The following is an 86,357-nucleotide window of genomic DNA, read 5'->3' as shown; positions in this document are numbered from 1 at the left end:
CGGGCGGCCGGGGTGCCGGTGCCCAGCTGTTTGCGGGCCGGTGCCGTGTCGTCGAGCGGGCCCTGGTCCAGCGCGTCGAGCGCCCGCCGGGCCACCACTGTCGTCCCGTACGGCGGTCAGGCCCCCTGCGTGTCGTCGCGGTACACCCGGCCCCCCTTCATCACGAAGCACACCCGCCCCGCGACGGACAGATCGGCGAGCGGGTCGCCCGGGACGGCGATCACGTCGGCGAGCAGACCCGGGCCCAGACGGCCCCGGTCGTCGGCACCGATCAGCTCGGCGGCGACCGTGGTGGCCGCGCGCAGGGCCTGGATCGGCCGCATGCCCCGGTCGACGAGGGCGAGCAGTTCCAGGGCTCCCTTGCCGTGCGGGATGGCGGGCGCGTCGGTGCCGAAGGCCACTTTGACCCCGCGCCGGATCGCGCGGGCGGTGGACTCACGGGCGCGAGGGAAGACCTCGGCGGCCTTCGCGCGGAGTTCCGGGTCCGCGTGCTCGGTGTTCATGCCCTCGGTGAGATATGTGGTGGCCACCAGGAAGGTGCCGCGCTCCACCATCAGGTCGAGGGTGGCGTCGCTCGCGAGGAAGCCGTGCTCGATGCAGTCGATGCCGGCCGCTACGGCGGCCCGGATCGCCGCGTCCCCCATGCAGTGGGCGGCGACCCTGAGACCCGCCCGGTGTGCCTCGTCGACGGCGGCGCGCAGTTCCTCGTCCGAGTACTGCTGCGCGCCGGCCGGGCCGGTGTGCGACATGACACCGTTGGAGGCGCAGACCTTGATGACCTTCGCCCCGTACTTGATCTGGTACCGGACCGCCTTGCGTACCTCCGCCACGCCGTTGGCGATGCCCTCCTCCACGGTCAGGGGCAGCACACCGGGCGCGAAAGCCTGGAACATGGTCGGGTCGAGGTGCCCGCCGGTCGGCGCGATCGCGTGCCCGGCGGGCACCACACGCGGTCCGTCCACCCACCCGAGGTCGATCGCCTTCTTCAGGGCGACGTCCAGGAGCACGCCCCCGGTCTGCACGAAGAGACCGAGGTTGCGTACGGTCGTGTACCCGCGGTGCAGGGTACGGCGGGCGTTGGCGACCGCGCGCAGGGTGCGCAGCGCCGGGTCCTCCTGGACCGGGATCAGCGGGCTGCGGTGGTCGGGGCCGCCGAGGAAGAGGTTGACCTCCATGTCCATCAGGCCCGGCAGGAGGGTGACGTCCCCGAGTTCGTGGACGACCGTGCCCTCGGGCAGCCGCTCCGGCTGTATCTCGGCGATGTGCTCGCCGACCACCAGCACCTCACCCGGCTCGACCAGTTCGCCCTTGTCGACGTCGAGGAGCCGGGCCGCCCGCAGGAGCACGGGCGGCCGTGGCTCCGTCTCCCGGCCCGCCATCACACGGCGGGTTCGACGACGGCGTGGATGCCGGCGGGACCGCTGTCCGGGACCCTCGGCTGGCCCCACGCCTCCACCGGGAAGGCGACGGTCACCAGCGAGCAGAACGCCCACAGCAGGTTCCTGTCCTGCTCACCGATACCCTCCATACCGACCTGCTCCAGGTACACGGTGCCCTTCTGCAGCAGCGGGAACGCCACGTCGTAGAAGGCCTGCAACTCCTTCATGGTGCTGGCGATGCGCTTGGCGTAGCGGGCGCGCTCGCCGTGGATCGCCCAGTCCGCGAACGGCTCCAGCTCGTGGAACCCGGCGGGAAAGACCGTGGTCATCTGTGCACTCTCCCTGTCTGCTCGGTGGACGTCTCAGGACGCGGGGGCCGGTGCCGCCGGCTGCTCGTGGGCGCGCACGAACCGCTGTGCGGTGGCGTGCAGATGGCGCAGCAGGACCTCCTGGTCGCACAGCGGGAACCCGTCCACGGTGCGCGACTCCAGCATGGTCTGGGTGGCCTCCAGGGTGTTGCCGTCCTGCAGGCCGTACTCCTTGAAGGACACCACCGCGAGTTCCTGCTGGAGCCGTTGGAAGGCGTTCTCGGGCGGGACGAAGTAGCAGGTGCCCTCGAAGATGTGGGTGTTGTGGGACGTCGGCCAGTAGTGGTAGGTCAGCACCCAGTTCGGCCGCCAGACGAGCAGCATGAAGTTGGGGAAGAAGACGAACGAGTCCATGCCCCAGACCTTGCTGCGGGTGGGGTTGATCGCCGGGGGCAGCTGCTCGGTGGTCAGGCCGATGTCGGGAGCCTCCCAGGGCCCGAACAGGCCACTGCGCAGGGCTCGTTCGACGGGCTTGACCATTGCCCGCTCCTTCGGCGGAGCGATGCCGCCCCAGGAGGAGACCATGCTGTGCGGGCCGTCGATGTCGTACGACAGCGCCTCGTAGCCGTACTTCTTGATCTTGGCGGCCTCTTCGGAGACGTACTGGCCGGAGTGCAGGATCGGCGCGTGGTAGAACTCGGCGAACGCGTCGATGAACAGCTTCCAGTTGCTGCCGATCTCGGCGCGGTACCTGTGCACCTGGGTGAGCTTGTGGAAGGGGTAGCCCTCGATGCCGTGGGCGAACCGGCCGAGGTAGTCCCGTAGTGGAGTGGTGTTGTCGGGGTCGAGGTTGACGAAGACGAACCCTTCCCACACCTCGGTCTGCACGGCCAGCAGCCCGTACTTCGACTTGTCGACGTCGAAGAACTCCGACTCCTGCTGGACGAAGGCGAGTTTGCCCTCCAGGTCGTAGCGCCAGGCGTGGTACTTGCAGGTGAAGGCACGGCAGGTGCCCTTGGTCTCCTCGCGCGGATAGTCGTCCCACACCAGCTTGTTGCCGCGGTGGCGGCAGATGTTGTGGAAGGCGCGCACCTCGCCGTCGGTGCCGCGCACCACGACGACGGAGGCGCGGGCCGCATCCAGCTCCTTGGTGAAGTAACTGCCCTTGCGGGGCAGTTGTTCGACCCGCCCGACGTTCAGCCAGGTCCGCCGGAAGATGGCGTCCCGCTCCCGTTCGTAGAACTCCGGTGAGATCGAGTCCGCGTAGGAGACCGGCTCCGTACCGATCTTGAAGTGCTCGGTCCAGCTGCCCTCGGCGGGCTTCGGGAAGTGCGCCATCAGTGGGAACCTCCGGTCGGTTGACAGCCCCACGATAACAATCGTCTCTGATTTGGAGAATAGCGTTTCCGTATTCTGCATATGGAACCTATGGTCGGGTCATCGGTCCCGTGCTTCTCGCGAGTGGAGGACGCCCTTGACGACACGCCACGACCACTGGATCGACGGCCGCCCCGAGCCGCCGGCGGGCGGCACCCGGCCGGCGACGCTCGATCCGGCCACCCGACTGCCCGGCGACGAGATCGCGGCCGGGGGCGCGGCCGACATCGGACGTGCCGTCGCCGCGGCGGAACGGGCCCGGCAGCGCGAACCTGGGCCGACCACGGAGGGGATGACGGATGTACGACGAAGCAGCGCAGCGGGCCGCGCGGGCGGTGCGCCGTGAGGTGATCGGCGACGACGGCACGACGGCCGCGGACACCCTGCCGGCCGGGTACCAGGACTTCGTGACGGCGACGGCCTGGGGCGTCTGGGCCCGTGGTGGGCCGCTGAGCAGGCGCGACCGCAGCCTGCTGGTGCTGGCGATGACGGCCGCGACGGGCCGGATGGGTGCCCTCCGCATCCACCTGGAGGCAGCCCCGCGCGCCGGTGTCAGCGACGCCGAGATCGACGAACTCCTCTTCCAGCTGACCGCCTACTGCGGCGCGCCGGCCGGGAACGAGGCGTCGGCGGTCCTCCGCCAGGTGCGGGCCGCCCGGGAGGCGGTGTGAGCGGGGGCCGGGCGGTGGGCTTCATCGGGCTGGGCACCATGGGCGGGGCCCTGGCGACAAACCTGGTGCGCGGCGGCTTCGAGGTGGTGGCCCACGACGCCGCCGGTCCGGCCCGCACCCCCGACGGCGCCCGCTGGGCACCGAACCCGGCGGAGGTGGCCCGAGCCGTCGGCACGGTGGTGCTGAGCCTGCCGGACGGCACGGTCTGCGGGAGTGTCGTGGGGGATCTCCTGGCCACCCGGGACCGGCGGGCCACCCACGTCGTGGACACCTCGACCGTAGGAGTGGCCGCCGCCCGTCATCTGGCCGCCACCGGTCTGTCGTACGTCGACGCGCCCGTGTCGGGCGGAGTCGCGGGGGCACGGAAACGCACCTTGATGGTCATGTACGCCGGCTCCGACGAGGACTGCGCGCACGTCGAGCCGGTGCTCGCGGGGCTGAGCGACCGCAGACGCAGGGTCGGTGACCGTCCGGGGCAGGCGCAGGCGTTGAAGCTCGCCAACAACTTCCTGTCCGCGAGCGCGCTCGCGGCGGCCAGCGAGGCCGTGGCCTTCGCGCGGGCCGCCGGACTGGAGATGGATGTACTGCTGGACGTGCTCAACGCGTCCAGCGGTCGCAGCGGGGCCACGCTCGACAAGTTCCCGCAGGAGGTGCTGACCGGTCGCTACGCCTCGGGGTTCAGCAACTCGCTGATGGCCAAGGACCTTCGGCTGTATCTGCGCGAGGTGGACGAGACGGACACGCCCGCGGCGCTCGCCGCCGTCACGGAGGCGGTGTGGGAGGCGTTCGCCACGGCCGAGCCGGGCGTCGACTTCACCCGCATCTACCCGTTCGTCAGCGGCAGTTGAGGTTCCGGGGCGCTGTCCGTGCCGAGCAGCACGGACAGCGCCTCGCGCACGATCTGGGGGTAGCGGCCGGCGTCCTGGTCGACCAGCCACAGTTGGTGTACGCCCTCGATGAGGGCCAGGACGGCGGCCGCCGCGGTCCGCGGGTCCAGGCCGCTGGGCAGCCGCTCCCCGTAGCGCTCGACCAGATGGGCGGTGAGGTGCTCCTGGAGGGACCGGCTGCGTTCGCGGACATAGCCGCAGGCCGGTTCCTGACCGGTGACGGCCTCGGCGAGGACCACGGTCTGCACGGTGGCGAGCGAGGGATGCTGCAGTTCGAACGCCACGGCCTCGGCGAAGTCGCCGGCCCAGTCCTCCCCCAGCCTGCGTCCCGCGAGGTGCTCCCGGTTGAGCTGTTCGCGGAAGTCGAGGAGGTCGAGGAGCAGCCGCTTCTTGCTGGGGAAGTAGTGCAGCACGCCCTGCCGGGTGAGTCCGGCGCGCTCGGCCACCGAGTCGATCGAGGTGCCCTTGAACCCGCGTTCGGCGAAGACCTCCAGGGCCGCTTCCAGGATCTGCTGACGCCTCGCGGACACCACGTGGGGCCCCTTCCGCCGTTGGAGAGGTGCCCACCCACACTATGCAGGCGCGCCTCGGAAGGGCGAGAGGGCGTCTGGTAGTCCCCCCTGTTTTACTCCCTCCTCATTTCCCCATCGAGGCCAGGGCGGCGAGCGCGGCCCCGCGGAGTGCCGACGCCGTGTCGGCACCGGCCGTGTCCGCGACGTCGGCGAACAGCCGGACGTCCTTGGCCAGCAGTCCCCCCGCGTGGGCGGCGATGCGGTCGAGGGTGCCGCCCGAGTCGGAAACCCGGTCCAGTGCGAAGCTGCGTGCGCTCCCGCGGGGCAGGACCCGGGAGAGCTCGGCCCGGTCCAGGCCGAGGGCGGCACCCACCCCGAGCGCGTCGGCGGCGAGCCCCAACTGGGCGGTGAACAGCACGTTGTTGAGGATCTTGGCGAGTTGTCCGGAGCCGGTGGGCCCGAGGTGGACCACGGGGTCGCCGTACGTCTCGAACACCGGCCGGCAGTAGGCGAAGACCTGGGGGTCGCCGCCTGCCATGACGAGCAGGGTGCCCTGTTCGGCGGCCCGGCCGCCTCCGCTGACCGGTGCGTCGAGGAGGGAGACACCGGAGGCCCGGGCCACCGCCTCCAACCGGCGGCAGGTGTCGGGGTGCACGGTGGAGTGGACGGCGATCACCCCGCCCCGGCGCAGTCCGGCGAGGACGCCGTCCGGGCCGGTGACCACCTGCTCGACGTCGGCGTCGTCGACGACGCACAGGCACACCAGGTCGCTGGCGGCGGCCAGTTCGGCGGGCGAGCCTGCCGTCCTGGCACCGCTGTCGGCGAACGGGGCGAGCGTGGCGGGCCTGCGGGCCCACAGGGTCGTCTCGTGTCCCGCCCCGGCGATCCGCCGGGCCATGGGCCCACCCTGGCTGCCCAGTCCGATGAAGCCCACACGCATGGGTGCCCTCCTCACGTCAGGTCGTCTTCCCCGGGCGCCAGAACAGCGCCAGCAGTCCGGCGGTGGCCACCACGCCCACCGCGAGCACGACACCGCCCCCTGTCCATCCGGTCACCGTGATGTCCGCCGCCGTGTCCAGTGCGTATCTGCCCGGTCCCCAGGCGCCGAGTGCGACCGCGAGCGTGCCGAGGACGAGGACGTACTCGTAGCCCTCCTTGAACACGAAGAAGCCGTGCGGCCGGTGCGCGAGCAGTCCGGCGACCAGCGTCACCGACAGTACGGCCGCGCAGGCGAGCGGGGTCAGCAGGCCCAGCGCGAGCAGGCCGCCCGCCCCGAGTTCGGTGAGCACGCTCAGCCAGGCCTGCAGCCGGGGCCGGGTCAGGCCGAGGCCGCCGAACCAGCCCGCGGTGCCGTCGATCCCGCCCGGGCCGCGCCAGTGGTTCCAGCCGTGCGCGACCATGACCGCGCCCAGCACGAGCCGTACGGCGAGCAGTGCCGCGTCCGGGGCCTCACCCATCCCGGTGCCGCCTCTCCACGGGCAGCGCCCGGACGCCGAGCGCGCACTCCTCCACGAAGGCGAGGACGTGCAGGTGGTAGGCGGGGGCGGTGCGGCCGACGCTGGTGTTGTGACCGGCGCCCGCCTGCTCGTGCACGACGACGCGGGGCGATCCGGTGAACATGGAGGCGAGGTCCGCGAGTCCCTCGGGGCCATTGGCCCACACCTGCTCGTGCTCGGCGAGGGTGATGTGGACGGGCACCGGCACCCGCGCGGACAGCCTGGCGAATTCCTGCTGCCAGTTCTCCCGGTGCCCCTCGTAGGCGGGCGAGGCGGAGCCGATGTGCCGTCCGCCGTACACGTCGGGCGGGTAGGCGTGCGGTGGATCCCACAGCGCCCGGCGGAGGTTGGGCCGGGTGCGCGTCGGATCGCGCCGCCACTCCTCCATCGCCAGCACCGAACGGGGGTGGTGGACTCGTCCCATCCCGGCCAGCTCCACGCCCAGCAGATCGGCACCCCGCCGGTCGCTCGCCATGCGGACGGTGAGTTCGCAGCCCGCCGAGTGCGCCCAGAGGAACACGCCGTGGCCGCGCTCCCGGCCGTCCAGCAGCGCGGCCACGGCCTCGTAGGCGAAGTCGGTGCGCTGCTCGGGAGTGCCCATCCGGTCCTCGTGCCCGGCCGAACTGCCGTAGCCGGGGCGGTCCAGGGCCAGGACGGTGAAGCCCGCGGCGGCCGCGGTGCGCAGGAGAGAGAGGCGGGGGTGGCCCGGATGGTCGAAGTAGGCGGAGGTGGTGGCGCCCCCGTGCAGGGCCACGATCACGGCCTGCGGGCGTGGCACCTCGGCCAGCAGCCCGGAGGCGGGGACTCCGTGGACGTCGGCCACCAGCCGCCGTACCGCATGGGTGAGTTCGGGTTCGAGCGAGGTCATTCGACCGTCCTGGAGATCATTCGTCCGTCCTGGAGTTCATCCGTCCGTTCTGAGCAGGAGTACGCCGCTGGGGGTGAGCCCGCCGCTGGAGACCACCGCGGTACGCGCGCCGGCCACTTGGCGGGCGTCGGCCTCGCCGCGCAGCTGGAGCACGGCCTCGTGCACCAGGCCCATGCCGTGGGTGCGGCCGTGCGAGAGCTGGCCGCCGTGCGGGTTGAGGGGCAGTACCCCGTCGCGGGCGATGTTCTTGCCGCCGTCCAGGAAGTCCCGTGCCTCACCGATGCCGCAGAAGCCGAGCGCCTCGATCCAGGACAGGCAGTTGAAGGTGAATCCGTCGTAGAGGAGGGCCACGTCCACGTCGGCGGGGCGCAGGTCGGTACGGGTCCACAGGTGGGCGGCCTGGCCGAGCACCTGCGGTTCGTGGGTGAGGGTGGACTGGTCCCACTCCGGGCGTTCGAGGATCTGTGTCCCGACCGCCTCGAAGCGGACCGGGGGCCTGGGAAGGTCGGGTGCCGTCTCGGCGGCGGAGACCACGACGGCCGTGGCGGCGTCGCAGGGGACGTCGCAGTCGTACAGGCCGAAGGGGGTGGTGACGGTGCGTGCGGAGAGGTAGTCGTCCATGGTGAGCGGGTCGCGGTAGATCGCGTCCGGGTGGCGGGCGGCGTTGACGCGCTGGTTGAGGGCGATCCAGCCGAGGGTTTCGCGGGTGGTGCCGTAGCGGTGCATGTGCCGCTGGGCGTTCATCGCGAGCATCGTCGCCGGGGAGACGGCGCCGAACGGCTTGAACCAGCCGTCGGGGCCTGCGGGTTGAGCCGCCCGGATGCTGCCCCGCTTCAGCAGTTCGGCATACGTCGACTCCCAGACCGTACGGAAGCACAGCACGTGCCGGACCAGCCCGCTCGCGACCGCCAGCATCGCGGCGATCAGCGAGCCGCCGGGGCCGAAGGTCTCCCCCGCGCCGTTGTGCCAGACGGGGTGGATGCCGAGCGCCGACTCCAGTGCCGTGATCCCGCCCTCGGCGAAGCCGCCGTAGGCACCGCCGCCCGGGTAGGTGGCGAGGCCGTCGATGTCGTCGAAGGTGAGTCCGGCGTCGGCGACGGCCTTCTCGCAGGCCTCCACGGTGAGTTCGAGGGGCGGGACCATGAGGCGGCGGCCGATCCTGGAGGCTCCGGCGCCGCTGATGACCGCGCGCTCCTCGAACCGGCGGGGCACGGGTGCCGTACGGACGTGTTCCCGCATGCGCTCGGGTGCGGGTTCGTCGGTGGGCAGCGGTGCGGGCGGGGGCTGCTCGGCGCACGGCCGGAACAGCGGCAGCCAGACGTCCGCCACCTGCTCGAACACGGCCTCCATGCGCATGCCGAGGCGCAGTTCCTCCGGTGTGCAGCCGACGACATTGGTGGTCAGCCGGACCCGTGGGTCCTCCTCGATCGCCACCTGGGCGACGACGAACGGGGTCGGCAGACCGGGGAAGGGGAAGCGGTGGTTGACCGTGAAGCCGATGAGCGTGGCGTGGCCCGAGACTTCGCGGAGGCCGCCGGTGCGGCCCCGGCAGTACCGGCAGACGGGCTGCGGCGGATGGATCAGGGACGAGCAGGAGCCGCAGGTACGGAAGCGGAGCCGTCCGTCGCGGCCGGACGTCCAGAAGAACTCGGTCTCCGGGGCGATAACGGGCCGGGGGCGGGCGGCTCCGGGCTTCTCGTCGGGCGTGCTCAACGGAGCTTCGCCTCCGCCTTGCGTATCGTCACCGGATCCGCCAACCCCTGTTCGTCGCAGGCGCGTTGGAGGGTCTCCAGGGTCTCCGCGAGGCCTGGGCCGAGCCGACGGCCGGGGGTGAAGGTGGCCGGGAGGTGACGCATGCCCTGGATGACGCCGATGGTCTCGTAGTGGACCGTGCCCTCGGGATCGCAGACGAAGTCCGGTGCGCGGTCGAGGACTTGGAGCACCATCCGCTTGAACACCACGCGGGCCACGTTGGAACCGATGCAGCGGTGGATGCCCAGGCCGAAGGCGGTGTGCCGGTTGCCGCCGCGGGCGAGGTCGACGCGGTCGGGGTCGGCGAAGACCGCCGGGTCGCGGTTGGCCATCGCCCAGGACAGCCACAGCCGGTCGCCCTCCTTGAACTCCTTGCCGGAGATCTCGCAGTCCTCGGCGACGGTACGGCCGTCCCCGGGCGCCGGCGTGAAGTAGCGCAGGAACTCCTCGGTGGCCGTGTCGAGGAGGGTGTCCCGCTCGCGGCTGAGGCGCTCCCGCTCCTCCGGGTGATCGGAGAGCCACTCCAGGGCGTGCGCGGTCAGGGCGGTCGTGGTGTCGAAGCCACCGCCGATGAGCAGGGCGAGGGCGCCGACCAGGTCCGCCTCCGCCGGGGCCTTGCCGTCGAACTCCATGCGGACGAGGGCGTCGACGAGGCCGGGGCGCGGGGTCACCCGGACCTCCTGGAGGGTGGCGCCGATGTCCTTGAGCATGGCCATGTGGGCCTGCACCACCCGCGCCATTTCAGGGGAGTTGGGTGGGGTGTAGACGCCCGCGTGGGCGGGTTCGTTGTACAGCTCCCACTTCTTCAGCGGAATGCCCATCATGGCGAGCGTGAAGACGGCGGGGACGATGTTGGCGAGGTCGTCGACGAAGTCGATACGGCCGCTCTCGATCCGTTCGTCGAGGCAGGCCCGGGTCACCTCGTCGATGAAGGGGATCCAGCGTTTGATCGCCGCCGGGGAGAGATAGGGGTTGAGGGCGCCCCGGTAGGCGCGCTGCTCGGGCGGGTCCATCTCCAGGAAGCCGCCGCGCAGCCCCCTGCCGCGGGGTGGCGGCGGGATGCTGATGCCCTGGTAGCCACGGCGCTCGCCGTGCACGTCGTGGTCGTTGGAGAGCTTCTCGCCGGCCCGGGCGAAGGCGAGCAGCTCGCGGTTGCCGGCGGCGACCCAGTGGCCGCCGTAGGTGTCGGACCAGGCCAGCGGGCAGCCGGTGTGGAACTCCTGGGTCTTCTCCTCGAAGTGGTGCCGGTACGCGGGGGCGTGCCGGTCGAAGTGGACCCGGGGCTGTTTGCGGGCCTCGTCTCCGGTGTCGTCCGGTGCGGTCGTCATGGGGTGGCTTCCTCTCGGTCCGCCGGGTGCGGCTCAGAACACGCTGATGGCGCGTTCGGGGCAGGAGCGGACGGCCTCGACCACCGCGTCCTCCTGGTCGGCGGGGACGTCCTCGGTGACCGGTGAGGAATGCCCGTCGATCTCGCTCAGTTCGAAGACCTTCGGCGCCCGCATGGCGCACAGGGTGTGGCCCTGGCAGCGCTCGGGGTCGACGCGTACCTTCACGTGACTCATCTCCGGATTCATTTCAGGTCGGCCATCGACTTGCCGACGCTCGCGAGCGTGGCCGGCTTGCCGTAGTCGGCCTGGTACTTGTAGACGGGGGCGTCACAGCGGTAGGCGCCCTGGTCCGGCTGGAAGTCGGCCGCCTGCCAGCCCTTGGCGGTCGCCTCGACGACGGAGTAGCACTTCGGCGGCACCTTGGAGGCGAGGTCGAAGGGGGCCTGCAGGCCGCCCGCCGTCCAGTCGGTGTTCTTCACCGCGTTGCCGTACACGCAGGTGCGGGTGAGGGTGGCGCAGTCGCGGGCCGCCGTGGCGAACAGCAGCCAGGCGGAGAAGGCGCGCAGGGCCGGGTAGGTGACCTGCTTGTCCGGCGCGTACTTCTTGTAGAGGTCGATGACCTGCTGGGTGGCGGGGTTGGCGGCGGCGCTCTCCAGCGGGGCGGTGGCGAACAGTTCGGCGTAGTTGTGCTGCTTGGCCAGGGCGGTGCCGGCGAGTTGCAGGAAGGCCGGGCCGTAGGCGTTGCTGTTGGCGTCGATCCAGTCGGGGGTGTAGCCGATGTTGGTGAGGGCCTGTTCCAGTTTGGCCAGGGAGGCGAAGTCACCGAGGAAGACCAGGCCCTTGACGCCCTTGTTCTTGATCGACTGGGCGTACGGCGTCCAGTCGGAGACACCGGCCGCGGGGTAGAGGTCGCTGTACGAGACGGTTCCGCCGAGGCCGGCCACGGCCTCCTTGAACTGGGCGGCCATCACCTTGGTGACGGGCGAGTCGCCGGCGATGATGCCGACCTTCTTCGCCGAGTCCGGGTACTTGTCCTTGAGCAGCCATGTGTAGTAGCCGGCGTACTGGAAGTACCCGGCGACGGGCTGGGAGGCCATCACCTGGAGGTCGGAGCCGATGGCGCCGATCTGGCTGGACTGGCCGGGGAAGTTGGGCAGGAGACACTTGAGGCGGTCCTGCACGCCGAGGCTGTCCAGCGCGGAGCCGCCGCCGACGAGCGCGAAGTCCGCCTTGCAGGCCTCCAGGACACGCTGGCGGACCTCGGTCAGCTTGGTGTCGCGGGTGACGGGTACGAGCTTGCGGCCGTTGATGCCGCCCGCGTCGTTGCACCACGAGGTGAACACCTTGGCGGCGTCCACGAACTCGGAGTTCTTGGTGAAGCCGACGTCGGACATCACGCCCACCTGGATCTGGTCGGCGGTGACGCCCTGAGAGGTGGAGGACTTGGCGGTGGAGGACTTGGCGGTGCCGGGACCGCACACGTCCTTCAGCGTGCCGAAGTCGGCGCTGGATGAACCCGATCCGCTCGCGGTGGGGCTCGCGTTGTGCGCGGCGTCGGAGCCGGTGGTGTCGTCGGAGCGCGTGGAACAGCCGGCCAGCAGCACCGCGGTCACGGTGACCGCGCCGATCAGCAGCCTGCGCATGGTGCCTCCTCGAAGGGCTCGGACGCCGTCGTCCGAGGGAGGTACGAAAGGTGCGGGGTCAGGTGACCGCGCCGCTCGCCTTCAGGGCGAGGATGCGGTCCCAGTCGTAGCCGAGCTCGGCGAGGATCTCCTCGGTCTGCGCGGCGAACTCCGGTGCGGGGCCGAGGGTGATGTCCTCGACGTCGAACTGGACGGGGCTGGCGACGAGTTCGAGGTCGCCGGCCTGTCCGAGGTAGCCGTTGGCGCGGGCCTGCGGATCGGCGGCGGCCTGGAGGGTGTCCTGGACGGGGGCCCACGGCCCGTCGAGGGCGGCGAACCGCTCGGACCACTCGGCGAGGGTGCCGCCGGCGATGATCTCCCGGAGGATCTTCACCGCCTCCTCGGTGTGCTCGGCGATGGCCTCGCCGGTCGCGAACCGGGGGTCCTCGGCGAGGTCCGGCCGCCCCAGGCAGTGGCAGACGCCCGGCCAGAACCTCGCCGGCTGGAGCATGACGAAGGAGATGTAGCGGTCGTCGGCCGTCCGGTAGAGGCCGGAGAGCGGGTTGCCGGGCGAGCCGTGGGCGCTGGGCCGTACGCCCTCCCAGGCCCGTTCCAGGTGCAGGGAGAGCCCGATGGCGTGGCCCATCGCCCACAGGCCGCTGCCGAACAGGGAGACGTCCACCACCGACGGCTCCCCGGTGCGCTCGCGGCGCAGCAGCGCGGCCGCGATCCCGCCGGCCAGGTTGGTGCCGGAGACGGTGTCGCCGTAGGCCGGTCCGGGTGGGCTGATCAGTCCCTCGGTGCCGGGCGGGGTGATGCTGGCGGCGGTGCCGGCGCGGGCCCAGAAGGCGGTCATGTCGTAGCCGCCCCGGTCCGCCTCGGGGCCGCGCGGCCCGAGGGCACTCCCCCGGGCGTACACGACGCGGGGGTTGACGGCGCGGATGTCGTCGACGTCGATGCCGAGGCGGGCCCGGGAGGCGGGCAGGAAACTGGTGAGGAACACGTCGGCGTCCTTGGCCAGTTCGTACAGCACCTCGCGTCCCTCGGGCCGTGCGATGTCGAGGCCGATGGACCGTTTGCCGCGGTTGGCGTGCGCGACGTTGGGGTTGGGGTCGCCCTCGACCTTGAAGGTGCCGGTCTGGCGCAGTCCGCGCTGCGGGTCGCCGTTCACGGCGTGCTCGACCTTGACGACGTCCGCGCCCCAGTCGGCGAGCACGGCTCCGGCCGAGGGCACGAAGCCGTACATGGCGACTTCGAGGACCCGGATGCCCTCCAGCGGCCTCATCCCTGCTCCAGGGGCACGACGACCCGGGCGAAGGACTTCTCCTCCAGGAACTCCTCGAATCCCGAACGCCCGCTCTCCCGGCCGACACCGGACTGCTTGTAGCCGCCGAAGGGCACGTCGGGCGCGAAGTAGTTGCCGCCGTTGATGGAGAAGGTGCCGGTGCGGATGCGCCGGGCGAGCCGGATCGCGCGCTGCTCGTCGGCGCTGTGCACGGCGCCGGACAGGCCGTAGCGGGAGTTGTTGGCGATCCGGACCGCGTCCTCCTCGTCGTCGAAGGGGATCACGGCGAGGACGGGGCCGAAGACCTCCTCCTGGGCGATCTCGCTGTCCGGGTCGACGTTCGCGAGGAGGGTCGGTTCGTAGAAGTACCCGGGCTCGATCCGGTTGCCGCCCCGCACCAGGGTCGCGCCCGCCTCGACGGCCCGGCGCACCAGGCCGTCGACCTTGTCGCGCTGCTGCTCGCTGATCAGCGGGCCCATGGTGGTCCTGGGATCGGTCGGGTCGCCGACGTTCACGCGTGTCATGCCCGCCGCGACCAACTCCACGATTTGGTCGTGGTGTTCGCGCGGTACGAGCAGCCGTGAGGTGAGCGCGCAGCCCTGGCCGGAGTGGGAGCAGATGGTGAACGCGGCGAACATGCCGGCCTTCACGAAGTCGGCGTCCGACAGGATGATCATGGCCGACTTGCCGCCGAGTTCGAGGAACACCCGCTTCACGGAGTCCGCGGCCGCGGCCATGATCCGGCTGCCGGTGGTGGTGGCGCCGGTGAAGGTGACCACGTCGACGTCGGGGTGGGTGGTGAGCAGTTCGCCTACCTCGGCGCGGGCGGAGCTGAGCACGTTGATCACGCCGGGCGGTATGTCGGTGTGCTCGGCGATGAGTTCACCGAGCGCGAGAGTGGTGAGCGGGGTCTGCGGGGCGCCCTTGAGGACGACGGTGCAGCCCGCGGCGAGGGCGGGGGCGAGCTTGGCGAGGGCGAGCTGGTTGGGGTAGTTGTACGGCAGGATCGCGGCGACGACGCCGGCCGCTTCCTTCTCCACCCAGCGGTGGTGGCGCTGGCCGCGCGACTCGATCTCGCCGAGGTCCTCGGAGAACTCGTAGGACTCCAGCAGGTCGGCGTAGAACTTCACTATGCCGATGGGCTCGTCGAGCTGCGGGCCGTGGGTGAGCTGGCGTGGGGCGCCGACCTCGGCGATGGTCAGTTCGCGCAGTTCCTCACGGTGCTCGTCGAGGGCCTGGTGGAGCTGGCGGAGGCAGCGCAGCCGCAGGTCGCGGTCCGTGGACCAGCCGGTGGTGTCGAAGGCGCGGCGGGCGGCGGCCACGGCGGCCTCGGCGTTGGCGGTCGTGGCGTCGGGGGCGTGGCCGAGGAGTTCACCGGTGGCGGGGTTGTAGGTGGGGAACGTGGTGTCGGCGGTGACGAGTTTGCCGTCGATCAGCTGGGACCTGCCGGCGGGCGCGCTCACAGCCGCACCAGCGATCCGCCGTCCACGGCCAGCACCTGGCCGGTGACCCAGGCCGCGTCGTCGGAGAGCAGGAACACCAGCGCGCCCGCCTGGTCCGCCGGGGTCCCCATGCGCTTGAGGGGGAAGGACTGCACCATGGCCGAGCGGTGCGCCTCCGGGATGATGCTGCGGGTCGCCTCGGTGTCCGTGGGCCCGGGCGCGATGGCGTTGACGCGGATGCCGCGCGGACCGAGTTCGGAGGCCAGCGAGACGGTGAGGTGGTTGACACCGGCCTTGGCGAGCCCGTAGAAGCCGGTGGCCTGCCAGGCCGCGGTGGACGACTGGTTGACGATCGCCGCACCCTCCTTCAGGTGCGGCAGCACCGCGCGGGTGACGTGCAGGGCGCCGAGCAGGTTCACCTTGAGGAACCTGTCCAGGTAGTCGTAGTCGACGGTGACGATGCCCTCGCGGCGCATCCCGTGGAAGATCGCCGCGTTGTTGACGAGGTGGTCGATGGAGCCGTACTCACCCATCACCGTGGCGGCGAGCTGCTCGGCGGAGGAGGGGTCGGCCACATCGACCCCGACGAAGAGCGCGTCGCCGATGTCCTTGGCGACGCGCTTGCCCTGCTCCTCGTTCAGATCCGCCACCACGACCCGCGCGCCCTCGGCGGCCAGTGCCCTGGCGTATCCCTCACCGATGCCCTGGCCGGCCCCGGTGACGATCACCACCTTGTTCTGCAAGCGCATCCCAGCCTCCTTGCTCGGTTGGGCTGGAAACTACATTCTCACCTAGAGCGAATCAAGGATTCGAACACGAGAATCTCATGCTCGTCACTTCCCCGCCCCACCGCTGGGAGAATACTGTTCTCACAAACGAAAGGGGAGTTCTCATGATCGACTCGAAGGCCGTACGCCCGTCGCTCGGCGTGGAGTTCACGGGTGTCGCGGACCCGCTCGACGACACCTTCGTGCATCGCTGCGTCGAGGCGCTCAAGTGGCGCGGTGTGCTGGTCGTACGCGGGCTGCACCTCGACGACGAGCAGCAGCTGGCGTTCAGCCGCCGGCTCGGCGAAGTGGTCGCGCTGCGCGGTCAGGAGATCTTCCCCATCTCGATCAACCCGGAGAAGAGCGCGAGCGCCAAGTACCTCAAGGGCGCCTTCTTCTGGCACCTCGACGGCACCAGCGACGACGTGCCCGTCAGGGCGACCACGCTCACCGCCCGGCACGTGGCCACGGTGGGCGGCGGCACGGACTTCGCCAGCACCTACGCCGCCTACGAGAACCTGCCGGTCAAGGACCGCGAACGCTACGAGACCCTACGGGTGGTGCACACCTTCGAGGCGGCGCAACGGCTGGTGACCCCGGACCCCACCCCGCAGGAGCTGGCCGGCTGGCGCACCCAGCCCGCTCACGAGATGTCCCTGGTGTGGCGGCGCCGGGACGGCCGCCGTTCGCTCGTCGCCGGTGCCACCGCCGACCACGTCGTCGGAATGGACCCCGAGGAGAGCCGTGCCCTCCTCGACGACCTGCTCGACTGGACCACCCAGGAGCGGTTCCGCTACACCCACGACTGGGAGGTCGGCGACCTGGTCGTGTGGGACAACACCGGGATCCTGCACCGGGCGCTGCCGTACGACGAGAACTCCGAGCGACTGCTGCACCGGACGACCATCGTGGGCGACGAGGCCTTCGCATGACGGCGACAGCCGCCGTACCGGTGCGGACAGCGGTCGTCACGGGCGGCGCCTCCGGCATCGGCCTGGCCGTCGCCCGCCGGCTCGCCGCCGACGGGCTGAAGGTCGCCGTACTGGACCTCGTCCCGGCGCCGGAGGCCTACGGGCTCACCGTCGACGTCACCGACCGGGCCCAGGTCGACAAGGCGATGGACGCGGTGCGCGAGCGTCTCGGCCCCGTCTCCGTGCTGGTCAACGCGGCAGGCAGGGACGGCTTCACGCGCTTCGGCGACCTGTCGTTCGCCGACTGGCAGCAGGTCGTCGACATCAACCTCAACGGCGTCTTCCACTGCGTGCAGTCGGCACTGCCGGACATGTGGGAGGGCCGCTGGGGCCGGATCGTCAACATCTCCTCCTCCAGTACCCACTCGGGGCAGCCGTTCATGGCGCACTACGTCGCCGCCAAGTCCGCGGTGAACGGGCTGACCAAGTCCCTCGCACTGGAGCTGGGCCCGCGGGGCATCACCGTCAACGCGATACCTCCGGGGTTCGTCGACACCCCGATGCTGCGCACGGCCGAGCGCGAGCAGCGCCTCGGCGGCACCGTCGAGGACCACATCGCCCGCACCCCCGTCCGCCGCGTGGGCCGCCCCGAGGACATCGCCGCGACCTGCTCCTTCCTGGTCAGCGAGGAGGCCGGCTACATCACCGGCCAGATCATCGGCGTGAACGGGGGCCGCAACACGTGACGAGGCTGCCGCCGATACCGTACGAGGACTGGGACGCCGAAGCCCTGCGACCGCTCACGGGCGGCCGTACCGTCCCGCCGTCCAACGCGCTCGGCCTGCTGCTGAACCACCCGCGCCTGGCCAGGGCCTTCCTGACGTTCTCCACCCAGCTGGTCTACCGCGGCACGCTGCCGGCCCGGATGCGGGAGCTGGCGGTCCTCCGGGTCGCCTGGCGCAACCGCTGCCGGTACGAGTGGGCGCACCATGTACTGCTGGCCCGGGAGGCCGGTGTCACGGACGAAGAGGTCGAAGGAGTACGCCGGGGCGTGGACACCCTGGTGAACCGGGCGGTGGACGAACTCGACACCGCCTCCTCGCTCTCGGACGCGCTGTACGCGGAACTGGCGAAGGAACTGGACGAGCCGCAGTTGATGGAGTTCGTGTTCGTCGTCGGCGCGTACCGCCTGCAGGCCATGGCGTACAACACCTTCGGTGTGGAGCCGGATGCGGGCATGGACGGCGGAGGGATGGAGGACGAGGGGTGAGTCCACGGCATCCCCGGCACCTCCAGCGTCCGGAGCGGATCCTGCGGGTCGTGCAGTGGGCCACCGGAAACATCGGTTCGCGCTCGCTCCGTGCCGTCGTCGACCATCCGCGCATGGCTCTGGCCGGTGTGTACGTCACCGGTCCGGAGAAGGCCGGGCGGGACGCCGGCGAGCTGTGCGGAAGCGGTCCGACCGGGGTCGTCACCACCCGCGACCCCGACGAGATACGCGCGCTCGGCGCCGACTGCGTGTTGTACATGCCCCGCGTGACCGACCACGACGAGCTGTGCGCCCTGCTGGCGTCCGGTGCGAACGTGGTGACCACGGCGGGCGGTTTCCACCACCCACCCGGTCTGGAGCCCGCGCTGAGGCTCCGGGTCGAGGAGGCCTGCGCGCGGGGCGGCACATCACTGCACGCCACAGGGAGCAGTCCGGGGTTCATCACCGAGGCCGTACCGCTCGTCCTGGCCTCCCTGCAGCGGCGGCTTGAGAAGCTCACCGTCCACGAGTACGCCGATCTGTCGCGCCGGAACTCACCGGGGCTGCTCTTCGACGTGATGGGCTTCGGAGCGGCACCGGACGGGGGGTTCGACGAAGGCCGCCTGGCACACGTCCGGTCGGGCTTCGGGCCGTCCCTGCGGCTGGTGGCCGATGCCCTGGGCCTGCCTCTCGAATCCGTCGAGGCCCGGGGCCGGATCGCCACCGCCGTGCGCACGACCGCCATCGCCGCCGGAGTCCTTCGTGCGGGGACGGTGGCCGCGCAGCGGATCACGCTGTCCGGCCGGCACGGCGGACGCACGCTGCTGGAGTTCGACGCGACCTGGTACTGCACCACGGACCTGGACGTGGACTGGGACCTGCGTTCCACCGGCTGGCGTCTGACGGTCGACGGCGACACGCCCCTGGACGTCGACATGCGGTTCCCGGTGCCGTTGGAGCGACTGGCCGCGGTCTCCCCCGGATACACCGCGCACCGGGCGGTCAACGCCGTCCCCGCCGTGTGTGCGGCCACACCCGGCATCCGTACGACCGTGGACCTCCCCCTGTTCACCGCAGCCCTCGGCTGAGTTCCGGGACCGGGGGGAGAGCCGGACCCTCCTCCCGTTCAGCCCTGCTTCAGACGGTTCTTCATCTCGTCCAGCCGGGTCAGGATCGGGTAGCCGTCCACGCTCAGGGCGTTGCCGTGCCCGGTCTGGTGGATGTCGAAGACGGACTGGAGGGCAGCGTAGAAGCCCTGGACGTCGAGGGTCTGGTTGACGGCGCGCTTGGCCTGGCGCAGGCCGAACGACGGCATCCTCGCTATCCGCTGGGCCAACTCGTCAGTGGCCGGGCCGAGTTCGGCCAACGGGACGACCTTGTTGACCATGCCGACCTGTTCGGCCTCGTGCGCGGTCAGGGGGCGGCCGGTGAAGAGGATCTCCTTGGCCTTCCTGGGCCCCAGCTCCCAGGTGTGGCCGTGGTACTCGACCCCGCCGATGCCCATGTGGACCACCGGGTCGGAGAACTCCGCGTTCTCCGCGGCCACGATCAGGTCGCACGGCCAGCACAGCATCAGGCCGGCCGCGATGCACTTGCCCTGGACGGCCGCGATGGTGGGCTTCGGGATGTTGCGCCACCTGAGCGAGTATTCGAGGTAGCGGCGCGTCTCGGCGGCGTAGATCCATTCGAGGGTGATCTCGCCGGGTCCCGGCCAGCGGTCCTTGAGGTCGTGGCCCGCGGAGAAGTGCCGGCCGTTCGCCCTGAGCACGACCACCTTCACCGCCTCGTCCCGGGCCGCGCGTGTCCAGGCGGCGTCGAGGTCGTCGAGGAGGGCCATGGTCTGGGCGTTCGCGGCCTCCGGCCGGTTGAGGGTGATCGTCGCGATGCCGTTCTCGGCGTCGTACAGGATCTGGTCCATGACTGGGGTCCTCTGTCCGTCCTCTAGCGCGGCAGGCCGAGGATGCGCTCGGCGACGATGTTGCGCTGGATCTCGCTGGTGCCGCCCGCGATGGTCCCTGCGAAACTGCGCGCGTACCGCTCGAACCAGCTGGAGACGAACGCCTCGTTGTTCATGTGCTGGTACGGCCCGGTGCGGGCGGGATGCGGCAGGGCGTCGGCGCCGTGGGCCTCCAGGGCGTGCAGGGACGCGGACTGGACGGCCTCGGAGCCGAGCAGCTTGAGGACCGACAGCTCGGCGGGGTCCCGGCCCGGGCCGAGTTGCCGGTAGCCGAGCAGCCGTAGCGCCTGGAGGTCCATGAGCAGGGTGGCGTACCACTCCTCACCCGCTCCGACGTCGGCCGCGTCCTGCACCAGGTCCTCCAGGCGCTCGGCGAACGACAGCCACAGCAGGGTGCGTTCGTGCCCCAGGGAGCCGTTGGCCACCCGCCAGCCCTCGTGGAGCGGCCCGACGAGGTTCTCGACCGGCACCCGGACGTCGGTGAGGAACACCTCGTTGAAGTCGAGATCGTCCTCGGCGGCGATCGAGCCGAAGGGACGCCGTACGACGCCCTCGGTGGCCGTGGGGATCAGCAGCGCGCTGATCCCCTTGTGCTTGGGCGCGTCGGGGTCGGTGCGCACGAAGGCGAGCAGGACGTCGGCGTCGTGGGCACCGGAGGTCCAGATCTTCTGCCCGTCGACGGTGAAGGTGTCGCCGTCGAGCACCGCCCGGGTGCGCAGGGAGGCCAGGTCGGAGCCGGCCTCGGGCTCGCTCATCCCGAGCGCCGCGGTGATCTCGGCGCGCAGGATCGGCACGGCCCAGCGGCGCTTCTGCTCCGCGGTGCCGAAGGTGATCAGGGATGCGGCGATGATGCCGAGGCCCTGCGGGTTGAAGCTGTGGTAGATCCTGCGGTGCGCCAGCTCTTCCAGATGCGCGAGCTGTTGGGGCAGCGTGGCGTCACGGCCGCCGAACTCCGGCAGCCGGCCGGGCAGCAGCCAGCCCTCGTCGAACAGGGTGCGCTGCCAGCGGCGTGCCCAGTCGGGGACGTGGGCGCTGGAGCGGGAGCGGTCCCGCGCCTCGGCCTCGGCAGGCAGGCGGGCGTCGAGGAAGGCGGCGAACTCGGCTCGGAAAGCGGCCACTTCGGGATCGTCGGCGAGTCTCATGAGGCCAGCAGGGCCTTCCTGTGCGCGGCCGCGGTGCCGAGGAGCAGGTCGCAGGCCTGGGCTCGCTTCAGGTGGTACTGGAGTTCGTTCTCCCAGGTGAAGCCCATGGCTCCGAAGAGCTGCAGCCCGTGCCGGAAGACCACCCGCTGGCATTCCCCCGCCGCGGCCTTGGCCATGTGGGCGGCCCGGGTGCGCCGGGGGTCGTCCTCGGCGATGGTCAGGGCGGCGAAGTGGGTGAGGGCGCGGGCGCGTTCGATCGCCACGTGCATGTCGGCAGCCTTGTGCTTCACGGCCTGGAAGGAGCCGAGCGGGCGGCCGAACTGCACCCGCCGCTTCACGTGTTCCAGGCTCAGGTCCAGGATCCGGCGGCAGGCGCCGACCGTGGTGGCCGCGAGCCCGGTCAGCGCCAGGTCCGGCACGCCCGCGGTGAGGGCGCCGACTCCGGTGAGGGCGGTGGCCTCGATCTCGGCCACGTGCAGGTTCGGGTCGAGCACGGGGACCCGGCGCGCCGCCAGTTCGGCGCCGGGTACGACGACCACGCCGTCCGGCGTGAGCAGCGCGACCTCGTCGGCGCGGTCGGCGTCCAGGACGTACCGCCCGGCGCCGTCGAAGACCGCCGTGCCGCTGCCGTCGGGGAGCCGTCCGGTCAGCGGGGCGAACCAGGTGGCCGTGGCAAGGAACGGTGTCGGGTCGGCCGCGTATCCCAACTCCTCCAGGATCAGGGCGAGTTCGAGCGGGGGCGCCTCCAGCCAGCCGAGCCGGCGATAGGTGCTCCACTGCTGGTCCTCGGGCCGGCCGCGCACCTTGGCGACCGTCTCGCGCACCGTGCGCCGCAGCAGTTGCTGGTCCTCGTCGAGTTCGAACTCCACGCCCGCCTCCGCCCTGCCGGTACCCGATGGCCGCACACCGAGCGCGAGCCCAGATCGGGGAGAATACCATTCTCGTCAAGCGAAAGTAATACTCTTGTTTCTTATGGAGTGCGATTCGGTAGGGGGGGCGCCCCTCCTTTTCACATACGTGGAGTACCGTTCTGCTCATGAGTGCCGTCCCCGCAGAACCGGTCGAGACACCCGAGCCCGCCTGGCGGCAGCGCGCCGTCGAGCGGTCCACCCGTGCCGCGAAGCTGCGCGCCGAGCAGCGCGTCCAGCGGTTCCTCGACGCCGCCCAGGAGCTGATCGCCGACAAGGGCACCACCGACTTCACCGTGCAGGAGGTCGTGGAGCGCTCCCGGCAGTCGTTGCGCAGCTTCTACCAGCACTTCGACGGCAAGCACGAGCTGCTGCTCGCGCTCTTCGAGGACGCGCTGTCGAAGTCGGCCGCCGAGATCCGGGAGCGGGCCGCCGCGGGGCGGGACCCGCTGGAGCGGCTGAAGATCGCGGTCGATCTGCTGTACGCCTCCTCCACACCGCGTGCCGGTCAGCAGTCCCCGCTCTTCACCGACTTCGCGATCCAGCTGCTGGTCACCCACCCGGACCAGGTGGCCACCGCCCACCTGCCGCTGCTCGCCTACTTCACGGAGCTGGTGGAGGAGGCGGTCGCAGCGGGCCAGGCCGTGGCCGCGAAGCCCCGGCGCACCGCGTCCCTGATCATGCAGACGGCGATGTTCACGGCACAGGCTCCGGCGGCACCGGTCGGCGCCCACCCCTCACCCATCACCGCCGAGGAGGTCTGGGCGTTCTGCCTGGGCGGGCTCAGGGGGCCGGGCGGCACGCAGACCCCGGTCACCACCACGGTGACCGAGGACGCGCCGGCCACGACGCGCAAGGCGGCCCCGGCGAAGAAGACCACGGCAGCGACGCCGCAGAAGCGGACGGCCGCCGCGAAGAAGGCCGCTCCGGCGAAAAAGGCCGCTCCGGCGAAGAAGGCGACCGCCGGCAAGGCCGCCGCCACGAAGGCGGCCCGCCCCCAGTCGTGACATGACCGGTCCAGGGCCTCCGCGAGCTCGTCCGCGGGGGCCCTTCGCCGTGCCGTCGGCGACAGCCCCTCCCCCTCCGACCGTCAGGCCTTGAAGCCTCGGCCCCTTGACGAACCATTTTGGTCTGACCTTTGATATGTTTCGCCATCAGCCGCCGGCAGAGGGGTTCCCCGCCGTGGACTTTGAGCTGACCGAGGACCAGGAGACGATCCGCAAGGCCGTGACCGGTCTCCTGCGCGATTTCGACGACCGGTACTGGATGGAGAAGGACCGCGACCACGTCTTCCCCCAGGAGTTCTACGACGCCGTCGCGGGCGGCGGCTGGCTGGGCCTCACGATTCCGGAGGCGTACGGAGGCCATGGCCTCGGCATCACCGAGGCGACCCTGCTGCTGGAGGAGGTCGCCCGCTGCGGCGGGATGAACGCGGCCAGCGCCATCCACATGTCGGTCTTCGGCATGCACCCCGTCGTCGTGCACGGCTCCGAGGAGCTGAAGCGACGCACCCTGCCCCGGATCGCGGACGGCGACCTGCACGTCTGCTTCGGGGTCACGGAACCGGGCGCGGGCCTGGACACGTCCCGCATCACTACGTACGCCCGCCGGGACGGCGGCCACTACGTCGTCAGTGGCCGCAAGGTGTGGATCTCCAAGGCGATGGAGTCCGAGAAGATCCTGCTGCTGACGCGGACGTCGAAGGTCGACGAGGTGGCGAAGCCGACGGACGGCATGACCCTGTTCCTCACCGACCTCGACCGCGCCCGGGTCGACATCCGCCCGATCCCGAAGATGGGCCGCAACGCCGTCACGTCGAACGAGCTGTTCATCGACGACCTGCGCGTGCCGGTCGAGGACCGGGTCGGCGCGGAAGGCCAGGGCTTCCGCCACCTCCTCGACGGCCTGAACCCCGAGCGGATGCTGATCGCCGCGGAGGCGCTCGGCATCGGCAGGGCGGCCCTGGACCGGGCGGTGCGGTACGGGAGGGAGCGGGAGGTCTTCGGCAGGCCGATCGGCATGAACCAGGGGATCCAGTTCCCGCTCGCCGACTCCCTCGCCCGGCTCGACGCGGCCGAGCTGGTGCTGCGCAAGGCCACCTGGCTCTACGACCGGGGCAGGTCGTGCGCCCGGGAGGCGAACACCGCCAAGTACCTGTGCGCGGACGCCGGTTTCACCACGGCCGACCGGGCCCTGCAGACCCACGGCGGCATGGGCTACTCCGAGGAGTACCCCGTCGCCCGTTACTTCCGCGAGGCGCGGCTGCTGCGGATCGCGCCCGTCAGCCAGGAGATGGTCCTGAACTATCTGGGCTCGCACACGCTGGGCCTGCCCAGGAGCTACTGAGGAGCTGGGGATGACCGACCGTACGGATCTGTTCGACCTCACGGGACGCTCGGCGCTGGTGACCGGTGCCGCGGGCGGTATCGGCTCGGCGGTGGCCGAGGCGCTGGCCCGGGCCGGGGCGGCGGTGCTCGTGACCGACGTCGACGAGACCGCCGCGGCGGCCGTCGCCGGGAAGATCTCCGCCGCCGGACGGACCGCGGACAGCACCGCACTCGACGTGACCGACCGGGCGAGCGCCGACGCCGCGGTGTCCCGGGCGGCCGCGCTCGCCGACGGCACCCTGCACATCCTGGTCAACAACGCCGGGGTCACCGCGCCGGCCATGTTCGACAAGCTGGAGGCGGACGCCTTCCGGCGGCTCCTGGACATCCACCTGCTGGGCAGCTTCCACTGCGCCCAGGCCGCGCTGCCCCGGCTGCCGGAGGACGGGCGCGGGCGCATCATCAACGTCACCTCGTCGGCCGGTATCGTCGGCACCCTCGGGCAGGTCGACTACTCCGCCGCGAAGGCCGGCATCATCGGCCTCACCAAGTCGCTGGCGCGCGAACTGGCCCGCAGGCGCATCCTGGTGAACGCCCTCGCCCCGCTGGCCGCGACCCCGATGACGGAGACCATCAGGACGAACGAGAAGTTCGCCGCCCGGATGCTCGCCCGGATCCCGCTCGGACGGTGGGCGGAGCCGGCGGAGGTCGCGGGGGCGTTCGTCTTCCTCGCCTCCGACGCGGCTTCGTTCATCACCGGTCAGGTACTGCCGGTCGACGGGGGCATGGTCATGTGACACTCCGGGACGTCCTGTGTTGAATGGTTCAGCCGAAACGGACGTACGACGAGAGGCCTGAACCAGTGCCCAGCGCCGAGCCCTCCGCCCACACCCCGCGCTTCGACACGCTGACCGTGCCGAAGGCGTCGGACGTGCTGGCGGCGGAGGTCCGCGAGCGGATCCTGTCCGGGGAGATCGGCGAGGGCACGGCCCTGCCGCCGGAGCGTCAGCTCGTCGAGCAGACCGGGCTGAGCCGGGCCACCGTGCGTGAGGCGCTGCGGATCCTGGAGGTCGAGCGGCTCGTGGAGATCAGGCCGGGGCGCGGCGGCGGGGCCTTCGTGCACCGGCCCGGGCGCGAGTCCGTGGCGAACACCGTGCGATTGGTGATTCGCGGCCAGCAGATCCGGCTGGAGGCGTTGCATGAGACCCGGGAGGCGATCGAGCCGACGTGCGCCGCGCTGGCCGCGAGACGGCGCACCGACCGGGATCTGGCCGAATTGGACGCCGCGAACGCCGAGTTGAAGGAGGCCGGGGACGACGCCCAGCGGTTCCTCCGAGCGAACGTGCGCTGGCACAACGCGGTGGCGCGCGCGGGCGACAACGAGCTGCTCATCGGGTTCATGAGCGCGCTCTCGCAGTCGATCCACGCGGCCACGAACCTGCGGCAGTTCACGGGAGCGGACATCCGCGAGGTCACCGCGCGGGCGCACGCCCGGATCACCGACGCGATCCGGGCCGGTGACGAGGCGGCGGCGATGCGGCGGATGTCCCGGCACGTGTGCGGTTTCGCGCGTGCGGCGGTGGAGGTCGACGTGCGCGAGCGCGTGGAGCTGACCGACCCCGAGGGCTGACAGGCGGCGCACGAGACGCCGGGGTACGGCTGGAGCTTGCAAGAATCACATTCTCATATTCGCGCAACACCATTGACAGTTACGGCCTGACCTTTAATAGCATCGCTCGCATGAGCGAGGTGAGTCCCGTACTGACCGTGGCCGCCGACGGCGACGTCCGCATCGTCACCCTGAACCGTCCGGAACGTCTCAACGGCGTGTCCGCGGAACTCCACCGCAGGTTGTCCGAGGTATGGCGCGAGTTGGCGGACGACACGAAGGCCCGGGCCGTCGTCCTCACCGGCGCCGGCCGGGCGTTCAGCGCGGGCGGCGACTTCGATCATCTGCGCCGCCATCATGAGGATCCCGAACTGCGCGAGCGGTCGATCCGGCTCGACCGGACCATCCAGACGGAGCTGATCCGTTTCCCGCTGCCCGTCGTCGCGGCCGTCAACGGCCCCGCGGTGGGGCTGGGTTGCTCCCTGGCCCTCGGCTGCGACCTGGTCCTGATGGCCGAGGACGCCTACCTCGCCGACCCGCATGTCTCGGTCGGTCTGGTGGCGGGCGACGGCGGGGTCACCCTGTGGCCGCTGCTGACGAGCCTGCTCCGGGTGAAGGAGTACCTGTTCACCGGGGACCGCATCCCGGCCGCCACCGCGCTCGGGCTCGGCCTCGCGAACCGGGTCGTGCCCGCCGCCGATCTGATGCCCGAGGCGCTGGCGCTGGCGCACCGGCTCGCCGCACAGCCCGCGGAGGCGCTGCGCGCGACGAAGGCGGCGCTGGCCGCGGTGGTCGAGCAGGTCTCGCGCGGCGGCATGGAGGCGGCGCTCCTGGCGGAGCGGTCCACGATGACCAGCCCCGACCACATCCGCATCGTCGGCGACCTCGCCGCCCGGGCCGGCCGCCGCCCGGCCGCCCCCGAGGAGGACTGAGCGTGCAGCCCGAGGAGTTCACGCTGGTCCGCGACCTGCTCCGGACGTTCGCGACCCAGCACGCCGTCGGCTCGGCCGACGACGTCAAGCCGCAGTGCCGCGCCGCGGCGCAGGAGGCACTGGACGGACTGGGACTCGCCGAGCTCCGCGGTACCGCCCGGCCCGCCGCCACCGTCCAGGAGTGCTCCCTCCTCGCCGAGGAGCACGGCAGGCTGCCGCTGACCACCTCGCTGCTCGGCACCGTCCTGCTGGCTCCGGAGCTGCTGCGCCTCCTCCGTGCGGACCAGCACGACGCGCGGTTCACGGTGGCCCTCGCCTCCGACCTGCGTCTTCCGGGCCCCGACGCACAGGATCTCCGCGCCTGGGACTGCGACGGAGCCGATGCGGCACTGTACGCCGACACCGAGGGAACCGTGACCCGCGCCCGGCTCGGACCGCCGGCACCGACCGCGGACCTGCTGCGCAGCGTGCGGCAGGCCTCCGCCGTGGGCGAGCCCCTCGGCCGGCTCGCACCGGAGGACCGACAGCGCTGGCAGGCGTACGCGCTGGTGGTCGTCGCGAGCGAACTCGTCGGCGCGGCGGGTTCGCTCGTCGAGCAGAGTGTGGCGTACGCCCGCGAGCGCCGGCAGTACGGCCGGCGGATCGGCTCCTTCCAGGCCGTCCAGCATCTGCTCGCCGACGCGACCGTCCTGGTGGAGGCCGGCACCAGCGCCACCCGGTACGCCGCGTGGTGCCTGGACCACGAGCCGCCGGACCGGGCGCTCACGGCGGCCCGCACGGCCAAGGCGGAGGTGAACACCTCGGCCTTGGAGGCGGTGTACGCCGGGATGCAGGTGTTCGGCGGTATCGCCCAGACCTGGGAGCACATCGCGCACCTGTACCTGCGCAAGGTGCTCGTCGGCGCCACCGTGCTGGCCACCACGGCCGACCTGCTGCCCGCCCTCGCCGTACCGGAGGCGACCCGATGACCGACGGCCCCCTCGACTTCGGCGACCCGACGGACCTGGAACGGCTGCGGCGGGACTTCCGCGACTGGCTGGCCGACCATCCGCTGCCCGAGCGGCGACCGGACGAACCGGTCCCTGCCTTCCTGCACCGCTGGCACCGCATCCTCCACTCCGGCGGCTGGGTCGGCCTCGACGTACCGCGGGAGTACGGCGGCCGTGGCCTGACACCACTGCACCAGGTCGCCGTCAGCGACGAGTTGGGAGCACGCGGCGCCCCCGGCGTCCCCCGGATCGGCTATCTCGCCCACGCCCTCCTGGAGTTCGGTGACGAGGAGCAGCGCAGACACCTGCTGCCCCGGATGCTTTCCGGCGACGACGTCTGGTGCCAGGGCTTCAGCGAGCCGGGCGCGGGCTCGGACCTGGCCGGCATGAGCACCCGCGCCGAACGGCAGCCGGACGGCGGCTATCTCGTCAACGGACAGAAACTGTGGACGAGTTACGCCCAGTACTCCGACCTCTGCCTGCTCCTGGCCCGAACCGACCGCACGGCTCCCGCGCACACCTCGATCTCGGCGTTCGCCCTGCCCCTCGACCGGCCCGGCGTGACCGTGCGCCCGCTGCGCGCGGCCAACGGCGACGAGGAGTTCTGCGAGCTGTTCCTCGACGATGTCCGCGTCGAGGAGTCGGAGCGGGTCGGCGCCGAGGGCGACGGCTGGCCACTGGCGATGACCACGGTGTCGTACGAACGCAACGCCCTCGACACCGGGCACCTGTCGAAGTACGGGCTGCTCGTCGAGCGTCTGTGCCGCACCGCGGACGAACGGCGCGGGAGTCTGCCGGACGGGCTTCGCACGCGGATCGGGCAGTGCGTGGTCGACTACCGGGTCCTCGTCGCCCACGCCCGGCGCCGGACCGCGCAGCGGCGCGCCGGTCCGGTCGCCGGACCGGACTCGTCCGTCGACAAACTGCTGATGACCCGCGCCGAGCAACGTCTGTACGAGACCGCCCTGTTGGTGTTCCCCGAAGAGCTTCACGCGGAGGGCGGCGAGGTGTTCGGGGACTACCTCTACTCCCGGGCCGCGTCGGTCTACGGCGGAACGTCCCAGATCCAGCGCAACATCATCGCCAAGCGGCTGCTGCGTCTGCCGGCCGACGACCGCGCCTGAACAACGGAGTCCGCCGATGCGACACGACCAGGAGTTCCGCAGCATCCCGAACATGATCAGGATCGCCGCCCGACGGTTCGGCGACGCACCGGCCCTCGTCGACGGCGAAGGGAGTCTGACCTTCCGTGAGCTGGAGGAGCGGATGGTCGAGGCGGTGCGCGGGGCGCTCGCGCTGGGGATCGGGCCCGGGGACCGAGTGGGCCTGTGCGCGCCGAACTCCGCGGAGTGGATCGTCGCGGCCCTCGGCATCCAGGGCGCGGGAGGTGTCGTCGTCCCCCTCAACACCCGCTTCAAGGCTCAGGAGATCTCCTACATCCTGCGCAAGTCCGGTGCCCGAGCGCTCTTCGCGGCCGCCTCCTTCCTCGGCACCGACTACATCGGCGAACTGGGGCGGGCCGCCCCAGGACTGCCCGCTCTGGCCACCGCCGTATCGCTCCCAGGGCCGCCGGTGGAGGCCGCCCTCGGCTGGCAGGACTTCCTCGACGCGGGAGCGCGGACGGCGCCCGCTGCCGCGCACGCCTCGATCGACCGGATCGGCCCGGACGACCTGTCCGACGTGATGTTCACCTCCGGCACCACCGGCCACCCCAAGGGCGTGCAGCTGACCCACGGACAGTCCCTGCGGGCGTACGGCTGGATGTCGACGGAGTACACCTTCGACGCCTCCGACACGTTCCTGGTCATCCCGCCGTTCTTCCACTGCTTCGGCTACAAGGCGGGCTGGCTCGCCTCCCTGATGCACGGGGTGACGGTGATCCCCATGGCCGTCTTCGACCCGGAACGGGCCCTGCGGCTCATCGCCGACGAACGGGTGAGCATCCTCCTCGGCCCGCCCACCATCTTCCACGACCTCCTCCACCACCCCGAGCGGTCCGCGTACGACCTGTCCTCGCTGCGGGTGTCCATGACGGGCGGCACCACGATCCCGGAGGCCCTGATCCGCGCCATGAAGAAGGAGCTGACCTTCGACATCGTGCTGAGCGCCTACGGGCTGACCGAGTCGAGCGCGCTGGTGACCAGCACCCGCGTCGGCGATCCGGAGGAGACGGTGGCCCGCACCACCGGCCGGGCCGTACCCGACGTCGAGGTCCGCATCGCCGGCGACAACGGCCGGGACGCCGCTCCGGGCGAGGACGGGGAGATCCTGGTGCGCGGCTACAACGTCACCCGCGGCTACTGGGACGACCCCGAGGCCACCGCCGACGCGATCGACCCCGAGGGCTGGCTGCACACCGGTGACATCGGCCGCCTCGACCCGCACGGCAACCTGTCCGTCGTCGACCGCAAGAAGGAGATGTTCATCGTCGGCGGCTTCAACGCCTACCCCGCCGAGATCGAGAAACTGCTCCTCGGCTGCGCGGCGATCGCCCAGGTCGCGGTGATCGGCGTCCCCGACGAGCGACTCGGAGAGGTCGGGTGGGCCTTCGTCGTGCCGAAGGCGGGGGCGGACCCGACCGAGCGCGAGGTCATCGCCTGGGCCAGGGAGCACATGGCCAACTTCAAGGTCCCCCGCCGGGTCCGTTTCGTGGACGAACTCCCACGCAACGCCAGCCAGAAGATCCTCAAGCACGAACTGCGCGCCCGCCTCGGAGAGCACTGACATGGGCGGACCACTGGCCGGCGTCACGGTCGTGACCCTGGAGCAGGCCGTCTCGGCCCCCATGTGCACGCGCACGCTCGGCGACTTCGGCGCCCGGGTCATCAAGGTGGAGAAGCCCGAGGGCGGTGACTTCGCCCGCCACTACGACGACGTGGTGGGCGGGCTCGCGGCGCACTTCGTGTGGGCGAACCGGGGCAAGGAGTCGGTGGCGCTGAACCTGAAGTCGAAGGCCGGTCTGTCGATCCTGCACCAGCTCCTGGCGCGAGCCGACGTGCTGGTCTCCAACCTCACCCCCGGCACGACGGCCAGGCTCGGCCTCTCCCCCGCCGACCTGCAGGTACGGCACCCCGCGCTGATCCCCGTGGAGATCGACGGGTACGGCCCCGGCGGCCCCCTCTCCCACAAGCGCGCCTACGACATGCTGGTCCAGGCGGAGTCCGGGGCCTGCTCGGTGACGGGCCGTTCCGACGCCCCGGCGAAACCCGGCCCGCCCGTGGCGGACGTGTGCAGCGGGCTGTACGCGGCGCTGTCGGTCCTGGCGCTGCTGTACGGCAAGGGCAGGGGCGGTCTGCCATCGTCCGTGGCGGTGAGCATGTTCGACACCATGGCCGAGCTGATGGGGTATCCGCTCACCTACACCCTGCACTCGGGCATCGAGCAGCAGCCGCTCGGCATGGGCTCGCCCGCCGTCGCGCCCTACGGCGCCTATCTCACCGGCGACGGGCAGACCGTCGTCCTGGGCACCACCAACGACGCCGAATGGCAGCGGCTGGCACGGGAGTTGCTGGGCCGCCCGGACCTGGCGGACGACGGGCGGTTCCGTACGAACGCCGACCGGGTCGAGCACCGTGCGCCGCTGGACGAGGCGATCGGCGCCTGGTGCGCGCGGCACGACCTGGCGTACGTCCAGGATCACGCGGACGCCGCCGGGATCGGTAACGCCCGCTACAACACGGCGAAGGACGTCCTCGCCCACGAGCAGCTCACGGCCCGCGACCGCTGGCGGGAGATCGGCACTCCGTCCGGGCCGGTGCCCGCGCTGCTGCCGCCGCCGGTGATCGCCGGCTTCGACCCGCCGATGGGCGCCGTGCCCGCGCTCGGCGAGCACACCGACGCCGTGCTGGCCGAACTGGGCTTCGCGGCACCGGACATCGTCGCGCTGCGCGAGCAGGGAGCGGTGCGGTGACCGTGCTGCTGACGGACGACGCCTCCGACGGCGTACGGACGCTGACGCTGAACCGGCCCGACCGCAGAAACGCCATCGACGGCGAGCTGTGGGAGGCGCTGGCGACGGCTCTGCGGGAGGCCGGTGCCGATCGGTCCGTTCGGGCGCTGATCCTCACCGGGGCGGGCGGCGCGTTCTGCTCCGGTGCCGACATCTCCCGGCCGGTGACCGACCGGCATCCGCTGCACCGGATGCGGACGCTCACCGAAGTGACCCTGCTGCTGCACGAGTTGCCCTTCCCGACCGTCGCCAAGGTCACCGGTGTCGCGGTGGGCGCGGGCTGGAACCTGGCGCTCGGCTGCGACCTGGTGGTGGCCACGCCCGAGGCGCGGTTCTCGCAGATCTTCGCGCGGCGCGGCCTGTCGCTCGACTGCGGCGGCTCGTGGCTGCTGCCGAAGCTCGTCGGACTCCAGCAGGCCAAGCGGCTCGCCCTGCTGGCGGAGACGATCGACGCCGAACAGGCGCGGGCGCTGAACCTGGTGACCTGGGTGGTGGCCGCCGACAAGGTGGACGCCTTCGTCGACGACCTGACGGCGCGCCTGGCGTCCGGCGCGCCGGTCGCGCTCGCGCAGACCAAGGCGCTGCTCGACGAGGGCGCCGACCGCACCCTGCGGGACGCGTTGGCGAACGAGGCGCGGGTGCAGGCGGTCAACTTCGCCACCGCCGACGTGTGGGAGGCGTACACCGCGTTCGCCGACAGGCGCGAGCCGCGGTTCACCGGCCGCTGGGCGGTGCCGAGACGAACGGAGGACGACACATGACGCGGGAAGCGGTGGTCGCGGCGGCGGTCCGCACGGCCGTCGGCAGACGGAACGGCGGGCTGGCCGGTATCCATCCGGCGGACCTGTCCGGGGCGGTGCTGACGGCGCTGGCCGACCGGACCGGGATCGATCCGGCGGTCGTCGACGACGTGATCTGGGGGTGCGTGTCCCAGGTCGGCGACCAGTCGAGCAACATCGGCCGCTACGCGGTGCTGGCGGCCGGCTGGCCCGAGAGCGTTCCGGGGACGACGGTCAACCGGGCGTGCGGGTCGAGTCAGCAGGCGCTGGAGTTCGCCGTCCAGGCGGTGCTGTCGGGGCGGCAGGACGTGGTCGTGGCGGGTGGTGTCGAGGTCATGAGCCGGGTGCCGCTGGGCTCGGCGAAGGCGGGCGGCATGCCGTACGGGCCCCGAGTCCGCGCCCGCTACCAGGACTTCTCCTTCGACCAGGGCGTCTCGGCGGAACTGATCGCACAGAAGTGGGGCTTCACGCGGGAGCGGCTCGACGCGTACGCCGCGCTGTCGCACGCGCGGGCGGCGGCCGCGCAGGACGGCGGGGCCTTCGACGGGCAGATCGTGCCCGTGGCCGGGGTCGCGGCCGACGAGGGTGTCCGGCGCGGCACCAGCGTGGAGACGTTGGCGAGGCTCAAGCCCTCGTTCCAGGAGGACGGTGTCCTGCACGCCGGGAACGCCTCGCAGATCTCCGACGGCGCGGCGGCCCTGCTGGTCACCACGCCGGAGCGGGCGCGTGCGCTGGGTCTGACCCCGCTCGTGCGGTTCCGGGCGGGCGTGGTCGTCGGCTCCGACCCGGTGCTGATGCTGACCGGGCCCGTTCCGGCGACCGAGAAGGTGCTGCGGAGAGCCGGAGTGGCGTTGTCGGAGGTCGGGGTCTTCGAGGTGAACGAGGCCTTCGCACCCGTCCCGCTGGCCTGGCTCGCCGAGACCGGCGCGGATCCCGAGCGCCTCAACCCGCTCGGCGGCGCGATCGCGCTCGGCCATCCGCTCGGCGCGTCGGGTGCGGTCCTGATGACGCGAATGATCCATCACATGCGCGCCCACGGGATCCGCTACGGCCTGCAGACCATGTGCGAGGGCGGCGGCACGGCCAACGCCACCCTCGTCGAACTCGCGGAATGACAGGGGCACTCGGCATGCGACGGGATGTCTTCACCGACGACCACGAGGCGTTCCGGGAACTGGTGCGGGACGTGGTGGCGAAGGAGGTGGTGCCGCGCTACGGCGAGTGGGAGAAGACGGGGCGGATACCCCGCGACTTCTTCACGACGCTCGGCTCACTGGGCCTGCTGGGCATGGCGATCCCGCAGCGGTACGGCGGCGGCGGTCTGCCGGACTACCGCTACAACGTCGTCCTCCAGGAGGAGGCGGCGCGTGCCCTGGTCACTCTGGGCACCGTGCGCACCCAACTCGACGTCGTGCTGCCCTACTTCCTCGCCTACGCGAACGAGGAGCAGCGCGAGCGCTGGTTCCCCGGGCTGGCGTCCGGGCGGCTGCTGACCGCGATCGCGATGACCGAGCCCGGCACCGGCTCCGACCTCGCCGGTATCCGGACGACCGCCGTGCGGGACGGCGACACCTATGTCCTCAACGGCGCCAAGACCTTCATCACCGGCGGGCTGCTGGCCGATCTGGTGATCGTGGTGGCGCGTACGGCGACCGAGCCGGGCGACCGGCGGGCGGGACTGACGCTGCTCGTCGTGGCGGACGGCATGCCCGGGTTCACCCGTGGCCGGGTGCTGGACAAGATGGGCATCAAGGTGCAGGACACGGTTGAACTGGCCTTCGACGACGTGCGGGTGCCGGTGGCCGACCGGCTCGGCGAGGAGGGCGCGGCCTTCCGGTACCTGGGCCACAACCTCCCGCAGGAGCGGATGACGGTCGCGGTCGGCTCGGTGGCACAGGCGCGGGCGGCTCTGGACACGACGATCGCCTACGTCAAGGAGCGCGAGGTGTTCGGTTCACCGGTCGCCGCCTTCCAGAACACCAAGTTCGAACTGGCCGCCGTCGCCACCGAGATCGAGGCGGCGCAGGCTCTGCTGGACCGGGCCGTCCTGGACCTGGTCGGCGGCCGGCTCTCCGGCGCCGACGCGGCGAAGGTCAAGCTGTTCTGCACCGAGATGCAGGCACGGGCCGTGGACCGGTGTCTTCAACTCTTCGGCGGATACGGCTACATGCTGGAGTATCCGATCGCCCGGCTGTACGCGGACGCCCGCATCACGCGGATCTACGCGGGGACGAGTGAGGTCATGAAGGTCATCATCGCCAAGTCACTGGGGTTGTGAGCCATGTCCGTGGAGGACTTCACCGGCCGGTCCGGGACCGCGTTCGTCGCGGGCGGCACCGGCGGCATCGGCACCGCGGTCGTACGGGCGCTGGCGGAACACTGCAGCGATGTCACGTTCACGTACCGGACCGACCACGAGGCGGCAGGTGCCCTGGCGGACGAGGTCAAGGCCCTCGGTCGGCAAGTCCACTCGCTGCGGGTCGACCTGACCGACGAGGTGGCGACCGCGCGGGCCGTCACCGGGGCAGCGGAGACGTCCGGTGGCCTGCACACGCTGGTGTACGCCGCCGGACCCCATGTGCCCATGACCCATCTGAGCCAGGTCACGCCCGCCCGGTACCGCGCCCAACTGGAGGCCGACGCCGTGGCGTTCTTCAACCTCGTCCATCCGGCGCTGCCCGCGCTGCGGGCGAGCCGGGGCGGCATCGTCGCCGTCACCACCGTCGCGACCCGCCGTTACCCGGTCCGGGACGGGCTGTCCTCGGGGACGAAGGGCGCGGTCGAGGCCGTCGCCCGCGCCCTGGCCGCCGAGGAGGGGCGGTACGGGGTGCGGGTCAACTGCGTGGCCCCCGGCATGCTGAACGACGGCATCGCGGCCCGGCTGATCGAGACGGGGGAACTCGACGAGGACGCCCTCGCGATCACCCGGCGCAACATCCCGCTGCGCCGGTTCGGGCACGCCCGGGACATCGCGGAGGCGGTCTGCTTCCTCGCCTCGGACCGGGCCGCGTTCATCACCGGACAGGCGTTGGGGGTGGACGGCGGGTACAGCGTCTGATCCGGGGCGACGGGCTCAGGGAGCGATCGCCCGGCCGGCCACGTAGGTGGCGCGTACGAGATCGGCGGACAGGGTGTCGAGCGCCTCGCGCAGCGGGACGTGGAGCAGGCACAGGTCGGCCGGGCTTCCGGTCACCAACTGTCTTGTACGGGACGGCTGTTCAGGGGCACCGAGGAACAGCCCCAGGGCTGCCCTCGCCGTGACGGCCTCCCCGTCGTCCCGCGTCACTGCCGCCCGCATGACGGCCCACGGGTCCGGGGGGCCGTACGGTGCGTCCGTTCCGGCTGCCAGCGGGACGCCGGCCTCGGCCAGGCTGCGGCAGCGGTAGAGGTGGGGCAGGTCGTCCGGAGCGACGTCGGTGGCGTACTCGGGGCCCCGCAGGACGGGGAAGTGCGGCTGGGTCACGACCGTCACGCCGAGCCGCCGCAGCCACGGCAGAACATCGTCCGGGATCACCGCTCCGTGTTCGATGCGGTCGCCCTCGACCGGTCCTGCCTCCTCCAGGGCGAGCAGGGTCACCAGCAACTGCACACGGGTGACGCAGTGCACGGCGACCGTGCGGGGCCGCACCCCGGCGACGGTGGCCGCGAGTCCGGCGGGCGTGGGCAGAGTCGGGTCGTCGAGCATGATCTTGACCGGGGCCGTCCCGTCCGCGCCCATGACGACCACCCGCTGCGGCAACACCGCGAGGGTCCGGGCGAGGCCGGGTGCCGGGTGCGGATCGGCGTTGGTGAACCCCGTGACGCCGTACCGTGCCGCACGGCGCCCCAGACCGGCCAGGTCGAGCTCTACCGGAGGGACCAGGCGGCGCAGCCGCTCGTCCGCTCGCCACAACCGACCGTCGCTGTCCTCGCCGTCGTCCAGGCCGGCCGACCGCAGTGCGGGGCTGTTGAGGAACCACATGGCCCCGCTGCGATGCTGCACCCGTACCGGCCGGTCGGGCACGATCGCGTCCAGCGCCCACCGGTCGAGTTCTCCGGCCACGCTCTCGTGGTAGCCGACGGCCCGCACCCACTCCCCCGGCGGCCCCTCGTGCAGCGCGGCCGCAAGTCCTGCGCGGCCGCGTACGTCGCGGGGCCCGACTCGTACGGAGGCGGTTGCCGCCGCCAGCGCGGTGAGGTGGACGTGATGGTCGTGGAGTCCGGGCAGCAGCGCCCCGCCGTGCCCATGCACGTCCGCCGGACCTGCGAGGCGGGGGCCGATCTCCGCGATCCGGCCGTCGTCCCCGACCCGTACGTCCACCAGGCCGCGCCCCTCGATCTCCACCGCCCTGATCAGCACGGCGTCGCCCGGCTCACCGCGAGGGCGTCGGCACGGGCGGCCATGGATACGGCCAGGAACTCCAGGGAGGCTTCGTCGTCCGGCCTGGCCAGATTGGTCGCCACCCAGCCGTCCTCGGCGGCCATGAGGTGGCAGGAGCCGCCCGCCGGCACTCCCCACTGGTCGAGAACTATGTTCTCCACAATGCGAACACCCTTCTCCCGCAGGGGACGCCAGATTACACTTCGGGACCGTGGAGTCGCCCTTTACCTGCGTCGACCTGGACCGCGCCCTGCCCTCACCGTGCGGGACGGATCACGTGCGGGTCGCGATCGCGGCCGAACCACGTGATACAAGCGAGGAGTTCGACGTCCTGCTCACGGCCGCGCCCGATCCTCCGCGCCCATGGGTGAGCTGCGCCGATCCGTACGCCACCGCAAGGCTCCTGCAGACCACCGTGACACGCCATCCGGCAGCCAGCATGAGCCTCGTGCAGGTGCTCCGGATAAGCCACGAGCTCTCCGGGCCCGACCGTCTCGTTCTCGAATCGCTCGCCTACTCGACGCTCCAGGCGGGCCGGGACTTCCACGCCTGGCTGGCCTCGGCCCGTCCACGCGCTTCGCGCCCCGCCGCCGAACCCGTTCAGGTATGCCGTGACGGTGCACGAATGACACTGACCTTCAACCGCCCCTGGGTTCGCAACGCCTTCGACGCGGCCACACGGGACGCCCTGTGCGAGGCGCTGGAGGTTGCCGTGCTGGACCCGACGGTCACCCACGTCGACCTGTACGGCAACGGGCCCGCGTTCTGCAGCGGCGGTGATCTGTCGGAGTTCGGCACCTCGAGCGACCCTGCCGAAGCGCACCGCATACGCATCCACCGCAGCCCTGCCGCGCTGCTCCAACGGTGCGCCTCCAAGGTGACGGTCCACGTGCACGGCCCCTGCGTCGGAGCGGGAGTCGAACTGGCCGCCTTCGCGGGATCGGTCACGGCGGCCTCCGGCACGACCTTCCAGCTTCCCGAGATCAGCATGGGACTGATCCCCGGCGCCGGCGGTACCGCCGGCCTCCCGGCCCGCATCGGCCGCGAACGAACGGCCTACCTGGCCCTGTCAGGTACCACGACAGACGTGGAAACGGCGCTGAAGTGGGGGCTCGTCGACACGCTGTCCCTCGGCCCGGCCGCCGAGCCCCCTTCCCCATGACTCCGTCGCAGGCCGACCGATCGAGCGCGCCGCCCTCGCCGGGGGCGATCCCGGTGTCCGCCAGGAGCACGGTGATCACGACACGGCGTCGCACATCGCTTCCGGGACGCTTGCGGCGCCATGGCCGCCCACCGCGGCGAGACGTTCGACGGCAGCAGCCCGGTCAGTGACGGCGGTGCCGCACTCGGCGTCCCGGGCACGGTGCGGCGGCGTCAACTCCCTTGAGTCCACCGTGGCGGAAACCTGCGCCTCCAGGCGCGGCGGATTCCTGCGCGTCCGCCGCGGAACCCCGGTGAAATCTGCGCCGTGACACCGGCAGGCGATCTCCCGCCCACACTCCTCGGTGTCAGTTCCCACCAGGAGGTGAACAAACCATGACGAAACCTGCCGAGCCCGCGGGCATCCGCACCACACCGCGTACGGATCGCGCGGCCGGTGCACGGTACCGGGGCGATACGCGCCCAGGCCGTCGCGGTCGTCACCGCGCCGAGGGAACGGTCACTCATTCCGGCCTCGCCGCGACCGCCACGCCCGCTCGGTGCGCTTCCGTCGCGGTCCGGTCCGGGCACGCGGACGGCCGCTGGGCAGCACCCGGTTTCCGGCCACCGACCGAGGAGTTTTGGATGGCGGAGCGAACGGTCCTCTCCGGGGTGACGCTGATCGACGGCACGGGAGGTGCCCCGCGGGGGGACATGTCCGTGGTGGTCGACGGCGCCGTGATCACCGAGGTGGGTCCGGCGGACAGGGTGGTGACGGCCCCTCGGGACCAGGTGTACGACCTGCCGGGGACGACGCTGCTGCCGGGGCTCATCGACTGCCATGTGCATCTGCGGTCCAACGCGGGTGCCCGGCCGCGGGACGTGCACCTGTGGAACATGCTGACCTCGGTCGAGGAACAGACCCTGCACGCCGCTGCCAACGCCCGTGAGGCGCTGCGCTCCGGTTTCACCACGGTCCGTGACACCGCCGGCTCACTGCCCGAGGTGGCCGTCAAGCACGTGATGGACGAGCACGTCCTCGACGGCGCCCGGGTCGTCGCCTCCGGTCTGGTCGGCATGACCGCCGGGCACGGTGACATGTTCTGCCCGGCGACGCTCGACGAGAAGCGGATGTGGGCGCCGGCCGACGGAGCCGACGAGTGCCGTAAGCGCGTCCGGGAGTACGCCCGGATGGGCGTGGACCTGATCAAGATCTGCACCAGCGGCGGCACGCTCTCCATCGGCGACAAGACCGGATGGCGCAACTACACGGACGCCGAGATCGACGCGATCGTCGACGAGGCGCACGCCCTGGACCTGCGGGTGGCGGCTCACGCGCACACCCGGTCCGGGATCGAGGCGGCCTTGCGCGCGGGGGTGGACACCCTGGAGCACGGCTCCGAACTCGACGCCGACCTCATCGAGCTGATGCTGGAACAGGGCACCTTCCTCTGCCCGACCCTGACGCTCAGCGAGTTCATGGCCGAGCACGGGCAGCGTCGTGGACTGTCCGCCGAGCATCTGGACAAGGCGGAACGGCTGCGCGAACGGCGGCTCACCTCCGTGCGCCGGGCCCATCAGGCCGGCGTACGGATGATCGCGGGCAGCGACTCCTCCAACACCCTCCGGTTCGGCTCCCACGCCCGGGAACTCGCGCTGCTGCACGAGCAGGTCGGCATGACCCCGATGCAGGCCCTGGTCGCCGCGACCTCCGCCGCCGCCGACGCCCTCGGCATCGGCGACCGGACGGGGACCGTCGCCCCGGGGATGTACGCGGACCTCCTTCTCGTGGACGGCGATCCGCTCACCGACCTGGGCCTGCTCGGGGACCGGCGGCGGCTGCGCGCGGTGCTGCGCGAGGGCCGGGCCATCGACCCGAACGCGGCCACGTCAGCGCCCCCGGGTCTGGCCTCGACGCGCCGGCCCGCAGCGACCAGCCACCATCCGCGCCGCACGTCGGCACCGGCCACCGCGGGATAGGGAGACGACCAGTGCTGCGTTACCTGTTGATCCGGATCGCCCGGGCGCTCGCCGTCGTGCTGTGCCTGAGCGCCGTCGTGTTCCTCCTCGCGCATCTGATCCCCGGCGATCCCGCGACCCTGATCGCCGGCGAGAACTCCACACCCGAACTGCGCGCCCAGATCACCCGGGAGCTGGGACTAGACCAGCCCGTGTGGTCGCAGTACCTCAGCTGGCTCGGGCACGCCGTCAGGGGCGACCTCGGAAACTCCCTGCTCGACGGACAGAGCGTCGCCGCGCAGGTCGCCGACCGGCTCCCGGTGAGCCTGGAACTCGCTGTCTACGCCGCGGTGATCGCGGCCGTGTGGGGCGTCCCGGCGGGCATCTGGTCCGCCATGCACCAGGGCAGGGCGGTCGACCGGCTGGTCAACGGCACCGCGTTCCTGGGGCTCGCCTTTCCGCCGTTCGTCGTCGGCACGGTCATGGTCCTGCTGGTGAGCCGGCTGACCCCGGGCTGGCCGCTGTTCTCCTTCGTGCCGTTCGACCAGGACCCCCTGCTGAACCTCCAGGACCTGCTGCTGCCCGCGGTGGCGCTGGGCATCCCGTTCGGTGCCACGCTCTGCCGCTACATGCGGGCGGCCGTCCTCGACGTGGCGGGCCAGGACTTCATGCGAACCGCGGCGGCCAAGGGCGCCGGGCGACGGCGCCTGATGCTGCGGCACGCCCTGCGCAACGCGCTGGTGCCCGTGGTCACCGCGGGCGGTCTCCAGCTCGGGGTGCTGGTCGGCGGCACCGTCATCGTCGAGCAGGTCTTCGCCCTCCCCGGGCTCGGCTCGCTGATCGTCAACTCCATCACCCAGCACGACTTCACGGTGGTCCAGGGGGCGGTCCTCGCGCTGGGCGCCTCCTATGTGGTGATCAACCTGGTGACCGACCTGCTCTACCCGCTCATCGACCCCCGGATCCGGACGACAGGAGCACGCCGTGACGGCTGACACCGCACTGCCCGACACGGGTGCGACCGTGACCGCGACGGCCACCGCGCGACGGCTGTTCCGCGGCTGGAACCCGACCCTCACCACAGGTGTCTGCCTGCTCGGCGGCCTGGTGCTGACCTCCCTCGCCGTCACCGGCCTCGGCCCCTACTCCGCCGAGGACGTCGGCGACGCCCTCCTCGGCGGGCCCACCGGCAGCCACTGGCTGGGCACCGACAACCTCGGTCGCGATCTGTTCACCAGGACCTTCGTCGCCGCGCTGCACTCCCTCCTGGTCGCCTTCGGGGCCACCACGCTGGCCGCGCTGATCGGCGTGCCCATCGGTCTCCTCGCGGGCTACACCGGCCGGCGGGTGGACGGTGTGCTGATGGCGGTGATGGACATCGCGATGTCCATCACCTCGGTGCTGCTCGCGCTGGTGCTGGTCTCCGTGTTCACGCCGGGCACGGCCGTCCTCGTCGTGGGCATGGGGCTGATCTTCGTACCGTACTTCGCCCGGATCGTCCGCGCCCCGGCGCTGACCGTGCGCGAGCGCGACTTCGTCTCGGCGGCCCGGATCGCCGGGGTGCGCCCGCCGGTGATCATCGGCCGCCATGTGCTGCCGAACGTGCTGTCCGCCGCGCTCGTCCAGTACGCCAACACGGCGGCGACCTGCGTCCTGGTGGAGGCGTCCCTGAGCTATCTGGGCCTCGGCATCCAGCCGCCCACACCCAGCTGGGGCCGAATGATCTTCGAGGGCCAGCGCTACATGGCACACGACCCGCTGCTCGTGATCGTCCCCGGGATCACGCTGGCCGTGGCCACGGCAGCCTTCGGCCTGATCTCCGACGGCCTCCAGGAACGGATCGACCCGCGCGGCACCCGCCGTACCCCCTGATCCGCCCCTCTCTCTTCGCTGGTCTCCCCCCACCTCCTGACACCTCTCCTCGCTCACCCAACCCTCAGGCACAGGCGGTCATGATCATGAATCACGGGTACACCCGCAGAACCACCCTCGCGCTCGGCGGCGGCACGCTGGCCGCGGCCCTCCTTTCGGGGTGCGGTGGCACGGCGACCACGGCCGGCAAGAGCAACGGCAAGCCCGTCAAGGGCGGTTCCCTCACCATCGGCCTCGACGCCGAGCCGACCACGGGCTTCGACCCGCAGGTGGCGCAGGCCTACGCCGACCAGCAGATCGTCGCCCAGTTCTACGAGGGTCTGCTGAGCCTGGACGACAAGGGCCAGGTGCAGCCCGGCCTGGCCAAGAGCTACCGGCAGGTGGACGCCACCACCCACCGCTTCACCCTCCAGGACGGCGTGACCTTCCACGACGGCAGCGAACTCACCACCGACGACGTCGTCTTCAGCCTGGAGCGGCTGATGGACCCCGCCATCAAGTCGCCGTTCACCCAGCAGTACAAGATCAAGAAGGTGACGGCGGTGGACGCGACCACCGTGGAGGTCAAGCTCAGCGCCCCGCAGCCGTCCCTGTACCACTTCCTGGCCCGCCCCTGGAGCGGCGCCGTCATGAGCAGGAAGTGGACGACGGCCCACACCGAGGACCAGATCAAGACGGCGGAGAACGGCACCGGGCCCTTCAAGCTCACGAAGTGGACCAAGGGCGTCTCCATCCAGCTCGCCGCTCACACCGGCTACTGGCAGAAGCCGAAGCCCTACCTCTCCTCCATGACCTACCGGCTCATCCCCGACGAGACCTCGCGGGTGGCCTCCCTGCGCTCGGGCGCCGTACAGCTGATGGCCTTCCGCGACCTGCGGCTGGTGGACGACCTCAAGAAGACGGCCGGCGTCACCGAGGCCAACGGGCCCCTCGACTCCAGCGTCTGGATCAACATGAACACGCTGAGCGGACCGCTCGCCGACAAGCGGGTGCGGCAGGCGTTCAACCTCGCCGTCGACCGCCAGGCACTGATCAAGACCCTCGGCGGCGGCGACTCCGCGACCCTCGGCTATGTCATCCCGCCCCAGGACCCGTACGGCACCACCCCGACCTCCGCCGACACCGTCTACGTGCAGAACCAGGCCAAGGCCAGGGAACTGCTCCGGGCCGCGGGCCAGACCAAGGTGAGCCTCGAACTGGTCGCGCCGAGCGACCCGGCCTACGGCCCCGACATCTCCGCCATGGAGCTGATGAAGGCCCAGCTGGCCCAGGTCGGCATCACCCTCAACCTCAAGCTGACCCCGTTCGCCTCGATCGTCCCGCGTGTGCTGTCCGGCGACTACAGCAACATGATCATGATGACGAGCGTGCTCAACGCCGACCCGAGCCAGTACCTCAGCCTCTGGTTCGCCAAGGGCGGTCCGGCCACCAAGGTCAAGGACCAGCACCTGTGGGACCAGATGGCCGCCGCGGCGGCGGAGAGCGACGACAACAAGCGGGTCACCCTCTACCACCAGCTCGCCCGGTACATCGCCGACCAGTGCTACCTGATGGTGCCCTACGCCAAGGCGGTGCGCGGCGAGGCCTGGACCGACAAGGTGAGCGGCTACCGGCCGGACGCCACGGCCACCCGTCTGGAGCTCAAGAACACCTGGCTGGCCTCGTGACCACCGGTGCACCGACCACCGCGCCGGCCGCCACCGCGGCCGGCGCCGGCGGCCGGGTCCTCGACGTCTCCGCGCTGCGCATCGGCTTCGGCGGTTCGGAGGTCGTCTCCGGCGTGGACCTGCACGTCGAACGCGGCGAGGTGGTCGGCCTGATCGGCGAGAGCGGCTGCGGCAAGTCCAGCGTCGCCCTCGCCGCGATGGGTCTTCTCGGACCCGGCGCCTCGGTCGCCGCCGACCGGCTGGAGGCCTGCGGCACCGACCTGCTGAGCAGCGGCCCCCGCGACCTCCAGGGCCTGCGTGGCAACCGGGTGGCCATGGTGTTCCAGGAACCCATGACCTCGCTCAACCCGTGCATGCGGGTCGGCGCCCAGGTGGCCGAGGTACTGCGGATCCACGGCCGGGCCAGCCGCCAGGAGGCCCGGGACCGGGCCGTGGAACTGCTGCGCGCGGTGGAGATCCCCTCACCCGAGCGCAGGGCACGGCAGTTCCCGCACGAACTCTCCGGCGGTATGCGGCAGCGCGTCGTCATCGCCATCGCGATGGCGGGCGACCCGCAGCTGCTGCTGGCCGACGAGCCGACGACCGCGCTGGACGTCACCGTGCAGGCCGAGATCCTGCACCTGCTCCGCTCGCTGCAACAGGAGCACGGCATGGGCGTGCTGCTCATCTCGCACGACCTCGGCGTCATCACCGCCATGTGCGACCGGGTCCAGGTGATGTACGCCGGGCAGGTCGTCGAGTCCGGCACGACCGGCCAGGTGCTGACCGCACCGCGGCACCCGTACACCCGTGCGCTGCTCGCCGCGGTGCCGCGGATGCGGGACGGCGACGGTACCCGGCTCACCGCGATCCGTGGCCAGCTCACGGACGACGACCGCCGCCGCCCCGGCTGCCGCTTCGCGTCCCGCTGCCCGAGCGCCGCCGAGGCCTGCGCCGCCCCGCAGCCGCTGCGCGAGGCAGGCGAGGGGCGGACGTCGCGCTGCTGGCGCGAGCCGGAGGAAGAGACGACGACGAAGGGTGACGGCGATGAATGAGACGCCGGTCGAGGTGAGGACGGACGACGACACCGGGGGGCCGCTGCTGGAACTCGCGGGGGTCGGCCACACTTTCGGGCACGGGCACGGGCCCGGCCGTTCGGGCGTCCGGGCGGTGGACGACGTCTCGCTCACCCTGGGCCGCGGCGAGACCGTGGGCCTGGTGGGTGAGTCCGGCTGCGGCAAGAGCACCCTCGGCCGGATCGCCACCCGGCTGTACCGGCCCACGCAGGGGGCCGTGCGGTTCGAGGGCCGGGACATGACCCACCGTCCGGACGGCACCGACCTGAAGGCCTTCCGCCGTGCGGTGCAGATGGTGTTCCAGGACCCCAACAGCTCGCTCAACCCCCGGCTGCCCGTGGGCGCGAGCATCGAGGAGCCGCTGCGGGTGCGGCGGATGCCACGGGCAGACCGGCGGGACCGGCTGGCGCGAGTGCTGGAGGAGGTCGGCCTGGACAGTACGGCCGCCGTCCGCTACCCGCACGAGTTCTCCGGTGGGCAGCGCCAACGCCTCGCCCTCGCCCGCGCGTTGGCCCCGCAGCCCGCCGTGATCGTCCTGGACGAGCCGACCTCCGCACTGGACGTCTCCATCCAGGCGCAGATCCTCAACCTCCTCCAGGACATCCAGCGACAGGACCGCATCGCCTACCTGTTCATCTCGCACAACCTCGGTGTGGTCCGCCATCTCAGCAGCCGGGTCGCCGTGATGTACCTCGGCTCGATCGTCGAACTCGCCCCCTCGCGGCGGCTGTTCGAGGCGCCGCAGCACCCCTACTCCCGGGCGCTGCTGTCCTCCGTCCTGGAACCGGGTGACACTCCCGGCACGGGCGGACGGATCGAGCTGAAGGGCGAACTGCCGTCACCGACGGACGTCCCGTCCGGCTGCCCGTTCTCCTCACGCTGCTGGCTGGCCGACGACCGCTGCCGTACCGAGCGGCCCGTACTCGTCGAGCAGGCCTCCGGCCATATGACGGCCTGTCACAAGCCCGGCGAGGCCGGGTGATCAGAGGGCACCGCCCGCAGCAGCGCCGACACGAAGCCCAGGACATCGTCCGTCAGCAGGTTGGGCTCGGCCACGACCACCCGTGAACACGACTCCGGCCGCCGGGCGGCCAGCAGGATCGCGGCGTCCATCAAATGCCCGACAAGCACCGCGCTCCGAACCGCACAGTGGTCGAGGACGGCCGCGACCGTGTCGGCGGAACCCGGCCCGTGGAGTTACACATGCGGGACACCCTCGCCAGGAATGTCGATCCGGCGCACATGAGCGGCGGCCGAGGGAACACAAAGGGACCGCATCAGCGCTCCTGGGCCCTGTCCAGGCCGCCGAAGTCACGGTGCGCGGACGCCTCGGACTCCGGCGGCTGCCGGGTCTCCTGCGGGTGCCGCAGCGGTACGACGCCCACGCAGTGGCCGTCCCGGTCCAGCAGCCGCCCCATGTGCTTGACCGTGCTCAGGACCACCGAACGGTCGTCGATCCGGAGCCGCGGCAGCCGTCGCGAGAGATGGACCTCGAAGGTGTGCACATCGGCGAGCGTGCGCAGCCAGACGTCGATCACCAGGTTGTGGGGCCCGGTGTCGATCGCGCAGGACCGGACCTCCCGCACGCCGGACAGGACCCGACCGGTCTCCGCCAGGTACTGGGCGGGCACGGACGCGAAGTACACGGCGGACAGCGGCCACCCGGACAGCGGCCTGGCCACGTCACAGCGCAGGCTCACCCGGGAGGCGAGCAGCGACTGGAGCCGACGGCGCACCGTGGTCGCACCGCCGCCGGTGGCATCCGCGAGGTCGCAGATCGACATCCGGCCGTCCGCGCTGAGCAGTTCCAGCAGCTGTGCGTCCAGCGGATCCCAGGCCGGCGCGGTGGTCGCCCGCTGATCCGGCGGGACGTCCGCGAGGCGGCCGGCCTCCAGACGGGCGCACTGTGCGTCGTCCAGTTCGCGCAGTCGCCAGCGGCTGCCCTCGGTGGGCACGCCGGTCGAGACGTGCGTCCGGGTCGCCCGGACCCCCGGCGTCCGCTGGAACAGCGCGGTGGTGAGTCGGGCCAGTTCGTCGAGGTCCGCGGCCTGCACGGTGAGCATCAGATCGCGGCCACCCGCGGTGAGTTTGACGTTCGCCGCCGAGTGCTCCGCGGCGAGGGCCTGGGCCACCTCCTGGGCCCGGCCGGGCTCGGTGTCGACCTCGACGATGCCGGTCACCACGATGCGGTGGTCGGACAACCGGGGATAGGCGGTCACCCAGGCCAGGCCCGCGTCGCGCAGCCGCCGCCAACGCCGGGCCGCCGTCACCGGGTTGACCGCCAGCACGTCCCCCACCAGCGTCCACGGGGCCCGCGGATGGACCTGAAAGTCACTCATGCCGGGAGCACAGGGACGACCCGAGCACCGGCGACCCGCTCCGTTCCGCTCAGCAGACCCCCCGCCGCAGCGGCCTCAACCCTTCACATGCTCTTCCCGAGCCCGCCCGGGTGACCTTCGCGCGCGCAAGGTCGATACTGCGCTCAGGAGAACTGCGCCACTCGCGGTCACGGCCCCGCCCACACCTGACAAACAGTCACCGAACTCGGCATTCAGTCAGCATCAGCCTCGCCACGACCCGCCGTGGACCGCCATGGGGCGCCAGGACCAGGACCCGGAGAAACCAGTCTCTGACCTGCAAAGGAGCAGGTCAGAGACTAGTCTGGTAGCGTTACTTGGAGGATCACATGAAGATGTTGATCAACGTTCCGGAGACCGTGGTGGCGGACGCGCTGCGGGGCATGGCGGCGGCTCATCCCGACCTCACCGTGGACGTGGAGAACCGGGTGATCGTACGGCGCGACGCGCCCGTCGCCGGGCAGGTCGCGCTGGTCTCGGGCGGCGGCTCCGGGCACGAGCCGCTGCACGGCGGATTCGTGGGCCCCGGGATGCTGTCGGCCGCCTGTCCGGGCGAGGTGTTCACGTCCCCGGTTCCGGACCAGATGGCCCGGGCCGCCGCGGCCGTGGACAGCGGGGCCGGGGTGCTGTTCATCGTGAAGAACTACACCGGTGACGTGCTCAACTTCGACATGGCCGCCGAACTCGCCGAGGACGAGGGCATCCAGGTGGCGAAGGTGCTCGTCAACGACGATGTGGCCGTCACCGACAGCCTGTACACCGCGGGCCGGCGCGGCACCGGCGCCACCCTGTTCGTCGAGAAGATCGCCGGCGCGGCCGCCGCCGAGGGGCAGCCGCTGGAGCGGGTGGAGGCCGTCGGGCGCCAGGTGAACGAGAACTCCCGCAGCTTCGGTTTCGCACTGAGCGCCGTCACCACCCCGGCCAAGGGCACCCCGACCTTCGATCTGCCGCCCGGCGAGCTGGAGTTGGGCATCGGCATCCACGGCGAGCCGGGCCGGGAGCGGCGGGCCATGATGACCTCCGGCGAGATCGCCGACTTCGCGGTCAACGCCGTCCTGGAGGACCTGCCCCCGCGCGATCCGGTCCTCGTCCTGGTCAACGGCATGGGCGCAACCCCGCTCCTCGAGCTGTACGGGTTCAACGCCGAGGTCCAGCGGGTGCTCGCCGAGCGCGGTGTCACGGTCGCCCGCACACTGGTCGGCAACTACGTCACCTCCCTGGACATGGCCGGTGCCTCGGTCACGCTCTGCCAGGTCGACGAGGAGCTGTTGCGGCTGTGGGACGCACCGGTGAGGACACCGGCGCTGCGCTGGGGGATGTGAGCGACATCGACACCACCGACCCGCGTCCGTACCGCAACGCAAGGAGATCCAGTGCTCGACGCCGACTTCTTCCGCCGCTGGATGGCGGCGACCGCCGCCTCCGTCGACCGCGAGGCGGAGCGGCTCACCGCCCTCGACTCACCCATCGGGGACGCCGACCACGGCAGCAACCTCCAGCGCGGCTTCAAGGCGGTGGTCGCCGCGCTGGAGAAGGACGCGCCCGACACCCCGGGGTGCGTGCTGACGCTCGCCGGACGCCGGCTGATCTCCACGGTCGGCGGCGCCTCCGGGCCGCTGTACGGCACGCTGCTGCGCAGCACGGGCAAGGCTCTCGGTGACGCGGCCGAGGTCAGTGAGGCCGAGCTCGCCGAGGCGCTGCGGGCCGGGGTGGACAAGGTCATGGCGCTCGGCGGGGCCGCGCCCGGGGACAAGACGATGATCGACGCCCTGGTGCCGGCCGTCGACGCGCTCGGCGACGGTTTCGGGGCGGCGCGGGCCGCCGCCGAGCGGGGCGCCGAGGCGACGATCCCGCTGCAGGCCCGCAAGGGCCGGGCGAGCTATCTCGGCGAGCGCAGCATCGGCCACCAGGACCCGGGCGCCACCTCGTCGGCGCTACTGGTCGCGGGACTCGCGGAGGCGGCCGGTGAGTGACGACAAGCTGGTCGGGATCGTGCTGGTGTCGCACAGCGCGGAGGTCGCGGCGTCCGTCGCGGAGCTGGCCAAGGGGCTGGCGGGCGGCGCCACGGCGGTGCCTCTCGCCCCGGCGGGCGGCACCGAGGGCGGTGGGCTGGGCACCAGCGCCGAACTGATCGCCGCGGCCGCCGCGGCCGTGGACCGGGGTGCGGGGGTCGCCGTCCTCACCGACCTGGGCAGCGCGGTCCTCACCGTGAAGGCGCTGCTCGCCGAGGGCGACGAACTCCCGGAGGGCACCCGCCTGGTGGACGCCCCGTTCGTCGAGGGCGCGATCGCCGCGGTCGTCACGGCGGCCACCGGGGCCGGCCTCGACGCCGTGGAGGCGGCGGCCACCGAGGCGTACACCTACCGCAAGGTCTGAACACCCCCTACGACAGCCCGCCCGCCACGGTCGCGAGCGCCGCACGCAGGGTCGCCCTGAACTCGGCCTCCGCCGTGGCCGCGGCCACCGTCCGGTCGGCGACGCGCCAGACGTGGTACTCGGCGCCCGCGCGCAGGGCCGCGTTGAGCGCGGCCGCCTGGATGGTGGTCCGCAGGTCGTCGGCGGGGACCCCGGCACGTTCGGCGAGGGCGCGGGCGAACGCCGGTTCGGCCTCGTCGTAGGACTGGAGCCACTCCGCGCGCAGGCCCGGTTCGCTGCGGGTCAGCCGGATCAGGGCGCCCATGGTGGCATGGTCCGGGCTGTGCACCAGGCTGCCGTCCATCACGGCGCACTCCAGGGCGTCCTCCAGGGGCCGGCCGGGACGCCAGGCGCGCAGACCGTCGGCGACGGCTTCGATGCCGGCCGCGAACAGCGGCCGTACGCAGGCTTCCTTGCTCGGGAAGTACCGCCACACCGTGCGTGCCGAGATCCCGACCGCCCGGCCGATCTGCTCGCCCGTGGTGGCGGCCACGCCCTGGGCGACGAACAGGTCCACCGCGACGCGGGCGATCTCCAGTCTGATCTCGGCCTTGCGCTCCTCGGTCAGGGGCGGGCGTCCCGTGCGTCCCGCTGCTGCGGTCATCTGCTCCTCCGGTGCCGGCGACTGGTGATCGGAATTCTCCCCGAGGTGGCGGGCGGCGGAAAGTTCCGGTCGCCACTTCATGTCACTCAGAGACATTAAGTCGTATGGTGTGTCCGGCACAGGGCGCAGTGCGCCCACGAACCACCTGACAGGAGCACCACATGACCAGCGGACTCGACGGACGCGGTGTCATCGTCACCGGCGCGGGATCGGGCATCGGGCGGGCCGCCGCCCTGGCCTTCGCGAGGGAGGGCGCCCGGGTCCTGGTCGCCGATCTGAACGCCGAGGCGGCGGGCACGGCGGTCGAGGAGATCGAGAAGGCGGGCGGTACGGCCGTGGCCGTCACCGGCGACCTCAGCGAGCAGTCCGTGGTGGACCGGGTGGTCGCGACCGCCGTGGAGCGGTTCGGCGGGGTGGACGTCCTGGTGAACAACGCCGGGATCATGGACCGGATGTCGGCACTGGCGGACGTCAGCGACACGGAGTGGGAGCGGGTGATACGCGTCAACCTCACCGCTCCGTTCCTGCTCACCCGGGCGGTGCTGCCGCACATGCTGGCCGCGGGCCGGGGTGCGATCGTCAACACCGCCTCCGAGGCCGGCCTGCGCGGCAGCGCGGCGGGCGCCGCCTACACGGCCTCGAAGCACGGGGTCGTCGGCCTGACCAAGAACCTGGCCGTGATGTACCGCAACCAGGGCATCCGGGCCAACGCGATCGCCCCCGGCGGAACCAGGACCGGCATCCAGATCGACCTGGAGGACGGCGCGCACGGGCCGGCCGCACTCGGCCCGTACTTCGGCAACGTGGGCCAGATCTCCGAGCCCGAGGAGCAGGCGGCGGCGATCGTCTTCCTGGCCTCGGACGCGGCCCGCAACATCAACGGCGCGATCCTGCCGGTGGACAACGGCTGGGCGGCCGTCTGACCCGCACCGCCGGGCCGGCGGACCGCCCTCCCGCCGGTGTCGGCGGCCGCCGGCCCGTCCGGTCAGTCCTCCCCGGCGAACTCCGCCGCCAGCCGCTCCCCCTCCGCCTCCGCCGCCTCGCGGTCCTCGATGGGCTCGACCCCGGAGTCCTTGAAGACGATGTAGGTGACGCCGGACGCCACCCCGCCCGCCCGTGGGTCGGGGTTCATGCCCAGCGCCTTGGCGGTGGCGTACGAGGCCTCGCCGATGATGTCGCGCGGTCCGGTGTCGCCGACGACCGCGTACTGCACCCGGTCCTTGTAGATGACCGCGGCCACCGCGCCGCCCCGGACGCCGGACGCCCGGTGGTTCCAGCGGCCGCTGACGCCGGGTACGACGACGTAGGGCAGCTCCTCTGCGTTGAGCTGACCGCCGTCGGACTGCTGGAAGGCGGTGGCGGCGAAGAACGCCGGGTCGGCGGCGCGGTTGCAGTGGGCGGTGACCCGGCCGTCGCAGTCGATGTCGAGGTCGGCCTTCCAGAAGACGGCCTGCCGGGTGTCGCACACGGGGACGGTGGCGGCGGTACCGGCGTCGGAGCGGTAGCGGCCCTTGGAGACCTGGACACAGTCCTGCACCCGGGCCAGCAGGTCGGTGGCGGTGATCCGGTGCCGGGCACCGGAGGCCGCGTAGGAGACCGCGGGGGCGGGCAGTGTGGCCGGGGCGAGCAGGGCGGCGCCGGCCGCAGCCAGCGTCAGCGACTGGACACGCACGATGAGGGACCCTTTTCGTGGGGGACATGGAGTCACCGGAACAATCTGGTGCGGGTCCGGCGGTCGGGCCAGCAACCGAAGGCCGTACAGGGCCGTTCGGAGCAACGAAACTGACACTTCGTGAGAGGCAGCCGAGGACCGGGGCGCTGAACCGGTGTCGGCCCAGTCCGCCCCGGCCGCCCGTGCCGGCGCGGGATCAGCGACGACAGCGTTCCGCGCCACAGGCGCGAACTCCCCTGTTCTCCGGGGAAGTTCGACCGCAGGGCACTCAGCATACGTAACTCTCCCCCGCCGACCGCAATACGGCCCTCTTGATGTCCGCATGCCGAGCAGGTCATATTGGTCCGGACCATTGCCGTGCTGCCGTCCCAGGGGAGGCGGAACCGTGCACCGAGTTGCCGTCGTGGTCTGCGTCCTGTTGTTCGCGTCGTCCTGCGGCTGGGGCGGGTCCGCCGACAGCGACAGCGGCCGGCTGCCCGGCGCCCCGACGGGTGTCACCGCGGCGGCCGGGAGCGCCACCAGCGTGCACGTCATGTGGAACGCGCTGCCGGACGGTTCCGGGATCCGCGGCTATGAGGTGTATCGCGGCACCACGAAGGTCGAGGAAGTGCCGGGGTCCGAGCACATGGTGGACGTCACCAGGCTGCGGCCGTCCACGGTGTATGTGTTCACCGTGCGGGCCCGGGGCGGGGACGGCAGCCTCGGGCCGCGCAGCCGTGCGGTCCGGGCGACCACACCGGCGATGGCCGCGGCGGACCGCTCGGCGCCGACCCGTCCCGCCCGGCCGGACGGCCGGGCCGTGGGCAGCCGTGCGGTGCAGCTGTCCTGGGGCGCCTCCAAGGACGACCGGGCCGTGGTGTCGTACGACATCTGGCAGGGCGGCGCCAAGATCCACAGTGTGGGCGGGAACCAGACCGCGGCGGTGGTCACCGGGCTGCGGCCGGGCACCCGCTATGTCTTCACCGTCCGGGCCCGGGACGCGGCCGACAACCTCTCGCCCGCGAGCACGGCGGTACGCCTGACCACGCCGGGCACCGGCGACGGCCGGGACACCGCGCCGGCCGCGTTCACCGCGCGGACCCACGAGGAGAGCGGGGCCTACTACCTCGACCTGGCCTGGGATCCACCGCAGGTGGACGGTGTGGTCACGGAGTACCAGATCCGGCTCGAAAGAGGTACGACCACCTCCCTGGTGTGGGGAGGCACCCCGCCGAAGGGCCGTGCGGCCTACAGCTTCTATGTGGGCCGGGACCATGGGGCCGTCCACCATGTGCGGCTGCGGGCGCGACTGCCGGACGGCACCTGGGGCGGCTGGTCGGCGGAGCGGACCGTGACCACGGGCACCTGATCCGCATCGCGCATCCGGGCCTGGGCCGGACGGAGGAAGAAGTCACCTGGTCGGTCGCCCTCCGGGTGCGGGACGCGCCGGGGCCCCTTTCGCTGAACCTGAGGCAGCACGGGCGTTTCCCGACCCTCGGCGGCGCAAGGGACGTTCCGCCAACCGTGCCGCTGGAGGACAGCCCATGCGCACTACACGACTTCTCCTCCGCTCCGGCCTGACCCTGGCGGCCGCCGCCGCGATCCCGACCTGGCTCGCAGGGCCGTCCGCCGCGCTCTCGGGCATCTCGGTGAGCACCATCGGCACCACGGTCTCGGTGGTCACCAGCGCCTGCACCCAGAGCAACGGCAGCTGGGGCAACGCCTCGCTGCTCAACAGCGGCCAGACCGCCTTCGCCCAGGGGCGGCAGGTGGCCCTGGCGGGCACCACCGTGAGCCAGTCCGCGGCCTGGTCAGGGGTGTCTCCGGGCACCTACACGGTGGTCGTCGTCTGCTCCAACGGCGGTACGGCGGGCACCCAGTCGGTGATCGTGTCCGGAGCCAACGCGGCGCCCACGACCTCCTCCACCACCCGGTCGGCCGCGCCGGCCGCGCCCTCCCGGGGCGTGATGGGCGGCATCGGCGGCGCCGCCCGGGACTACGGGCCGCTCACGCTCGGCATCGGCGCGGCGCTGGTCGGCTCGGGCCTCATCGCGACGGGCTGGTACCTGCGCAAGCGCTCGAAGCCGTACCGGCTCTGAGCGGAACTCGTGCCCCGTAAGGGGCGCGGGGAACTGCGCGACCAGCCCCCACCGGCCCGCAGTGGACGAACCGCACAACCAGCGAAGCGCTCAGCCGTCTGCGGCCCGATCCGCCGGACAGCCCCTAGGGCGGTCGGGGAGTTCGCCGAACTCTTCGACCGCATGGCCGAGCCACTGCGTCCAGAAGGTCTCCAGGTCGATGCCGGCCCGCAGCACCAGGTGCCGCAGCCGGTCCTCGGGGGCGTCCTTGCCCGGTGGGAAGTCGCGGCGCTGGATCTCCTCGTACTCCGCCAACTGCCGCCGGTGCAGCTCCAGATGGCGCCGCAGGTCGGCTTCGAGTCCGTCCGTGCCGACCACGGCCGCCGCCCGCAGCCGCAGCAGGAGCACGTCCCGCTGCGGCTTGGGGTCCTGGGAGGCGGCGGTCCAGCGGGCCAGTTCGGCGCGGCCCGCGGGCAGGACCTCGTAGCTCTTCTTCTGCCCACGGGCCGGCTGCTCGGCCGGCAGGGTGCGGATGTAGCCCTCGGCCTCCAGTTTTCCGAGCTCGCGATAGATCTGCTGGTGCGTGGCCGACCAGAAGTAACCGATCGACCTGTCGAACCTGCGGGTCAGCTCAAGCCCCGACGACGGCCTTTCGAGCAGGGCGGTGAGGATCGCGTGCGGGAGTGACATGGGCTCATCCTAGGGACGGGCGATCACAGGGCGGCCGCCAGCTCGGTGCCCTGCTTGATGGCCCGCTTGGCGTCCAGCTCGGCGGCGACGTCGGCACCGCCGATGAGGTGCGCGCTGCAGCCGGCGGCGACCAGTTCCTCGTACAGGCCCCGGCGCGGTTCCTGCCCGGTGCACAGCACGACGGTGTCGACCTCCAGGACCGTGCGCTCCCCGTCGACGGTGACGTGCAGTCCGGCGTCGTCGATCAGGTCGTACTGCACGCCCGGGACCATGGTGACGCCGCGGTGCTTGAGTTCGGTGCGGTGGATCCAGCCGGTGGTCTTGCCGAGTCCGGCGCCGACCTTGCTGGTCTTGCGCTGGAGCAGGTGGACGGTGCGCGGGGGCGCGGGGCGCTCGGGGGCGGCCAGCCCGCCGGGGCCCTGGTAGTCCATGTCGACGCCCCAGTGCCTGAAGTACGTCGCCGGATCGTCGCTCGCCTTGTCGCCGCCGTCGGTGAGGTACTCGGCGACGTCGAAGCCGATGCCGCCGGCGCCGAGGATCGCGACCCGGTCGCCGACGGGGGCGTTGTCGCGCAGCACGTCGAGGTAGCCGACGACGCGGGGGTGGTCGATGCCGGGGATGTCGGGGGTGCGCGGGCTGACGCCGGTGGCGACCACGACCTCGTCGTAGCCGGTGACGTCCTCGGGCTCGACGGTCGTGTTCAGGCGTACGTCCACGCCGTGGGCGTCGAGCTGGTGGCGGAAGTAGCGCAGGGTCTCGTCGAACTCCTGCTTGCCGGGGACCTTGCGGGCCACGTTCAGCTGGCCGCCGATCTCGGCCGAGGCGTCGAACAGGGTGACCTCGTGGCCGCGTTCGGCGGCGGACACCGCGCAGGCGAGGCCGGCCGGACCGGCGCCGACGACCGCGACGCGCTTCTTCAGCCGGGTCGGGGCGAGGACCAGTTCGGTCTCGTGGCAGGCGCGCGGGTTGACCAGGCAGGAGGTGATCTTCCCGCTGAAGGTGTGGTCGAGGCAGGCCTGGTTGCAGCCGATGCAGGTGTTGATGGCCTCGGGCGTACCGGCCGCGGCCTTGTTGACGAAGTCGGGGTCGGCGAGCATCGGGCGGGCCATGGAGACCATGTCGGCGAAGCCCTCGGCGAGCAGTTCCTCGGCGACTTCCGGGGTGTTGATGCGGTTGGTGGTGACCAGCGGGACGGACACGGCGCCCATCAACTTCTTGGTGACCCAGGTGTAGGCGCCGCGCGGGACCGAGGTGGCGATGGTCGGGATGCGGGCCTCGTGCCAGCCGATGCCGGTGTTGATGATGGTCGCCCCGGCGGCCTCGACGGCCCTGGCGAGGGTGATCACCTCGTCGAGGGAGGAGCCGCCGGGCACCAGGTCCAGCATGGACAGCCGGTAGACGATGATGAAGTCGTCGCCGACGGCCTGGCGCACCCGGCGGACGATCTCGACGGGGAACCGCATGCGGTTCTCGTACGAGCCGCCCCAGCGGTCGGTGCGGTGGTTGGTCTGCGCGGCGATGAACTCGTTGATCAGGTAGCCCTCGGAGCCCATGATCTCGACGCCGTCGTAACCGGCCTGCCGGGCGAGCCGGGCGGCGCGGACGTAGTCGTCGACGGTGCGCTCGACGTCGGCGTCGGTCAGCTCACGGGGCGGGAAGGGGCTGATCGGGGCCTGCAGGGGGCTCGGGGCGACCAGGTCGCGGTGGTAGGCGTACCGGCCGAAGTGCAGGATCTGCATCGCGATCCGGCCGCCCTCGCGGTGCACCGCCTCGGTGACCGCCCGGTGCTGCCCGGCCTCCTCCTCGGTGGTGAGCTTGGCGCCGCCCTCGTACGGCCGGCCCTCGTCGTTGGGCGCGATGCCGCCGGTGACGATGAGGCCGACTCCTCCGCGGGCCCGGGCCGCGTAGAACTCCGCCATCCGCTCGAAGCCGCGCTCGGCCTCCTCCAGGCCCACGTGCATGGAGCCCATGAGTACGCGGTTGGGCAGGGTGGTGAAGCCCAGGTCGAGGGGTTGCAGCAGGTGCGGGTAACGGCTCATCGGGCCCTCCGTGCGCGGTGTCGTCACGGTAGTTGTAGAGGACCGCGCACGGATTATGCAACTAGTTGCACAAGGGCATGGGCGCGACGTGTCTCAGATCACCGGTCACCGGCTTTCGAGCAGGACGTGCAGTTCCCTCTCCTGGTCGCCCGAGGCGGAGGACAGGTTGCGGACGGCGAACAGGGAGTCGAGGGTCGTATGCAGCCGGCTGATCGCCCAGTAGCCGCCCTGCGCGTCGGCCTCGACCGTGGCCGAGAGCCGGGGCGGCGGGGTGCACTCGTGGGCGTCGGTGACCTCGAACGTGCCGAGCCACACCATCGGGCGGGTCTCGTGGAGCTGTTGCGGCACGTCCTCGGCGGCCCGGTCGGACTCGAAGCACTGGCACAGCGCGTCGAACACGATCCGGGCGTCCTCCTTGCTGCATCCGCTGATCTCGAGGGAGACGGGTTCTTCGTGCAGTCGCTCACGGGCCATCGTGATCGCTCCTCTCATGGCGATGGCGCGGTAGCCCGGGTTCCCCCGCGAACCGCGCCATGCCAACAGAAAAGCACCATTTTCGGGGCACGTACCACTCGCGAAGGGGGCTCAGCTCCGGGTGAACTTGTAGGTCTTGCTGTCCGTGAGGATGCAGATGCTCGGCGACATCACGATGACGCGCAGGGTGCCGGTGCGCCGGTCGTAGTCGATGCCCTCGGCCTCGAAGGTGCCCGAGCAGGAGCTGCGCAGCGGGAGCTGGCGCAGCGCCGTGACGTGCCCGGTGACGTTGGCGGAGCCGGGCTGGGCGGACAGGTCGATCTGCAGGAGCGGCTTGGTGTAGCCGAAGAGGCTGCCGTCCGGGTCGTCCGAGGAGCACAGCAGCGTGGTCGCACTGGAGAAGTCGCAGCCCTGCACGTCACGCACGGCGTGGTCCAGGTTGACCACGGAGGCGAGCGGGAGGTTCGCGGACGGCGAGGTGCTCTTGTTGGCACCCGGCGTCGGGAAGACCAGGAAACGGGTCATCGTGCCGTACTCGCCGGAGAGCATGTACTGGCTGTCGGGCGTGATGGCGTCCCACGAGTTGTTGAGGGCCTCGCCCGAGGCGAGCGTGTGGACGTACTCCGACCAGGTGCCGTCGGGGGCCTGCGCCCGGTACATCTTGGCGGTGCCGGAGTCCGCCTGGTAGGGCTCGACGTAGTAGCCGTCGTAGGACTCGTCGGGGTCGCCGACGTGGTTCCAGCCGCGGCTGGAGACGCCGATCGGGATGGCGCCGATGCCGGTGTACCGGTTCGCGCTGTTGGCGGGGACCTCGACCGAGGTCAGGCCCTGGCTCTCGGTGAGCGGGTCGGCGCGGTCGGAGCCGGTCTCGGTCCAGGTGTCGGCGGCGGAGGCCGGGGCGGCGGTCGCGAGGACCAGGGTGGTGGCGAGGGCGACCAGGGCGGTCAGGCCTGCGCGACAACGATGCCGGGGGGACGCGGGCATGGAAGCCTACTCCTCGGTAGCTGGGGGGGTGGGACGCGCGTGCGCCGGTCAGTCTGGCGTGGGCCCGCCGGGCATGTACAGGCCAATGACGGGACGGGAAGGTGAACTCACGCCCCTGCAGCCCCTCCGGTCGCCCCGGCACACGGATGCCGCCTTGTTGAGAGATGGTGGAAAAGTCGGCGGCGGCGTCGGAGAGTCGGGGGTGAGCGCGATAGAACAAGGGGAGTCGGCACGGGGGACGGCGTGTCGTACGGAAGTTCGAAGGCGGTGCGTGCGATGAGTCCAGCCGAGGCTTCGGTGCCGGGGGGCCGGGAGCCCGTGCGCGGACCCGTGCGGCCGGGCGGGCTGCTCGACGTCCTGAGCGTGGCCTCGGTGGTGCTGGACGCCAAGGGGCGCATCGTGCTGTGGAGCCCGCAGGCGGAGGAGCTGTTCGGGTACACGGCGCGGGAGGCGCTGGGGCAGTACGCGGCCCGGCTGATGGTGGACGAGCGCCACATCGAGCTGGTCGGCAAGCTGTTCGCGGACGTGATGAGCACCGGGCGGAGCTGGGCCGGCGGTTTCCCGATCCGGCACAAGGACGGCACCACCCATGTGGTCGAGTTCCGCAACATGCGGCTCATGGACGACAGCGGCGACGTGTTCGCGCTGGGTCTGGCCGCCGACCAGTCGACGGTGCGCCGGCTGGAGCAGGACGTGGCGCTGTCCGAGCGGATCGTGAAGCAGTCGCCGATCGGGCTGGCCGTCCTCGACACGGACCTGCGGTTCGTGTCGGTCAACCCGGCTCTCGAACAGATGAACGGCGTCCCGGCGGCGGAGCACGTGGGGCGGACGATCCGCGAGGTACTGCCGTCCCTGGACGCCGACGCCCTGGAGTCGGCGTACCTGCGGGTGCTGCGGACCGGTGAGCCGGTCATCGACGAGTCCGCGGTGGGCCGGACGCCGGCCGACCCGGACGAGGAGCACATCTGGTCGGTGTCGGTCTACCGGCTGGAGGACGCGCTGGACAACGTGCTGGGCGTGGCCACGTCCGTGGTGGACATCACCGAGCCGTACCGGGCCGGGGTCGAGGCCGAGAACGCGCGCCGCCGCCTGGCCCTGATCGCCGACGCCTCGGCCCGTATCGGCACCACCCTGGACCTGGACCGCATCGCCCGGGAGCTGGCCGACGTGGCCGTGCCGGAGCTCGCCGACGTGGCGGCCGTCGACCTGCTGGACGCGGTGGTCGAGGGCCGGCCCAGCACGCTCGGGCCGGGCGAGCCGGCCGTGCTCCGGGCCCTCGCCGTACGCGCGGAGCAGGAGGCGGACGCGGTCCAGGCCGCCGACGCGCCCGGCACGGTCGCCCGGTACGCGCCGGACCGCCTGATCTCCGAGTGCGTGCAGACCGCGGAGGCCGTCGTCGTCCCGCAGGTCAAGGACGAGGACCTGGCGCGGATCGCCCCCTCCCGCGAGGCCGCGGTGCTGCTGGGCCGGGCCGGGGTGCACTCGTATCTGGCGGTGCCGCTGATCGCGCGCGGCGAGGTGCTGGGCGCCCTCGACCTCAAGCGCACCCGCAACCCGGCGTCCTTCGACGACGACGATCTGCTGCTGGCCCGGGAACTGGCGGCGCGGGCGGCCGTGCAGATCGACAACGCCCGCTGGTACCAGAGCGCCCGCACCACCGCCCTGACCCTCCAGCGCAGCCTGCTGCCCACGCATCCCCGGGTCACCTTCGGCCTGGAGGTCGCCTCCCGCTACCAGCCGGCGGGCGCCACGGTCGAGGTGGGCGGCGACTGGTTCGACGTCATCCCGCTGGAGGGCGGCAGAACGGCCCTCGTGGTGGGGGACGTGATGGGCAGCGGCATCAACGCGGCCGCGACGATGGGCCGGCTGCGCACCGCGACTACCACCCTCGCCTCGCTCGGCCTCGATCCGGCGGTGCTCCTCGAACACCTGGACAAGACCACCTCGGGCCTGGACCACTCCATCGCGACCTGCGTGTACGCCGTGTACGACCCGCATCTGCGCCGGTGCCGGATCGCCAACGCCGGCCATCTGCCGCCGGCCCGGGTCCGCCCCGGCCGGCCGCCGGAGCTCCTCGACCTGCCCACCGGGGTCCCGCTGGGCGTCGGCGGGGTCCCCTTCGCCACCACGACCGTCGACTTCGAACCCGGCGACGAGCTGGTGTTCTACACCGACGGCCTGGTCGAGACCCGGACCCACTCCCTGGACGAACGCCTGGACGAGCTGCTGGCCCTCCTCGCCGGTCCCGTCCGCCCGCTGGAGGATGCCTGCGACCTGCTGCTGCGGGAGCTGCACCACCCCGACAACCACGACGACGTGGCACTGCTGATCGCGAGGGCACGGGAACTGCCCTAGCCGCCGGGACGCGGGGGCGCCCGATGCCCCGCGCGCGGATTCATCGAATTCACAGGGACTGATTACCAGGTTCTTATCGGCGGGCTCCCACAATTCACAGAGAGGCATGCATCACGCGATGCCGTGTGCCGTTCGCCGATGGGAGCGAGCCGTGACGCACGAACCGGAGCAGGAAGACCGCCGTGACGTCGACGGAACCGAACCGTCGATCCCCCCGATGCCCGACCGTCCCCCGCGGGCCACCGCCCCGGAGCGGGAAGCCCCGGCATGGGAAGCCCCGCCCGAGGTCCTCGCGGGGCCGGGACCGGACCGTGAGCCGGGCGCGCCGCTGCGCGACCTGTGGCGCCGCCAGTCGTTCCGCGTGCGCGCGGTGACCGTGGCCTTGGTCGCCGGGGCGCTCGCCCTGGGCGGCACGGTGGCGTTCGCCGCCGGCTCGGGTGACAGCGGCTCCGCCACGCCCCCGGCCGCCTCCGGTGCGCCGTCGGCTCGGCCCTCCGCGCCGGACGGGCGCGGTCCCGGGCAGGGCTGGTTCGGCATGGGCGGCGGCATGGGTGTGCACGGCGAAGCGACCGTCAAGGATCCGGACACCGGCACGTACGTGGTACGGGTCTGGCAGCGGGGCACCGTCCAGAAGGTGGACGGCGACCAGGTCACGGTGAAGAGCGACGACGGCACGTCGTGGACGTGGACCGTGGGCTCGGACGTCAAGGTGCGGGGCGACTCCGACACGCTGAAGAAGGACGCGACGGCCTTCCTGACCGGCACCCGCGCCGACGACGGCAAGCTCACCGCGTCCGCCGCCCTCTCGGGCGACTTCACGGGCATGGGCCGCGGCGGCATGCACGACCGCGGCGGCCCGTGGCAGCGTCCCGGCGACCGTTCACCGTCCCCGAGCCCTTCGGGGAGCGGGGCGACCACCTAGGCCGACCGGCATGCGTCGGCGCCCTTACGCGTCGCCGCCCTTGGCCGCCCGACGGATCCGCCGGCGACTGCTCCACGGCTGACGCCGCTAGGAGTTCTTCGCCGTCCGGGCCCGATGAGCCGCGACCGTCGTCCGGCTCGCGCACGCGTTGGAGCAGAACCGGCGGGTCCGGTTCCGTGACTGGTCCACGAAGTAGTTTCCGCACCCGGACGCGGCGCACCGCCCCAGCGTCACCGCCGGGTCCCCGGCCACCACCAGGGCGAGCTTGGCGGCGATCAGCTGGCCGACCCAGCGCTTGGCCGGGGTGCCGTTGCGGCCGAAGTGGATGTGCCAGCCGCCGAGGCCGTCATGGTCGGACAGGTGCATCTCCGGCGGATAGCCGCGCAGCAGGCGGTGCACGGCCTCGGGGGCGGCGCCGTCCACCGACTGCGCCAGAGCCGTGCGCACGAGGTCCGGCAGCTCTCCGTAGTCGCCGCCGGGCGGCGGAGCGATCTCGTGCTCCGCGAAGAACGCGGCGACCAGCTCGCCGTGCTGGTCGAGGGTCCCGGTGTTGGCCAGTTCGACGGCCAACCGCGTCACGTTCCCAATGTAGTCACCGTACTGCACTTGACCACCTACATCGCCGCTTCCTAACGTAGGCGCCATGGTATCTGATGACGCCTACATAGCCCATCGTCTGCACCTGCTCGGGGAGTGGGACGCCGCGCTCGCCGCCCTGGGTCCGGACGCCGAGCCCGAGTTGCGCGCGGAGATCGCCGTCGACCGCTGGTTCTTCCGCGTCGAGGGTCACGAGGAGGCCGAGAAGGCGGTCGCGGCGCTCGATCCCGCGTCGCCGGCCGCGCACCTGCTCACGGCACGACTGGCCTACAGCCGCCTGCTGTTCCGGCACGAGCCGCGCGCCGACGACCGCGCCGTGGCCGAGGCCGGCTACCGCGCGACCGTGGAGAACGGGGACGAAATGCAGCGCGGTTGGGCCGAGTACCACTGGGCGGTCCTGCTGGACAACATCGACGAGGATCCGGCCGGCGCCCTCCCGCGCTACGAGACGGCTCTCGAGATCGCGACGAGGTCCGGCGACGGCTACTTCGAGTCGTACATCATCCGGCACCTCGCACCGCACAAGGAGCCCGCCGAGCGGATCGCCATGCTGCGCCGCTCACTTCACCTGCGCGCCGCGCTCGGCGCCCGGCCCCAGACCATCGCCGCACAGGCTCTCCTCGCCGACAACCTCCCCGCGAGCGACCCCGAACGAGCCGAACTCATCCGGACCTTCCGCCCGGGTGCGGAAGAACTCCGCATCGGCTGGCTCCTGTCCGAGAACTGATCCACCGACCACCGCGGCCCGGAACCGAGCCCGGTGAGGACCGGTGAGGACCGGCGACCCGGTACGACAGGACACCGGGCAACTCCGTGGCGGGGCTTCGGTCACGCGGCGCGGCGATCGCATTGCCCGGCCCCGACCCGGCCATCACGACTCCCGAGGGAGCCTTCCTAGTCGCGTACGCCGATCACGACGTTCGCGTACAGCTCTTCCGAGACGGCGAGCCTGGTCGTCAGGCCGGCGCCGCGGAAGGTCTCGACGGCGTCCTCGGCCTGGCGTTCGCTCGTCTCGACCAGGACGCAGCCGCCGGGCGCGAGCCAGTCGCGCGCCCCCGCGGCGACCCTGCGCAGCACGTCGAGACCGTCGCCGCCGCCGTCGAGGGCGACCAGCGGCTCGTGCTCGCGGGCCTCGGCGGGCAGCAGCCCGACCTCGTCGCTGGGGACGTAGGGCACGTTGGCCGCGAGGATGCCGGTCCGGCCGCGCAGGTCGGCCGGCAGGGCGGCGAACAGGTCGCCGACGTGGGCATGGCCGCCGTAGGGGGCGATGTTGCGGCGGGCGCAGCCGACCGCGGCCGGGTCGATGTCGGCGGCGTGCATTTCGGCGTCCCCGAGGACGGCGGCGAGGGCGGCACCGACCGCGCCCGAGCCGCAGCACAGGTCCACGACGACGGACGCCCCGGGGGTCTGGGCCAGGGCCTGGTCGACCAGGAACTCGGTGCGGCGGCGGGGCACGAACACGCCGGGTTCCACAAGGATTCGCAGCCCGTGGAACTCGGCCCAGCCGAGGACGTGTTCGAGGGGCTGTCCGGCGGCTCGCCGGTCCACCATGGCGGCCAGTTCGTCCGGGGTACGGGCGGTGCCGAGGATCAGCTCCGCCTCGTCCTCGGCGAAGACGCAGCCGGCCGCCCGCAGCGCGGAGACGACTGCGGCGGTGGTGGTGTCGGAGTCAGAGAGTGAGGTCATCATCGGAAGCCTATCCGGACGCGGGGGCGCCGGTCGGACGGTTTACCGGGCGGGCGATCGGACGCGCGGACCGCCCGACCTCCGGGCGGTCGGGCGGTCGGGCGGTCGGGCGGTCGGGCGGTCGGGCATTGAGGCGCACGAGCGGTCGAGCGTTGGGGCGTTGGGGCGTTGGGGCGGTCAGACGCCGACCGCTTCCGCGGTCTCCTCTTCGGCCTCCTGAGCCTTCTCGGCCTCGGCTTCCTCGACCAGTTCGGCCAGTTCGGCCGGGGAGTCCGGAACGGCCACGGACGCAGCCGCAGCCGGGGCCTCGGCCGGGGTCGCCTTGGTCCGCTCGTAGGCCGCGGCGATCGCGGTGACCGCGAGGCCGGCCAGCAGCCAGACCGCGAGGGTCCACACGTTGCGGGTCAGGCCGTCGCTGCCGAAGTACAGGAGGCTGCGGACGCCCTCGACGAAGCCGGCGCCGTTCCAGAAGGCGTGCAGGGTGCCGAACAAGCCGTTCTGCAGCTCGGGGCGGAACAACCCGCCGGAGCTGGTGAAGTTGAGCATCACGAACAGCACCATCATGGTCAGCGTGGTCCACCGCTTGAGGAAGGTGTGCAGGCCGACGCCGATGAGGAGGATGCCCGCGGAGTAGAGCCAGGCCATGCCCCAGACCCCGGCCAGGTCGTGGTGGGCGAGGTGGAACACCGGTCCGGCGAGGAAGGCACCGATGCCGCTGACGACGGCGGAGACACCGAGCGCCAGCAGGGCGCGTATCCGCATGGGGAGCGCCGCACCGGCCGCGCCGAGCGCGGCGACCGAGGCGTAGGAGCCGATGCTCACGGCGATGAGCAGGAAGAAGAGGCCCTGTCCGGTGGGGTCGTCGGCGACCGGCTCGGCCACGTCGGTGACCTTGAGGGGGACGCCCTGCTCGGCGGCGACAGGGGTGAAGACCTTCTCGACGGCCGTGGCGTCCATGTCGGAGGCGGCGCTGGCGACGATCAGCTCCGGAGCCTTGGCGTTCGGCACGTAGGCGCCGGTCACGGTACGGGACTTGAGCAGGTCGACGGCCGCGGCACGGGTGGGGACGGTACGGACGTCGAGCTTGTCGCCGGCGGAGTCCTTGATGGTCTGCGCCAACACCTTCGCTTCCGGTCCGGCCCCGACCACGGCCACCGGCATGTGGTTGGGCTCGGGGTGGACGAACGCGCCCATATATGCGAGCCCCATGCCCAGGCACATCAGCAGCGGGGTGATCAGGTGCGTGAGCACATGGCGCAGAGCCGGTGACCTCATCGCGTACGACCTCCAGATCCTTGCGGCCAAACTGGTTGGCTTATACAACTCACGGTCAAGTTGTACTATACAACTAGAACGTCGGAGGAGGTATTCCCGTGACAGCGGCGGAGACGGCAGTCGAGACCATCCAGCGCGAGATGACCAGCTTCGCGCGCCGGGCCCGGGCGTCGGCCGGACGCATGCACCCCGAGCTGTCACTGGTGTCGTACACGCTGCTCGGGCATCTGGAGGAGCGCGGCGGCTGCCGGGCCACCGATCTGGCCGCGCACTACGCGCTGGACAAGTCGACGGTCAGCCGGCAGGTGGCCGCGCTGGAGCGCTCGGGGCTGATCGAGCGGCGCCTGGACCCGGAGGACCACCGGGTCCAGGTGCTGCATCTGACGGAGGCGGGAGAGGAGATCCTGGCCCAGGTCACGCAGAGCCGCCGGGACGCCTTCCGGGAGCGGCTGGCGGACTGGCCGGAGGCGGACCTGGTCAGGTTCGCCGGATACCTGGAGCGCTACAACGCCGGGACCTCGGCGGGCTCCGCCGGCGACTGACCGAGCGACTCCGGCACCCGGGCCGCGATGAAGGCGGTCCGGCGGCGCAGCCGGAAGCCGAGCGACTCGTACAGCCGGATCGCGGTGGTGTTCTCGGCGCCGGTGTGCAGGAACGGGGTCTCGCCGCGCTCCCGGATGCCGTACGCGACCGCGCGGATGAGCCGGGTCGCGAGGCCCTCGCCGCGGTAGGCCGGGTCGGTGCAGACCGCGCTGATCTCGGTCCAGCCCGGCGGGTGCAGCCGCTCCCCCGCCATCGCGATCAGCCTGCCGTCGCGGCGGATGCCCAGGTAGGTGCCGAGTTCGATGGTGCGGGGCAGGAACGGGCCGGGGCGGGTGCGCTCGACCAGGTCGAGGATCTCCGGGACGTCGGCCGGGCCCAGCCGGACCGCGGCCGGCTCCGGGACCGCTTCCATGCCCTCGTCCACCAGCTGTACGCCCGCGATGTCCATGGTGCGCTCCCATCCCTCCGGAAGCTCACCGCGGTAACCGGGCAGCGGGACTTCCGCGCCGGGGCCGGCCAGGGCGGCGAGGTCCGCCCAGTCGTCGGCGTCGGGGTCGTCGGGCAGCGCCAGCCACGGGGAGACGTCGACGGGGTAGCGCAGGATCCGGCCGCGCCGCTCGGCGAAGAGGGCGTGCGGGCCGGTGAGCGAGGCGCGGGCGGGGTTGTCCAGGATGTGCGGGGCGCCCTCGCGGGGGTTCGGGACGCTCATATGGCGACCTCGATGACGATCTTGCCGAGCACGTGCCCGTCCTCGACGGTGCGCAGCGCCTCGTCGGCCTTGTCCAGCGGGAAGGTCTGCGAGACGTGCGGGTCCAGTTCCCCGGCCACGACGAGCTCGGCCACCTCGTCCAGGACCGCGGCGGTACGGGCGCGTTCGACCCGGGCGCCGCCCAGCGCGGCGACGGTCTCCGGCGGGGCGCCCGCGGTGATCAGCTTGGTCCGGTCGGCGAGCAGTCCGGCCGCCTCGGCGAGCACCTCGCCGCCGACCAGGTCGTAGACGCCGTCCACACCCTGGGGCGCGGCCGCGCGCACCCGGTCGGCGAGCCCCGGGCCGGAGGCCACGTGGACGGCGCCCAGCGACTCCACGACACCCTTCTTGGCCTCACTGGCCACACCGACCACCCGCAGGCCCCAGGCGTGGGCGATCTGCAGGACCGCCGCACCGACACCGCCGCCCGCACCGGTGACCAGCAGGGTCGCGCCCTCGGGCAGGTCGAGCTGGCGTACGCCGTCGTAGGCGGTGGCCGCGGCGACCGGCAGGGTGGCGGCGTCGGCGAAGGACAGCGCGGCGGGCTTGTGCGCCGTCACGGACGCCTGCAGCAGGGCGTACTCGGCGAACGCGCCGCCGGCCGTGTTTCCGAAGACCTCGTCGCCGATCGCGAACCCGGTCACGCCCTCGCCGATCTCCTCGACCACACCCGCGGCCTCGCTGCCGAGGACGACCGGGAAGCGCGCCTCCCCCTCGCCGGGGCGGCGGAACCCGCCCCGCAGCTTCCAGTCGACGGGGTTGACCCCCGCCGCGCGGACCGCGACAAGCAGTTCGCCGGAGCCGGGAACGGGCCGGTCCAGCTCGGCGAAGGCCTCGGTCTCGGGCCCGCCGTGCCTGGTGTAGACGTACGCCTTGGGCATCGTGTTTCCTCGCTCTCTGGTGCTGTCACCGGTGTCCCGGCAGCGGCACTCAGCGGCAAGGATGAGTACACGACCACTATTCCCGCACCCGCGGATCGTTCATACGGCCGCAATGATCGGGACCCTGACCTGGGCGGGAACCCACGCACCGACGCCGCCGGACGTCCGGCCTCGGGGCGGTCAGGGCCCCGCCGTCCGGCCTCAGGAGCCGATCACTGCGCGTCGAAGGGCGTGAGAACGAAGATGGGCATCTTCCGGGTGGTCTTCTTCTGGTACTCGGCGTAGTCCGGCCAGGTCGCGACGGCCCGCTGGAACCACGCCTCGTAGTCCTCGCCGTCCACCTCCCTGGCCCGGTAGTCCCTCTTCACCGGACCGTCCTGGAGCTCCACATGCGGGTTCGCAGCCAGGTTGTAGTACCAGACCGGGTGCTTGGGCGCCCCACCCAGTGAGGCGACGACGGCGTACTCCCCCGCGTGCTCGACGCGCATCAGCGGTGTCTTGCGCAGCTTCCCGCTCCTGGCGCCCACCGACGTCAGCACGATCACCGGCCTGCCCTGGTTGTCCGTGCCCTCGGTGCCGCCGGAACGCTCGTACAGCTCGACCTGATTGCGGGCGAAGTCGAACGCACTCGGCTCGTATTCCCCGGTGAGCGGCATGTCTGCACCATCCAATACAAGGATCGGCCCGGCTGCGGCAGCCTGTTGCCACGCACCCACAGGACCATAAACGGACTATACCCCGCTACTGTCGGGGCGGCGATGCGCGTGCCGCAATCAGGGCGAGGCCCACTCGGGCCGCCCTGCCGCCCCGTCCGCCACCCGGCCGTAAGGTGACCGTGTGGAACGGACCGACTTGTCACAACCGGCTCCCGAGCGTGTCGATGCCGCACGCAACCGGCAGCGCCTTCTGGCCACCGCGCGGGAGATGCTCACGGAGCTCGGGCCGGACAGGATCACGATGGACGCGCTCGCCGAGCGCTCCGGGTTGGGCAAGGGCACCGTGTTCCGACGCTTCAAGACCCGCGCCGGCATCTTCCAGGCCCTGCTGGACGACGGCGAGTACGCCTTCCAGGAGCGCGTGCTGTCCGGACCACCGCCCCTGGGGCCGGGGGCACCGCCGCTGGAGCGCCTGGTCGCCTACGGGAAAGCCCGTGTCCGGTTCCTCATCGACCACCACGACATCGCGCGCTCCGCGCTCGACGGACGGCAGCCCGTCCCGGCCCGCAGCCAGACGCCGCTGTCACGGATGCACATCCGCATGCTCCTGGGCCAGCTAGACCTCGGGCCCGCCGACCGCGATCTTCTCGCCGTACAACTGACCGCCGCCCTTGACGGACCCCTCCTCCTGTACATCTCGTCGACCGAGCTCGGCCAGGGCGAGCAGGACGCCGAGCGGAGGCTGGCAGACGGCTGGCAGGACATCGTCCGCCGCGTGTGCCGTTCCTGAACCGCCCGCAGACCCGGTGGCCGTCGAACCGCCGTGTCGTGCCCGCCGGTTCGCCGCCTCAGGAGAGAGCGCGCCGCCGCGTCCGTCGAGGTCAGGGTCGAACAGCAGCGGCACGATGCGCCGGGCGTAGCGCCGAGGCGACGCCGGGGTTCAACCCGAAGTACGCGGGACCGAAGGGCTTGTCCCGGCGGGCGAGGACCAGGGCTTCGTTCGCCACCACCGTGTTCAGGTGCGCCCGCATCCCGTTGCAGTGCCGGTCGGCGTCAAGAAGTGGACTTTACCCCGGTTACCCGCAGGCGTTGAGTCACCCGCTCCCAGCTCCTCGTCGAGCGGTCCGGGCGAGCGCGGGCTCCCCGCGGTGACCTGCCAGGGCGTGCGGTCCTGGTATTCGCGGGGCGCCGGGGCCGGGCGTGCGGCGCGCGCCGGACCGCGCGCTTCCGCCCGCGCCGCGTCCGTGGTTCCGCAGAGCGAGCGAGGTACTCCGTTCGGGGTACCACTCCCGTGTGGACGCTCGTGTGCGAGCGGGGGCACGCTGGGAGCTGCGGACCGACTGTCCGGCCCTCCGGCTCTTGTGGCGGCGAGGAGGTCGACATGCGTACCCGGGTGCGTGGCTGGCGCTGGCGGCAGAACCCGCTGCGGCGCAAGTCCGACATGGTGGAGGCGTGGATCGCGCTGGCTGTCGCGGTCCTGCTGGGTGTGGGCGCTCCCCTGGTCGGGGCGGTGACCGGGCTGTGGGCCTACGGGCAGGCGCGGTCGGTGGCGGCGGTGGAGCGGGCCGAGCGGCACATGGTCCGGGCCATGGTCGTCGGCGGTACCCCGGATCAGCTGCCCTCGGTGCAGGGCGGCGACCGGGCGCACGCCTACGAGACGAACGTCCGCTGGACGGTTCCCGGCCAGGGGACGAAGACCGCCCTGGCCCGGGTACCGGCGGGAACCCGGACCGGTGACGTCGTGGACGTGTGGTTCGACCGGCAGGGGCACGGGGTCGCCCCGCCGCCCGACGACATCGCCGTCTGGCAGCACACGGTCACCGTGGGGCTGTGCGGGGCGGGCGGCGCGGCGGCCGTGGTGCTGCTCGGCCATGGCGTGGTGCGCCGGGTGGCGCTCTCCCACCGGCTCGCCGAGTGGGAACAGGAGTGGGCGCGCACCGGGCCGGACTGGACCCGTGGGCGCACCTGAAACCCGCTGGCCGCCCAGTCGACTGGCCGGTCAAACCGCCGTCCGCCCAACCGGCTGGCCGCTCAAACCGCCGGCCGGCCAACCCGCCGGCCGTTCAACCCGCGCCGGCTGACCCGCCGGCCGGTCAACCCGCTAGTCGGTCGCCTGCAGTCGGCGGGCCACGCGCGCGTGCGTGCGCAGCGCGTCCGGCAGCCCGGGCAGGACGGGCTCGCCCGCGTCGACTAGCACCCGCCCGCCGACCACCGTCGTCCACGCCCGCGCGGGTCCGCAGCGCAGCCAGGCCTCCACGGGGTCGGTGAGGGCGCCGGCCAGGGCGACCTCGTGGATGTCCCAGACGACCAGGTCGGCGCAGGCCCCGGGACGCAGATGGCCGAGTTCGTCGGCGCGGCCAAGGCACCGGGCCGAACCGTGCGTGGCGATGTCCAGGGCGTCCCGGGCGGTCATGGCGGCGGGGCCGCCCCGGTAGCGGCCGAGCAGCAGGGCGTTGCGCGTCTCCATCCAGAGGGAGGCGTGGTCGGTGGAGGCCGAGCCGTCACAGCCGATGCCCACGGGGAGTCCCAGCTCGCGCATCTCCCGCACCCGGGCGGTGCCGCCGCCGATGAGCATGTTGGAGCTGGGGCAGTGCGCGACGCCGACGCCCGCGGCGGCGAGCCGGCGCAGTTCGCCGTCGTTCGGGTAGATGCAGTGGGCGACCCAGGTGCGGTCGCTCAGCCAGCCGCAGTCCTCGAAGTACTCGACGGGACGGCAGCCGTAGGTCGCCAGGCAGTAGGCGTCCTCGTCGTGGTCCTCGGCGAGATGGGTGTGCAGGCGGACGTCGTACCGCTCGGCGAGTTCGGCGGTCGCCGTCATCACCTCCTTGGTCACCGAGAAGGGCGAGCAGGGGGCGAGCGCGACCCGGATCAGGGCGCCCGGCGCGGGGTCGTGGTGCGCCTTGATCAGCCGTTCGCTGTCGGCGAGGACCTCGTCGGTGGTCTGGGTGACGCTCCGGGGCGGCAGTCCGCCGTCCTCGACGGAGCGGGTCATCGAGCCGCGGGTGGCGTGGAAGCGGAAGCCGATGTCGCGGGCCGCGCGGATCTCGGCGTCGACCAGGCCGGGGCGCGGATGCACATAGAGGTGGTCGGAGGAGGTGGTGCAGCCGCCCATGAGGAGTTCCGCCATACCCACGTACGCGGAGACGTAGGCGGCCTCCTCGTCGAGGCCGGCCCACAGGGGGTAGAGGGTGGTCAGCCAGTCGAAGAGAGAGCCGTTGACAGCCGGGGCGTAGGAGCGGGTGAGGTTCTGGTAGATGTGGTGGTGGGTGTTGACGAGGCCGGGGGTGACGAGCCGCCCGGAGGCGGAGAGGACCGTACGGGCCTCGGGCTCGGCTCCGGCCGTTCCGACCGAGGTGACCCGACCACCGGCCAGGGCCACCCAACCGCCCGGGATCTCCCGCCCGCCGTCCACGACGAGCAGTCCGGCGTCTCTGACCAGCAGATCGACAGCTGATGGCATGGGTTCATCGTAGGGGTCGGTCGACGCAGAGGCCTGGCGATTCGTCGGACCACCCACGTACGGTGTGATCATCCGCACCTTTCCTTCACCGAGGCGGTTGTTGATGGCCCTGTTCGACCTTCCCCTGGACGAGCTCCGCGAACACCGCAGCGAGTCGGTGGCACCGGACGACTTCGACGCCTTCTGGTCCAAGACCCTCCAGGAGGCCCGCGAGCACGATCTCGGCGCCCGCTTCGAACCCGTCGACACCGGGCTGTCCACGGTCGACGTCTTCGACGTGACGTTCGCCGGGTTCGGCGGCCACCCGGTCAAGGGCTGGCTGCGGCTGCCGGCCGGAGCGACCGTACCGCTGCCGCTGGTCGTGGAGTTCATCGGGTACGGCGGCGGGCGCGGGCTTCCGCACGAGAACCTGCTCTGGGCGTCGACGGGACGGGCGCACTTCACGATGGACACCCGGGGCCAGGGCAGCGCCTGGGGCGGCGGAGGCGCCACCGCCGACCCGGTGGGCGGCGCGCCGGCGTATCCCGGGTTCATGACGCGGGGCATCGACGCGCCGGAGAACTACTACTACCGGCGGGTGTTCACGGACGCGGTACGGGCCGTGGAGGCGGCCCGTTCGCACCCGCTGACCGACGCGTCGCGGACCGTGGTGCTCGGGGCCAGCCAGGGCGGCGGGATCACCGTCGCGGTCGGCGGCCTGGTCCCCGACCTGGTCGCAGTCGCCCCGGACGTGCCGTTCCTGTGCGACTTCCCGCGGGCCGTGAATCTGACGGACCGTCATCCGTACCGGGAGATCGCCCTGTTCCTCAGGACCCACCGCGGCCGCTCGGCGGACGTGCAGCGCACTCTCTCCTACTTCGACGGTGTGCACTTCGCGGCGCGCGGCCGGGCCCCGGCGCTGTTCTCGGCGGCGCTGGAGGACCAGACCTGTCCGCCCTCCACGGTCTACGCGGCCTTCAACTCCTGGGCGCACGAGGACAAGACGATCGAGGTGTACGACTACAACGACCACGAGGGCGGTGGCCCGTACCACGAGGCGGCGAAGGTGCGCTGGCTGCGCTCGCACGTCTGAGGAGGCGAGGGAGATGGACACACGCGAGGCCGCCGAGCGGTTCGTCGAGGTCTGGGAGCGGGGCTGGGCCGCACACGACGTGGACGCGCTGCTGGCCCTGTACGCCGAGGACTGCGTGCACCGCTCGATGCCGTTCCGCGATCCGCACCGGGGGCGGGACGAACTCGCCGCCTATCTGCGCTGGTCGTTCGAGGCGGAGCGGGTGACGGACGTCAGGTTCTCGGCCCCGCTGGTGGGCCCGGACGGGGTCGCGGCCGCGGAGTTCCGCGTCCGGTCCGAGGAGGGGGGTGCGGCGGCCACGCTGGCCGGGTGCGTGTTCGTACGCTTCGACGCGCGGGGGCTCGCGGTGGAGACCCGCGACTACTGGCACTCCGCCGACGGGCACCAGGAGCCGGCCGGGCGGCTCTTCCTCCTCTGACCTTCCCTCCAGTCCGACCAGTCGGTACGTTCGGGGTGCCCGGGCCGCAGCGTCGCGGTCCGGGTTTTCCGGCGTACGACGGAGGACGCATGTCCGAGCACGAGCCACAACCGCAGCCACAGCCACAGGTCCAGGTCCAGGTCCACGGTCACTGCGCACCGCGTTTCGCGGCGGTGCGGGAGGCGTTCGAGGAGAACTTCCGGGACCGGGAGGAGCTGGGTGCCGCCGTCGCGGTGACGGTCGGCGGCGAGACCGTGGTGGATCTCTGGGGCGGCTGGGCGGATCCGGCTCGCACCCGGCCGTGGGAGCGCGACACCCTGGTCAACGTCTGGTCCACCACCAAGGGCCCGGTGGCCCTGTGCGCGCACATCCTGGCCGACCGGGGGCTGCTCGACCTCGACGCGCCGGTGGCCGGCTACTGGCCCGAGTTCGCGGCGGCCGGCAAGGAGGGGGTCCTGGTCCGCCATCTGCTCTCGCACCGGGCCGGGCTCTCCGGCCTGCGCGAGCCGCACTCGCTCCAGGAGCTGTACGACTGGGAGCTGACGACCGCGCGGCTGGCGGCGACGGAGCCCTGGTGGGAGCCGGGGACCAGGTCCGGGTACCACGCACTGACCTACGGCTTCCTGGTCGGCGAGGTGGTACGCCGGGTGTCGGGGCTGCTGCCGGGGGCCTTCCTGGAGCGGGAGGTCACCGGGCCGCTGGGGATCGACTTCACCGTCGGGCTGCCGGAGAAGGAATCGGGCCGGGCGGCCGAGATGGTGCATCCGCGGGTCCTGTCGGACAGCGAGCAGGCCGCGATCTTCAGCCAGTTGACGCCGGCCGCCGTCGCGGCCCTGGCCAACCCGGGGGTGGGCGCGAGCGCGGCGAACACCCCCGAGTGGCGGGCGGCCGAGATCCCGGCGGCCAACGGGCACGGCACGGCACGCGCGGTCGCGGCCCTGTACGGGGTGTTCGCAGGCCGAGGCGAGTACGGCGGCCTGCGCGTACTGTCGCCGGAGGCGGCCGAGCGGGTGCGGGAGGGCCAGGGCAGCTGCCGTGACCTGGTGCTGGGGGCGGGATTCGAGCACGACACCGAGATCGGCCTCGGGCTCTGGCTGAGCGGGCCGAACGGCTCGTACGGGCCAAACCCGCGCGCCTTCGGACACGACGGGTTCGGCGGCTCCTGCGGGTTGGCCGACCCGGAAGCGGGGGTCTCCCTCGGGTACGTCATGAACCGCATGGGGCCGCGGATCGCGGACGACCCCCGGAAGACGGCCCTGGTCAACGCCGTTTACGTGAGTCTGTGAGGCCCGCACGGTTTCGGCCGAACCCGTCGGCCGCTCTTCCCTGATGGTTTAGACCAATGCTAGATGTGGTCGCGGAACGAACCCGCACGGCTACGTCTTGTCATCGGGCCCGCCGGCAGGCGTCAGCACGCCTGTCCGTGTGCCCGGTGACCAGGCCCTGTCACCCACAGGAGGCGCGGCATGGCCCGCACCACCCCCCACGACCACTCCGAGAGCGAAGGGCAGCCCCTGTACTGGCGGATCGCTACACAACTCCTCGGCGAACTGCGCGACGGCACCCTGCCGCCGGGTGAACGGCTGCCCGCGGAGCGGCAGTTGGCGCAGCACTTCGGGGTCAGCCGGGAGACCGTCCGGCAGGCGCTGGAGGTCCTGCGGCACAGCGGACTGGTGGCCACCGACCGGCGCGGCAGCCACGCGACGCTGCCCGGTCGTCCGGTGGAGAGCCCGGTCTCGCTGGCCTTCCCGGTGGGCGCCGGGACCACGGATCACGGTGCGGTCGACCGGGCCACGGTCACCTGGGAGGAGCCGCCGCCCGAGCACGCGGCGGCGCTGGGGCTGGCCCCGCACCGGCCGACCCTGGTGCACCGCTACGAGTCCGCCTCCCCCGACGGACACGCCCTGCGGACCGCCGTGACCTCCTTCTCGACGGTGGCCCTGACCGAGGTCGAGGAGCTGGGCCGCTACCGGGACCGGGCCGACGGCTGTACCGCCGCGCAGCTGCGCCGGGCCTACGACTGGATGCGCAAGGCGGGCCTCACCCTGCACCACCGGGACTCCATCACCCAGGTCGCGGACGCGTCCTCGGTCCGGGTGACCCGCCGGGTGCACGACCAGTACGCCCGCCCGCTGGAGATCACCGACCTGGTGGTGGACGCCCAGCAGGACACGCTGGTCTACGAGTTCACGGTCCCCGCCGCGGGCTGACCGCGCCGGGCCACGACCAGCCGGGCGCGGGGGCTGCCGTCGTCGCGCTCGCCGAACCCGGGGAGCGGGTACAGGTCCGTGCCGAACCCCGCCCGCGCCAACTCCTCCAGTACGTCGCCGAGTCGAAAGGCCCGGTAGTACATGACGAACGGCGGCCGCCACAGGGCGTTGCGGACCCGCATCACGGCGTCGAAGCCCAGCAGCATCCAGAAACCGGGGCTGGTGGGCCGCGGCGGCGCGAGCACCGGGAAGGCGAAGGTGCCGCCCGGCCGCAGCACCGCGCGCACCTGGCCGAAGAGGCCGGGCAGTTCCCGGGGCAGGAAGTGGCCGAACGCCCCGAAGCTGACGACCAGGTCGAAGTCGGGACCGAACGGCAGGGCCCGGGCGTCGCCGCGCACATAGGTGACGTCCGGGCCCTCGGGCGGGGTCTGCCGGCGGGCGACCTCCAGCATGCCGGCGCTGAAGTCGACCCCGGTGACGCGGTGCCGGCACACCTGGGCCAGCACCTCGGTGCCGGCTCCGGTCCCACAGCACAGGTCGAGACCGTCCTCGAAGGGGCCCAGCGGAACGAGCGCCTTCGCGACCGCCTCGAGGACCGAGTCGGGTGTCCGGAAGGGGGTGTGGTCGAACTTCGGGGCCAGCAGGTCGTAACCGCGCTCCACCGAGGACAGGGCCTGGACGGCGAGTTCACGGAGGCTCGGGCCTTCGGGGCTGAACATCCGGCCAGCTTACGGGAGCTCGCGCCGCCGGACACGGAGGAGGCGCGGACCGTGGAAGGGACCGCGCCTCCGGTCTGGTGTCACGCCGTGGCGCCGGGCATCGCGCCACGACGCCACGCGTCACGCCACGGTGAGCGTGAGGGCGCCCGTGTAGGTGGAGCCCGCGGTGATCGCCGTCTCGGTCCCGTCGACCGTCAGCTTCACGGACCTGCCGCGCGGCGCCCGCACGGCCGCGTCGGCCGCGAGGGTGAGGCTGGTCAGGTACGACGTCCCGGTGACCGTCCAGGTGGAGCCGCTGTTCAGCTTCACCACCACGCCGTTGTTGACGGCGGCCTGCACGGTGTTGGTGACGATGCCCAGCTCGTAGAAGGTGGACGAGTCGATCGAGGACACCCGGTGCTGGGCCTTGGTCGCCGAGATGACGCCCGCGACAGCGGAGTCCTCGAAGGTGAGGACCATGTTCTTGCCGTTGCGCATGCCGTTGTAGAAGTCGCCCTTCAGCCTGATGGAGCTGAAGGTGGCGGCACCGTCGGTGGAGTGGACGGCGGTGACGTCGAAGGAGGAGTTCTTGGTCGGGTCGGTGGTGGGCTCGGTGTAGACGCCGACGTTCATCATCTTGCCGTTGACCCGGACCGGGCCCGGGTCGTCCAGCTCGATCATCTGGAGGATGATCCCGTCGCGCGGGTTGAGCCGGGCGCCCTGCGAGCCGTCCACCGAAATGGTCGTCTGCTGGCCCTTGTTGAGGAAGGTGGCCCGCTCCGAGTTGATGACGGTGCCACCGTCCAGGGTGAGTTGACCGGCGCCGAAGAACATGTAGCCGAAGTGGCCGGAGTTGACCACCGTGCTGCGCTCCGGGATGCTCCGCAACTCGGCGTTGGACAGGCCGAGATCCAGCTCGGTGTTGAGGGCGGCGACGGCGTCGCGGGTGCTGTCGCCGTAGTGCACGACGGCAGCCGGCCCGGCGATGATCGTCGCGTAGGAGCCGACGTCGAAGCGGGAGCCGAGCACGCGGACGGTGGCGTCGCCGATGGCGTAGGTGCCGTAGCCGTAGTCGCCGGTGTTGCCGACGTGGCTGTTGATCGCGGTCAGCTTGAGGCCGCTGCCGCCCTCGACCGACAGCGCGCCCCAGGTCTCGGAGAACACGGTCGAGTTGAGGTAGGTGGCGATGCTGCCCTTGCCGATCAGGTTGGTGGCGCGGACGTTGCCGTCCAGGCCCAGCATCCAGGGCACCGACTCCATGTACGGGGTCTCGACGGTGGCCTGGTAGTCGGCGGGCAGAACGCCGTCGCGGGCGCGCAGGAAGGAGTCCTTGACGAGGACGTTGGCTCCGTTGTTGGCGATGACGGTGGTGCGGACCACGCCCTTGTTGCTGATCCGGGCGCCGTCCACGACCAGCTTGGTCGCGGAGCCGTCGCCGACCACGGCCGCGCCGTACCCGGCGAAGTCCGAACGGCCGTTGCCGTCCAGGGTGATGGTCGGGCTCTGCAGGGTGTAGTCGGCGCTCTCGACGTAGACGCCGTTGAAGCACTCGCCGGTGGACGCGATCGACACGTTGCGGGCGGCCGTGTCGGTGACCTTGCCGCCGCGTACGGCGGACAGCACGGACTTCGCGGAGTCGACCCCGTCCGAACCGACGTACAGGGCCTGCCGGAACGGGAAGGTCAGCGTCTGGTAGGTGACGTCGTTGGACTCGGCGACAGTGAGGACGACGTCGCCGCGGTAGGTGCCGGCCTGGATCAGGGTCGCGGTGCCGCCGGTCTCGGTGAGCAGCTGGCCGGTCTCCACGCCGTCGACGGTGAGGCTGATGTCGTAGCCGTCCGGGGCGACGATCTTGCCGCCGTCGCCGATGGTCAGCTGGCTGACCTTGGTGGTCGCGGCGAGTTCGTAGGTCTCCCCCGCGGCGACGGAGATCGTCCTGCCCGACGCCTTCGGCGCGGCGGTGGCGGTGCCGGAGGCGACCGGAACGAGCACGGCCGCTGTCGTGGCGGAACCGGCGATCAGGAACGAGCGTCGGGATGTCAGCGTCATTGCAGGCCTTTCCACGGGTGGAGTGCGCCGTCGCGCAGAGTTACGAGTCGCCGGTCGGAACCTGGGCGACGAAGGCACCAGAGGTGCGCAGGTTGGAGTGAATCAGCCTCGGTAAACCCGGGACAGGCCTTGCACACACGCATCCCGGAACCCGATGCCTTCGATCGTGCGGCCCACTTCATGGCGCTCACACAGAGTGGCCACAGCCCTCGGCCGTGAGCACGCACGACGGCGAGGCGGACGGTCCGCATGCCGTCCACCTCGCCGGGTTCCTGCAGCTGGTCTACGCCGGTGCGATCATCCCCGCCGACAGGTCGATGTCCGCCCCGCACAGTCCCGGCATCGCGAGCATGGCGACCAGTGCCTGCGCGACCTCGTCCTCCTCCACCAGCCGGCCGAGCGCGGCCCGGGAGGCGAAGTCCCGTTCCGCCTCCTCGACGGTGCAGCCGGTGAGTTCGGCGGTGAGCCGGAAGTTGCGGTCCATGCGGGGTCCCCGGACCGGGCCCGGGGAAAGGGAGTTGACCGCGACGCCCCGCGGGCCCACCTCGCCCGCCAGGGTCCTGGTGAGGCCGATCAGCGCCATCTTGGAGGCGGTGTACGGGGTGCGGTTGAGCAGCGGGCGCTTGCCGCTGACCGAGGCGACGTTGACGATGTCGCCGCGTCCGGCGGCGAGCATGGGCGGCAGGAACGCCCGGCACATGAGGTAGACGCCGCGTACGTTGGCGGCGAACACGTCGTCCCACTCGTCGGGTTCGATGTCGACGAGCGGCCGCACCGGTCCCGCGACACCGGCGTTGTTGACGAGCAACGACACGTTCTCGTCGGCGAGTCCGGCGGCCAGGGCGCGTACGGACGCGGGGTCCGAGACGTCACACACCGCCGTGCGGGCCGCGTCGCCCACCTTGGCCGCCGCCTCCGCCAGGGCCTGCTCGTTCCGGCCGACCAGGACCACCCGGGCGCCGGCGCCGGCGAGCGCCAGCGCGAAGGCCCGGCCGAGCGGCCCTCCCCCGCCGGTGACCAGGGCCGTACGGCCGTCGAGGCTCACGCTTCGTTCCAGGGCAGCGCGTCGCCCGCGGCCCTCGCGGCCCGTACGTCACCCGAGCGGGCGTGGCCCTCGAACAGCTCGACCCTGGACGCGCGCCCGCACAGCCGCCCGAGCAGGGCCTGCGAGGCGGTGTCGGTGACCTCCTGGTAGGTGACCGTCTTGAGGTACTTCCCCACCCACAGGCCGCCGGTGTAGCGGGCGGCACCACGTGTGGGCAGCACATGGTTCGTGCCGATCACCTTGTCGCCGAACGACACACAGGTGCCCTCGCCGAGGAACAGCGCGCCGTACTGGGTCATCCGCTCCAGCGCGAGGCGCGGCTCGGCGGTCAGCACCTCGACGTGTTCGAAGGCGAACGCGTCGGCGAGTTCGTACAGTTCGTCGACCGAGCCGACGACGTGCACCTGGCCGTGGTTGCGCCAGGCGGGCTCCGCGTAGTCGCGGGTGGGCATGCCGGGGAGGAGGCGCTCGACCTCGGCGATGGTCTTCTCGGCGACCTCGCGGGAGGTGGTGATGAGGACCGCCGGGGAGTCCGGGCCGTGCTCGGCCTGGGAGAGCAGGTCGACCGCACAGACGAACGGGTCCGCCCGGTCGTCGGCGAGGACCAGGATCTCGGTGGGTCCGGCGAACAGGTCGATGCCGATCTCGCCGAACAGCTGACGCTTGGCCTCGGCGACATAGGCGTTGCCCGGTCCCGCGATGAGGTTGACGGGCTCCATGGTGTCGGTGCCCACGGCCATCGCGGCCACCGCCTGGACGCCGCCGAGCAGCCAGATCTCGTCGGCGCCCGCGAGGTGCATGGCGGCGACGGTGGCGGCGGGGATCTCGCCGTGGATCGGCGGGGTGCAGGCGACCACGCGCGGCACGCCCGCGACCTTGGCGGTGACGATGGTCATGTGGGCGGAGGCGGTGAGCGGGTAGCGGCCGCCGGGGATGTAGGCGCCGGCCGCCTGTACCGGGATGTGCTTCTGGCCGAGCTTCACGCCCGGCAGCGTCTCCACCTCGAACTCGCCCATCGAGTCGAGCTGGTGGCGGGCGAAACTGCGGACCTGCTCCTGGACGAACCTGATGTCGTCGATGACCTGCTGCGGCACCGAGGCGACGATCTCCTCGACCTCGTCCGCGCTCAGCCGGAAGGAGTCGGGGCTCCACTTGTCGAACTTCTCGGAGTACGCGCGGACGGCCGCGTCACCGCGCTCGCGGACGTCCGCGATGACACCGGCGACGGTCTCACGCACCTGGTCGAGGGAGGCGGCCACCTCGGCCTTGGGTACGGCGTGCTTCAGGATCTCTGCCACAACTGCGGCCTTTCTCATGTGTGTTCGGATCGGCGGCTCAGACCGGGGGCGCTTCGAAGAGCACGTCGGGGTCGTTGAACTGCTCCTTGGCGACCGACTCGCTCATCGGGTCTGCGGTGCCCCACTGGTCCTGGGTGACCGGGTTGTCCACGTCGTGCCGGCCGGGGTGCCACAGGTCCTCTTCGAGGACGGCCAGCTCGGTGGTGTACTCGACGGTGTTGCCGTGCGGGTCGTGGAAGTAGGAGAAGGTGTTGTCGCCCGCCAGGTGCCGTCCCGGGCCCCAGGTGAGCCGGGTCCCGGCGCGCAGCGCACGCCCGGTGCCGCGCATGTACTCCTCCACCCCCCGCATCTCGAACGAGGCGTGGTGCAGCGACACATGGGGGCCGCGCGCGATGGCGAAGGAGTGGTGCAGCGGGCTGCACCGCAGGAAGTACATGAGGTCACCCATGTGCGTGGAGTACAGGGTGTCGGTGAGCCGGAAGCCGAGGTTGTGGATGTAGAAGTCCCGCAGGCCTTCCGGGTCCTGGGAGTTGACCACACAGTGCGAGAGCCGTACCGGGATGGCCTCGCGCTCCTCGATCTTCCGGTGGGCGCGGGTGGCCACGTCGGCCGAGACCTCGACGACCCGCCCGTCGGGGTCGAAGAACCGCAGCCCGTAGCCGCCGCCGGGGGTGTCGAGTGCGCGGGGCTCGTGGACGATCCGCACGCCGGCCCGGCCCAGCCGCACCGCGAGCTCGTCGACGGCCGCCGGTGACTCCGCGCCGAAGGCGACGAGGTCCATCCGCTTCCGCTCGTCCTCGCGGATGCGCACGATGTACTGCTCGGGGCTGCCCTCGGCGGCGAAGAACGCGATGCCGCTGTCGTTCGCGACCTCGGTCAGACCCCAGGTGGTGCCGTAGAAGGCCCGCTGCGTATCGAAGTCGGGTACGGCCAGGTCGACATGGCGCAGATGGGTGATGGGCTGGAAGCTCATGCGTGGCTCCTGACGGTGTTGCGCTGATGGCCGAGGCCGGTGATCTCCGCGTCGATCACGTCTCCGGGCCTGAGGAAGACCCCCCAGTGCGCGCCGTTGCCGGCCGGGGAGCCGGTGAGCAGCAGGTCGCCGGGGCGCAGGGTGGTGGTCGTGGAGGCGTAGGCGATCAGCCGGGGAATGTCGAAGATCATGTCCTTGGTGGACTCGTCCTGCCGGATCACCCCGTTGTGCCGGAGCGTGATCCGCAGGTCGCCCGGGTCGCCGACGAACTCCGCGGGGACCAGGAACGGCCCGGTCGGCAGGAAGGTGTCGGCGTTCTTCGCGGTGAACCAGTCGGTGCCGATGGCCTTCAGGTCGGGCCGGTACAGCCGGTCGCGGGTGGTGAGGTCGTTGCTGATCGTGTACCCGGCGACGTACGCCATCGCCTCCGCGGCCGGGATGTCCCTCCCCGACCTCCCGATGACCAGGGCGAGTTCGAGCTCCCAGTCGTGCTGCTCGCCGAGCGCGGGCAGCACGACGTCGTCGTACGGCCCGCACAGCGCGCGCGGTGAGCCGAGGAAGATGTAGGGGACGCCGGAGCGGATCCGCTCGTCCATCATCTTCTCGGCGTCGGCGCGGGCCTCCTCGGGGGTGGCGCCGTGCACGCTCTCCTTCTCGGCGGCGACCAGGTCGACCACGTGCTTGCGGTAGTTGGCGCCGCTCTGCAGGATCTGGCCGGGCTCGATCGGAGTCAGGACCCGCAGGTCGGCCAGGTTGTGCCAGGGGCCGTCGGGGGCCGCGGCCAGCTCGTGCAGGCGGGGCAGCCAGGTGTCCCAGTCCTCGACCAGCGCGCGTACCGACGCGACCGTGCCGGAGAGGTCGCGGACCCGGGTGCCGGCGACCAGGCCGGGGAAGGGGGCCGCTCCGTCGCTGAAGGTGCCGAGCGCGAAGGGTCCGGCGTGGGAGGGGGAAGGTTCGGGCACGGGCGGCTCTCCTCGTACGGGTGCGGGCTCGCCTTCGACGCTAGGCATCGCGGGCGGTCGGCGGAAATGGCCGTTCGCGATGCCTGCCATCGCCTGCGGTTCCGTGCTCCCATCTGCGGCTCCATCGCCGTACGGGATGGATGACGTCCCCCTTGTCGATGCCTCGATCCGTTGACCCTGCACCTACCGCCGATCAGGCTCGATGCCACCCCGAACCGAGGAGCGCACCGTGGTTGTCGAGCACGCCGAGCTGACCGTCGAGGAAGGCCGGGAGGCGGAATTCGAGGAGGTCTTCGGCAAGGCCCGCGAGGTGCTCGCCGAGGCGGACGGGTTCCGCTGGGCCGAGCTGCTGCGCGGCGCGGAGCGGCCGCGGACCTTCCTGCTGCTCGTCGGCTGGGAGTCGGTCGAGGCGCACACGGTCGGCTTCCGGGAGTCGGAGCGGTTCGCGCGCTGGCGGGCCCTGGTCGGCCCGTTCTTCGCCGCCCCGCCTGCCGTCGAGCACTACCGCGAGCTGGGCCCCCGCTTCACCGGCTGAAAGCTGCTGCCCCCCACCGTCTGTCTTTCTACTTTCGCAAGGATCGCCCATGCCCGTGAACAAGGTGCTCGTCGTCGGCGGCGGCATCACCGGAAGCGTGCTGTGTCTCGCCCTCGCCCAGCGCGGGGTCGGGGTGGAGCTCGTCGAGGTCTCGCCCCAGTGGTTCGGGGTGGGCCATGGCATCACCATCCAGGGCAACGCCCTCAAGGCGCTGCGTTCGGTGGGCGTGCTGGACCGGGTGCTGGCCCGGGCGGTGCCGTTCGACCTGATGCGGCTGCGCCGGGCGGACGGCGGTCTGATCACCGAGCTGGAGACCCCGCACACCGGCGGCGCGGACCTGCCGTCCACGGCGGGCGCGCTCCGCTCGGACCTGCAGAACGCGCTGTGCGACGCGGTGTACGCGCACGGCGTCACCGTCCGCCTGGGCCTGAGCGTGCGCGGCCTCGACCAGTCCGCCGACCATGTGGACGTGACCTTCACCGACGGCTCCACCGGCCGCTACGACCTGGTGGTCGGCGCGGACGGCATCAACTCGGCGATGCGCGCGCTCATCGGCATCACCACCAGGCCCCGCCCGGTCGGCATGTCGATCTTCCGGGTGGTGGCCCGGCGCCCGGCCGAGATGGACTGCGCGGAGGTGTACTACGGCGGTCCCCGCTACAAGGCCGGCTACAGCCCGATCTCCGACGACCAGTGCTACGCCTACCTCCTCGACGAGAACCTGGACGCGTCCCTGATCGGCCCGCGCGCCTCGCTGGACCTGCTGCGCGAGCGCGGCGCCGGGTACGGCGGCACCTGGGGGAAGATCCTCGCCTCGCTGCCGGACGACACGGCGGTGGACTACCGCTGGATCGAGGCGGTGCTGGTCGACGAGGACTGGCACCGGGGCCGGGCCATGGTGGTCGGGGACGCGGCGCACGCCTGCCCGCCGCTGATCGCGCAGGGTGCCGCGATGTGCATGGAGGACGCGGTGCTGCTGGCCGAGCTGGTCACCGCCGACGAGCCGGTGGACCGGGCCCTGGCCCGGTTCATGGCCCGGCGGCTGCCCCGCGTCCGCATGGTGCTGGACAACTCCCTGCAGCTCGCCGAGTGGGAGATCCACCCGGACACCCCGGGCGCCGACCCGGCCCGGATCATGTCGGAGACGCTCTCCTCCCTGACGGTGGCCGCATGAGCACGCCCGTCGTCGACTTCCACGGCCATCTCGCGGTCCCCGGGGCCGACGCCCTGGTGGCGGACACCACGGGATTCGCCGCCGAGCTGGCCGCCGAGCAGCGCGCCCACTCCGCCGAGTCGCTGGCCGCCAACCGGGCCCAGCTCCAGCGCCTGGCGGGCAGGTTGACGGACGTGGACACCCGGCTGGCCGACCTCGACGCGATGGGCGTCGACCTCCAGGTGGTCGGCCCGATGCCCATGCACCACTACTGGGCCGGCCCCGTCCTCGCGGTGCAACTGGCCCGTACCGTCAACGAGGCGGTGGCCGCGCACTGCGCCGCCGCGCCCGGCCGGCTGTACGGCCTCGGCACGGTACCGCTCCAGCACCCGGACCTCGCGGTCGCCCTGCTGGACCAGGCGGTCACCGAGCTGGGCCTGTACGGCATCAGCGTCTCCACCACCGTGGAAGGCCGCGAGCTGGCCGACCCGGCGCACGACGACGTCTGGCTGAAGGCCGAGGAGCTGGGCGCGGTCGTGTTCGTCCACCCGTGGGGCTGTTCGCTCGGCGAGCGGCTCGCCTCGCACTATCTCGGCAACACGGTCGGCCAGCCCACCGAGACCACGGTCGCGCTCTCCCACCTGATCTTCACCGGGGTCCTGGACCGCTTCCCGCGCCTGAAGCTGGTCGCCGCGCACGGCGGCGGCTACCTGCCGACGTACATCGGCCGCTCCGACCACGCCTGGCGGGTCCGGCCGGACGCGCGCGGTTGCGCCGAACCGCCCAGCTCCTATCTGCGGCGGATGTGGTTCGACGCCCTCGTCTACACGCCTCGCGCGCTGCGCCATCTGGTCGAGGAGGTGGGCGCGGACCGGGTGGTGCTCGGCACCGACCACCCGTTCGACATGGGGGTGAGCGACCCGGTGGCCCGGCTGGACGCGGCCGGCCTGGCCCCGGCCGCACGGGACGCGATCGCCGGCGGCAACGCCCTCGACCTGCTGCTGAAAGGACACACCCGATGACCCTGGGTCCCCTCGACGAAGAGCTGGCCAAGGCCCGCGCCGCCTACCGCGACCGGGGCCGTTGGGGCGAGGACGACGTCCTGGGCACGCTCAACTTCGTCGACGACGCGATCCGCGCGCACGCCGCGGGTCTGGTCCGGCGCGGCCGCTCCTTCTCGCTGGCCCAGGAGATCCACGGGTCCGGGCCCGGGGCCACCACACGGTGGCACGGGTTGGGCCGCGGCCACGACACCGAGCGGGCATGGCACGGCAGTTCGCGCACCGCCACCGACGACGGCGACGCCGTGACCGGCATCGAGCACCTGCGCGACGCCTTCACCGGCCGCGGGGTGCTGCTCGACGTCGGCCGGGCGATCGGCGACGCGCGGGGTGAACTCCCCGACGGCTTCCCGATCCTGGAGGAGCACCTGCGGGACACCGTCGAGGCGCAGGGGGCCACCTCCAGTGTGCGCCGGGGTGACATCGTTCTCGTCCGCACCGGACAGCTCGGCCGGGTACGGCGGCTCGGCGCGTGGGCCGGGTACGCGGCCGGGGACGCACCCGGCCTGTCCTTCACCACCCTCGGCTGGCTGCACCGCACGGAGATCGCGGCCGTCGCCACCGACACATACGGCCTCGAAGTGCGGCCGCACGAATTCGCCGGTCCGGTGCAGTCGCCGCTGCACCGGATCGCCGTCCCCCACATGGGTCTGCCGCTGGGCGAGATGTGGGACCTGGAAGCCCTCGCGGAGGACTGCGCGGCCGACGGTGTCCACGAGTTCCTGCTGGTGGCAGCACCCTTGCCGGTGACCGGCGCAGTCGGTGCCCCCGTCAACCCCATCGCAGTCAAGTGAGCCGCCCGTGAACACGAACCGATTCTCCGGCACCCTCCACCTCCCCGCTGGCGAGGACTTCGAGGAGGCCGTGTACGGCAGGGTCTTCAACGCCCGCCGCCCCGCCGACCGCACCCCCGCCGCCGTACTGAGGGCCGTCACCGAACAGGACGTCGTCGAGGGCGTACGACTCGCCCTGGAGCAGGGCTGGCAGGTCGCCGTCCGCTCCGGCGGGCACAGCTGGGCCGCCTGGTCGGTGCGCCGGGACGCGCTGCTGATCGACCTCGGCGGGTTCCGTGAGATGGCGTACGACGAGACGACCGGGATCGTGACGGCCACCCCCAGCGTGAAGGGCGGCGACGAACTCAACCCGTATCTGGGCGGGTTCGGGCGCTTCTTCAACGGCGGGCACTGTCCGTCCGTCGGCATCGGCGGGTTCCTGCTCCAGGGCGGGCAGGGCTGGAACGCGCGCGGGTGGGGCTGGGCGGCCGAGAACATCGTGGCGATCGACGTCGTCACGGCAGACGGCGAACTGGTCCGGGCGGACGAGAGCGAGAACAGCGACCTGTTCTGGGCGGCGCGCGGGGCGGGCCCCGGCTTCTTCGGCGTCGTCACCCGCTTCCACCTGCGCACCCGCCCGCTCCCTGGGCATCTCGCACACACCGTGCACGCCTACCCGCTGGACCTCTTCGACGAGGTCATGACCTGGCTGCACGGCATCCACCACACGGTCTCCGACCTGGTCGAGATCGTCGCCCTGACCCAGACCCCGCCCGACTTCGACGGACCGGTGCTGCTGGTCACCGGGGTCTCGATGACCGACACCCCCGAGGAGGCGGCCGAGGCGCTCGCGCCCCTGCACGCCAATCCGTACGCAGACCGGGCCCTGTTCCGTATCGAGGCCCGACCCACCACCCTCGCCGAGCAGTTGACCGGCCAGCGCACCGCCAACCCGGAAGGCCACCGCTACTTCGTCGACAACGCCTGGCTGACCGGCAGCGCCGAGGAGGTCGTCCCGGCGATCCGCAAGGCGTTCACCGAGCACCCGACCCGGCAGACCTTCACCATCTGGTTCTCCATGGCGCCGCTGCGGCAACTCCCCGACATGGCTTTCTCGTTGCAGTCGGAGATCTACTGCGCGAGCTATGTCGTGCACGACGACCCCGGCCGGGACGCGGAGCTGCGCGGCTGGCTCG

At 71.9% G+C, this 86,357-nt stretch carries 88 protein-coding genes (1 of these 88 cut by a window edge); 48 read left to right on the top strand and 40 right to left on the bottom strand.

Annotation, left to right across the window (positions count from 1 at the left end):
* Positions 1 to 116: 116 nt before the first annotated feature.
* Genes ABZ887_RS03405 through ABZ887_RS03395 form a run of 3 tightly spaced genes read right to left on the bottom strand, consistent with a single transcriptional unit; the run spans position 117 to position 3,025 of the window.
* On the bottom strand, positions 117 to 1,346 hold the full coding sequence (locus tag ABZ887_RS03405) for an amidohydrolase family protein (protein WP_361282388.1): 1,230 nt from the start codon (positions 1,344 to 1,346) through the stop codon (positions 117 to 119).
* A 32-nt stretch (positions 1,347 to 1,378) separates the two neighbouring features.
* Positions 1,379 to 1,708 (bottom strand): hypothetical protein, encoded by a 330-nt coding sequence (locus ABZ887_RS03400; RefSeq protein ID WP_361282386.1) that lies wholly within the window; start codon positions 1,706 to 1,708, stop codon positions 1,379 to 1,381.
* Positions 1,709 to 1,741: 33 nt separating this feature from the next.
* Complete coding sequence (locus tag ABZ887_RS03395) at positions 1,742 to 3,025, bottom strand: aromatic ring-hydroxylating dioxygenase subunit alpha (protein ID WP_361282384.1); 1,284 nt, start codon at positions 3,023 to 3,025, stop codon at positions 1,742 to 1,744.
* A 136-nt stretch (positions 3,026 to 3,161) separates the two neighbouring features.
* Between ABZ887_RS03395 and ABZ887_RS03390 the strand changes: the two genes are divergently transcribed.
* The 3 genes from ABZ887_RS03390 to ABZ887_RS03380 are packed head-to-tail and all read left to right on the top strand — an operon-like array spanning position 3,162 to position 4,583.
* On the top strand, positions 3,162 to 3,410 hold the full coding sequence (locus ABZ887_RS03390) for a hypothetical protein (RefSeq protein ID WP_361282382.1): 249 nt from the start codon (positions 3,162 to 3,164) through the stop codon (positions 3,408 to 3,410).
* Entirely contained in the window at positions 3,364 to 3,735 is a 372-nt protein-coding gene (locus ABZ887_RS03385) for a carboxymuconolactone decarboxylase family protein (protein WP_361282380.1), read from the top strand. The genes ABZ887_RS03390 and ABZ887_RS03385 overlap by 47 nt, the downstream gene beginning before the upstream one ends.
* On the top strand, positions 3,732 to 4,583 hold the full coding sequence (locus tag ABZ887_RS03380; protein ID WP_361282378.1) for an NAD(P)-dependent oxidoreductase: 852 nt from the start codon (positions 3,732 to 3,734) through the stop codon (positions 4,581 to 4,583). The genes ABZ887_RS03385 and ABZ887_RS03380 overlap by 4 nt, the downstream gene beginning before the upstream one ends.
* Here ABZ887_RS03380 and ABZ887_RS03375 read toward each other — a convergent pair.
* The 11 genes from ABZ887_RS03375 to ABZ887_RS03325 form a co-directional block, all read right to left on the bottom strand.
* A complete protein-coding gene (locus ABZ887_RS03375; protein ID WP_361282376.1) occupies positions 4,559 to 5,152 on the bottom strand; it encodes a TetR/AcrR family transcriptional regulator in 594 nt (197 codons plus the stop codon). The genes ABZ887_RS03380 and ABZ887_RS03375 overlap by 25 nt on opposite strands.
* A 106-nt stretch (positions 5,153 to 5,258) precedes the next feature.
* On the bottom strand, positions 5,259 to 6,074 hold the full coding sequence (locus ABZ887_RS03370; protein ID WP_361282374.1) for an NAD(P)-dependent oxidoreductase: 816 nt from the start codon (positions 6,072 to 6,074) through the stop codon (positions 5,259 to 5,261).
* Positions 6,075 to 6,090: 16 nt separating this feature from the next.
* Positions 6,091 to 6,591, bottom strand: a complete 501-nt coding sequence (locus tag ABZ887_RS03365) for a DoxX family protein (protein ID WP_361282372.1) — start codon at positions 6,589 to 6,591, stop codon at positions 6,091 to 6,093.
* The gene (locus ABZ887_RS03360; protein ID WP_361282370.1) at positions 6,584 to 7,498 is read right to left on the bottom strand and encodes an alpha/beta fold hydrolase; all 915 of its coding nucleotides are present in this window, start codon (positions 7,496 to 7,498) and stop codon (positions 6,584 to 6,586) included. Before ABZ887_RS03360 ends, ABZ887_RS03365 begins: the two co-directional genes overlap by 8 nt.
* A gap of 36 nt (positions 7,499 to 7,534) precedes the next feature.
* Complete coding sequence (locus ABZ887_RS03355) at positions 7,535 to 9,211, bottom strand: OB-fold domain-containing protein (protein WP_361282368.1); 1,677 nt, start codon at positions 9,209 to 9,211, stop codon at positions 7,535 to 7,537.
* Entirely contained in the window at positions 9,208 to 10,578 is a 1,371-nt protein-coding gene (locus ABZ887_RS03350) for a cytochrome P450 (protein ID WP_361282366.1), read from the bottom strand. Before ABZ887_RS03350 ends, ABZ887_RS03355 begins: the two co-directional genes overlap by 4 nt.
* A 33-nt stretch (positions 10,579 to 10,611) precedes the next feature.
* Positions 10,612 to 10,812: a ferredoxin gene (locus tag ABZ887_RS03345; protein ID WP_361282364.1), complete on the bottom strand. Its 201-nt coding sequence runs from the start codon at positions 10,810 to 10,812 to the stop codon at positions 10,612 to 10,614.
* An 8-nt stretch (positions 10,813 to 10,820) separates the two neighbouring features.
* Positions 10,821 to 12,221 (bottom strand): ABC transporter substrate-binding protein, encoded by a 1,401-nt coding sequence (locus ABZ887_RS03340; RefSeq protein ID WP_361282362.1) that lies wholly within the window; start codon positions 12,219 to 12,221, stop codon positions 10,821 to 10,823.
* Between the two features lie 58 nt (positions 12,222 to 12,279).
* Complete coding sequence (locus tag ABZ887_RS03335; RefSeq protein ID WP_361282360.1) at positions 12,280 to 13,485, bottom strand: CoA transferase; 1,206 nt, start codon at positions 13,483 to 13,485, stop codon at positions 12,280 to 12,282.
* Complete coding sequence (locus ABZ887_RS03330) at positions 13,482 to 14,948, bottom strand: aldehyde dehydrogenase family protein (RefSeq protein ID WP_361282358.1); 1,467 nt, start codon at positions 14,946 to 14,948, stop codon at positions 13,482 to 13,484. Before ABZ887_RS03330 ends, ABZ887_RS03335 begins: the two co-directional genes overlap by 4 nt.
* A complete protein-coding gene (locus ABZ887_RS03325; RefSeq protein ID WP_361282356.1) occupies positions 14,945 to 15,676 on the bottom strand; it encodes an SDR family oxidoreductase in 732 nt (243 codons plus the stop codon). Before ABZ887_RS03325 ends, ABZ887_RS03330 begins: the two co-directional genes overlap by 4 nt.
* A 143-nt stretch (positions 15,677 to 15,819) precedes the next feature.
* On the opposite strand from ABZ887_RS03325, the gene ABZ887_RS03320 reads away from it, so the two are divergent.
* The 4 genes from ABZ887_RS03320 to ABZ887_RS03305 are packed head-to-tail and all read left to right on the top strand — an operon-like array spanning position 15,820 to position 18,942.
* Positions 15,820 to 16,626: a TauD/TfdA family dioxygenase gene (locus tag ABZ887_RS03320; RefSeq protein WP_361282354.1), complete on the top strand. Its 807-nt coding sequence runs from the start codon at positions 15,820 to 15,822 to the stop codon at positions 16,624 to 16,626.
* Entirely contained in the window at positions 16,623 to 17,351 is a 729-nt protein-coding gene (locus ABZ887_RS03315; protein ID WP_361282352.1) for an SDR family NAD(P)-dependent oxidoreductase, read from the top strand. The genes ABZ887_RS03320 and ABZ887_RS03315 overlap by 4 nt, the downstream gene beginning before the upstream one ends.
* Complete coding sequence (locus tag ABZ887_RS03310; protein ID WP_361282350.1) at positions 17,348 to 17,875, top strand: carboxymuconolactone decarboxylase family protein; 528 nt, start codon at positions 17,348 to 17,350, stop codon at positions 17,873 to 17,875. The genes ABZ887_RS03315 and ABZ887_RS03310 overlap by 4 nt, the downstream gene beginning before the upstream one ends.
* Positions 17,872 to 18,942, top strand: coding sequence for a dihydrodipicolinate reductase (locus ABZ887_RS03305; protein WP_361282348.1), 1,071 nt, complete (start codon positions 17,872 to 17,874; stop codon positions 18,940 to 18,942). The genes ABZ887_RS03310 and ABZ887_RS03305 overlap by 4 nt, the downstream gene beginning before the upstream one ends.
* A 38-nt stretch (positions 18,943 to 18,980) precedes the next feature.
* Here ABZ887_RS03305 and ABZ887_RS03300 read toward each other — a convergent pair whose 3' ends face one another.
* Genes ABZ887_RS03300 through ABZ887_RS03290 form a run of 3 tightly spaced genes read right to left on the bottom strand, consistent with a single transcriptional unit; the run spans position 18,981 to position 21,822 of the window.
* Positions 18,981 to 19,772 (bottom strand): enoyl-CoA hydratase, encoded by a 792-nt coding sequence (locus ABZ887_RS03300; protein WP_361282346.1) that lies wholly within the window; start codon positions 19,770 to 19,772, stop codon positions 18,981 to 18,983.
* A 23-nt stretch (positions 19,773 to 19,795) separates the two neighbouring features.
* The gene (locus ABZ887_RS03295; RefSeq protein ID WP_361282344.1) at positions 19,796 to 20,929 is read right to left on the bottom strand and encodes an acyl-CoA dehydrogenase family protein; all 1,134 of its coding nucleotides are present in this window, start codon (positions 20,927 to 20,929) and stop codon (positions 19,796 to 19,798) included.
* A 20-nt stretch (positions 20,930 to 20,949) separates the two neighbouring features.
* Positions 20,950 to 21,822, bottom strand: coding sequence for an acyl-CoA dehydrogenase family protein (locus tag ABZ887_RS03290; protein WP_361282342.1), 873 nt, complete (start codon positions 21,820 to 21,822; stop codon positions 20,950 to 20,952).
* Positions 21,823 to 21,989: 167 nt separating this feature from the next.
* On the opposite strand from ABZ887_RS03290, the gene ABZ887_RS03285 reads away from it, so the two are divergent.
* The 13 genes from ABZ887_RS03285 (at position 21,990) to ABZ887_RS03225 (ending at position 35,504) form a co-directional block, all read left to right on the top strand.
* A complete protein-coding gene (locus tag ABZ887_RS03285; protein WP_361282340.1) occupies positions 21,990 to 22,868 on the top strand; it encodes a helix-turn-helix domain-containing protein in 879 nt (292 codons plus the stop codon).
* 175 nt (positions 22,869 to 23,043) lie between these two features.
* Positions 23,044 to 24,207, top strand: coding sequence for an acyl-CoA dehydrogenase family protein (locus ABZ887_RS03280; RefSeq protein ID WP_361282338.1), 1,164 nt, complete (start codon positions 23,044 to 23,046; stop codon positions 24,205 to 24,207).
* Positions 24,208 to 24,217: 10 nt separating this feature from the next.
* Positions 24,218 to 24,985 (top strand): SDR family NAD(P)-dependent oxidoreductase, encoded by a 768-nt coding sequence (locus ABZ887_RS03275; protein WP_361282336.1) that lies wholly within the window; start codon positions 24,218 to 24,220, stop codon positions 24,983 to 24,985.
* A 65-nt stretch (positions 24,986 to 25,050) separates the two neighbouring features.
* Positions 25,051 to 25,818 (top strand): FadR/GntR family transcriptional regulator, encoded by a 768-nt coding sequence (locus ABZ887_RS03270; protein ID WP_361282334.1) that lies wholly within the window; start codon positions 25,051 to 25,053, stop codon positions 25,816 to 25,818.
* Between the two features lie 110 nt (positions 25,819 to 25,928).
* Positions 25,929 to 26,729, top strand: a complete 801-nt coding sequence (locus tag ABZ887_RS03265) for an enoyl-CoA hydratase/isomerase family protein (RefSeq protein WP_361282332.1) — start codon at positions 25,929 to 25,931, stop codon at positions 26,727 to 26,729.
* A gap of 2 nt (positions 26,730 to 26,731) precedes the next feature.
* A complete protein-coding gene (locus tag ABZ887_RS03260) occupies positions 26,732 to 27,697 on the top strand; it encodes an acyl-CoA dehydrogenase family protein (RefSeq protein ID WP_361282330.1) in 966 nt (321 codons plus the stop codon).
* The gene (locus ABZ887_RS03255; protein WP_361282328.1) at positions 27,694 to 28,842 is read left to right on the top strand and encodes an acyl-CoA dehydrogenase family protein; all 1,149 of its coding nucleotides are present in this window, start codon (positions 27,694 to 27,696) and stop codon (positions 28,840 to 28,842) included. Before ABZ887_RS03260 ends, ABZ887_RS03255 begins: the two co-directional genes overlap by 4 nt.
* Positions 28,843 to 28,858: 16 nt before the next feature.
* The gene (locus ABZ887_RS03250) at positions 28,859 to 30,442 is read left to right on the top strand and encodes a FadD3 family acyl-CoA ligase (protein WP_361282326.1); all 1,584 of its coding nucleotides are present in this window, start codon (positions 28,859 to 28,861) and stop codon (positions 30,440 to 30,442) included.
* Between the two features lies 1 nt (position 30,443).
* Positions 30,444 to 31,628, top strand: a complete 1,185-nt coding sequence (locus ABZ887_RS03245; protein ID WP_361282324.1) for a CaiB/BaiF CoA-transferase family protein — start codon at positions 30,444 to 30,446, stop codon at positions 31,626 to 31,628.
* The gene (locus ABZ887_RS03240) at positions 31,625 to 32,428 is read left to right on the top strand and encodes an enoyl-CoA hydratase-related protein (RefSeq protein ID WP_361282322.1); all 804 of its coding nucleotides are present in this window, start codon (positions 31,625 to 31,627) and stop codon (positions 32,426 to 32,428) included. The genes ABZ887_RS03245 and ABZ887_RS03240 overlap by 4 nt, the downstream gene beginning before the upstream one ends.
* Positions 32,425 to 33,561 (top strand): acetyl-CoA C-acyltransferase, encoded by a 1,137-nt coding sequence (locus ABZ887_RS03235; RefSeq protein ID WP_361282320.1) that lies wholly within the window; start codon positions 32,425 to 32,427, stop codon positions 33,559 to 33,561. Before ABZ887_RS03240 ends, ABZ887_RS03235 begins: the two co-directional genes overlap by 4 nt.
* Before the next feature lie 14 nt (positions 33,562 to 33,575).
* Complete coding sequence (locus tag ABZ887_RS03230) at positions 33,576 to 34,724, top strand: acyl-CoA dehydrogenase family protein (protein ID WP_361282318.1); 1,149 nt, start codon at positions 33,576 to 33,578, stop codon at positions 34,722 to 34,724.
* Positions 34,725 to 34,727: 3 nt separating this feature from the next.
* Positions 34,728 to 35,504: an SDR family oxidoreductase gene (locus tag ABZ887_RS03225; RefSeq protein ID WP_361282316.1), complete on the top strand. Its 777-nt coding sequence runs from the start codon at positions 34,728 to 34,730 to the stop codon at positions 35,502 to 35,504.
* Positions 35,505 to 35,519: 15 nt separating this feature from the next.
* Here the strand turns inward: ABZ887_RS03225 and ABZ887_RS03220 are convergent, their stop codons facing one another.
* Positions 35,520 to 36,785, bottom strand: coding sequence for an amidohydrolase family protein (locus ABZ887_RS03220; protein ID WP_361282314.1), 1,266 nt, complete (start codon positions 36,783 to 36,785; stop codon positions 35,520 to 35,522).
* Positions 36,779 to 36,967, bottom strand: a complete 189-nt coding sequence (locus ABZ887_RS03215) for a hypothetical protein (RefSeq protein WP_361282312.1) — start codon at positions 36,965 to 36,967, stop codon at positions 36,779 to 36,781. Before ABZ887_RS03215 ends, ABZ887_RS03220 begins: the two co-directional genes overlap by 7 nt.
* Before the next feature lie 50 nt (positions 36,968 to 37,017).
* Here ABZ887_RS03215 and ABZ887_RS03210 point away from each other — a divergent pair, with 50 nt between their 5' ends.
* The 7 genes from ABZ887_RS03210 (at position 37,018) to ABZ887_RS03180 (ending at position 45,481) form a co-directional block, all read left to right on the top strand.
* Complete coding sequence (locus tag ABZ887_RS03210; protein ID WP_361282310.1) at positions 37,018 to 37,968, top strand: enoyl-CoA hydratase/isomerase family protein; 951 nt, start codon at positions 37,018 to 37,020, stop codon at positions 37,966 to 37,968.
* Between the two features lie 623 nt (positions 37,969 to 38,591).
* Positions 38,592 to 39,926: an amidohydrolase family protein gene (locus ABZ887_RS03205; protein WP_361282308.1), complete on the top strand. Its 1,335-nt coding sequence runs from the start codon at positions 38,592 to 38,594 to the stop codon at positions 39,924 to 39,926.
* Between the two features lie 11 nt (positions 39,927 to 39,937).
* Positions 39,938 to 40,900 (top strand): ABC transporter permease, encoded by a 963-nt coding sequence (locus ABZ887_RS03200; RefSeq protein WP_361282306.1) that lies wholly within the window; start codon positions 39,938 to 39,940, stop codon positions 40,898 to 40,900.
* Complete coding sequence (locus tag ABZ887_RS03195; RefSeq protein ID WP_361282304.1) at positions 40,890 to 41,777, top strand: ABC transporter permease; 888 nt, start codon at positions 40,890 to 40,892, stop codon at positions 41,775 to 41,777. The genes ABZ887_RS03200 and ABZ887_RS03195 overlap by 11 nt, the downstream gene beginning before the upstream one ends.
* Positions 41,778 to 41,863: 86 nt before the next feature.
* Entirely contained in the window at positions 41,864 to 43,444 is a 1,581-nt protein-coding gene (locus tag ABZ887_RS03190) for an ABC transporter substrate-binding protein (protein ID WP_361282302.1), read from the top strand.
* Positions 43,441 to 44,478 carry an ABC transporter ATP-binding protein gene (locus tag ABZ887_RS03185; RefSeq protein ID WP_361282300.1) on the top strand — a complete coding sequence of 346 codons (1,038 nt, stop codon included), beginning with the start codon at positions 43,441 to 43,443 and terminating at the stop codon, positions 44,476 to 44,478. The genes ABZ887_RS03190 and ABZ887_RS03185 overlap by 4 nt, the downstream gene beginning before the upstream one ends.
* Positions 44,471 to 45,481 carry an ABC transporter ATP-binding protein gene (locus tag ABZ887_RS03180; RefSeq protein ID WP_361282298.1) on the top strand — a complete coding sequence of 337 codons (1,011 nt, stop codon included), beginning with the start codon at positions 44,471 to 44,473 and terminating at the stop codon, positions 45,479 to 45,481. The genes ABZ887_RS03185 and ABZ887_RS03180 overlap by 8 nt, the downstream gene beginning before the upstream one ends.
* Here the strand turns inward: ABZ887_RS03180 and ABZ887_RS03175 are convergent.
* Together ABZ887_RS03175 and ABZ887_RS03170 are read right to left on the bottom strand one after the other, a co-directional pair.
* The gene (locus ABZ887_RS03175; RefSeq protein ID WP_361282296.1) at positions 45,457 to 45,612 is read right to left on the bottom strand and encodes a hypothetical protein; all 156 of its coding nucleotides are present in this window, start codon (positions 45,610 to 45,612) and stop codon (positions 45,457 to 45,459) included. The two genes, ABZ887_RS03180 and ABZ887_RS03175, sit on opposite strands and share 25 nt — an antisense overlap.
* A 164-nt stretch (positions 45,613 to 45,776) precedes the next feature.
* Positions 45,777 to 46,838, bottom strand: a complete 1,062-nt coding sequence (locus ABZ887_RS03170; RefSeq protein WP_361282294.1) for an Lrp/AsnC family transcriptional regulator — start codon at positions 46,836 to 46,838, stop codon at positions 45,777 to 45,779.
* 347 nt (positions 46,839 to 47,185) lie between these two features.
* Between ABZ887_RS03170 and dhaK the strand changes: the two genes are divergently transcribed.
* The 3 genes from dhaK to ABZ887_RS03155 are packed head-to-tail and all read left to right on the top strand — an operon-like array spanning position 47,186 to position 49,232.
* Complete coding sequence (gene dhaK / locus ABZ887_RS03165) at positions 47,186 to 48,178, top strand: dihydroxyacetone kinase subunit DhaK (RefSeq protein WP_361282292.1); 993 nt, start codon at positions 47,186 to 47,188, stop codon at positions 48,176 to 48,178.
* Between the two features lie 51 nt (positions 48,179 to 48,229).
* On the top strand, positions 48,230 to 48,829 hold the full coding sequence (dhaL, locus tag ABZ887_RS03160; RefSeq protein WP_361282290.1) for a dihydroxyacetone kinase subunit DhaL: 600 nt from the start codon (positions 48,230 to 48,232) through the stop codon (positions 48,827 to 48,829).
* Positions 48,822 to 49,232, top strand: coding sequence for a PTS fructose transporter subunit IIA (locus ABZ887_RS03155; RefSeq protein WP_361282288.1), 411 nt, complete (start codon positions 48,822 to 48,824; stop codon positions 49,230 to 49,232). The genes dhaL and ABZ887_RS03155 overlap by 8 nt, the downstream gene beginning before the upstream one ends.
* Positions 49,233 to 49,239: 7 nt before the next feature.
* Here ABZ887_RS03155 and ABZ887_RS03150 read toward each other — a convergent pair whose 3' ends face one another.
* Positions 49,240 to 49,875, bottom strand: coding sequence for a helix-turn-helix domain-containing protein (locus ABZ887_RS03150; protein WP_361282286.1), 636 nt, complete (start codon positions 49,873 to 49,875; stop codon positions 49,240 to 49,242).
* 161 nt (positions 49,876 to 50,036) lie between these two features.
* Between ABZ887_RS03150 and ABZ887_RS03145 the strand changes: the two genes are divergently transcribed.
* Positions 50,037 to 50,798, top strand: a complete 762-nt coding sequence (locus ABZ887_RS03145) for a glucose 1-dehydrogenase (RefSeq protein ID WP_361282284.1) — start codon at positions 50,037 to 50,039, stop codon at positions 50,796 to 50,798.
* 62 nt (positions 50,799 to 50,860) lie between these two features.
* Here the strand turns inward: ABZ887_RS03145 and ABZ887_RS03140 are convergent, their stop codons facing one another.
* Entirely contained in the window at positions 50,861 to 51,547 is a 687-nt protein-coding gene (locus ABZ887_RS03140) for a glycoside hydrolase family 75 protein (RefSeq protein ID WP_361282282.1), read from the bottom strand.
* A gap of 385 nt (positions 51,548 to 51,932) precedes the next feature.
* On the opposite strand from ABZ887_RS03140, the gene ABZ887_RS03135 reads away from it, so the two are divergent.
* Both ABZ887_RS03135 and ABZ887_RS03130 read left to right on the top strand, forming a co-directional pair.
* Entirely contained in the window at positions 51,933 to 52,895 is a 963-nt protein-coding gene (locus ABZ887_RS03135; protein WP_361282280.1) for a fibronectin type III domain-containing protein, read from the top strand.
* 175 nt (positions 52,896 to 53,070) lie between these two features.
* Positions 53,071 to 53,625: a hypothetical protein gene (locus ABZ887_RS03130; protein WP_361282278.1), complete on the top strand. Its 555-nt coding sequence runs from the start codon at positions 53,071 to 53,073 to the stop codon at positions 53,623 to 53,625.
* 90 nt (positions 53,626 to 53,715) lie between these two features.
* Here ABZ887_RS03130 and ABZ887_RS03125 read toward each other — a convergent pair whose 3' ends face one another.
* The 4 genes from ABZ887_RS03125 to ABZ887_RS03110 form a co-directional block, all read right to left on the bottom strand.
* Positions 53,716 to 54,294, bottom strand: coding sequence for a PadR family transcriptional regulator (locus ABZ887_RS03125; protein WP_361282276.1), 579 nt, complete (start codon positions 54,292 to 54,294; stop codon positions 53,716 to 53,718).
* 23 nt (positions 54,295 to 54,317) lie between these two features.
* The gene (locus tag ABZ887_RS03120; RefSeq protein ID WP_361282274.1) at positions 54,318 to 56,333 is read right to left on the bottom strand and encodes an NADPH-dependent 2,4-dienoyl-CoA reductase; all 2,016 of its coding nucleotides are present in this window, start codon (positions 56,331 to 56,333) and stop codon (positions 54,318 to 54,320) included.
* Between the two features lie 105 nt (positions 56,334 to 56,438).
* Positions 56,439 to 56,807, bottom strand: a complete 369-nt coding sequence (locus ABZ887_RS03115; RefSeq protein WP_361282272.1) for a hypothetical protein — start codon at positions 56,805 to 56,807, stop codon at positions 56,439 to 56,441.
* A gap of 111 nt (positions 56,808 to 56,918) precedes the next feature.
* Positions 56,919 to 57,791, bottom strand: a complete 873-nt coding sequence (locus ABZ887_RS03110; protein WP_361282270.1) for a hypothetical protein — start codon at positions 57,789 to 57,791, stop codon at positions 56,919 to 56,921.
* 276 nt (positions 57,792 to 58,067) lie between these two features.
* On the opposite strand from ABZ887_RS03110, the gene ABZ887_RS03105 reads away from it, so the two are divergent.
* Entirely contained in the window at positions 58,068 to 60,146 is a 2,079-nt protein-coding gene (locus ABZ887_RS03105) for a SpoIIE family protein phosphatase (protein ID WP_361282268.1), read from the top strand.
* 151 nt (positions 60,147 to 60,297) lie between these two features.
* Entirely contained in the window at positions 60,298 to 61,068 is a 771-nt protein-coding gene (locus tag ABZ887_RS03100) for a hypothetical protein (protein ID WP_361282266.1), read from the top strand.
* 87 nt (positions 61,069 to 61,155) lie between these two features.
* Here ABZ887_RS03100 and ABZ887_RS03095 read toward each other — a convergent pair whose 3' ends face one another.
* Positions 61,156 to 61,647 (bottom strand): CGNR zinc finger domain-containing protein, encoded by a 492-nt coding sequence (locus ABZ887_RS03095; RefSeq protein ID WP_361282264.1) that lies wholly within the window; start codon positions 61,645 to 61,647, stop codon positions 61,156 to 61,158.
* 64 nt (positions 61,648 to 61,711) lie between these two features.
* On the opposite strand from ABZ887_RS03095, the gene ABZ887_RS03090 reads away from it, so the two are divergent.
* A complete protein-coding gene (locus ABZ887_RS03090; protein ID WP_361282262.1) occupies positions 61,712 to 62,392 on the top strand; it encodes a hypothetical protein in 681 nt (226 codons plus the stop codon).
* 167 nt (positions 62,393 to 62,559) lie between these two features.
* Here ABZ887_RS03090 and ABZ887_RS03085 read toward each other — a convergent pair whose 3' ends face one another.
* Both ABZ887_RS03085 and ABZ887_RS03080 read right to left on the bottom strand, forming a co-directional pair.
* On the bottom strand, positions 62,560 to 63,351 hold the full coding sequence (locus tag ABZ887_RS03085) for a putative protein N(5)-glutamine methyltransferase (RefSeq protein WP_361282260.1): 792 nt from the start codon (positions 63,349 to 63,351) through the stop codon (positions 62,560 to 62,562).
* Positions 63,352 to 63,528: 177 nt separating this feature from the next.
* Positions 63,529 to 64,626, bottom strand: a complete 1,098-nt coding sequence (locus ABZ887_RS03080; protein WP_361282258.1) for a hypothetical protein — start codon at positions 64,624 to 64,626, stop codon at positions 63,529 to 63,531.
* A 98-nt stretch (positions 64,627 to 64,724) separates the two neighbouring features.
* Here ABZ887_RS03080 and ABZ887_RS03075 point away from each other — a divergent pair, with 98 nt between their 5' ends.
* Positions 64,725 to 65,168, top strand: coding sequence for a MarR family winged helix-turn-helix transcriptional regulator (locus tag ABZ887_RS03075; RefSeq protein WP_361282256.1), 444 nt, complete (start codon positions 64,725 to 64,727; stop codon positions 65,166 to 65,168).
* Here the strand turns inward: ABZ887_RS03075 and ABZ887_RS03070 are convergent.
* The 3 genes from ABZ887_RS03070 to ABZ887_RS03060 form a co-directional block, all read right to left on the bottom strand.
* Positions 65,129 to 65,878 (bottom strand): GNAT family N-acetyltransferase, encoded by a 750-nt coding sequence (locus ABZ887_RS03070; RefSeq protein ID WP_361282254.1) that lies wholly within the window; start codon positions 65,876 to 65,878, stop codon positions 65,129 to 65,131. The genes ABZ887_RS03075 and ABZ887_RS03070 overlap by 40 nt on opposite strands.
* The gene (locus ABZ887_RS03065) at positions 65,875 to 66,798 is read right to left on the bottom strand and encodes an NADP-dependent oxidoreductase (RefSeq protein ID WP_361282252.1); all 924 of its coding nucleotides are present in this window, start codon (positions 66,796 to 66,798) and stop codon (positions 65,875 to 65,877) included. The genes ABZ887_RS03070 and ABZ887_RS03065 overlap by 4 nt, the downstream gene beginning before the upstream one ends.
* Before the next feature lie 212 nt (positions 66,799 to 67,010).
* Entirely contained in the window at positions 67,011 to 67,454 is a 444-nt protein-coding gene (locus tag ABZ887_RS03060; protein ID WP_361282250.1) for a nitroreductase family deazaflavin-dependent oxidoreductase, read from the bottom strand.
* A gap of 181 nt (positions 67,455 to 67,635) precedes the next feature.
* Here ABZ887_RS03060 and ABZ887_RS03055 point away from each other — a divergent pair, with 181 nt between their 5' ends.
* Positions 67,636 to 68,244, top strand: a complete 609-nt coding sequence (locus tag ABZ887_RS03055; protein WP_361282248.1) for a helix-turn-helix domain-containing protein — start codon at positions 67,636 to 67,638, stop codon at positions 68,242 to 68,244.
* 591 nt (positions 68,245 to 68,835) lie between these two features.
* A complete protein-coding gene (locus ABZ887_RS03050; protein ID WP_361282246.1) occupies positions 68,836 to 69,423 on the top strand; it encodes a hypothetical protein in 588 nt (195 codons plus the stop codon).
* Positions 69,424 to 69,555: 132 nt separating this feature from the next.
* On the opposite strand, the gene ABZ887_RS03045 is transcribed toward ABZ887_RS03050, so the two are convergent.
* Positions 69,556 to 70,914 (bottom strand): 8-oxoguanine deaminase, encoded by a 1,359-nt coding sequence (locus ABZ887_RS03045; RefSeq protein WP_361282244.1) that lies wholly within the window; start codon positions 70,912 to 70,914, stop codon positions 69,556 to 69,558.
* Positions 70,915 to 71,017: 103 nt separating this feature from the next.
* Between ABZ887_RS03045 and ABZ887_RS03040 the strand changes: the two genes are divergently transcribed.
* From ABZ887_RS03040 to ABZ887_RS03025, 4 genes are all read left to right on the top strand, one after another.
* Positions 71,018 to 71,986, top strand: a complete 969-nt coding sequence (locus ABZ887_RS03040) for an acetylxylan esterase (RefSeq protein ID WP_361282242.1) — start codon at positions 71,018 to 71,020, stop codon at positions 71,984 to 71,986.
* Between the two features lie 13 nt (positions 71,987 to 71,999).
* The gene (locus ABZ887_RS03035; protein WP_361282240.1) at positions 72,000 to 72,404 is read left to right on the top strand and encodes a nuclear transport factor 2 family protein; all 405 of its coding nucleotides are present in this window, start codon (positions 72,000 to 72,002) and stop codon (positions 72,402 to 72,404) included.
* An 89-nt stretch (positions 72,405 to 72,493) separates the two neighbouring features.
* Positions 72,494 to 73,690 carry a serine hydrolase domain-containing protein gene (locus ABZ887_RS03030; protein WP_361282238.1) on the top strand — a complete coding sequence of 399 codons (1,197 nt, stop codon included), beginning with the start codon at positions 72,494 to 72,496 and terminating at the stop codon, positions 73,688 to 73,690.
* A gap of 180 nt (positions 73,691 to 73,870) precedes the next feature.
* Positions 73,871 to 74,614 (top strand): GntR family transcriptional regulator, encoded by a 744-nt coding sequence (locus ABZ887_RS03025; RefSeq protein ID WP_361282236.1) that lies wholly within the window; start codon positions 73,871 to 73,873, stop codon positions 74,612 to 74,614.
* Here ABZ887_RS03025 and ABZ887_RS03020 read toward each other — a convergent pair.
* The 6 genes from ABZ887_RS03020 to ABZ887_RS02995 all read right to left on the bottom strand — a co-directional run bounded on the left by ABZ887_RS03020 (position 74,584) and on the right by ABZ887_RS02995 (position 81,639).
* Positions 74,584 to 75,333, bottom strand: coding sequence for a class I SAM-dependent methyltransferase (locus ABZ887_RS03020; RefSeq protein WP_361282234.1), 750 nt, complete (start codon positions 75,331 to 75,333; stop codon positions 74,584 to 74,586). The genes ABZ887_RS03025 and ABZ887_RS03020 overlap by 31 nt on opposite strands.
* A 120-nt stretch (positions 75,334 to 75,453) precedes the next feature.
* Entirely contained in the window at positions 75,454 to 77,361 is a 1,908-nt protein-coding gene (locus ABZ887_RS03015; RefSeq protein WP_361282232.1) for a hypothetical protein, read from the bottom strand.
* A gap of 283 nt (positions 77,362 to 77,644) precedes the next feature.
* Positions 77,645 to 78,406: an SDR family NAD(P)-dependent oxidoreductase gene (locus ABZ887_RS03010; protein WP_361282230.1), complete on the bottom strand. Its 762-nt coding sequence runs from the start codon at positions 78,404 to 78,406 to the stop codon at positions 77,645 to 77,647.
* Positions 78,403 to 79,704 carry a histidinol dehydrogenase gene (gene hisD / locus ABZ887_RS03005; protein ID WP_361282228.1) on the bottom strand — a complete coding sequence of 434 codons (1,302 nt, stop codon included), beginning with the start codon at positions 79,702 to 79,704 and terminating at the stop codon, positions 78,403 to 78,405. The genes ABZ887_RS03010 and hisD overlap by 4 nt, the downstream gene beginning before the upstream one ends.
* 37 nt (positions 79,705 to 79,741) lie before the next feature.
* The gene (locus ABZ887_RS03000) at positions 79,742 to 80,677 is read right to left on the bottom strand and encodes a VOC family protein (protein ID WP_361282226.1); all 936 of its coding nucleotides are present in this window, start codon (positions 80,675 to 80,677) and stop codon (positions 79,742 to 79,744) included.
* The gene (locus ABZ887_RS02995) at positions 80,674 to 81,639 is read right to left on the bottom strand and encodes a fumarylacetoacetate hydrolase family protein (protein ID WP_361282224.1); all 966 of its coding nucleotides are present in this window, start codon (positions 81,637 to 81,639) and stop codon (positions 80,674 to 80,676) included. The genes ABZ887_RS03000 and ABZ887_RS02995 overlap by 4 nt, the downstream gene beginning before the upstream one ends.
* A 229-nt stretch (positions 81,640 to 81,868) precedes the next feature.
* Here ABZ887_RS02995 and ABZ887_RS02990 point away from each other — a divergent pair, with 229 nt between their 5' ends.
* The 5 genes in view from ABZ887_RS02990 to ABZ887_RS02970 are tightly spaced (at most 49 nt apart) and all read left to right on the top strand, a layout consistent with a single transcriptional unit that may run on beyond the window.
* On the top strand, positions 81,869 to 82,174 hold the full coding sequence (locus ABZ887_RS02990) for an antibiotic biosynthesis monooxygenase (RefSeq protein WP_361282222.1): 306 nt from the start codon (positions 81,869 to 81,871) through the stop codon (positions 82,172 to 82,174).
* A 49-nt stretch (positions 82,175 to 82,223) separates the two neighbouring features.
* Positions 82,224 to 83,348: an FAD-dependent monooxygenase gene (locus tag ABZ887_RS02985; protein ID WP_361282220.1), complete on the top strand. Its 1,125-nt coding sequence runs from the start codon at positions 82,224 to 82,226 to the stop codon at positions 83,346 to 83,348.
* Positions 83,345 to 84,349 (top strand): amidohydrolase family protein, encoded by a 1,005-nt coding sequence (locus ABZ887_RS02980; protein WP_361282218.1) that lies wholly within the window; start codon positions 83,345 to 83,347, stop codon positions 84,347 to 84,349. Before ABZ887_RS02985 ends, ABZ887_RS02980 begins: the two co-directional genes overlap by 4 nt.
* Positions 84,346 to 85,182: a cyclase family protein gene (locus ABZ887_RS02975; RefSeq protein ID WP_361282216.1), complete on the top strand. Its 837-nt coding sequence runs from the start codon at positions 84,346 to 84,348 to the stop codon at positions 85,180 to 85,182. Before ABZ887_RS02980 ends, ABZ887_RS02975 begins: the two co-directional genes overlap by 4 nt.
* A gap of 7 nt (positions 85,183 to 85,189) precedes the next feature.
* A protein-coding gene (locus tag ABZ887_RS02970) for an FAD-binding protein (RefSeq protein ID WP_361282214.1) crosses the window boundary here: on the top strand, positions 85,190 to 86,357 show its 5' portion. 203 nt of this gene lie beyond the right edge of the window; 1,168 of the gene's 1,371 nt are visible here — the first part of the coding sequence; the start codon lies at positions 85,190 to 85,192; its stop codon lies off the right edge, out of view.

The sequence above is a fragment of the Streptomyces sp. NPDC047061 genome, assembly GCF_040643955.1.
Lineage (GTDB): Bacteria > Actinomycetota > Actinomycetes > Streptomycetales > Streptomycetaceae > Streptomyces.
The sequence above is the reverse complement of the archived record's forward strand: the minus strand, read 5'-3'. Positions and strand labels throughout refer to the sequence as shown.

Excerpts from the sequence above, each read along its gene's own strand:
- ABZ887_RS03045 (WP_361282244.1), bottom strand. The coding sequence starts at position 70,914 with ATGCCATCAGCTGTCGATCTGCTGGTCAGAGACGCCGGACTGCTCGTC.
- ABZ887_RS03145 (WP_361282284.1), top strand. The coding sequence starts at position 50,037 with ATGACCAGCGGACTCGACGGACGCGGTGTCATCGTCACCGGCGCGGGA.
- ABZ887_RS03275 (WP_361282336.1), top strand. The coding sequence starts at position 24,218 with ATGACCGACCGTACGGATCTGTTCGACCTCACGGGACGCTCGGCGCTG.
- ABZ887_RS03000 (WP_361282226.1), bottom strand. The coding sequence starts at position 80,677 with ATGAGCTTCCAGCCCATCACCCATCTGCGCCATGTCGACCTGGCCGTA.
- ABZ887_RS03350 (WP_361282366.1), bottom strand. The coding sequence starts at position 10,578 with ATGACGACCGCACCGGACGACACCGGAGACGAGGCCCGCAAACAGCCC.
- ABZ887_RS03050 (WP_361282246.1), top strand. The coding sequence starts at position 68,836 with ATGCGTACCCGGGTGCGTGGCTGGCGCTGGCGGCAGAACCCGCTGCGG.
- ABZ887_RS03120 (WP_361282274.1), bottom strand. The coding sequence starts at position 56,333 with ATGAGCCGTTACCCGCACCTGCTGCAACCCCTCGACCTGGGCTTCACC.
- ABZ887_RS03060 (WP_361282250.1), bottom strand. The coding sequence starts at position 67,454 with ATGCCGCTCACCGGGGAATACGAGCCGAGTGCGTTCGACTTCGCCCGC.
- ABZ887_RS03285 (WP_361282340.1), top strand. The coding sequence starts at position 21,990 with ATGAGTGCCGTCCCCGCAGAACCGGTCGAGACACCCGAGCCCGCCTGG.
- ABZ887_RS03365 (WP_361282372.1), bottom strand. The coding sequence starts at position 6,591 with ATGGGTGAGGCCCCGGACGCGGCACTGCTCGCCGTACGGCTCGTGCTG.
- ABZ887_RS03065 (WP_361282252.1), bottom strand. The coding sequence starts at position 66,798 with ATGCCCAAGGCGTACGTCTACACCAGGCACGGCGGGCCCGAGACCGAG.
- ABZ887_RS03020 (WP_361282234.1), bottom strand. The coding sequence starts at position 75,333 with ATGTTCAGCCCCGAAGGCCCGAGCCTCCGTGAACTCGCCGTCCAGGCC.
- ABZ887_RS03250 (WP_361282326.1), top strand. The coding sequence starts at position 28,859 with ATGCGACACGACCAGGAGTTCCGCAGCATCCCGAACATGATCAGGATC.
- ABZ887_RS03085 (WP_361282260.1), bottom strand. The coding sequence starts at position 63,351 with ATGACCTCACTCTCTGACTCCGACACCACCACCGCCGCAGTCGTCTCC.
- ABZ887_RS03115 (WP_361282272.1), bottom strand. The coding sequence starts at position 56,807 with ATGGCCCGTGAGCGACTGCACGAAGAACCCGTCTCCCTCGAGATCAGC.
- ABZ887_RS03180 (WP_361282298.1), top strand. The coding sequence starts at position 44,471 with ATGAATGAGACGCCGGTCGAGGTGAGGACGGACGACGACACCGGGGGG.
- ABZ887_RS03175 (WP_361282296.1), bottom strand. The coding sequence starts at position 45,612 with ATGGACGCCGCGATCCTGCTGGCCGCCCGGCGGCCGGAGTCGTGTTCA.
- ABZ887_RS03245 (WP_361282324.1), top strand. The coding sequence starts at position 30,444 with ATGGGCGGACCACTGGCCGGCGTCACGGTCGTGACCCTGGAGCAGGCC.
- ABZ887_RS03225 (WP_361282316.1), top strand. The coding sequence starts at position 34,728 with ATGTCCGTGGAGGACTTCACCGGCCGGTCCGGGACCGCGTTCGTCGCG.
- ABZ887_RS03340 (WP_361282362.1), bottom strand. The coding sequence starts at position 12,221 with ATGCGCAGGCTGCTGATCGGCGCGGTCACCGTGACCGCGGTGCTGCTG.
- ABZ887_RS03235 (WP_361282320.1), top strand. The coding sequence starts at position 32,425 with ATGACGCGGGAAGCGGTGGTCGCGGCGGCGGTCCGCACGGCCGTCGGC.
- ABZ887_RS03265 (WP_361282332.1), top strand. The coding sequence starts at position 25,929 with ATGAGCGAGGTGAGTCCCGTACTGACCGTGGCCGCCGACGGCGACGTC.
- ABZ887_RS03080 (WP_361282258.1), bottom strand. The coding sequence starts at position 64,626 with ATGAGGTCACCGGCTCTGCGCCATGTGCTCACGCACCTGATCACCCCG.
- ABZ887_RS03320 (WP_361282354.1), top strand. The coding sequence starts at position 15,820 with ATGATCGACTCGAAGGCCGTACGCCCGTCGCTCGGCGTGGAGTTCACG.
- ABZ887_RS03230 (WP_361282318.1), top strand. The coding sequence starts at position 33,576 with ATGCGACGGGATGTCTTCACCGACGACCACGAGGCGTTCCGGGAACTG.
- ABZ887_RS03400 (WP_361282386.1), bottom strand. The coding sequence starts at position 1,708 with ATGACCACGGTCTTTCCCGCCGGGTTCCACGAGCTGGAGCCGTTCGCG.
- ABZ887_RS03190 (WP_361282302.1), top strand. The coding sequence starts at position 41,864 with ATGAATCACGGGTACACCCGCAGAACCACCCTCGCGCTCGGCGGCGGC.
- ABZ887_RS03325 (WP_361282356.1), bottom strand. The coding sequence starts at position 15,676 with ATGCGCTTGCAGAACAAGGTGGTGATCGTCACCGGGGCCGGCCAGGGC.
- ABZ887_RS03130 (WP_361282278.1), top strand. The coding sequence starts at position 53,071 with ATGCGCACTACACGACTTCTCCTCCGCTCCGGCCTGACCCTGGCGGCC.
- ABZ887_RS03150 (WP_361282286.1), bottom strand. The coding sequence starts at position 49,875 with ATGACCGCAGCAGCGGGACGCACGGGACGCCCGCCCCTGACCGAGGAG.
- ABZ887_RS03110 (WP_361282270.1), bottom strand. The coding sequence starts at position 57,791 with ATGCCCGCGTCCCCCCGGCATCGTTGTCGCGCAGGCCTGACCGCCCTG.
- ABZ887_RS03335 (WP_361282360.1), bottom strand. The coding sequence starts at position 13,485 with ATGAGGCCGCTGGAGGGCATCCGGGTCCTCGAAGTCGCCATGTACGGC.
- ABZ887_RS02975 (WP_361282216.1), top strand. The coding sequence starts at position 84,346 with ATGACCCTGGGTCCCCTCGACGAAGAGCTGGCCAAGGCCCGCGCCGCC.
- ABZ887_RS03015 (WP_361282232.1), bottom strand. The coding sequence starts at position 77,361 with ATGACGCTGACATCCCGACGCTCGTTCCTGATCGCCGGTTCCGCCACG.
- ABZ887_RS03345 (WP_361282364.1), bottom strand. The coding sequence starts at position 10,812 with ATGAGTCACGTGAAGGTACGCGTCGACCCCGAGCGCTGCCAGGGCCAC.
- ABZ887_RS03070 (WP_361282254.1), bottom strand. The coding sequence starts at position 65,878 with ATGAGCGTCCCGAACCCCCGCGAGGGCGCCCCGCACATCCTGGACAAC.
- ABZ887_RS03300 (WP_361282346.1), bottom strand. The coding sequence starts at position 19,772 with ATGGACCAGATCCTGTACGACGCCGAGAACGGCATCGCGACGATCACC.
- ABZ887_RS03030 (WP_361282238.1), top strand. The coding sequence starts at position 72,494 with ATGTCCGAGCACGAGCCACAACCGCAGCCACAGCCACAGGTCCAGGTC.
- ABZ887_RS03125 (WP_361282276.1), bottom strand. The coding sequence starts at position 54,294 with ATGTCACTCCCGCACGCGATCCTCACCGCCCTGCTCGAAAGGCCGTCG.
- ABZ887_RS02980 (WP_361282218.1), top strand. The coding sequence starts at position 83,345 with ATGAGCACGCCCGTCGTCGACTTCCACGGCCATCTCGCGGTCCCCGGG.
- ABZ887_RS03035 (WP_361282240.1), top strand. The coding sequence starts at position 72,000 with ATGGACACACGCGAGGCCGCCGAGCGGTTCGTCGAGGTCTGGGAGCGG.
- ABZ887_RS02985 (WP_361282220.1), top strand. The coding sequence starts at position 82,224 with ATGCCCGTGAACAAGGTGCTCGTCGTCGGCGGCGGCATCACCGGAAGC.
- ABZ887_RS03205 (WP_361282308.1), top strand. The coding sequence starts at position 38,592 with ATGGCGGAGCGAACGGTCCTCTCCGGGGTGACGCTGATCGACGGCACG.
- ABZ887_RS03360 (WP_361282370.1), bottom strand. The coding sequence starts at position 7,498 with ATGACCTCGCTCGAACCCGAACTCACCCATGCGGTACGGCGGCTGGTG.
- ABZ887_RS03395 (WP_361282384.1), bottom strand. The coding sequence starts at position 3,025 with ATGGCGCACTTCCCGAAGCCCGCCGAGGGCAGCTGGACCGAGCACTTC.
- ABZ887_RS03170 (WP_361282294.1), bottom strand. The coding sequence starts at position 46,838 with ATGAGTGACTTTCAGGTCCATCCGCGGGCCCCGTGGACGCTGGTGGGG.
- ABZ887_RS03090 (WP_361282262.1), top strand. The coding sequence starts at position 61,712 with ATGGTATCTGATGACGCCTACATAGCCCATCGTCTGCACCTGCTCGGG.
- ABZ887_RS03105 (WP_361282268.1), top strand. The coding sequence starts at position 58,068 with ATGAGTCCAGCCGAGGCTTCGGTGCCGGGGGGCCGGGAGCCCGTGCGC.
- ABZ887_RS03315 (WP_361282352.1), top strand. The coding sequence starts at position 16,623 with ATGACGGCGACAGCCGCCGTACCGGTGCGGACAGCGGTCGTCACGGGC.
- dhaK (WP_361282292.1), top strand. The coding sequence starts at position 47,186 with ATGAAGATGTTGATCAACGTTCCGGAGACCGTGGTGGCGGACGCGCTG.
- ABZ887_RS03370 (WP_361282374.1), bottom strand. The coding sequence starts at position 6,074 with ATGCGTGTGGGCTTCATCGGACTGGGCAGCCAGGGTGGGCCCATGGCC.
- ABZ887_RS03255 (WP_361282328.1), top strand. The coding sequence starts at position 27,694 with ATGACCGACGGCCCCCTCGACTTCGGCGACCCGACGGACCTGGAACGG.
- ABZ887_RS03385 (WP_361282380.1), top strand. The coding sequence starts at position 3,364 with ATGTACGACGAAGCAGCGCAGCGGGCCGCGCGGGCGGTGCGCCGTGAG.
- ABZ887_RS03040 (WP_361282242.1), top strand. The coding sequence starts at position 71,018 with ATGGCCCTGTTCGACCTTCCCCTGGACGAGCTCCGCGAACACCGCAGC.
- ABZ887_RS03025 (WP_361282236.1), top strand. The coding sequence starts at position 73,871 with ATGGCCCGCACCACCCCCCACGACCACTCCGAGAGCGAAGGGCAGCCC.